This window comes from Streptomyces sp. NPDC012637 (assembly GCF_042954805.1).
GTDB lineage: Bacteria > Actinomycetota > Actinomycetes > Streptomycetales > Streptomycetaceae > Streptomyces.
In genome coordinates, this window is sequence record NZ_JBIBDS010000001.1 from 168,554 (window position 1) to 280,425 (window position 111,872).

102 protein-coding genes, 5 pseudogenes and 1 riboswitch (2 of these 108 running past the window's edge) are annotated in these 111,872 nt (G+C 73.3%); of the genes and pseudogenes, 54 read left to right on the forward strand and 53 right to left on the reverse strand.

Annotation, left to right across the window (positions count from 1 at the left end):
- The 5 genes from ACFY8W_RS00830 to ACFY8W_RS00850 all read right to left on the reverse strand — a co-directional run.
- Positions 1–238 carry the 5' end (the start) of a protein kinase gene (locus ACFY8W_RS00830; protein ID WP_391098464.1) on the reverse strand. It extends 1,508 nt beyond the left edge of the window, so the window shows 238 of its 1,746 coding nt (coding positions 1–238); the start codon lies at positions 236–238; its stop codon lies beyond the left edge, outside the window.
- A gap of 97 nt (positions 239–335) precedes the next feature.
- On the reverse strand, positions 336–1,661 hold the full coding sequence (locus ACFY8W_RS00835; RefSeq protein ID WP_391098467.1) for a radical SAM protein: 1,326 nt from the start codon (positions 1,659–1,661) through the stop codon (positions 336–338).
- A 186-nt stretch (positions 1,662–1,847) separates the two neighbouring features.
- A complete protein-coding gene (locus ACFY8W_RS00840) occupies positions 1,848–2,564 on the reverse strand; it encodes an LmeA family phospholipid-binding protein (RefSeq protein WP_391098470.1) in 717 nt (238 codons plus the stop codon).
- Between the two features lie 68 nt (positions 2,565–2,632).
- Positions 2,633–3,547 (reverse strand): AAA family ATPase, encoded by a 915-nt coding sequence (locus ACFY8W_RS00845; protein ID WP_391098472.1) that lies wholly within the window; start codon positions 3,545–3,547, stop codon positions 2,633–2,635.
- 2 nt (positions 3,548–3,549) lie between these two features.
- Entirely contained in the window at positions 3,550–4,767 is a 1,218-nt protein-coding gene (locus ACFY8W_RS00850; protein ID WP_391098475.1) for an RNA ligase, read from the reverse strand.
- A 173-nt stretch (positions 4,768–4,940) separates the two neighbouring features.
- Between ACFY8W_RS00850 and ACFY8W_RS00855 the strand changes: the two genes are divergently transcribed.
- From ACFY8W_RS00855 to ACFY8W_RS00865, 3 genes are all read left to right on the forward strand, one after another.
- Positions 4,941–5,108, forward strand: a complete 168-nt coding sequence (locus ACFY8W_RS00855) for a hypothetical protein (protein WP_391098478.1) — start codon at positions 4,941–4,943, stop codon at positions 5,106–5,108.
- A 49-nt stretch (positions 5,109–5,157) separates the two neighbouring features.
- Positions 5,158–5,829, forward strand: coding sequence for a methyltransferase domain-containing protein (locus tag ACFY8W_RS00860; protein WP_391098481.1), 672 nt, complete (start codon positions 5,158–5,160; stop codon positions 5,827–5,829).
- Between the two features lie 107 nt (positions 5,830–5,936).
- Positions 5,937–7,151 carry an amidohydrolase gene (locus tag ACFY8W_RS00865; protein WP_391098483.1) on the forward strand — a complete coding sequence of 405 codons (1,215 nt, stop codon included), beginning with the start codon at positions 5,937–5,939 and terminating at the stop codon, positions 7,149–7,151.
- Position 7,152: 1 nt separating this feature from the next.
- Here ACFY8W_RS00865 and ACFY8W_RS00870 read toward each other — a convergent pair whose 3' ends face one another.
- Both ACFY8W_RS00870 and ACFY8W_RS00875 read right to left on the reverse strand, forming a co-directional pair.
- Complete coding sequence (locus tag ACFY8W_RS00870) at positions 7,153–9,204, reverse strand: prolyl oligopeptidase family serine peptidase (protein ID WP_391098485.1); 2,052 nt, start codon at positions 9,202–9,204, stop codon at positions 7,153–7,155.
- A 51-nt stretch (positions 9,205–9,255) separates the two neighbouring features.
- Positions 9,256–9,369: pseudogene (locus ACFY8W_RS00875) on the reverse strand (DUF4440 domain-containing protein); the annotation flags it as partial.
- A gap of 209 nt (positions 9,370–9,578) precedes the next feature.
- On the opposite strand from ACFY8W_RS00875, the gene ACFY8W_RS00880 reads away from it, so the two are divergent.
- Positions 9,579–11,615: a phosphocholine-specific phospholipase C gene (locus ACFY8W_RS00880; RefSeq protein WP_391098487.1), complete on the forward strand. Its 2,037-nt coding sequence runs from the start codon at positions 9,579–9,581 to the stop codon at positions 11,613–11,615.
- A 67-nt stretch (positions 11,616–11,682) separates the two neighbouring features.
- On the opposite strand, the gene ACFY8W_RS00885 is transcribed toward ACFY8W_RS00880, so the two are convergent.
- Positions 11,683–12,306, reverse strand: a complete 624-nt coding sequence (locus ACFY8W_RS00885) for a hypothetical protein (protein WP_391098489.1) — start codon at positions 12,304–12,306, stop codon at positions 11,683–11,685.
- Positions 12,307–12,489: 183 nt separating this feature from the next.
- On the opposite strand from ACFY8W_RS00885, the gene ACFY8W_RS00890 reads away from it, so the two are divergent.
- Positions 12,490–13,857, forward strand: coding sequence for an FAD-dependent oxidoreductase (locus ACFY8W_RS00890; protein WP_391098492.1), 1,368 nt, complete (start codon positions 12,490–12,492; stop codon positions 13,855–13,857).
- Here ACFY8W_RS00890 and ACFY8W_RS00895 read toward each other — a convergent pair.
- Positions 13,802–15,058: an MFS transporter gene (locus tag ACFY8W_RS00895; protein ID WP_391098495.1), complete on the reverse strand. Its 1,257-nt coding sequence runs from the start codon at positions 15,056–15,058 to the stop codon at positions 13,802–13,804. The two genes, ACFY8W_RS00890 and ACFY8W_RS00895, sit on opposite strands and share 56 nt — an antisense overlap.
- A gap of 56 nt (positions 15,059–15,114) precedes the next feature.
- Between ACFY8W_RS00895 and ACFY8W_RS00900 the strand changes: the two genes are divergently transcribed.
- Positions 15,115–15,714: a CGNR zinc finger domain-containing protein gene (locus ACFY8W_RS00900; protein ID WP_391098498.1), complete on the forward strand. Its 600-nt coding sequence runs from the start codon at positions 15,115–15,117 to the stop codon at positions 15,712–15,714.
- On the opposite strand, the gene ACFY8W_RS00905 is transcribed toward ACFY8W_RS00900, so the two are convergent.
- On the reverse strand, positions 15,683–16,483 hold the full coding sequence (locus ACFY8W_RS00905) for a hypothetical protein (RefSeq protein ID WP_391098501.1): 801 nt from the start codon (positions 16,481–16,483) through the stop codon (positions 15,683–15,685). The genes ACFY8W_RS00900 and ACFY8W_RS00905 overlap by 32 nt on opposite strands.
- A 145-nt stretch (positions 16,484–16,628) precedes the next feature.
- Here ACFY8W_RS00905 and ACFY8W_RS00910 point away from each other — a divergent pair, with 145 nt between their 5' ends.
- The 4 genes from ACFY8W_RS00910 (at position 16,629) to ACFY8W_RS00925 (ending at position 20,643) form a co-directional block, all read left to right on the forward strand.
- On the forward strand, positions 16,629–17,108 hold the full coding sequence (locus ACFY8W_RS00910) for a GNAT family N-acetyltransferase (protein ID WP_391098503.1): 480 nt from the start codon (positions 16,629–16,631) through the stop codon (positions 17,106–17,108).
- A gap of 79 nt (positions 17,109–17,187) precedes the next feature.
- Positions 17,188–18,987: a hypothetical protein gene (locus ACFY8W_RS00915; protein ID WP_391098505.1), complete on the forward strand. Its 1,800-nt coding sequence runs from the start codon at positions 17,188–17,190 to the stop codon at positions 18,985–18,987.
- A 100-nt stretch (positions 18,988–19,087) separates the two neighbouring features.
- Positions 19,088–20,167 carry a dihydrodipicolinate reductase gene (locus ACFY8W_RS00920; RefSeq protein ID WP_391098508.1) on the forward strand — a complete coding sequence of 360 codons (1,080 nt, stop codon included), beginning with the start codon at positions 19,088–19,090 and terminating at the stop codon, positions 20,165–20,167.
- The gene (locus ACFY8W_RS00925; RefSeq protein ID WP_391098511.1) at positions 20,164–20,643 is read left to right on the forward strand and encodes a carboxymuconolactone decarboxylase family protein; all 480 of its coding nucleotides are present in this window, start codon (positions 20,164–20,166) and stop codon (positions 20,641–20,643) included. Before ACFY8W_RS00920 ends, ACFY8W_RS00925 begins: the two co-directional genes overlap by 4 nt.
- Positions 20,644–20,719: 76 nt before the next feature.
- Here ACFY8W_RS00925 and ACFY8W_RS00930 read toward each other — a convergent pair whose 3' ends face one another.
- Positions 20,720–22,375 carry a GMC oxidoreductase gene (locus ACFY8W_RS00930; RefSeq protein WP_391098514.1) on the reverse strand — a complete coding sequence of 552 codons (1,656 nt, stop codon included), beginning with the start codon at positions 22,373–22,375 and terminating at the stop codon, positions 20,720–20,722.
- 346 nt (positions 22,376–22,721) lie between these two features.
- Here ACFY8W_RS00930 and ACFY8W_RS00935 point away from each other — a divergent pair, with 346 nt between their 5' ends.
- A complete protein-coding gene (locus ACFY8W_RS00935) occupies positions 22,722–25,748 on the forward strand; it encodes a protease pro-enzyme activation domain-containing protein (protein ID WP_391098516.1) in 3,027 nt (1,008 codons plus the stop codon).
- A gap of 30 nt (positions 25,749–25,778) precedes the next feature.
- On the opposite strand, the gene ACFY8W_RS00940 is transcribed toward ACFY8W_RS00935, so the two are convergent.
- Entirely contained in the window at positions 25,779–26,108 is a 330-nt protein-coding gene (locus tag ACFY8W_RS00940) for a hypothetical protein (RefSeq protein WP_391098518.1), read from the reverse strand.
- 80 nt (positions 26,109–26,188) lie between these two features.
- Positions 26,189–26,953: an alpha/beta fold hydrolase gene (locus ACFY8W_RS00945; protein ID WP_391098520.1), complete on the reverse strand. Its 765-nt coding sequence runs from the start codon at positions 26,951–26,953 to the stop codon at positions 26,189–26,191.
- 198 nt (positions 26,954–27,151) lie between these two features.
- On the opposite strand from ACFY8W_RS00945, the gene ACFY8W_RS00950 reads away from it, so the two are divergent.
- Together ACFY8W_RS00950 and ACFY8W_RS00955 are read left to right on the forward strand one after the other, a co-directional pair.
- On the forward strand, positions 27,152–29,710 hold the full coding sequence (locus ACFY8W_RS00950; RefSeq protein ID WP_391098522.1) for a SpoIIE family protein phosphatase: 2,559 nt from the start codon (positions 27,152–27,154) through the stop codon (positions 29,708–29,710).
- Positions 29,711–29,816: 106 nt separating this feature from the next.
- The gene (locus tag ACFY8W_RS00955) at positions 29,817–30,068 is read left to right on the forward strand and encodes a type B 50S ribosomal protein L31 (RefSeq protein WP_391098524.1); all 252 of its coding nucleotides are present in this window, start codon (positions 29,817–29,819) and stop codon (positions 30,066–30,068) included.
- Positions 30,069–30,241: 173 nt separating this feature from the next.
- Here the strand turns inward: ACFY8W_RS00955 and ACFY8W_RS00960 are convergent, their stop codons facing one another.
- Together ACFY8W_RS00960 and ACFY8W_RS00965 are read right to left on the reverse strand one after the other, a co-directional pair.
- Positions 30,242–30,739 (reverse strand): peptidylprolyl isomerase, encoded by a 498-nt coding sequence (locus tag ACFY8W_RS00960; protein WP_391098526.1) that lies wholly within the window; start codon positions 30,737–30,739, stop codon positions 30,242–30,244.
- 230 nt (positions 30,740–30,969) lie between these two features.
- Positions 30,970–31,218 (reverse strand): hypothetical protein, encoded by a 249-nt coding sequence (locus tag ACFY8W_RS00965; RefSeq protein WP_391098528.1) that lies wholly within the window; start codon positions 31,216–31,218, stop codon positions 30,970–30,972.
- A 200-nt stretch (positions 31,219–31,418) separates the two neighbouring features.
- Between ACFY8W_RS00965 and ACFY8W_RS00970 the strand changes: the two genes are divergently transcribed.
- The gene (locus ACFY8W_RS00970; protein ID WP_391098530.1) at positions 31,419–31,943 is read left to right on the forward strand and encodes a hypothetical protein; all 525 of its coding nucleotides are present in this window, start codon (positions 31,419–31,421) and stop codon (positions 31,941–31,943) included.
- Positions 31,944–32,012: 69 nt separating this feature from the next.
- Here the strand turns inward: ACFY8W_RS00970 and ACFY8W_RS00975 are convergent, their stop codons facing one another.
- The 3 genes from ACFY8W_RS00975 to ACFY8W_RS00985 form a co-directional block, all read right to left on the reverse strand.
- Positions 32,013–32,513: an NUDIX domain-containing protein gene (locus ACFY8W_RS00975; protein ID WP_391098533.1), complete on the reverse strand. Its 501-nt coding sequence runs from the start codon at positions 32,511–32,513 to the stop codon at positions 32,013–32,015.
- Between the two features lie 110 nt (positions 32,514–32,623).
- Positions 32,624–33,268 carry a response regulator gene (locus tag ACFY8W_RS00980; protein WP_391101636.1) on the reverse strand — a complete coding sequence of 215 codons (645 nt, stop codon included), beginning with the start codon at positions 33,266–33,268 and terminating at the stop codon, positions 32,624–32,626.
- A gap of 251 nt (positions 33,269–33,519) precedes the next feature.
- Positions 33,520–34,740 carry a histidine kinase gene (locus tag ACFY8W_RS00985; protein ID WP_391098535.1) on the reverse strand — a complete coding sequence of 407 codons (1,221 nt, stop codon included), beginning with the start codon at positions 34,738–34,740 and terminating at the stop codon, positions 33,520–33,522.
- 134 nt (positions 34,741–34,874) lie between these two features.
- Between ACFY8W_RS00985 and ACFY8W_RS00990 the strand changes: the two genes are divergently transcribed.
- Both ACFY8W_RS00990 and ACFY8W_RS00995 read left to right on the forward strand, forming a co-directional pair.
- Positions 34,875–35,789, forward strand: a complete 915-nt coding sequence (locus ACFY8W_RS00990; protein ID WP_391098538.1) for an ATP-binding cassette domain-containing protein — start codon at positions 34,875–34,877, stop codon at positions 35,787–35,789.
- Complete coding sequence (locus tag ACFY8W_RS00995) at positions 35,786–36,616, forward strand: ABC transporter permease subunit (protein WP_391098541.1); 831 nt, start codon at positions 35,786–35,788, stop codon at positions 36,614–36,616. The genes ACFY8W_RS00990 and ACFY8W_RS00995 overlap by 4 nt, the downstream gene beginning before the upstream one ends.
- Positions 36,617–36,619: 3 nt before the next feature.
- Here the strand turns inward: ACFY8W_RS00995 and ACFY8W_RS01000 are convergent, their stop codons facing one another.
- Together ACFY8W_RS01000 and ACFY8W_RS01005 are read right to left on the reverse strand one after the other, a co-directional pair.
- The gene (locus ACFY8W_RS01000) at positions 36,620–37,495 is read right to left on the reverse strand and encodes a YhjD/YihY/BrkB family envelope integrity protein (RefSeq protein ID WP_391098543.1); all 876 of its coding nucleotides are present in this window, start codon (positions 37,493–37,495) and stop codon (positions 36,620–36,622) included.
- A gap of 75 nt (positions 37,496–37,570) precedes the next feature.
- Positions 37,571–38,044, reverse strand: a complete 474-nt coding sequence (locus tag ACFY8W_RS01005; RefSeq protein WP_391098546.1) for a winged helix-turn-helix transcriptional regulator — start codon at positions 38,042–38,044, stop codon at positions 37,571–37,573.
- A 109-nt stretch (positions 38,045–38,153) separates the two neighbouring features.
- On the opposite strand from ACFY8W_RS01005, the gene ACFY8W_RS01010 reads away from it, so the two are divergent.
- Positions 38,154–38,642, forward strand: coding sequence for a hotdog fold thioesterase (locus tag ACFY8W_RS01010; RefSeq protein WP_391098549.1), 489 nt, complete (start codon positions 38,154–38,156; stop codon positions 38,640–38,642).
- Positions 38,643–38,664: 22 nt separating this feature from the next.
- Here ACFY8W_RS01010 and ACFY8W_RS01015 read toward each other — a convergent pair whose 3' ends face one another.
- A complete protein-coding gene (locus ACFY8W_RS01015) occupies positions 38,665–39,042 on the reverse strand; it encodes a luciferase family protein (RefSeq protein ID WP_391098551.1) in 378 nt (125 codons plus the stop codon).
- 84 nt (positions 39,043–39,126) lie between these two features.
- Complete coding sequence (locus tag ACFY8W_RS01020) at positions 39,127–40,269, reverse strand: SpoIIE family protein phosphatase (protein ID WP_391098553.1); 1,143 nt, start codon at positions 40,267–40,269, stop codon at positions 39,127–39,129.
- A 179-nt stretch (positions 40,270–40,448) separates the two neighbouring features.
- On the opposite strand from ACFY8W_RS01020, the gene ACFY8W_RS01025 reads away from it, so the two are divergent.
- From ACFY8W_RS01025 to ACFY8W_RS01040, 4 genes are all read left to right on the forward strand, one after another.
- Entirely contained in the window at positions 40,449–40,973 is a 525-nt protein-coding gene (locus ACFY8W_RS01025) for an SMI1/KNR4 family protein (protein ID WP_391098555.1), read from the forward strand.
- Positions 40,974–41,057: 84 nt separating this feature from the next.
- The gene (locus ACFY8W_RS01030; RefSeq protein ID WP_391098557.1) at positions 41,058–41,927 is read left to right on the forward strand and encodes an AAA family ATPase; all 870 of its coding nucleotides are present in this window, start codon (positions 41,058–41,060) and stop codon (positions 41,925–41,927) included.
- Positions 41,924–43,381, forward strand: a complete 1,458-nt coding sequence (locus ACFY8W_RS01035; protein WP_391098559.1) for a VWA domain-containing protein — start codon at positions 41,924–41,926, stop codon at positions 43,379–43,381. Before ACFY8W_RS01030 ends, ACFY8W_RS01035 begins: the two co-directional genes overlap by 4 nt.
- Before the next feature lie 330 nt (positions 43,382–43,711).
- Positions 43,712–44,296, forward strand: a complete 585-nt coding sequence (locus tag ACFY8W_RS01040; RefSeq protein ID WP_391098561.1) for a nucleosidase — start codon at positions 43,712–43,714, stop codon at positions 44,294–44,296.
- Between the two features lie 120 nt (positions 44,297–44,416).
- Here ACFY8W_RS01040 and ACFY8W_RS01045 read toward each other — a convergent pair whose 3' ends face one another.
- The 4 genes from ACFY8W_RS01045 to ACFY8W_RS01060 all read right to left on the reverse strand — a co-directional run bounded on the left by ACFY8W_RS01045 (position 44,417) and on the right by ACFY8W_RS01060 (position 49,977).
- Positions 44,417–46,276 carry a CocE/NonD family hydrolase gene (locus tag ACFY8W_RS01045; protein WP_391098563.1) on the reverse strand — a complete coding sequence of 620 codons (1,860 nt, stop codon included), beginning with the start codon at positions 46,274–46,276 and terminating at the stop codon, positions 44,417–44,419.
- A gap of 220 nt (positions 46,277–46,496) precedes the next feature.
- A complete protein-coding gene (locus ACFY8W_RS01050) occupies positions 46,497–47,642 on the reverse strand; it encodes a SpoIIE family protein phosphatase (protein WP_391098565.1) in 1,146 nt (381 codons plus the stop codon).
- Between the two features lie 47 nt (positions 47,643–47,689).
- Positions 47,690–49,423 (reverse strand): MFS transporter, encoded by a 1,734-nt coding sequence (locus tag ACFY8W_RS01055; protein ID WP_391098568.1) that lies wholly within the window; start codon positions 49,421–49,423, stop codon positions 47,690–47,692.
- Positions 49,420–49,977 (reverse strand): WHG domain-containing protein, encoded by a 558-nt coding sequence (locus ACFY8W_RS01060; RefSeq protein WP_391101639.1) that lies wholly within the window; start codon positions 49,975–49,977, stop codon positions 49,420–49,422. Before ACFY8W_RS01060 ends, ACFY8W_RS01055 begins: the two co-directional genes overlap by 4 nt.
- Before the next feature lie 561 nt (positions 49,978–50,538).
- Between ACFY8W_RS01060 and ACFY8W_RS01065 the strand changes: the two genes are divergently transcribed.
- The 7 genes from ACFY8W_RS01065 to ACFY8W_RS01095 all read left to right on the forward strand — a co-directional run bounded on the left by ACFY8W_RS01065 (position 50,539) and on the right by ACFY8W_RS01095 (position 57,533).
- On the forward strand, positions 50,539–51,126 hold the full coding sequence (locus tag ACFY8W_RS01065) for a TMEM165/GDT1 family protein (protein WP_391098570.1): 588 nt from the start codon (positions 50,539–50,541) through the stop codon (positions 51,124–51,126).
- Positions 51,127–51,289: 163 nt separating this feature from the next.
- Positions 51,290–51,907 (forward strand): TetR family transcriptional regulator, encoded by a 618-nt coding sequence (locus tag ACFY8W_RS01070; RefSeq protein WP_391098573.1) that lies wholly within the window; start codon positions 51,290–51,292, stop codon positions 51,905–51,907.
- Entirely contained in the window at positions 51,891–53,543 is a 1,653-nt protein-coding gene (locus tag ACFY8W_RS01075) for an acyl-CoA dehydrogenase family protein (RefSeq protein ID WP_391098576.1), read from the forward strand. Before ACFY8W_RS01070 ends, ACFY8W_RS01075 begins: the two co-directional genes overlap by 17 nt.
- A 99-nt stretch (positions 53,544–53,642) precedes the next feature.
- Entirely contained in the window at positions 53,643–54,941 is a 1,299-nt protein-coding gene (locus tag ACFY8W_RS01080) for an amidohydrolase (RefSeq protein WP_391098578.1), read from the forward strand.
- Positions 54,942–55,030: 89 nt separating this feature from the next.
- Positions 55,031–55,318 carry a polyprenyl synthetase gene (locus ACFY8W_RS01085; RefSeq protein ID WP_391098580.1) on the forward strand — a complete coding sequence of 96 codons (288 nt, stop codon included), beginning with the start codon at positions 55,031–55,033 and terminating at the stop codon, positions 55,316–55,318.
- Complete coding sequence (locus ACFY8W_RS01090) at positions 55,311–56,354, forward strand: polyprenyl synthetase family protein (protein WP_391098583.1); 1,044 nt, start codon at positions 55,311–55,313, stop codon at positions 56,352–56,354. Before ACFY8W_RS01085 ends, ACFY8W_RS01090 begins: the two co-directional genes overlap by 8 nt.
- Before the next feature lie 18 nt (positions 56,355–56,372).
- A complete protein-coding gene (locus ACFY8W_RS01095; RefSeq protein ID WP_391098586.1) occupies positions 56,373–57,533 on the forward strand; it encodes an oxygenase MpaB family protein in 1,161 nt (386 codons plus the stop codon).
- Between the two features lie 60 nt (positions 57,534–57,593).
- Here ACFY8W_RS01095 and ACFY8W_RS01100 read toward each other — a convergent pair whose 3' ends face one another.
- Together ACFY8W_RS01100 and ACFY8W_RS01105 are read right to left on the reverse strand one after the other, a co-directional pair.
- Complete coding sequence (locus ACFY8W_RS01100) at positions 57,594–58,487, reverse strand: EamA family transporter (protein WP_391098588.1); 894 nt, start codon at positions 58,485–58,487, stop codon at positions 57,594–57,596.
- Positions 58,488–58,491: 4 nt separating this feature from the next.
- Entirely contained in the window at positions 58,492–59,406 is a 915-nt protein-coding gene (locus tag ACFY8W_RS01105) for a LysR substrate-binding domain-containing protein (RefSeq protein ID WP_391098589.1), read from the reverse strand.
- Between the two features lie 90 nt (positions 59,407–59,496).
- On the opposite strand from ACFY8W_RS01105, the gene ACFY8W_RS01110 reads away from it, so the two are divergent.
- Positions 59,497–60,774 carry an MFS transporter gene (locus ACFY8W_RS01110; protein WP_391098592.1) on the forward strand — a complete coding sequence of 426 codons (1,278 nt, stop codon included), beginning with the start codon at positions 59,497–59,499 and terminating at the stop codon, positions 60,772–60,774.
- Positions 60,775–60,830: 56 nt separating this feature from the next.
- On the forward strand, positions 60,831–61,163 hold the full coding sequence (locus ACFY8W_RS01115; RefSeq protein WP_391098594.1) for a cupin: 333 nt from the start codon (positions 60,831–60,833) through the stop codon (positions 61,161–61,163).
- Between the two features lie 56 nt (positions 61,164–61,219).
- Here the strand turns inward: ACFY8W_RS01115 and ACFY8W_RS01120 are convergent.
- Positions 61,220–61,865: pseudogene (locus tag ACFY8W_RS01120) on the reverse strand (cache domain-containing protein); the annotation flags it as partial.
- Here ACFY8W_RS01120 and ACFY8W_RS01125 point away from each other — a divergent pair.
- Positions 61,807–62,061: pseudogene (locus ACFY8W_RS01125) on the forward strand (ABC transporter permease); the annotation flags it as partial. The pseudogenes ACFY8W_RS01120 and ACFY8W_RS01125 overlap by 59 nt on opposite strands.
- A 64-nt stretch (positions 62,062–62,125) precedes the next feature.
- Here the strand turns inward: ACFY8W_RS01125 and ACFY8W_RS01130 are convergent.
- The 4 genes from ACFY8W_RS01130 to ACFY8W_RS01145 form a co-directional block, all read right to left on the reverse strand.
- On the reverse strand, positions 62,126–62,533 hold the full coding sequence (locus ACFY8W_RS01130; protein ID WP_391098597.1) for a CU044_2847 family protein: 408 nt from the start codon (positions 62,531–62,533) through the stop codon (positions 62,126–62,128).
- Positions 62,534–62,553: 20 nt separating this feature from the next.
- On the reverse strand, positions 62,554–63,918 hold the full coding sequence (locus tag ACFY8W_RS01135; protein WP_391098600.1) for an Ig-like domain-containing protein: 1,365 nt from the start codon (positions 63,916–63,918) through the stop codon (positions 62,554–62,556).
- A 146-nt stretch (positions 63,919–64,064) separates the two neighbouring features.
- Positions 64,065–64,595 (reverse strand): SRPBCC domain-containing protein, encoded by a 531-nt coding sequence (locus ACFY8W_RS01140; protein ID WP_391098603.1) that lies wholly within the window; start codon positions 64,593–64,595, stop codon positions 64,065–64,067.
- A gap of 58 nt (positions 64,596–64,653) precedes the next feature.
- Positions 64,654–65,160 (reverse strand): TetR family transcriptional regulator C-terminal domain-containing protein, encoded by a 507-nt coding sequence (locus tag ACFY8W_RS01145; RefSeq protein WP_391101642.1) that lies wholly within the window; start codon positions 65,158–65,160, stop codon positions 64,654–64,656.
- A 159-nt stretch (positions 65,161–65,319) separates the two neighbouring features.
- Here ACFY8W_RS01145 and ACFY8W_RS01150 point away from each other — a divergent pair, with 159 nt between their 5' ends.
- The 9 genes from ACFY8W_RS01150 to ACFY8W_RS01190 all read left to right on the forward strand — a co-directional run bounded on the left by ACFY8W_RS01150 (position 65,320) and on the right by ACFY8W_RS01190 (position 72,953).
- Positions 65,320–66,543, forward strand: coding sequence for an FAD-dependent monooxygenase (locus tag ACFY8W_RS01150; RefSeq protein WP_391098606.1), 1,224 nt, complete (start codon positions 65,320–65,322; stop codon positions 66,541–66,543).
- A gap of 40 nt (positions 66,544–66,583) precedes the next feature.
- Positions 66,584–67,162, forward strand: coding sequence for a helix-turn-helix transcriptional regulator (locus tag ACFY8W_RS01155; protein ID WP_391098608.1), 579 nt, complete (start codon positions 66,584–66,586; stop codon positions 67,160–67,162).
- 249 nt (positions 67,163–67,411) lie between these two features.
- Positions 67,412–68,419, forward strand: coding sequence for a LysR substrate-binding domain-containing protein (locus ACFY8W_RS01160; RefSeq protein ID WP_391098611.1), 1,008 nt, complete (start codon positions 67,412–67,414; stop codon positions 68,417–68,419).
- A 34-nt stretch (positions 68,420–68,453) separates the two neighbouring features.
- Positions 68,454–68,909 (forward strand): redoxin domain-containing protein, encoded by a 456-nt coding sequence (locus ACFY8W_RS01165; RefSeq protein ID WP_391098613.1) that lies wholly within the window; start codon positions 68,454–68,456, stop codon positions 68,907–68,909.
- 393 nt (positions 68,910–69,302) lie between these two features.
- Complete coding sequence (locus ACFY8W_RS01170) at positions 69,303–69,713, forward strand: SHOCT domain-containing protein (protein ID WP_391098616.1); 411 nt, start codon at positions 69,303–69,305, stop codon at positions 69,711–69,713.
- A 59-nt stretch (positions 69,714–69,772) separates the two neighbouring features.
- Entirely contained in the window at positions 69,773–70,651 is an 879-nt protein-coding gene (locus ACFY8W_RS01175; RefSeq protein WP_391098619.1) for a hypothetical protein, read from the forward strand.
- Positions 70,652–70,745: 94 nt separating this feature from the next.
- Complete coding sequence (locus ACFY8W_RS01180) at positions 70,746–71,192, forward strand: Rrf2 family transcriptional regulator (protein WP_391098621.1); 447 nt, start codon at positions 70,746–70,748, stop codon at positions 71,190–71,192.
- Between the two features lie 88 nt (positions 71,193–71,280).
- Positions 71,281–72,468 carry a globin domain-containing protein gene (locus ACFY8W_RS01185; protein WP_391098624.1) on the forward strand — a complete coding sequence of 396 codons (1,188 nt, stop codon included), beginning with the start codon at positions 71,281–71,283 and terminating at the stop codon, positions 72,466–72,468.
- A 326-nt stretch (positions 72,469–72,794) separates the two neighbouring features.
- Entirely contained in the window at positions 72,795–72,953 is a 159-nt protein-coding gene (locus ACFY8W_RS01190) for a hypothetical protein (protein WP_391098628.1), read from the forward strand.
- Between the two features lie 41 nt (positions 72,954–72,994).
- Here the strand turns inward: ACFY8W_RS01190 and ACFY8W_RS01195 are convergent, their stop codons facing one another.
- From ACFY8W_RS01195 to ACFY8W_RS01210, 4 genes are all read right to left on the reverse strand, one after another.
- A complete protein-coding gene (locus ACFY8W_RS01195; RefSeq protein WP_391098630.1) occupies positions 72,995–73,366 on the reverse strand; it encodes a peptidase inhibitor family I36 protein in 372 nt (123 codons plus the stop codon).
- Positions 73,363–74,130 (reverse strand): hypothetical protein, encoded by a 768-nt coding sequence (locus tag ACFY8W_RS01200; protein WP_391098632.1) that lies wholly within the window; start codon positions 74,128–74,130, stop codon positions 73,363–73,365. Before ACFY8W_RS01200 ends, ACFY8W_RS01195 begins: the two co-directional genes overlap by 4 nt.
- Positions 74,131–74,540: 410 nt before the next feature.
- Positions 74,541–75,329: a polysaccharide deacetylase family protein gene (locus ACFY8W_RS01205; protein ID WP_391098634.1), complete on the reverse strand. Its 789-nt coding sequence runs from the start codon at positions 75,327–75,329 to the stop codon at positions 74,541–74,543.
- A 269-nt stretch (positions 75,330–75,598) separates the two neighbouring features.
- Positions 75,599–75,976, reverse strand: coding sequence for a hypothetical protein (locus ACFY8W_RS01210; protein ID WP_391098636.1), 378 nt, complete (start codon positions 75,974–75,976; stop codon positions 75,599–75,601).
- Positions 75,977–76,123: 147 nt separating this feature from the next.
- Here ACFY8W_RS01210 and ACFY8W_RS01215 point away from each other — a divergent pair, with 147 nt between their 5' ends.
- On the forward strand, positions 76,124–76,678 hold the full coding sequence (locus ACFY8W_RS01215) for a DUF6328 family protein (RefSeq protein ID WP_391098638.1): 555 nt from the start codon (positions 76,124–76,126) through the stop codon (positions 76,676–76,678).
- A gap of 15 nt (positions 76,679–76,693) precedes the next feature.
- On the opposite strand, the gene ACFY8W_RS01220 is transcribed toward ACFY8W_RS01215, so the two are convergent.
- From ACFY8W_RS01220 to ACFY8W_RS01255, 8 genes are all read right to left on the reverse strand, one after another.
- On the reverse strand, positions 76,694–78,241 hold the full coding sequence (locus tag ACFY8W_RS01220; RefSeq protein WP_391098640.1) for an ATP-dependent DNA ligase: 1,548 nt from the start codon (positions 78,239–78,241) through the stop codon (positions 76,694–76,696).
- A gap of 68 nt (positions 78,242–78,309) precedes the next feature.
- On the reverse strand, positions 78,310–79,587 hold the full coding sequence (locus tag ACFY8W_RS01225) for a DUF6397 family protein (protein ID WP_391098642.1): 1,278 nt from the start codon (positions 79,585–79,587) through the stop codon (positions 78,310–78,312).
- A gap of 299 nt (positions 79,588–79,886) precedes the next feature.
- Positions 79,887–80,312, reverse strand: coding sequence for a roadblock/LC7 domain-containing protein (locus tag ACFY8W_RS01230; RefSeq protein WP_391098644.1), 426 nt, complete (start codon positions 80,310–80,312; stop codon positions 79,887–79,889).
- Positions 80,313–80,517: 205 nt separating this feature from the next.
- On the reverse strand, positions 80,518–81,132 hold the full coding sequence (locus ACFY8W_RS01235; RefSeq protein ID WP_391098646.1) for an ATP/GTP-binding protein: 615 nt from the start codon (positions 81,130–81,132) through the stop codon (positions 80,518–80,520).
- Positions 81,113–81,496, reverse strand: coding sequence for a DUF742 domain-containing protein (locus tag ACFY8W_RS01240; RefSeq protein ID WP_391101644.1), 384 nt, complete (start codon positions 81,494–81,496; stop codon positions 81,113–81,115). Before ACFY8W_RS01240 ends, ACFY8W_RS01235 begins: the two co-directional genes overlap by 20 nt.
- Positions 81,497–81,736: 240 nt before the next feature.
- Positions 81,737–82,171, reverse strand: a complete 435-nt coding sequence (locus tag ACFY8W_RS01245) for a roadblock/LC7 domain-containing protein (RefSeq protein WP_391098648.1) — start codon at positions 82,169–82,171, stop codon at positions 81,737–81,739.
- On the reverse strand, positions 82,168–85,557 hold the full coding sequence (locus tag ACFY8W_RS01250; protein WP_391098650.1) for a nitrate- and nitrite sensing domain-containing protein: 3,390 nt from the start codon (positions 85,555–85,557) through the stop codon (positions 82,168–82,170). The genes ACFY8W_RS01245 and ACFY8W_RS01250 overlap by 4 nt, the downstream gene beginning before the upstream one ends.
- A 269-nt stretch (positions 85,558–85,826) precedes the next feature.
- Positions 85,827–86,735, reverse strand: a complete 909-nt coding sequence (locus ACFY8W_RS01255; protein WP_391098652.1) for an MHYT domain-containing protein — start codon at positions 86,733–86,735, stop codon at positions 85,827–85,829.
- A gap of 205 nt (positions 86,736–86,940) precedes the next feature.
- Here ACFY8W_RS01255 and ACFY8W_RS01260 point away from each other — a divergent pair, with 205 nt between their 5' ends.
- Together ACFY8W_RS01260 and ACFY8W_RS01265 are read left to right on the forward strand one after the other, a co-directional pair.
- A complete protein-coding gene (locus ACFY8W_RS01260) occupies positions 86,941–87,543 on the forward strand; it encodes a methyltransferase domain-containing protein (protein WP_391098655.1) in 603 nt (200 codons plus the stop codon).
- 410 nt (positions 87,544–87,953) lie between these two features.
- On the forward strand, positions 87,954–88,847 hold the full coding sequence (locus ACFY8W_RS01265) for a hypothetical protein (protein ID WP_391101647.1): 894 nt from the start codon (positions 87,954–87,956) through the stop codon (positions 88,845–88,847).
- A gap of 223 nt (positions 88,848–89,070) precedes the next feature.
- On the opposite strand, the gene ACFY8W_RS01270 is transcribed toward ACFY8W_RS01265, so the two are convergent.
- Complete coding sequence (locus ACFY8W_RS01270; RefSeq protein WP_391098658.1) at positions 89,071–90,189, reverse strand: fatty acid desaturase; 1,119 nt, start codon at positions 90,187–90,189, stop codon at positions 89,071–89,073.
- 455 nt (positions 90,190–90,644) lie between these two features.
- Between ACFY8W_RS01270 and ACFY8W_RS01275 the strand changes: the two genes are divergently transcribed.
- Entirely contained in the window at positions 90,645–93,509 is a 2,865-nt protein-coding gene (locus ACFY8W_RS01275) for an SNF2-related protein (RefSeq protein ID WP_391101649.1), read from the forward strand.
- Entirely contained in the window at positions 93,506–94,927 is a 1,422-nt protein-coding gene (locus ACFY8W_RS01280; RefSeq protein ID WP_391098661.1) for an SWF or SNF family helicase, read from the forward strand. The genes ACFY8W_RS01275 and ACFY8W_RS01280 overlap by 4 nt, the downstream gene beginning before the upstream one ends.
- A 191-nt stretch (positions 94,928–95,118) precedes the next feature.
- Here ACFY8W_RS01280 and ACFY8W_RS01285 read toward each other — a convergent pair whose 3' ends face one another.
- Entirely contained in the window at positions 95,119–95,253 is a 135-nt protein-coding gene (locus ACFY8W_RS01285; protein WP_391098663.1) for a hypothetical protein, read from the reverse strand.
- A gap of 31 nt (positions 95,254–95,284) precedes the next feature.
- Between ACFY8W_RS01285 and ACFY8W_RS01290 the strand changes: the two genes are divergently transcribed.
- Positions 95,285–95,524, forward strand: a complete 240-nt coding sequence (locus tag ACFY8W_RS01290) for a hypothetical protein (RefSeq protein WP_391098666.1) — start codon at positions 95,285–95,287, stop codon at positions 95,522–95,524.
- A gap of 7 nt (positions 95,525–95,531) precedes the next feature.
- On the opposite strand, the gene ACFY8W_RS01295 is transcribed toward ACFY8W_RS01290, so the two are convergent.
- A complete protein-coding gene (locus ACFY8W_RS01295; RefSeq protein WP_391098669.1) occupies positions 95,532–96,332 on the reverse strand; it encodes a hypothetical protein in 801 nt (266 codons plus the stop codon).
- Between the two features lie 222 nt (positions 96,333–96,554).
- Positions 96,555–97,409: a tetrahydrofolate dehydrogenase/cyclohydrolase catalytic domain-containing protein gene (locus tag ACFY8W_RS01300; RefSeq protein WP_391098672.1), complete on the reverse strand. Its 855-nt coding sequence runs from the start codon at positions 97,407–97,409 to the stop codon at positions 96,555–96,557.
- A 29-nt stretch (positions 97,410–97,438) separates the two neighbouring features.
- Positions 97,439–97,545, reverse strand: a riboswitch (ZMP/ZTP riboswitch).
- 667 nt (positions 97,546–98,212) lie between these two features.
- On the opposite strand from ACFY8W_RS01300, the gene ACFY8W_RS01305 reads away from it, so the two are divergent.
- Together ACFY8W_RS01305 and ACFY8W_RS01310 are read left to right on the forward strand one after the other, a co-directional pair.
- Positions 98,213–99,409, forward strand: a complete 1,197-nt coding sequence (locus ACFY8W_RS01305; RefSeq protein WP_391098674.1) for a GAF domain-containing protein — start codon at positions 98,213–98,215, stop codon at positions 99,407–99,409.
- A gap of 45 nt (positions 99,410–99,454) precedes the next feature.
- Positions 99,455–100,978: an aldehyde dehydrogenase family protein gene (locus tag ACFY8W_RS01310; RefSeq protein ID WP_391098676.1), complete on the forward strand. Its 1,524-nt coding sequence runs from the start codon at positions 99,455–99,457 to the stop codon at positions 100,976–100,978.
- Between the two features lie 679 nt (positions 100,979–101,657).
- Here the strand turns inward: ACFY8W_RS01310 and ACFY8W_RS01315 are convergent.
- Positions 101,658–102,452, reverse strand: coding sequence for a hypothetical protein (locus ACFY8W_RS01315; RefSeq protein WP_391098678.1), 795 nt, complete (start codon positions 102,450–102,452; stop codon positions 101,658–101,660).
- A gap of 173 nt (positions 102,453–102,625) precedes the next feature.
- Positions 102,626–103,468 carry a helix-turn-helix domain-containing protein gene (locus ACFY8W_RS01320; RefSeq protein ID WP_391098680.1) on the reverse strand — a complete coding sequence of 281 codons (843 nt, stop codon included), beginning with the start codon at positions 103,466–103,468 and terminating at the stop codon, positions 102,626–102,628.
- Between the two features lie 260 nt (positions 103,469–103,728).
- On the opposite strand from ACFY8W_RS01320, the gene ACFY8W_RS01325 reads away from it, so the two are divergent.
- Together ACFY8W_RS01325 and ACFY8W_RS01330 are read left to right on the forward strand one after the other, a co-directional pair.
- Positions 103,729–104,661 carry an oxidoreductase gene (locus tag ACFY8W_RS01325; RefSeq protein WP_391098683.1) on the forward strand — a complete coding sequence of 311 codons (933 nt, stop codon included), beginning with the start codon at positions 103,729–103,731 and terminating at the stop codon, positions 104,659–104,661.
- Positions 104,662–104,721: 60 nt separating this feature from the next.
- A complete protein-coding gene (locus tag ACFY8W_RS01330; protein ID WP_391101651.1) occupies positions 104,722–105,696 on the forward strand; it encodes an aldo/keto reductase in 975 nt (324 codons plus the stop codon).
- Positions 105,697–105,871: 175 nt separating this feature from the next.
- On the opposite strand, the gene ACFY8W_RS01335 is transcribed toward ACFY8W_RS01330, so the two are convergent.
- Positions 105,872–106,990, reverse strand: a complete 1,119-nt coding sequence (locus ACFY8W_RS01335) for a Tn3 family transposase (protein WP_391098685.1) — start codon at positions 106,988–106,990, stop codon at positions 105,872–105,874.
- A 292-nt stretch (positions 106,991–107,282) separates the two neighbouring features.
- Here ACFY8W_RS01335 and ACFY8W_RS01340 point away from each other — a divergent pair.
- Positions 107,283–107,414: pseudogene (locus ACFY8W_RS01340) on the forward strand (aldehyde dehydrogenase family protein); the annotation flags it as partial.
- A 503-nt stretch (positions 107,415–107,917) separates the two neighbouring features.
- On the opposite strand, the pseudogene ACFY8W_RS01345 reads toward ACFY8W_RS01340, so the two are convergent.
- A pseudogene (locus ACFY8W_RS01345) lies at positions 107,918–108,127 on the reverse strand (dihydropyrimidinase); the annotation flags it as partial.
- Between the two features lie 1,121 nt (positions 108,128–109,248).
- Here ACFY8W_RS01345 and ACFY8W_RS01350 point away from each other — a divergent pair.
- The 3 genes in view from ACFY8W_RS01350 to ACFY8W_RS01360 are tightly spaced (at most 19 nt apart) and all read left to right on the forward strand, a layout consistent with a single transcriptional unit that may run on beyond the window.
- Positions 109,249–110,082, forward strand: a complete 834-nt coding sequence (locus ACFY8W_RS01350) for an alpha/beta fold hydrolase (RefSeq protein WP_391098688.1) — start codon at positions 109,249–109,251, stop codon at positions 110,080–110,082.
- A 19-nt stretch (positions 110,083–110,101) separates the two neighbouring features.
- Positions 110,102–111,007 (forward strand): alpha/beta fold hydrolase, encoded by a 906-nt coding sequence (locus tag ACFY8W_RS01355; protein ID WP_391098691.1) that lies wholly within the window; start codon positions 110,102–110,104, stop codon positions 111,005–111,007.
- On the forward strand, positions 111,004–111,872 hold the 5' portion of the coding sequence (locus ACFY8W_RS01360) for an FAD-dependent monooxygenase (RefSeq protein WP_391098693.1). The gene runs 667 nt beyond the window's last position; the window shows 869 of its 1,536 coding nt (coding positions 1–869); its start codon is at positions 111,004–111,006; its stop codon lies beyond the right edge, outside the window. The genes ACFY8W_RS01355 and ACFY8W_RS01360 overlap by 4 nt, the downstream gene beginning before the upstream one ends.

The window sequence follows — 111,872 nt, forward strand, 5'->3', positions numbered from 1 at the left end:
GGGAGAGCCGGGCCAGGGCCCGGGCCTCGCGGACGGCGCGCTCGCGCAGCTGCGCGGCGAAGCCGGGATCAGCCTCCGCGGCCGCCGGGTCCGGCGGCCGTACCTCTTTGAGCGCGACGTCCCGGTCGAGGGCGACGTCCCGCGCCCGCCACACCGTTCCCATACCGCCACTGCCCAGTCTGGCGACCAGCCGGAACCGCCCGTCGACCAGGGGTCTGCCGCCCTCACTCGTACTCATGGGCGGCATCGTAGGCGGTTCCGGTGACACCGCCGCGCCGGGTAGGCGGCGGGCGGTGCCGGGAGGGCTTCAGGAGGGCCCGGGACGGCCGTGAGGGCTAGGCCGTGCCGTCCTCGCCCGGAAGGCTGTCCATGAACGAGCTGACCGAGAACACCGCGCGGCCGGGGCCGGCCGGGCCGTAGCCGGGAGGCGAGCTGAGGCCGTGGGACTCCATCGTCGCCCGGTAGGCGTCGAGGAGCCGGATGTGGTACTCCAGCGGCGCGCCCGCCGGGTTGGCCTTGCCGAGCGGAGTGGTGGGCTCGGGGCACCAGGTGGTGAAGCGGGGCGTGATGCCGCGCGACATGAAGTACTCCAGGCCCTCCGTGGTGGAGGCGATGGCCTCGTCGACCGTCGTGAAGCCGAAGGGCTCGGCCATCTCCACGCCCGCCACGAAGTTGGGGATGACGTTGCGCGGGCCGAACACCTCGGCCGAGTCGAGGATCCGGCGGTGCCACTCGTCGCGGCCGACGTAACGCTCCTTGCCCGGGCAGTACAGCTCGAACAGGCGCTTGTCCCACACCTCGTAGTTGGGGTGGTAGATCCGGATGCCGTAGTCCTTGAACCGCTGGACGTCGGCCTTGGGCAGCGCCTGGGCGACGACCTTGCCGATCCAGCGGCCGGGGAAGCGCTCCTCGATGGCCTGGGCGTACTGGCCGTAGAAGTCGGCCTCGTCCTTTCCGGCGACCCGGGAGGTGACGGCGCCGCCGGTGAGGGTGTACGCGGTCGAGGCGCCGGTCGTGTCGTACTTGTCGATGATCGCGAGCGCCTCGAGCACCTCCTCGACGTCCTTCACGCCGGTGTAGGGCCGGCCGGCGGCCTTGTGCTGGCGCCAGTTGTGGTTGATGTCGCAGTACTGGCACTCCTCCTTGGCGCCGAAGTACTGGCAGACGCGGAAGACCGTGAGGTAGATCAGGTAGCCCCACTGGATGGTGGGCGCCACCTCCATCACGGACTTCCCGTTGGCGAGGGTGTGCCGGTAGTACTCGGGCATCGGCGGCAGGCCGACGTCCGCGATGCGGCGGCCGTCGAGGTAGAGCCCGAGCATGCCGTCGTCGCCCGCTGCCACCCGGTAGGGCGAGGCCGGGTTGACCCGGACGGAGACGACGGTGCGGCGCAGCTCGTACGGCCCGCCGGTCAGCACGATCTCCTCGGGCGGGCGGCGCAGCGCGGCCTGCCCGAGCTCCGGCAGGGTGCGGTGGTCGAAGGAGAAGATGAAGTACGACTTGGGCTTGACCTCGCCCGACGCCTCGTCGCCGGAGTCGGTGAGGGCCGAGTCGTCGAAGGCGATGCCGCCGCGCAGGAGGTCCTCCTTGATCACCGCCTCCTTCGGGACGTGCGGGAAGCGGTGCATGAGGTCTTCGACCTCGTCGGTGCGGCGGATCATGCGCGAATACATCTCCTCGGTCGTGCGGTCGCGAGCCGGGTGGGCCACTGACCACCCTAGGACGGCGCCGCCGGGCCCGGTATCCGACCCCGGTCGCACGTGTCCTCCGTCGCAGGGCGGATACCTGCCCCGAAGGTCTCGCGGACAGCCGTCGAGGGGCTGGGACCGGAGCCCCTCGACGTCCCGTCAGTCGCCGAGGACGACCTGGTGTCCGGTCAGTTCCAGCTCGAGCCCGTCCGGGTTGGACCGGGCGGCGGTGAAGTCGATGTTCCGGGGCAGCGGCACCCGCCAGGTGTAGGTGCTGCCGCCGAGCTCCGGGACGCGCAGCTGGAACTCGTCGGCCGCGACCGCCACGGTCGCGGCCGTGTCCAGCGGCCTGCCGTCCCAGGTGCCGGTGATGCGCAGCGGCGCCGACTGGCCGCCGGCCGCGCCGCCGGAGCCGCCTGCGGCCGGTGCGACGGTGAGGGCACCGCCCTTGCCGAGCAGCCGGGAGACGACCCCGGACAGGTCCTCGTAACCGATCGTCACGCGTCCGGTGACGAGGTTGGCGCCGGCGCTGCGGGCGGTGAAGGAGGGCGCGGTCAGGTCGTGCAGGTCGAGGCTGAGCTTGCGCACGTTGAGGTGGTCGCCCTGGGCGTTGGCCGAGGTGTTCACGGAGAAGTTCCCGGCGGTCAGGGTCACGTGGTCGAGGCTCAGGTCCGCGGCCTGGGTGAGGAAGGGGAAGCCGTGGATCGAGAGTTCGGTGAAACCGTTCGTCGACCCCGATCCGTAGCCGTACTTCTCCTCGGCGAGGGCGACGGCCTCCTTCTCCGCGTAGTGGACGGCGATCCGGTCCACGGCGACGAAGAGCCCCGCCAGTATCACGAGCGTGATGGTGAGTACCTTCACCCAGCGCCGCTTCATTCCCGTGCTCCCCCCGTGCGTGCCGTGCCCGCCCGCTGCGGGCACCGGCCGCCGATCCTAAGCGGTGCTCAGAAGTTGCCGTAGTTGACCTGCCACGTGGGCAGGCCCATCCGGCGCCAGACGGCGACGACCCGGTCCCGGTCGTCGAGCGACACGCGGACCGCGTAGCGGGAGCGGACATGGGCGTCGAACAGCTCGGCCTTGACGAGGTCGTCGGAGCGGCCGTCGTCGGACGCCCGCATCCACAGCTCGTCGTACGGCACCTCGTACCGCGCGAGCCAGGCCTCGGTCATCGCCCGGTGGTCCTCGCTGCGCCCGGAGAGCAGCACGATCCGGTCCTGGTGGGAGGCCCGGAAGGCGCGCAGGGCCTCGCGCACGGGCAGGTTGGGCAGATCGAGGTCGCAGCGCGTGAAGTCGTACGGCCCGCGGTCGCCGCGCAGCGCGAGGGTGCCGTCGATGTCGCACAGGACGGCGGAGGGCAGGGCGGGGTCGGCGACGTACGGGGTGACGGCGGGCCGGTCGTTGAGCCAGTCGCCGGTGAGCCGCCAGCCGCCGCGGAGGGCCTTGGCGTGCTTGTCGGCGAGGATGCGGATGATCTCCTCCCCGACGGGCCGGTCGCGGGCGGCGTCGCGGCGGACGCACTCGTCGACGGGCACGTCGGTGAAGTCGTGCACGACGAAGCCGGCGTCGCGGCCGGCGAGGGCGGCCTTGAGGCGCTTCGGGATGTGCGGGGTGAGGTGGGTGTTGTCGACGACGACGTCGAAGCCGTCGTCGACGGCGGCGCGGATCGCCGCGTCCTGGATGCCGAGCACGGTCTGCTCGTGGACGTGCGAGCGACGGCCGTCGCCCGGCAGGTCGAGCATGCTGCGCAGGTCGTCGAGGTTGACGCGGCGCATCCGGCCCTCGGCCCGCTCCTGCAGGGCGCGGGCTGCGGTGGTCTTGCCGGAGGCGGGCAGTCCGGTCATGACGTGGACCACGGGCACGGTCAGTTCTCCTCGTCGGTGGTGAAGGGGTCGGCGGCCTCGGGGCGCAGCTCGCGCCAGACCAGCAGGTCGGTGCGGCGGCCGTCGAGGCGCAGGAAGAGGGCGGAGCGCAGCCGCGGGTCGGGCAGCGCCTTGGCGGCCCGGGCGAAGGCGCCCCTGTCGTCGGCGAGATGGGCGAGCGAGGCGTAGGCCTCGTCGATCGCCTGCTCGCGGGCGGCGAAATCGTACTCCAGGCGGGCGATGACGGATCGCACCCAGGCGTCGAACTCGTCGGGCATCTGCTCCAGGAGGGCGTCGAGGGGACGGCCGCCCTGGGTGCGGATGCCGCCGAGCTCGGCCACGGACAGACCGAGGCCCTGGGCCAGGATCCTGGCCGAGGTGCCGGCGAAGCGCTGGATTCCGTGGCCGCGCCAGATGTCGCGCTCGGTGACCCCGGTGAGGACCTTGTGCAGCCGCACGTACTCGGAGATCTTCGCCTTGGCGCGGACTCCGGACGCGAAGCGCAGCACGAAGCCCTCCGCGTCGGTGCCGGTGGCCGGACTCCCGTCGGGCAGCGTGTTGGTCTCCGTGAGCTTGAGGAGGGCGTCGAGCGCGATCGGCGGGTGGAGGGTCACGACGGAGCCGATGCCCCGCCAGGCGTCGGCGGCCTCGGCGAGCGGCGTCTCGGTGCCGTCCGGGCCGAAGGCGGCGAGCAGCACGAGGTCACGCCGGCCGCCGTAGTCGACGACGATCCGGTTCTCGGGGTAGACGATCTCCGTCAGGTACGTCGTCCCCGGGACCAGCGCCGAGGTGTCGGCGGCGTCGAGACGGCGCTGCGCCCAGGTGGCCTGGGTGCTGACGAAGGAGCCCTTGGAGGCGACGTGCCACCGGCCGTCGTAGTGGAAGACCACGCCGAGGCTGCCGTCGACCTTCTCGTAGACCTCGAAGGGTTCGTCGGGGAGCGCGGGCGCGTAGGGGCGGCCGCTCTCGTGCTCGGAGACGTTGAAGAACTTGGGCAGCGGGAGGGCGACGATCCGTCCGGTGCGGTCGTCGGCGACGAGACCGCGGCAGCGCGTGGTGACCTCGTTCCACACGCCTTCGTACTGGCAGACCCGTGTGTACGTGTAGATGGACAGCGGCAGCGCGGGGTGCGGCTTGCGGGTCACGTGCCCGGACGCGAGCGCTGCCGCCAGTTCGTCCTGCGGCAGCAGCGCGTCGAGAGTCAGGCCGGCCTGGCTCATGGGTTCCCTCCCGTGTTTCGAGGAGGCTCATTCTTCTGTCCCGTTGCGGGCCCGACCAGCGAATTAGTGGTCCACAGGTGGGTCCGGCATCCGAACCCGGGGCCGGGGGCGGGTGCCCGCCCCCGTAGACTCCCGGTCCTGAAGGACGTCAGAAGGCCGAGGAAGCGAGCGCAATGAACTACGCGGACACCACCGCCCCCATCTATGCCGAGCTCATACGTGAGCAGGGGGACGTTCCCGGTGACGTACGCCGGACCGCCGAAGAGGTGCTGCGCGACCTCAGCCGTGTGATCCAGATGCCGCCGACCGGGCTGGGCCCGGCCGGTGTGCCGATGCAGTAGCCGCATCCGGCCGGAGCGGTGCGTACCGGACGACCAGGGGGGCGTGAGCATGACGTTCGACGACGGCGCGGGCGGGACCGGCGGCGGCGCGGATCACGTTCGGGTACGGCGGAGCTACGACGCCGTGGCCGAGGAGTACCTCGCCCGGATCGGTGACGAGCTGGACGGCAAGCCGCTGGACCGGGCCCTGCTGGGTGCGCTGGCCGAGCAGGCGGGCGACGGCGCGCTGCTGGCCGACCTGGGCTGCGGGCCTGGGCACGTCGCCGCGTGGCTGGCCGGTCGCGGTCCGGCGGTGGTCGGTGTCGACCTCTCCCCCGCGATGGTGGCGATCGGCCGTGAGCGGCACCCCGAGGTGGAGTTCCGCGAGGGCGACCTGCTGCGGCTGCCGGCCGGCGACGGCGAGTTCGACGCCGCCGTCGCGCTGTACTCGCTCATCCATCTCGGGCCGGGCGAGCTCGCTCCGGCCCTCACGGAGATCCGCCGGGTGCTGCGCCCGGGCGGCCGGCTCCTGGTGGCCTTCCACGTCGGCGACGAGGTGAAGAACCTCACCGAGTGGTGGGGGCACGAGGTGGACGTCGACTTCCACTTCCTGGATCCGTCCGCCGTGGCGGCGGCGCTGCAGGAGGCCGGCTTCCGGATCGAGGCCCAGCTGGAGCGCGCCCCGTATCCGCACGAGGCGGAGACGCGTCGGGCCTGTCTGCTGGCCCGCCGGGAGGACTGAGCTTCGGGGAACCCGGCTCCAGCGGCGGCGGGCGACGGACGACCGCGTGGTATACCAAGTTTGTATACAAAGTCGGCGTCCGTCTGATCCCCTCCCCAGGAGGCCCCGTGTCGTCCCCGCAGCCCGCCACCGCCACCGTGTTCCGTGACGTCCGTCCCTGCGGCGGCCCGGCCGTCGACCTCGTCGCCGTCGGCGGGGTCCTGGTGGACGCCGTGCCGGAGGGTGCCGCCGTGGAGACGGTCGACGGCTCCGGGCTGATGGCGCTGCCGACCCTGGTCGACGCCCACATCCACCCCGACAAGACCGCGTGGGGCGAGTCCTGGCACAGCCGCCGGGCGGCCCGCGGCATCGCCGAGTACGTGGCGGGCGACGTGGAGCTGTCCCGCGCGCTGCCCACGCCGGTGGGCGAGCGGGCCTACCGGCTGATGGCACACGCGGCGGCACAGGGCACCCGGGCGATGCGGGCGCACGCCGACGTGGCACCCGCCTTCGGCCTGGCCGGCCTGGAGGGGGTCGCCGAGGCCCGGGAGCGGCTCCGGGGAATCGTGGACGTGGAGCTCGTCGCCTTCCCGCAGCACGGCGTGCTGCGCACGCCCGGTGTGGCGGAGCTGCTGGCGGAGGCGGCGAAGAGCGGGCTGATCACGCACGTGGGCGGGATCGATCCGGCCGGCTTCGACGCGAGCGGCGACGCGGGGAGCGCGGACGGCGACCAGCTCGGGACGGTGTTCGGGCTGGCCGAGCGCCACGGCCTGGGGCTCGACATCCATCTGCACGACCGGGGCGAGACCGGCCTCGCCCCGCTGCGGGACATCGCCGCCCGCACCAGGGCCCTGGGTCTCCAGGGGAAGGTCGGCGTCGCCCACGCCTTCGCGGTGGCCCAGCTGTCCGGACGGGAGCTCGACGAGACGGCCGACCTGCTCGCCGACGCCGGTGTCTCGCTGACCACGGTCGCGCTGTCCTCCGCCACGGTCCTGCCCTTCCGGCGGCTCGCCGAGCGCGGCGTGCGGGTCGGACTCGGCTCGGACGGCGTGCGGGACAACTGGAGCCCGTTCGGCAACGCCGACATGCTGCACCGGGCGTGGCTCGCCGGCTGGGCGCTCGACGTCCGGCTCGACGAGGAACTGGAGGCCTGCTTCGCGCTGGCCGCCCACGGCGGCGCGGAGCTGCTCGGGCTGCCCCGGGCGGACCTGCGGCCTGGTGCCCCCGCCGACTTCATGCTGGTCGAGGGCGAGTGCGTGCCGCAGGCCGTGGTGGACCTGCCGCGCCGTGAGCTGGTGGTGCGGGCGGGCCGGGTCGTGGCCCGCGGCGGCGTCCTGGTCTGAGTCAGCCGGCGCGGCCTCCGAGGGTCCGCCAGAGGAAGGTGTGCTCCAGGGCGCTGTTGTGGGCGGTCTGCTCGTGGTCGGTGGCCCCGGCGTGGCCGCCGGCCAGGGTCTCGTGGAGCAGCACGCGGTGGCCGAGCTCGCGCAGCCGCGCGGCGGCCTTGCGGGCGTGGCCCGGGTGGACCCGGTCGTCGCGGGTCGAGGTGGTGAGCAGGACGGGCGGGTAGGGCCGGCCGGCGGCGAGCCGGTGGTACGGCGAGAGCGCCGCGAGGTGCGGTCGGTCGGCCGGGTCGTCGGGGTCGCCGTACTCGGCCGTCCAGCTGGCGCCGGCGAGCAGGGTGTGGAAGCGCAGCATGTCGAGCAGCGGCACGTGCGCGACGATCGCGCCGAAGAGCTCGGGGCTGCGGACCAGCATGGCGCCCATGAGAAGGCCGCCGTTGCTGGCGCCGGAGATGCCGAGCCGGCCGGGCGTGGTGATGCCCCGGGCGACCAGGTCGCGGGCGACGGCCTCGAAGTCCTCGTAGGCGCGGTGCCGGTCCGCCTTGAGGGCGGCGCGGTGCCAGCGGGGCCCGTACTCGCCGCCGCCGCGGATGCCGGCGACCACGTACGTACCGCCGCGGGCGAGCCAGGCCCGGCCGCGCACGGTGTCGTACGACGGGGTGAGGGAGACCTCGAAGCCGCCGTAGCCGGTGAGGAGGGCGGGGCCGGGCGCCTGGTCGCGGGCACCGACGACGGTGTAGGGGACGCGGGTGCCGTCGGCGGAGACGGCGAAGTACTGCCGGGCGTCGAGCCCCGTGGCGTCGAAGCGCTCGGGGGCCTGCTTGATCCGCTCGCCGGGGCCGTCGATCTCGCCTCGGTGGAGGGCGGGCGGTACGAGGTGTCCGGTGACGGAGAGGAAGTACTCGTCGCCGCTGTCCGGGTCGGTGTCGGTGAGCGCGGCGGAGGCGAGCGGCGGGATGTCGGCGAGTTCCCTGCGCCGCCAGCCGTCGGGGCCGGTGGCCGGGGTGAGGACGTGCATGCGGCTGGCGACGTCCTGGAGGGTCTCGACGACGAGGTGGTTGCGGGTCCAGGAGTGGCCGGCGAGGGCGGTCCGCTCGTCGGGGGTGAAGAGCACCTCGGGTTCGCGGTGTCCGGCGAGGAAGTCGTCGAACCGGAAGGCGAGCAGGGAGCCGGCGGGCCGGCCGAGCCAGGGCGCCTTGGGCGTGACGAGCAGCCACTCGCGGTGCACGGAGCTGTCGGCGTCGTCCGGGACGTCGATGCGGACCTGCTCGCCGCCGTCGGTGAGCAGGTGGGTCTCGTGGTGCCAGAAGTCGCGGTAGCGCACGACGAAGGAGCGCTCGAAGCCCTCGGTGGGGTCGTGCCAAGCGGAGACGGCGAGGTCGGACGCGGCACCCTCGTGGACGAGCGGGGCCCGGTCGAGCGGGGTGCCGCGGCGCCAGCGCCGCACGGTGCGCGGGTAGCCGGAGGCGGTCAGGGAGCCGGGGCCCTCGTCGGTACCGACGAAGACGTGGTCCTCGTCGATCCAGGCGATGTCGGTCTTGGCCTCGGGCAGCGTGAAGCCGTCGGCGACGAACGCCCGCTCCTCCAGGTCGTACTCGCGCACCACGACGGCGTCGCCGCCGCCGCGCGCGAGGCTGACCAGGGCGCGCCGGAACGCGGGCCGCAGCACCTGGGCGCCCGCCCAGGTCCAGTCCTCGCCCTCGGCCGCGGCGAGCGCGTCGAGGTCGAGCAGCACGTCCCAGGCGGGCTCGTCGGTGCGGTACTCCTCGAACGTGGTGCGCCGCCAGATGCCCCGGGTGTGCCCGGCGCCCTGCCAGAAGTTGTAGAGGTACGGGCCGCGGCGGCGGGTGTACGGGATGCGGTCGGGTGCGTCGAGGACCTCGCGCAGCTCGGCGACGAGCGCGTCGAACGCCTCGTCCCCGGCGAGCTCGGCGGCGGTCTCGGCGTTCCGCTCGCGCACCCAGGCCAGCGCCCGCTCGCCCTCGACGTCCTCCAGCCACAGGTAGGGGTCGTCTTCGGGGGTGCCGGTGCCGGTGACCGCGCTCGTCTCGCTCATGGGGACGATTGTGGACCACGCCGCCGACACCGGGGAGTGCCGGGCCCCGGCTCAGGCCTGGGGCAGCAGGCCGAGCTGGTCCAGGAACTCCATCTGGTCGAAGAACAGCCGGTAGCTCTCGATCCTGCCGTCCTTCACGGTCGCGAGGTCGGTCCCGGAGGGTCGGGGCGCTGCCGTCGGCCGGCCCGTTCACCTCGTACCACTGGCGTATTGGTTCGCGGTCGGACCAATTCTCCGCCCCTGCCACCCCACCACCTCACCGTCCGCCCGAAGTTAACCAATCGATTACTGCACGGCCGTATACCTTTGGGCCCCGTTCCCTCATCCTGTCCTCGGCGTGCCACCGGGGCACGGCGGGACAGGAGAGGCGGGGCATGACTCCCATCAGCCGCAGAGGGTTCGTAGGGATCGGGGCGGGGCTCGGGGCCGGGCTCGTCGCCGGGTCGACGCTGCCGACCGGTACGGCGTCGGCGGCCGCGCGGTCGGCCACCGGCACCATCACCGACGTGAAGCACGTGGTGATCCTCATGCAGGAGAACCGCAGCTTCGACCACTACTTCGGCCGGCTCAAAGGCGTCCGGGGCTTCCGCGACCGGGCCGCGGGCAACATCCCGGGCGGCTGGGGCATGTTCAACCAGCCCAACTGGGGCGGCCGGCAGTACCCGTGGAAGCTGAGCTCCACTCCCCCGGCCGGCGGCGTGGACGGCGAGACGCTGGCGCAGTGCAACGGCGACCTGCCGCACAGCTGGACCTCCCAGCACGCCGCCTGGAACAAGGGCCGGCTCGACAACTGGGTCATGGGCGTCGGCAACACCCGCACCCTGGGCCATCTCGACCGCGGCGACATACCCTTCCACTACGCGCTGGCGGACCACTACACCGTCTGCGACGCCTACTTCTGCTCGGCGCTCAGCGCGACCGGCCCCAACCGCACCTTCCTGTGGAGCGGCAAGATCGACGCCTCCAGCAAGGACGGCGGCGACGAGTCGGGGCTGACCTGGGAGACGTACGCGGAGGCCCTGCAGCGGGCGGGAATGAGCTGGAAGGTCTACCAGAACGCCCAGGACAACTACGGCGACAACGGCCTCGCGTACTTCAAGAGGTTCACCGACGCCGGGCCGGGCGACTCGCTGTACGACCGCGGCATGGGCTCCGTGCCGAAGGTCACCGGCTCGACCCCGGACGACATCGCCGCCGCGATCCGCGCCGACGTGCTCGCGGGCACGCTGCCGCAGGTGTCATGGGTGGTGGCGAGCGAGGCCTTCTCCGAGCACCCCTATGCACCGCCGGGCGACGGCGCCCACTTCGTGGACCTGGTCTACCGGGCGCTCGCCGCGAACCCCGAGGTCTTCGACTCGACCGTGCTGTTCCTCAACTACGACGAGAACGACGGCTTCTTCGACCACGTGCCGCCGCCGGTGGCGCCGCCCGGGACGCCGGGCGAGTACCTCGACGGAGTGCCGATCGGCCTCGGCTTCCGGGTCCCGATGATCGTCATGTCACCGTGGACCCGGGGCGGGTGGGTCAGCTCCGAGGTCTTCGACCACACCTCCGTGCTGCGCTTCATGGAGGTGTGGACCGCAGCCCTCGGCACTCCCGCGACCTGCCCCAACATCAGCACCTGGCGCCGCAAGGTGACCGGCGACCTCACCGGCGTCTTCGACTTCGCCCACCCGGTGTACGGCGTGCCGGCGAACCTGCCGTCCACCGCCAAGGTCATCGGCCAGTCCACCTGCGGTCCGCTGCCCAACCCGGTCCCGCAGGACAACGCCCTGCCGCCGCAGGAGAGCGGCACCCGGCCCGCGCGCGCCCTGCCGTACCAGGTGAACGGCAATCTCGACCGCTTCGAGTTCGGCGCAGCGGGCAAGATCCTCGCCTGGTTCTCCATGACCAACCAGGGCGCCGAGGCCCGCCGTTCGGCCCACTTCTCCATCCACCCGCACCAGTACCGGGACACCGCCGCCTGGCAGTACACGGTCGACCCGGGCACCACCGCAACCGACTACTTCAACATCGGGCTCGGCTCGGGCTCCGGCAAGTACGACATCTCGATGATGGGCCCCAACCGTTTCCTGCGCCGCTTCATCGGCGACGCCTCGAAGGCGGGCAAGGACGTCGAGGTCGCGGCGCGCTACGCGACCGAGCCCGGCACCGGCAAGACCGCCCTCTACTTCAGGATAACCAACAACGCCGCCACCGCGGTCACCTTCACCATCCGCTCCGACGCCTACCGGGGCGACGGCCCGTGGACGTACACGGTCCCGGCGAAGTCCTCCCGTGAGGACTACTTCAACGCGGTCGCCTACCACAACGGCTGGTACGACTTCACGATCCTCGCCGACATCGACGGCACCTGGTCGCGCCGCTACACCGGCCACATCGAGACGGGCGCGCCCAGCGTCTCCGGCTGACCCGGTTGGACACCGGCCCCCGCACACGGGGCGAACTCCGTGGGAGGGGTCGGTGTCCGGTCGCGCCTCACGATCCGCCGGACGGCCCGGAGGGACCTGCCGCGGCCCCGCGGCCGTAGCGCGCCCTGTGCCACGCCACCTGCTCGGGGGTCATCGACGACGAGATGGCATGGACGTCTCCGATGCGGGTGTCACCGCGCCGGCGCTCCCTCCGCCCACCGGTCCCGCCGCCGCGGCCGGTGCTCTCGCGGGCGCGGAACGCCATGACGGACACCTGGGAAGCGGGCTGCCAGTGCAGGGAGAAGGCCGGAGCGTTGGCGTCCGGGACCTCCTCCAGAGGCACGCCCCGCTTCGCCAGCAGCCGCTCCAGCCCGTCGAAGCGAAGTCGGCGGTCGAAGCGGCCGTACCGCTCGCGGATCACCCTGTTGACCGCTCCGCCGCCACCCTGACGAAGCCGGTGGACCTGCAGGGTGAAGTGGTGGCCCTCCCACGGGTGGTCGGGTGACTCCCGGAACCAGAAGAACTCGGCCATGCCGTAGTCGCGCCACATGCTGTGGTCGTCGAAGGAGTTCTCGGCGTAGTCCGGGCCCAGGATCGCCGTGACCCGCCCGGGACCGTCCGTCGGCCTGGCGCCCAGCACGGTTCCGGATGCGATCACGTCCACGTAGAAAGCGAGGGAGTACGGGGTCAACTGGTCCTTCCCTGTCGGGCCGGGGTGGCCGGAGCGGCCGCCTCAGCCTAGGCGACGGAACCCCCGCCACCTCACCCTTTTGCCGGATATGAATGATTTCCGGATGATGGGTTCGGTTAGTGACGCTGGGAGGGCCGTGACGGCCCGTACCGCAGACAAGGCGTGGGAAGGCGGTCTTTCACCGTGTCTCGACCGAGAATCCTCGTGGTGGGCGCCGGTTTCGCCGGGGTCGCGTGCGTACGGCGCCTCGAACGGCGGCTGACCGGACGGGAGGCCGCGATCTCGCTGCTCTCGCCCTTCGCGTACCAGCTCTACCTGCCGCTGCTGCCCCAGGTCGCCTCCGGAGTGCTCACCCCGCAGTCGGTGGCGCTCTCGCTGCGGCGCAGCGAGAAGCACCGGACCCGGATCATCCCCGGCGGCGCGATCGGCATCGACACCGACGCCAAGGTCTGCGTGGTGCGTACCATCACCGGCGAGACGGAGACCGAGCCGTACGACCACCTGGTGCTCGCTCCCGGCAGCGTCACCCGCACCTTCGACATCCCCGGACTCGCCGAGCACGCCCGGGGCATGAAGACCCTCGCCGAGGCGGCGTACCTCCGCGACCACGTGATCGCGCAGCTCGACCTGGCCGACGCGAGCCAGGACGAGGCGGAGCGGGCCGCGCGGCTGCAGTTCGTGGTGGTGGGCGGCGGCTACGCGGGCACCGAGACGGCCGCCTGCCTCCAGATGCTCACCCACAACGCGGTCAGCCGGTACCCCCGGCTCGACCCCGAGCTCATCAAGTGGCACCTGGTCGACATCGCGCCCACGCTGATGCCCGAGCTCGGCCCGAAGCTCGGCGCGGCGGCCATGGAGATCCTGCGCAAGCGCGGCATCCAGGTCTCGCTCGGCGTCTCGGTGGCGTCGGTGGACGAGGAGAACGTGACGCTCACCGACGGCCGGGTGCTGCCCTGCCGCACGCTGATCTGGACGGCCGGGGTCGCGGCCAGCCCGCTCATCGGCACGCTGGGCGCCGAGACCCTGCGCGGCCGTCTGGTCGTCGAGCCGGACATGACGGTGCCGGGTCTGCCCGGCGTGTACGCGCTCGGCGACGCGGCGGCCGTACCGGACCTGGCCAAGGGCGAGGAGGGCGCGATCTGCCCGCCGACCGCCCAGCACGCGATGCGCCAGGGCAAGGTGATCGCCGACAACCTGGTCGCGACGCTGCGCGGCGAGCGGACCCGCCCGTACGAACACAAGGACCTGGGCCTCGTGGTCGACCTCGGCGGGCTCGACGGCGTCTCCAAGCCGCTGGGGGTCGAGCTGCACGGCATGCCCGCCCAGGCGGTGGCCCGCGCCTACCACTGGGCGGCACTGCGGACGAACGTGGCGAAGACCCGCGTGATGACCAACTGGCTCCTGAACGCGGTGGCCGGCGACGACTTCGTGCGCACCGGCTTCCTGGCCTCGAAGTCCGGCACGCTGCGGGACTTCGAGTACACGGACGCCTACCTCACACCCGACCAGGTCCGTGCCCACACCGCCTCGTTGCGGGCCCGGACCTCCTGACGAAGGCGCGGCCCACGACCGCGTGTGCGGCGGCCGCGAGCAGCTGCACGGCCGCCGCCATGACCAGCGCGGCGGTCAGGGAACGGGACGCGAGCGGACCCGCCAGCGCCGCGCCCAGCGCGAAGGCGGTGATCTTGACGCTCGCTCCCGTGGTGAACACCTGGGCCCGCAGCCGCTGCGGAGCCTCCCGGTGCCGCACCGCGAACAGCGCGGTGAGCTGCGGGCCTTCGGCGACGCCCGCCAGCAGTGCGGCGGCGACCAGCAGTGCGCTGCCGTGGGCCGCCGTCGCGGCGGCGAGGGCCGAGGCGAGGGCGAGCGCGAGAAGCAGCGGTGCGGCCCACAGCACGGTGTCGGGGGCGGGCGGCCGGCGGAGCCAGCCGAGCACCGCGCCCGCGGCCAGGGCCGCGACCGCCGTGCAGGAGAGCAGCAGCGCCCCGTCGCCCGGCGCTCCCAGGGCCCGCGCGCCCAGCAGCGGCACACAGGCGACGAACGTGCCCTGACCCAGGCAGGACAGGGTCGAGGTGACGGTCGCCCTGGCCAGCGGCATCGACCGGACCAGGCACGCGAAGCCCTGTCGCAGGTCCCGGGCCACGGATCGTACGGTCACCGGCTCTGCCGGGGCCTGGCGGTGCGGCAGGCCACGGGTGGCGGGCACGGCCAGCAGGATCAGCACGACGGCGCCCACCACGGCCGCCGGTGCCCCGAGGAGCCGGCCGAGAAGGCCGGCGAGCGCGGGCCCGAGCAGGCTCGCCGTGCTGTAGGTCATCGCGTCGAGCGCATGAGCGCGGTGCAGCCGGCGCTCCGGAACGACCGTGGAGAGCTGGGAGGTCCAGCCGCCCGCGAGGGCGGGCGCCAGCGTCCCGGCGGCCAGTGCGGTGAGCAGGGTCAACGGGAACGGGACGCGACCGAGGGTGAGCAGGACGACCGTCAGTCCGGCGACGTGGAGGACGAGCGAGACGGCCAGCAGACGTCCCGGGCGGGCGGCCCGGTCCAGGAGCGCGCCGAGCACGGGCCCGCCGAGCGCGGCGGAAGCGGTGATGCCGGCGAGCAGCGCTGCGGCGGTCGCGGCCGAGCCGGTCTGGGCGTAGCCGAGCAGCAGGAGCGCGGGCCCGGACATCTCGTCGCCGGTGCGCGCCGTCGTGGCGCCCGCGAGGAGGCGCCGCATGCCGTGCGGACGCCGGGTTCCGAGGTGGGTGGACACCCGCGCGACGCTACGGGGGTAACTCAAACCTTCACAACATGCGTTACATTCGCCGGATGTCCCCCGCCGCGGACGCCCGGTCCGCCCGCCATTCCGTGCTCGCCAACGCCCTGCGCGCCGCCGAACTCGTCAACGTGCTGAGCCGCCCCGGGCCGGACCCCGCGCTGCTCGCCGAGACCGGGCGGGTGCTGCGCGCGTACGGCGAGAGCGAGCCGCTCGGTCTGTCCGGCGCCGACCTGCCGGGGCTGCGGGAGGCGGCGGCCGCGCTGCGCCCGGTCTTCGCCGCGGCCGACACCGACGCGGCGGCCCGCGCGCTCAACGCGCTGCTCGCCGCGCGGACCGGCCCGCTGCGACTGAGCGCGCACGGCGGCACGAGCCCCTGGCACCCGCACGTTGACGCGGACGACGACGCACCCTGGGCGGAGTGGTTCCTCGCCTCGTCCTGCCTGGCGCTCGCCGTGCTCCTGTGGGACCGGGGCCGCGCACCGGGCGGCGTATGCGCGTCGGCCGCCTGCGAGGACGTCTTCGTGCCGCAGGGAGCCCAGGAGCGCCGCTACTGCTCGCGCCGGTGCGCCACCCGCGAGCGGGTCGCGGCGCACCGGCGCGCCGCCGCCTCGTCGCCGCTCAGCCGGCGAGCGTCGCGGCCGGGCCCATGACGACGACGGGTTCCCGCACCGGGTCGAGGGCCCGGAGGAGTTCGGTCATGTCCTCCCGGGGCAGCGAGACGCAGGCCTGGGTGGGGCCGCCGTGGTCGACGTGGATCCAGACCCCGCCGCCCCGCTCGGGGCCCAGCGGGCGCTCCTTGTTGAGCGGGGTGGTGCCGGGGACGCGGTTGTAGTCGATGGCGACGACGTAGTCGAAGGAGCCTTCGAGGGACTCGCCGAGGAAACCGGTGCCGGAGACGGCGAACTCCTCGTCCTGGTCGTACGGGACCCTGGTCCCCGGATCCGGGAGCCGGCCGCCCGCGTCGCCGAGCCGGTAGACGCCGGTCGGGGAGCGCAGGTCGCCCGCCACGTGGTCGTCGGTCCAGCCGCGCAGGGCGTTGTGCCCGGTCCAGGGACCGGCGGTGCGGTGCCAGCGGCCGGCCGCGTCCCGCTCGTGGAGCACGGCGGTGGCGATGTTGCCGTCGATGCCGTCGCCGCTCACCACGAGCACCTGGGTGGTGCCGTCGGGGATGCGGCCGTAGGTACGGGGACCGATGCCGGGGATGCGTGAGGGCGCCCTGTTGGCGCCGTCGCGCGCCTCCTGACCCTGCGTCCGGTTCCGCTCCGGGCCCTGGAGCGGGGACGTGGAAGCGGCGGGCGCCGGGGCCGGCGCGGCGGAGGGCGGACGCTGCGCGGTGCAGCCGGTCAGGCCTCCGGTCAGCACGAGCGCCGAGGACAGAGCGCAGGTCAGCACCGCGGTGGTGCCCTTGCGGACGGGCATGGGAAGAGCTCCTCCGAGGCTCGGGGCAATGCCCGGATCCGTACCCGGTCGGCACCGGGCCCTGTCGCGGTGCGCGCCCCCTCACCCGTCCGGTCGACGGAGCAAAGCGATTGACGGTTCGTATCGTGCGGGATTTCCTTCCCTGATGAACGCTCTGCGCATCGAAAGCATCGACCCGGCCGACCCGGTGGCCTCCCCCGCGCTCCTGGCGGACTGGCGGCTGATCCACAACACGATCATCCCGACGGCCCCGCTCTCCGCGGAGGAGGTGCGCGAGCGGGCGGGTCGCAACCGGCTCGACGTGGCCTACGCCGACGGAACCGCCGTCGGCTGCTCCACGGTCCGCCCGCCGGACGACGAGACGCCCGCCGCCACGGTCATCTCCCGGATCCTGCCGGAGCACCGGAACCAGGGGTACGGCACCGCGCTGTACGAGCGGGGCCTGGCGCACGCCCGGACGCTGAGCGAGCAGGGCGTGGAGACCGTGGTCCTGGCGAGCAACGAGGAGGGGCTGCGCTTCGCGCTGGCCCGCGGCTTCGTGGAGACCGAGCGGTACGTGCTGCCGGGCGACACCGTGGCCTTCGTGACGCTGCGTCTGGACGAGGGCGGGGCGCGGGCGGAGTAGTCGTCATCCGCTGGACAGTGCGTCCCGGGGTGCGGCACCATCGGGGCATGATCGACAGAATCGAGTCCACCTTCACCCGGTGAGCGCCCAGGAAGAGCGCCGAGCGCTCACCTCCCGGCCCTCGTTGTACGCCCATGTCCTCGGCCTGCTGGCCGCCGAACCGGACGGCCGGCCACGCGCCGGTGGTTACCCGCCTCCTGAGGAGCCGTCACCACCGCCGGGTGCCGAGCGGCTACGGGGAAAGAAGGCCTTCGCCGCCGTGCGGTCGGCCCTCGGCCCGCTCCTCTCCGGGCCCTGCACCCGGGCCGCGGTCGAAGCGGTCGAACGCCGCCTCGCCGAACTCCCGGTCCCGGTGGGCGCGCTGGTCGGCGCCGTCCTCTCCCTGCCGCTCGACGACGAGTCCACGGCGCGGGCCCTCGGCCGGCGCCTCGTCCGTACGGGCCGGGACAGCCGGTCCGTCAGCGTGGGCCTCGCGCTCATGCGGCGGCTCGGGGAGCCCGAGGACGTGCCGTCCCTAAGGACGCTCTCCCGTCTCCGGAACCTTGCGGGCCTGGCCGTGACGGCCCTGGAGCCGCTGGATCCGCAGACCGCCGCGCTCCGCTGGCTGGACGACCGCATCAGGGGGCCCGAGCTGCGTCCCCTGGTGGACGCCCTCCTCACGGGCGCGGTGGCCGAGGTCCGGGCGTTCCTCGTCGGACGGGCGGGCGACGTCCGCCTGGTCGGGCCCTCGCCCGCCCGGCGCATCGCCGAGGCCGTCGGCCTCGTCGGGCTGCTGCGCGCCGAACGGGTCGACCCGCGCCTGCTCGCGCAGGCGGGGCGGCTGCTCGTACGGATGGCGAGCCCGCGCGACTACCAGGCGGAGATCCTCTGCTACGGCGACGCGGTCGAGTCCTGTGACGCCCTCGTCCGGCGCGCTACCGCGCTGCCGCCGACCGTCGAACACGCTGCCGTGCTCCTCTCCCTCGCCGTCGACCTGCACAGCGGGCCGACGCGTCTCCTGCCCTGGCGGGACGGACAGTGCGAGCAGCTGCTCGAGGCGCTCGGCGCCCTGCTCACCTCACCGGCGTGGGAGGGCGCCTTCGCGGAGCCGGGCCAGGACGCCACGTCCGCCGTGCGGCAGCGGGCGGCCTGGCTGCGCTACACCTCCGGGCTATTGTTCCGGACGCCCGGGCCGCCGGGGCGGCTGCGGATCGCGGTCCTCTCGCGCGACCCCGCCGACGCCGAACCGGTCGAGGCCCGCGTCCTGGTCGACGGCGAACCGCTCGTGCCGGCGCTCTTCGGCCGCGGGGCCGCCGAGGCTCCCGAATACCTGCTGGACCGCCGTGCCCTGTGGGCCACGGAGGAGCCGCACGAGGTGAAGCTGGCCGAGGCGTGGTGCAGCGAGGGCTGCTGCGGCGCGCTGCGGGTGACCGTCGTCCGCGAAGGCGACGAGGTGGTGTGGCGGGACTGGCAGCACCCGGCCCGCCTGCCCTCCGGCGATCCCGCGCCCGTGCTCCCGGCGTACCGCTTCGACGCCGCCGCTTACGACGCCGAGCTCGCCCGGGCGAGCAGGAGCGACGGCTGGTCGTGGCCGGCCCGGACCGCCGGCCGGCTGATCGGCGCGGGCCTGCGGGAGGATCCCGGGCTCCTCGCCCGCTGGGACGCGCGGTTCCTTCACGCGGGTGCCGACACCCGGGACCCGGACACCACCGTGCTGTGGTTCCTCTACCGGCCGGGGTTCTCCGAGGGCACGGCGGGTGAGGACGGACCCTGGCTCCAGTTCGTCTGGCGGCTGCCCGACGACGGCGCTCCCCCGGCCGAGCGGGCGGCGGCCGCGCTGCGGCGGCTCGCGGAGGAGGACCCGAGGGCCTACGCCGACTGCATCGCGGGCAGCCGCTGAGCCGGCACCCGCCGCCCCGTTCCCCGAGGTTCGGACGCCCTGTCAGATCGGATGCGTCACGCCTCTGGGAACCTCGCGTCCCCGGCGCTACCCTCCGCGCATGATTCCGACCGTGGTATGGGGAACCGGAAATGTCGGGCGCGCGGCGATCCGTGCCGTCGACGCCCATCCGGCGCTCGAACTCTCGGCCGTCCTCGTCGCGAACCCCGCCAAGGTCGGCCGTGACGCGGGCGAGCTCGCCGGGCTCGGGCGCGCGCTGGGAGTGGCCGCCCGGGACGACGTGGCGGCCGTGCTGGCCGAAGGCCCCGGCGCAGTGGTGTACGCGGCGTCCGGGGACATGCGCCCGGACGGAGCGCTCGCCGACGTCGTACGGGCCGTCCGGGCGGGCGCCGTGGTGGTCACGCCGTCGCTGTACCCGCTGTACGACCACCGGGGCGCGCCGCCCGAGTTCCGGGACCCGGTCCTCGGGGCGGTGAAGGAGGGCGGCGGCTCGCTCTTCGCCTCGGGCGTGGACCCGGGCTGGGGCAATGACGTGCTGCCGCTGCTCGTGAGCGGTCTCGGCAGCACGGTGGAGGCCATCCGCTGTCAGGAGATCTTCGACTACTCGACGTACGAGCAGGAGGAATCGGTCCGCCTCCTCGTCGGCATGGGACAGCCCATGGAGTACGAGCCGCCGATGCTGCTGCCCTCGGTGCCGACGATGGTCTGGGGCGGGCAGCTGCGGCTGATGGCCCGCGCGCTCGGGGTCGAGCTCGACGAGATCCGCGAGACCCTGGACCGGCGTCCGCTGGAGGCGACGGTGCGCACCCGGACGATGGGCGAGTTCGCGGCGGGCACGCAGGGCGCGGTGCGTTTCGAGGTGCAGGGGATCGTCGACGGCGAGCCCCTCCTCGTGATCGAGCACGTCACCCGGATCCATCCGGACTGCGCCCGGGACTGGCCGGTGCCGCCGGACGGTTCCGGCGCCCACCGCGTGATCGTGGAGGGCCGGCCCCGGATCGAGGTGACGGTCGAGGCCTCCGACGAGGGCGAGAACCGGTCGGCGGGCGGCAACGCGACCGCCGTGGGCCGGCTGGTGGGAGCGATCGACTGGCTGGTGGAGGCGGAGCCGGGGCTCTACGACGCGCTGGACGTGCCGTTGCGCCCGGCGGTGGGGAAGCTGGGAAGGAGAACGCAGTGATCATCGACATTCCGGAGGGGCAGGAGCCCATCGGGTACGTGTGGGGCGACATGGTGCCCGGCATCGGCATGGCGGCGGCGAACTTCTCGCTGTCCGTGTACTCCCACACGACGCTCGGGCTGCGCGAGTTCGAGGCGGCGCGACTGCGGATCGCGCAGATCAACGGGTGCCGGTTCTGCCTGGACTGGCGGACGGACCGGGACGGGGAGAAGGTCGAGGAGTCCTTCGCCGACGCGGTCCTCGAGTGGCGCACGACGGACGCCTTCGACGAACGGACCCGGCTCGCGGCGGAGTACGCGGAGCGGTACGCGCTCGACCACCACAACCTGGACGAGGAGTTCTGGTCCCGGATGACGGCCGCCTACGGCCAGGTGGAGATCGTGGAGCTGACGATGAGCCTGGGCTCGTGGCTGGCGTTCGGCCGGCTCAACCGGGTGCTCGGTCTCGACACCGTGTGCGTGCTGCCGACGCACTAGCGGCGGGGCACACGAGGAGGGCCGGCCGGGGACTCCCCGGCCGGCCCCTTCGCGTGCCCGGCGCGACGCGGCCGCCTCACAGGTCGGTCGCGATGATCTTCTCGATGTTGCGTTCGGCGAGCGCGGTGATGGTGACGAACGGGTTGACGCTGGTGCTGCCGGGGATGAGGGCGCCGTCGATGACGTACAGACCGTCGTAGCCGTGCAGGCGGCCGTGGTTGTCGGTCGCCTCGCCGAGGACGGCGCCGCCGAGCGGGTGGTAGGTCAGGTGGTCGCCCCAGATCTTGTAGGCGCCGAACAGGTCCGTGCGGTAGATCGTGCCTTCCTTGGCGTTGATCTTGTCGAAGATGGTCTTGGCCGCGTCGATGGACTTCTGCTTCCAGGCCCGGTCCCAGCTGAGGTCGACGCGTCCGGCGGCGGCGTTCCAGCTGAACTCGGCGCGGTGCGGGGTCCTGGTGATGGAGAGGTAGAAGGAGGCGTAGGTCTCGATGCCGGTGGGCAGCGGGGCGACCTCGGCGAAGGCGCCGCCGGCGTCCCAGTTGTCGATGCCGGCGGTGGGCATGGCGGACTGGAGCTTCCCCGTGGGGTCCCACATGTGGTTGGCCCGACCGCACATGACGTTGCCGTTGTCGCCCCAGTTCTTCCCGACGCGGTCGTTGAGCGCGGGGAGCGCGCCGGTGGCCTTCAGCCGGGTGAGCAGCTTGCTGGTGCCGACGCTGCCGGCGGCGAAGAAGACCCGGTCGGCGGTGACCGTCTTGGTCTCGACGGTGGCGCCGGTGGTGTCCGTCCGCTCGATGACCACGGTGTAGCCGCCGCCGGACGCCGGAGTGACGGTGGTGACCTTGTGGAGCGGGGAGACGGCCACCCGGCCGGTCGCGGCGGCCCGCGCGAGGTAGGTCTTCTGCAGGCTCTTCTTGCCGTGGTTGTTGCCGTAGATGACCTCGCCGTCGAGGGCGGACCTGGGCACGGCGCCCGCGGCTTCCTGCTTCATGTAGTCCCAGTCGTAGACGTTCGGCACGAAGACGAAGGGGAAGCCGGAGCGTTCGGCGTGCTTGCGGCCGACGCGCGCGTACTGGTAGCAGTCGGCGCTCTCCCACCACGCCCGGTCCACCTCGGTGACACCGAGGCCGGCGTTGGCGCGTGGGTAGTAGGTGCCGTACATCTCGGCGGGGTCCACGGTCGGCAGGAGCGACGGGAAGACCTCGCGGCGCGGCGTGACGGCCATGCCGCCGTTGACGAGGGAGCCGCCGCCGACACCGCGGCCCTGGTAGACGGTGATCCCGGCGAAGTCCTCGGCGTCCAGGATGCCGGTGTAGCGGGGCACGTCCTTGTCGAGCGGGAAGCCGAGGAACTGGCTCAGCGGCTGCTTGGTGCGGGTGCGCAGCCAGAAGGAACGGTAGTCGGGTTTGGTGGTGTTGGCGAAGATCTTCCCGTCCGCCCCGGGTGTGTCCCAGGCCATGCCCATTTCGACCAGATGGACGTCGACGCCCGCCTCGGCGAGCCGGAGGGCGGCGACGGATCCGCCGTATCCGGAGCCGATGACGAGGGCCGGGACGCGGGCCCCGGAGGGGAGGGGAGCGAGGGGGGACCGGACCTCGGCGGAGGTCGCGGCGTGTGCGGACGTGGTGTGCCCGGCGAGCGCCAGGCCACCCAGAAGGGAACCGGTTCCAGTGACGAACCGACGGCGGGTCAGGCCTCTGGAATCCGAGGCCGAAAAGGATCTGTCACTCACGTGATGTTCCTCACCCTGGGAGTGAATGGGAACATGTTCTACTGGGACGTTCTTGGGAAGTCACGAGAAACCGCCCGGTAACTTCCGGCCGAAAACCAGCGTTCGCGATCACGTTCGAGCAACGAACGCACCCCCGCGTGCCGGTCGCGGATACGTGCCTGATAAACCTTCACGTCTGGTCGTCGCTCTGCCGCCGCGAGTGCGCGTGGACGGCACCGGGGGGGTTTCACGCTGGACGGGCTCGGAGCGCTGCGGCGCCGTGCCCGGGTTCCACCTTCGCTGCTCCTTCCGGGCTGCCCGCTGCCCGCGGCCGCGCGCGACGCGGATCGTGAGAGGGAGCGTGTGCATGGGCGGAACCGCCCGTAGCAAGGCATTCAGATGGAGTGCGGCCGCCGTCGCCGCCCTGGCCGTCGCCGCGGCCGCCGTCCCGGCTTCGGCCGCGCCGGCCGCCCCGGCGAAGGACCCGGGCCCGCAGCGGGTCGGCGCGGCACCGAAGGCGCCGAAGGGCGCTGTCCGCACGGCCGATCCGGCCCCGGGCAAGACGCTCGACCTGAGCGTCGTCCTGGAGCCCCGCGACCCGGCCGCGCTGCAGCGGTTCGTCGCCGAGGTCTCCACCCCCGGCTCGCCGCGTTACCGCCAGTACCTCGGTACGGGCGAGTTCGCGAAGGTCTTCGGCGCCGAGCCGGAGACGGTGCGCGAGGTGCGCGCCGGCCTCGAGGCCAAGGGCCTCACCGTCGGCGAGCTGGAGGCCGACGGCCTCACCCTGCCGGTGAGGACCACCGTCGCCGGCGCCGCCAAGGCCTTCGGGACCCAGTTCGACGGCTACAAGCTGAAGGACGGCACGACCGGCCACCTCAACACCGCCGCCCCCGCCTTCGACGGCCGGGTCGCGGACGAGGTGCGCACCGTCGTCGGTCTGAACACGCTGGACTCGTACAAGCCGCGCAACACCGGCGTCAAGGGCGGGAACCGCAAGAAGCAGACCACCACGGACACCGGTGCCCTGCGGCCGCGGCTCACCGGCACGACCCCGACGATGTGTCAGGACGTCAAGGACTACCTGGCCTACGCGGGCGACCCCGAGTACCCGCCGCTGTACGACACCAAGGACTACTGGAGCGCCCGCTCGCTGGCCGCCCAGTACAACATGGCCAACCAGCCGAACGTGCAGACCGGCGCCACCATCGCGGTCTACGCGCTCGAGAACTACGACCCCAAGGACATCGCGGAGTACCAGCGCTGCCACGGCACCCGGGTGCCCGTGACCGCGGTCCGCGTGAACGGCGGTCCCACCGAGCCGGTGGACCCGTTCGGCACCGGGGCCGGCCTCGAGACCGCGCTGGACGTCCAGACCATCATCGGTCTCGCCCCGCAGTCCAAGATCCTCGTCTACCAGGGTGAGAACACCTGGAACGACGCCACGGCCACGTACCGCCAGATCGTCACCGAGAACCGCGCCAAGGTCGTCTCGGTCAGCTGGGGCCTGTGCGAGGTCCACACGCCGGCCGACACCCGGTCCGCCCAGAACCTGATCTTCCAGCAGGCCGCGGCCCAGGGCCAGACCGTCGTCGTCGCCTCCGGCGACAGTGGCTCGACCGGCTGCTACGTGCCGGTCGACGCCGAGGGCACCCCGCACCCGGAGGTTCCCGACCAGGACCAGCTCGTCGTCGACTTCCCGTCGGCCTCGCCGTACGTCCTCGCCGTCGGCGGCACCACGATGCAGACCTCCGTCAGCGGCCAGACCACCTGGTCCGGCTCCGGCGGCGGCGTCGCGCGCGGCTTCACCGTCCCGGCCGACGGCTTCCAGGCCGGCCGCACCGGTGCGGGCTACAGCGACCTCTGCTCGGCGCCCGCCGACACCACCTGCCGTCAGCTCCCGGACGTCGCCGGCGTCGCCGACCCGGCCACCGGTTACCCGATCGCCTTCGGCGGCGGCGAGTACTGGGGCGTCATGGGCGGCACCAGCGGCGCCGCGCCGGTCTGGTCCGCGCTGCTCGGACAGGCCAACCAGGACCTGGCCTGCCAGGCCAACGGCCCGGTCGGCGACGTCCACCGCGCGCTGTACCAGCTGCCGGCGACGGCCTTCCGTGACGTCACCACCGGCAACACCAACCTCACCAAGTCGGGCAACTTCAGCGGGCTCTACCAGGCGGGCTCGGGCTTCGACCTGGCCACCGGCCTCGGCACCCCGAACGGGCGCGAGATCGTCGCCGGCCTGTGCAAGGCCGTCGCCCCCTCCCCCGCGAGCACCTTCGCCGCGCTCGCCCCGGCCCGCATCCTCGACACCCGCTACGGCATCGGCCGCACCGGCACCGCGCCGGTCCCGGCCAAGGGCACCGTCAAGCTGAAGGTGACCGGCGTGGGCGGTGTCCCGGCGTCCGGTGTGACCGCGGTCGTCATGAACGTCACCGCCACCGCGCCCGCCGGCCCCGGCTTCCTGATCGCGTACCCGAGCGGCACCACCCGCCCGGCCTCGTCGAACATGAACTGGCTGAAGGGCGAGACCGTCCCGAACCTGGTGACCGTTCCGGTCGGCAAGGACGGCTCGGTCGACCTGTACAACGCGGGCGGCTCCACCACCCACCTGATCGCGGACATCTCGGGCTACTTCACCACCGGCACCGAGGGCTCGACCTACGTGCCCAAGGGCCCGGCCCGCATCCTCGACACCCGCAACGCCATCGGCCGTGCCGGCACCTCCCCGGTCGCCGGCAAGGGCACCGTCTCGCTGACGGTCGCGGGCGCCGGCGGCGTCCCGGCCACGGGCGCCACCGCGGTGGTCCTCAACGTCACGGCCACCGCGCCGACGTCGAACGGCCACCTGATCGCGTACCCGAGCGGCACCACGCGGCCCACCTCGTCGAACATCAACTGGCTCACCGGCCAGACCCGTCCGAACGCGGTGGTCCTCCCGATCGGCGCCGACGGCAAGGTGAACCTGTACAACGCCGGCAGCGGCACCGTGCACTTCATCGCCGACGTCTTCGGCTACTACACCGCGGGCGCGGAGGGCAGCACCTTCCACACCGCCGGCCCGGCCCGACTGCTCGACACCCGTTACGCGCTCGGCACGTCCGGCACCACCCCGCTCAAGGGCGGCACGCCGCTGGCGCTGAACCTGAACGACGGTCACACGCTGGCCAACGCCAAGGCGGTCGTCCTCAACGTCACCGCCACCGCGCCGACCACCAACGGCTTCCTGACGGTGTGGCCCGACGGCACGACGCTGCCGAACGCGTCCAACCTCAACTGGACGACGGGGCAGACCACGGCCAACCTCGTCACCGTGCCCGTCGTCAACGGGAAGATCGACTTCCGGGCGAACACCGGAACGGTGCACGTGATCGCCGACCTGTTCGGCTACTACTCCTGATGCGTCACCCGTGACGCGTCACCTGACGCGTCACTCCTGATCGCGGGAGCCCTCGGGCCCCGTCCCCGTCGCGCGAGCGCCGGGGACGGGGCCCTCGCCGTCTCCGAGGCCGGACGTCAGGGCCGCGACCAGCACGGCCGCGAGCCCCGCCCAGGCGAGCGCGCCGGGACCGGCCGCCCGCCAGCCGAGAGTCGCGAGCAGCAGTCCGGCGAGCAGCCCCGCGGCCACGGCACGCCGGTCGCGGACGAACGCGAGGGCGCGGCGGGCGGTACCCGGGGCGGCCCGCTCGCGCAGGGCGAGGCGGCACACCAGCAGCGCCGCCGCGACCGCGGCCGTCAGGGCCAGGACCATGCCGTGCACCGCCTCTCCGCGCCGTCCGCCGGCGTCTTCCGTTCCGTCCGCTCCGCACCAGTCTCCCCGGCCCCGGGCGCGGCCGCGCGTCAGGCGGCCAGGAAGGCCTCGATGGCGTCGGCGAGCTCCTTCGGGGTCTCCTCCGGCGCGTAGTGACCGGCCTCGGGCAGGACCGTGAGCCGCGCGTTGGGGTACCAGCGCAGCCAGGTGGCCTCCATGGCGTCCGCGCCGAGCGCCGGGTCGTGGGCGCCGACGACGAGGAGGACGGGCGCCGGATTGTCGCGGACCCGCTCGTGGAAGTCGGTGCGCGACCAGGAGTCGAGGTAGGCGCGGAAGGCGGTGGCCGAGGAGCGCCGCAGGGAGCGGTCCACGAGGGCCGAGAGCCACGCGTCGTCGTAGCGGCCGCCGGTGGTGTTGTCGATGATGGCCCGGCGGTTGCCGGGGTTCTCGGCGGCCCCGGCGAAGAGCGCCCAGGTGTCCTCGTCGAGCGGGAAGCCGGCCGCGGACACGGGTGAGATCCCGACGATGGAGCGCACCCGCTCGGGCGCGTCGAGCAGCATCAGCTGGGCGGCCTTGCCGCCCATCGAGTGGCCGACGACGGAGAAGGTGTCCCAGCCGAGGTCGTCGGCGACGGCCAGGGCGTCCGCGGCGACCTCCTCCATGGTGTACGCGCCGTCGGCGTCGATCGCCTCCCCGTAGCCGCGGCAGTCGAGGAAGGCGTAGGACCCGGAGGTCCCGTCCAGGTGCTCCCGCAGCGGCGCGAAGCTGCTGCGGTCGCCGAACCAGTTGTGCAGCACCAGGGCCCGGTGCGGACCGCTGCCCTGGACGTCGTACGGAAGAACCCGGCCGGTCATGATGCCCCCTGGTCGCGAGGTGTCGGGGCTGCACACCCGCCGCGGCAGCCGAGGCCGAGTCTCGCGAGCGGCCCGGGCCGGGTCAATGCCCCCAAGGGGTGGTTCCGGAGCCGGCGGACGGGGCTCCCCCGGCCCCGACGGCGCGCCGTCTGCCGCCCCGGGCCGGCGACGGCGCCCCCGTACGCGCGGGTACTCCGGATGCGGGGCCCTTCCGGGCGGGAGCATGCTGGCTGTGTGACCTCGAACGGCGCGGCAGGCACCGCCCCGTCGGCCGAGACCGGGCCCCCGCGCCCGGAGCCGGGCGCCGCCGGGTGGACGGCGGACGCCCTGACGGCCGTCCTCGCGGAGTCCGTGCTGCGGGCCGTCGAGGCGGCCGGCGGCTACGCGGGCGGGGTCTACCTGCAATCGGGCACCTCAGGACTGCTGCGGCTGGCCGTGCTCGCGGGACTTCCGGCACCGCTGTTCCGACCGTGGTGGCGGATGCACGTGAACCGGCCCTTCCCGGTGGCCGAGGCACACCGGTCGGGCCAGCCGGTCCACCTGGGGGACGTCGAGGAGGCCATGCGGCAGTTCCCCCAGCTGGTGGCCAGCCTGCCGTTCCCCTTCGCCTCGCTCTACACGCCGGTGATCGGTGGCCGGGAGCGGTACGGGGTGCTGGTGGTGCTGCGCACGCCCACCCCCGGGGTGCCGGTCGACGCGCGGGACCGCGGGCGGATGCTCCAGGAGGCACGCCGGCTCGGCGTGACGCTCGGCGCGCTCGCCGCCCACGGGACACGGGTGGAGTGGCCGGGAGCGCCGGTGTCCGTCCAGTTGCCGGCCAGGACCGGGCCGCGCGTGCGGATCGGCTACTTCGACTGGGACCTGGATTCCGGCACGCTCACGGCGGACACGGGTCTGCGCGAGATACTCGGCGTGCCCGACCCACTGCCGTGGACCGTCGAGTCGCTGACCGCCCGGCTGGTCCCCGAGGACGCGTACGCCCTGGGGGCACTGGCCCGGCAGGCCGCGGACTCCGGCGGCCCCGCGGCGCGCCGGATCCGGCTGAAGGGCCCGGACGGCGGTCTGCACCTCCTGGAGGTGACCGCCCGCCCCCTCGCCGACGGCCGGGACGGACACGTCCTCACCGGGTCCCTGGTCGACCTGGGGACCGGGCTCGTCGGCTCGGACGCCACCGACCGGCTGCCCCGGGCGATCCTGGCGATCGACAGGCTCGGCAGGATCACGTACGTCAACGAACGCACCGAGGCCCTGCTGGGCCTGGCGCGCGACACCCTGGCCGGCCGGCCGCTGTGGGAGGCGGTGCCGTGGTTCGCGCATCCGTACCACGAGGAACAGCTGCGCGGAGCCCTGCTGTCGGACGAGCCGATCCACTTCCTGGCGCACCCGGGGCGCGGCGAGTGGCTGTCGGTCTCGCTCTATCCGGGGCGGGACGGGGTCACCCTGGTGCTCGTCCCCGAGAGCGACCCGGCGGCGAGCGGCAGGCCGCAGGCCGTCCTGGCCGGTGCCGACGGGGACGGTCTCTCCTCGCCCGAGGGGCGGGCGGCGGCCCTGTACCGTCCGGTGGCCCTCGCCATCGCGCTCTCCGAGGCGGTGACGGCCCGCCAGGTGTCGGCGGTGGTCACCGAGGAGCTCCTCCCGGCCTTCGGCGGACGGCAGCTGGCGATCTATCTGCTGAGCGAACGTCATCTCTACCTGGCGTGGGAGACCGGCTTCCCACCCGGCTTCCTCGAGCCCTTCGACGGGGTCGGTCTCGACGCCCGGGTGCCGGGAGTCGAGACGTTGACGACGGGCCGGCCGTTGTTCTTCGAGTCGATGGACCAGCTGGGCACGGCCTATCCGGACATGCCGCTGGACGCGCACACGGGCGCGCGGGCCTTCCTGCCGCTGATCGCCTCTGGCCGGCCGGTGGGCTCGTGCATCCTCGGCTTCGACAAGCCGCGCGGCTTCACCGCCGAGGAGCGGACGGTGCTCACCGCGCTCGCGGGTCTGATCGCCCAGGCCCTCGAGCGGGCACAGCGCTACGACTCCGAGTCGGCACTGGCCCGGGGGCTGCAGGACGCGCTGCTGCCGCACCGGCTGCCGGTGTACGCGGGCGTGGACACGGTCGGCCGCTATCTGCCGGGCACGCAGGGCATGGACGTGGGCGGCGACTGGTACGACGTGGTGGAGACGGGTCCGGGCCGGCTGGCCCTGGTCATCGGCGACGTGCAGGGCCACGGAGTGGCCGCGGCGGCCACGATGGGTCAGCTGCGCAGCGCGGTACGGGCGTTCGCGCTCAGCGGGCACCCGCCGCAGGACGTGGTGCGGGCCACCAACCGGCTGCTCATCGACCTGGACCCGGGCCAGTTCGCCAGCTGCTGCTACGTCGTCCTCGACCCGCACACCGGCGAGACGCAGGCGGCGCGGGCCGGGCATCCGCAGCCGCTGCTGCGCCGGGCGGACGGCGGCACGGAGGTGGTGGAACTCGCGGGCGGCGTGGTGCTCGGCGTCGACGACGCGGCCACCTACCCGGTGACCCGGCTGCGGCTCGAACCCGGCGACGTCCTCGCGCTGTTCACGGACGGTCTGGTGGAGCGGCCCGACACGGACATCGACGAGGGCGTGGAGCAGCTGCGCCGCACCTTCGCGGCCACCGGCACGGCGCCGCTCGCCGACACGGCCGACCGGCTGATCCGGGAGGCGCGGCAGGCCTCCGACCGGCCCGACGACATCGCCCTGCTCCTGGCCGCCCGCTGGGGCTCCCACCCGTCCGGGTGACGGCCGGTCGGTCGTACGGGGCTGGTTGCGCGGACGGTGCCCGGAGACGCTGGACGGAACGGGGGACGTGCGGTGCCGCCCCCTCCACCACGTCCGAGGAGGACATGTGCAGCAGGACAAGCAGCCGGAGTACCGGCCCGTGGTGTTCCGCGACCGGGCGGCCGGGTTCGCCTTTCTGACCCGGTCCACGGCGGGCAGCGACCAGACCATCGAGTGGGACGACGGCAACACCTATCCGGTGGTCGACGTCGAGATCTCGTCCGAGAGCCACCCGTTCTACACGGGCAAGGCACGGACCGTGGACACGGAGGGACGGATCGCCAGGTTCGAACGCCGCTACGGCGAGGACGACGCCTGATCCGCGGTGACGTGACCGATTCGCTGCGCGTGCCGGTCCGCGTCCGCGCACGAGCGGGCGCGGAGAGCCGGTCGTGCGACCGCCCCCGGGCCGGATGCGGCGCGGGGGCGGTGGTCGACGGCCGGCGCGGCCGTGCGGTCGGGCCGGTGCCGTGGGTACCGGTCCGGGGAGGATCAGGCCTCGACGACGCCGGACTTGGCGACTCGGACCTCGGCCTTGGTGCGGCCGGAGGGAGAGCCCAGGGCCTCGACCTTCTTGACGACGTCCTGGCCCTCGACGACCTCGCCGAAGACGACGTGCTTGCCGTCCAGCCAGTCGGTGACGATGGTGGTGATGAAGAACTGCGAGCCGTTGGTGTTCTTGCCCGCGTTCGCCATCGAGAGCAGGAACGGGCGGTCGTGCTTGAGGTCGAAGTTCTCGTCGGCGAACTTCTCGCCGTAGATGCTCTTGCCGCCGGTGCCGTTCTCGTTGGTGAAGTCGCCACCCTGGAGCATGAACTGCGGAATGACGCGGTGGAACGGGGAGCCGGCGTAGCCGAAGCCGTTCTGGCCGGTGGCCAGCTCACGGAAGTTGCGGGCGGTCTTCGGGACCACGTCGTCGAAGAGCTCGAAGACGATGCGGCCGGCCGGCTCGCCGTTGATGGTGATGTCGAAGAAAACGTTGTTGCTCATGGGGACATCCTGTCATTCCCCAGCCACTGCGCGCGCACGGGCCTGCCCCTCTCGGGTGTCGGCGCCGGACGAGGACAGGCGGGAGCCGCCCACACGAACGTGCCCCGCACCGCCTTCGAGGGCGATACGGGGCACGGGAGCGTCCGGCGGATCCGCGATCTAGGTGGGTTTCGCGGTTCCGCGGTGTTCGTGGGGCACCGGGCGTACGTGGAGTACCTGGCGTACCTGGTTCAGAGGAGACCGCCGGCCGCGGGCGCCTCGGGGGCCTGAGGAGCCTGAGGAGCCTGGAGGCCGTCGCCGGCACCCTCGACGGTGTCGCCCAGAAGGGCACCGACGCCCTGGTCCTCCTGGAGCAGACCGGTGACACCGCCGGCCGCGCCGCCGGGCTCCGCGGCGGAGGCGTTCGGGGGCGGGGTGACGAGGGCGGTGACGACGCCTGCGGCGAGGGAGGCGATGGCGAGCATGCTGCGCTTCTTCATGACCTGGTCAACTGCCGGGGGCCGTCGAGGTTACGGGTGTCGACTGCACCGATTCCGGACGCCCTCGTCCGCCGGTCCGGCGGGGCGCATACTGCATGACAGGAGTAAATTTCGCCATTTCGACGGAACCATCCCTTCGTGGCGAATGTCTTCCCCAGTGACACCACTGTCCCCATCGCACGAGGAACCCGGGGGACGCCATGCTTCACCGTCAGAGCCTCGCGACCGCTGCCGCGGGCATCCTCCTCACCGCCGGGATCGGCGCCACGATCCCCGCAGGTGCCACGGCCACCCCGACCCGCACCACGGCCCCGCCGGCCATGGCCCAGGTCGTGAACGTCCGCTGGGGCGGCCACCCCACCTTCGACCGGCTGGTCATCGACGTCCGGGGCACGATGCCTCCCGTGAGCGTCACTCCGGTGAAGGTGCTGCGCTACGACGGCTCGGGCCAGAAGGTGCCGCTCGCCGGGAAGTACTTCCTGGAGATCAAGCTCTCGCCCGCCGCCGCCCACAACGATTCCGGCCAGTCCGTCTACAAGGGACCCCGGCTGGTCAAGATCCATCTTCCCGCCCTCAAGGGTGTCGCCCTGACCGGTGACTTCGAGGGCGTGGTCACCGTCGGAGCCGCCTTCCACGTCAAACCCTTCTACAAGACCTTCGTCCTGCACTCCCCCGAGCGCTTCGTGCTCGATGTCGCCCACCCGGCCCCCCTGTGCCGCGGCTGAGCCGCGACCCCCACGGGGCGGTGGCCGGTTCTCGACCGGCCACCGCCCTCGTCGGATCGGAGGCGGGGGTCAGGAACCGTCCGCCGTCTCCAGGTAGACGGTCTCGCCCGTCCGGCGGGCCCGGTCGATCGCGGCGAGCCGCCGGAAGTTCCGCGGGGTCATCTCCCGCTCCCACTCGGCGAGCGAGCGGACCTGGTAGTCGCTGTGCTCCTCCGGGTCGAGGACGACGGCGGCGATCTGCTCGTCGGTCAGCTCGCCGCCGTCGAAGATGAAGCCGATGTGATTGGCAGGCCAGTCCTCGCCGCGGTCGGAGGTGAAGTGGGTGCCGAGGAGCCGCGGTTCGCCGGCGAACACCAGGCCCGTCTCCTCGCGGCACTCCCTCAGAGCCGTCTCCCACGGGGTCTCTCCCGGGTCCATGTTCCCGCCGGGCCACTGCCAGTGCTCGGACGCCTGGGTGGCGAGGAGTTGGAACGGGCGCCCGCGCGTGTCCGTGAAGTAGAGGCAGGCGTACGCGGTCGCTCTCGGCAGCGTCGCGATGTACTCGGCGGGCGGCAGCCAGGCGTGGGTCATGGGCGGCTCTCTCTCGTCGAGGGCGAAACGATCACCACCCATCCAAGCGGTCGGACCGGCCCTGACGGGCCCCGCACACGGGCGTCACCGGATCGGGTGATCGCTGCGGTTCAGGACGTCGACACCAGGCCCTCCTCGTACGCGAGGATGACGAGCTGCACCCGGTCGCGGGCGTCCAGCTTGGCGAGCAGCCGGGTCACGTAGGTCTTCGCCGTGGCGACCGTGATGTGCAGCTCGGCGGCGATCTCGGTGTTCGACAGACCGCGGCCTACCAGGGTGAGGACCTCCCGCTCGCGCTCGGTGACGCGACCGGTGAGCCGGTCGGCCCGCCCGGCCGGCCGGCCGCGGGACGGGGCCGAGGATCCGCCCGGCGCGCCGGCGCCGGCCGGACGCTCGGCGAATTCCTTGATCAGGCGGCCGGTGACGCTCGGGGCGATCAGGCCGTCGCCGGAGGCGACCACGCGGACCGCAGCGAGGATGTCGTCGAGGCCCATGTCCTTCACGAGGAAGCCGGACGCCCCGGCACGCAGCGCCCCGTAGACGTGATCGTCGTCGTCGAAGGTCGTGAGGACGAGGACCCGGGTGGGTCCGCCGCCGGAGGTCAGCCGGCGGGTGGCCTCGATGCCGTCCACACCGGGCATGCGGAGGTCCATGACGACGACGTCGGCACCGGTCTCCTCGGCGAGTCTGACCGCCTCGGCGCCGTCGCCCGCCTCACCGACGACCTCCAGGTCGGGAGCGTCCGCCATCACCATCTGCAGGGCGGTACGCACGAGCGGCTGGTCGTCGGCGAGCACCACACGGACGGGAGCGACAGCGCCGGCCTCGGCCGCCGCACTGCCGGAGGCCGTTTCGGTCGTGGCGCTGCCGGGGGCCGTTTCGGGCGCGGCGCTGCCGGGGGCCGTTTCGGGCGCGGCGGGCGTTCCGATCGGGTCGGTCGCGGCGGGCGTTCCGATCGGGTCGGTCGCGGCGGGCGTTTCGATCGTGGCGGTCGTTTCGGCATCGGTCATGAGAGATTCGCTCCGGACGGTACGGGCAGGCGGGCGTGGACGCGGAAACCGCCGCCGGGGCGAGGTCCCGCGGTGAACTCTCCGTGCAGCAGCGCGACGCGCTCGCGCATGCCCGCGAGGCCGAAGCTCGACCCCGGAGAGAGCCGGTCGGGCCGGGGACCACGGCCGGCGTCCTCCACGGTGAGGGTGAGGACTCCGGCCCCGTGGAAGACGGTGACCTGGCAGGACGGGGCCTCCGCGTGCCGGACGACGTTGGTGACCGCCTCCTGGACGATCCGGAAGGCGGAGAGCTCTATCTCCGGCGGCAGCGGCCGCGGTTCGCCCACCGTGCGCACGTCGACGCGGACCCCGGCGGCGGTGGTGGCCCCGGCGAGCCGTCCGAGGTCGGCGAGGCCCGGCATCTCGGGCAGGTGCGCGGCCCGTCCGTCGGCGGCGGAGTCGGCGCGGCGCAGCGCGCCGAGCATCCGGCGCAGTCCGGCGAGGGTCTCGCGGCTGGCCTTCTCGACCTCGGCCAGGGCGTCCCGCGCGCGGTCGGGCTGGGTGTCGATGACCCGTCGGGCGGCGCCGGCCTGGAGGGCGACGATGCCGATGCTGTGGGCGACCATGTCGTGCATCTCGCGGGCGATCCGCAGCCGTTCGGCGACCACCGCCTGTTCCGCCCCGCGGGTCCTGGCCTGTTCGGCGTGGGCGCGGGCCTGGTGGGTGGAGCGGCCGAGGAGCCAGGCGATGACGGCGGTGAGGGCGACGGCGAGTTCGGCGGTGGTGCCGACGGACCAGCCGAACGCCAGCCGGGTGGTGAGGTAGCCGGCGAGCGTGCCGAGGGAGAGGAGCAGGGCGACGGTGCCGGCGGGCCGTGGGCGGGCCGCGGTGACGGCGTAGAGGGCCACGTCGACGGCGAGGAACTGGGCGAGCGGGATCTCGCCCACGCCGAGCGGGAAGGACGCGGTCGTGGCGGCCAGGAGCAGCAGGCCGAGCGCGGTCAGCGGGCGCTTGACGAGCAGGGCGCAGCCGCCCAGTGCGAGCAGGGTGGCCAGGGTGAGGGCGGTGATGCCGTCCCAGCGGGAGATGAGCACACCGGCCGGGACGTCGGCGGACTGCTGTCCAGGCAACCGGACGCGCAGGAGCAGCGTGAAGACGAGGCCCGCGGCCCAGGCGAGGGCCGCCCAGCCGCCCGGGGGCAGTTTTCCGAGCGGCGACGGAGGCATGGTGGCGGGCATGCGGGTGATCGTAAACGGGCGGACCGGGCGAGCACATTGGCCCTGGGGAGTACACCCTGGGGTGACAACGGGTGGGTGGGATTGTCGTCCCTGGTCAGATGTGGGCCGCGGGGTCGGAGCGGCACGGTTGAGCCATGATCGAAGTCAGGGAGCTCACGAAGCGCTACGGCGCGACCACCGCAGTCAACTCGCTCAGTTTCACGGTCCGCCCGGGCCGCGTGACGGGCTTTCTCGGGCCCAACGGCGCGGGCAAGAGCACGACGCTGCGCATGATCCTGGGCCTGCATGCCCCGACCAGCGGTTCGGTGACGGTCGGCGGTTGCCCGTTCCGCGACCGGCCGCGCGGTCTGCGGCACGTCGGCGCGCTGCTCGACGCGGGGGACGTGCACGGCGGCCGGACGGCCCGGGCGCATCTCCGCGTGCTCGCCCGCGGCAACCGGATACCGCTCGCGCGGGTCGACGCGGTCCTGGAGGAGGTGGGTCTCTCGGACGCGGCCCGGCGCCGCATCGGCGGCTATTCGCTGGGCATGCGGCAGCGGCTGGGAATCGCGGCGGCGCTGCTCGGCGATCCGCCGGTGCTGCTCTTCGACGAGCCGCTCAACGGGCTGGACCCGGAGGGCGTGAAGTGGGTGCGGGGCCTGTTCCGGCGGCTCGCGGCCGAGGGCCGCACGGTCTTCGTCTCCAGCCACCTGATGAGCGAGATGGAGCACACGGCGGACGAGCTGGTGGTGGTGGGCCGGGGCGAGCTGATCGCGGCGGAGAGCCTGCGGGACTTCGCGGCGCGAGGCGCCCGCCTGAGCGTCACGGTCGGCACGCCGGCTGCCGGTGAGCTCGCCCGGCTGTTGATCGCCGAGGGTGCCGAGGTCGACGAGGAGGAGGCCGGAGGGTTGCTCACGGTGACGGGGCTGACGGCCGGCCGGATCGGCGACCTCGCCCTGGAACACCGGGTGCCGTTGCATCAGCTGACCACCCGGACCGCCTCCTTGGAGGAGGCGTTCATGGAACTGACCGCCGACAGCGTCGAATACCTCGCGGGAGATGCCCGATGACCGCCCTCGCCCTACCTGTGACCGAACCTCGCGCCCGCTTCCTCGACCTGGTGTCGGCGGAGTGGTGGAAGCTGTGGTCGCTGCGTTCGACCGGCTGGTCGCTGCTGGTCGCCGCGCTGTCCGTGATCGGGTTCAACGCCGGCCAGGCCTGGGACCACTACCGGTACTGGAACGCGTACGACGAAGGGAGCCGTGTCGCGTTCGTCCGCGACGGGATGGCGCTGTGGGACGCGTTCAACGGGAACGCGGTGCTGGTGATGATGCTGGCGGCCGCCGGGATCGGGGCCATGGCGATCGCCGGCGAGTACAGCAGCGGCTCGATTCGCACGACGTTCGCCGCCGTGCCGGCCCGTCGGTCGGTGATGACCGCGAAGGTGCTGGTGACGGCGCTGGTGCTCGCCGGCTTCGGCGCGGTGGTCGCGACGGTGTCGTTCTGGGCGACGCAGGCCATCCTTTCCGTACACGGCGCCGGGCTGCCGATCACCCATCCCGGGGCGTTGCGGATCGTGGTCGCGTCGGCGCTGCTGGCGCCGGTGAGCGGGCTGGTGGGCATGGCCTTCGGGACGGTGCTGCGCAGTGGCCCGGCGGCGATCGTGGCGAGCGTGGTGGTGCTTCTGCTGCTGCCGGCCGTGACCAGCGAGAAGCGGTACTGGTCGGCGGTGCTGGCCCATGTGCAGTTGCAGCCGGCGTGGGAGCGGCTGATACAGACCGGGGACTGGCCGGCTCCGTTCCCGTGGACGACCGGCGGGGCGTGGCTGGTGTACGGGGCGTGGGCGCTGGGCGCCGCGCTGGTCACGGTGCTCGCGGTGCGGCGCCGGGACCAGTGACGGTCAGCGGGTGTCAGGGGCCGGGGGTTCGCGGTGCAGTCGGCGTTCGACGAGCCGTTCGTGCACGAGGCGTCCGACGAGGGCGCCTCCGTACACGACGAAGCCGACGCCGACGAGCCAGGACTGCAGGACGAGGACCGTGCCGAACTGGCCGTAGGTGACGGCGTTGGAGGCGATGAGGGGCGAGAAGACCAGTTGGGAGAAGACGCGCAGGCCGAGCAGGCCGAGGGCGGTCAGGACGGCTCCGGGGACGAGGGCGCGCCAGCGGATGCGGCCGCAGAGCAGGAAGCGCTGCGACCACCAGAAGAAGAGGAAGGTGCCGGTGATGTCGCCGAGGGCGACGAGGGTGGTGACGGCGGCCGAGGCGTGTTCGGGGACCGGGCCGGCGACGAAGAGGAGGAGCGCCGCGACGAGGACGGCGAGCCAGACGACATGGCGCCACATGGTGTGCCAGCGAGCGGTGGGCAGGTCCCAGACGCGTTCGTAACCGGTCTGGACGGCCGATCCGAAGGTCACGCCGAACGCGGCGAGGGCCGCGAGGCCGAAGGCGGTGGTGCGCTGGAGGGCCTGTCCCGGCTGGCCGAAGAGCCGTTCGACCTCCTCCTGGGAGACCTCGGAGACGCCGAGGCCCTGGATGAGCCAACGGGCGAAGCCCTGTCCGCTGGCGAGATCGGCGGCGGCGACCACGATGAGGAGGGGGACGAGGGTGAGGAGGCTGAGCGCGGCGAACCCCATGGCGCGGTGCATGAGTTCCACCTCGCGGCCGCGGTTCCAGATGAGACCGACCGGTGACGCGACGACGCGTACGTGGAGTCGGTGGAACCAGTGGCCGTGCTCGGCGGGGGCACCGTCACGCGGCGCACCGGAAGTGGGGGGCATGCCTCGTCGAGTACCCCGTCGGCCGGCGGAACCCGTCCGGGATGCGGCCGAACGGGTGCAGCGGGCCGCGGAGGTTCAGTGCTGGACCGGGCGGGCGGCGGGGCCGGGCCGGACGGTGACGTCGAAGGGGGTGAGCGTCTTGTGTTCCTCGCCGGTGCAGACGACCTCGACGCGTACGGGCGCGTCGCAGTCGGAGTGGCGGATGTCGAGCGGGGTGCCGGCCGGGTCGCCGGCGTGGGTGTCGCCCCACTGCTTGAGGGCGAGCAGGACGGGCCACAGGTCGCGGCCTTTGGAGGTGAGGCGGTACTGGGAGCGGGTGCGGGCGCCGGGTTCGCGGTAGGGCTCGACGCGCAGGATGTCGGCGGCGACGAGTTTGCGGAGCCGGTCGGCGAGGACCGCTTCGGAGAGGCCGAGGTGGCGGCGGAAGTCGTCGTAGCGGCGCACTCCGTTGAAGGCGTCCCGAAGGATCAGCAGGGACCACTTCTCGCCCACCAGGTCCAGCGCGCGGCGGACCGGGCAGTTCTCGGTGTCGATCTCCAGCCACTCCATCGTCACACTCTAACGAGCTGACTGTGACGTTGACAGTCAGCCGACCGAACATCTAGCTTCGATCTTCGAAGTCAGAAGGCGGGCGCGCGCCCCGGCGGAGGGAAGAGTGATGGAGCGGACACGAACGGTGCGCTGGCAGGACGCGGCGGCCACCGCTGCCGCCGCGGGCACGATGGCGGGTCTGGACTTCCTCCGCGAGATCGCCGAGGGCCGCCTCCCTGGCGCGCCGCTCGGGGCGCTGCTCGGCTTCGCCCTGGAGGAGGTCGAGCACGGCCGGGCGGTCTTCTCCTTCGAGCCGGGCGAGGAGCACTACAACCCGATCGGAAGCGTGCACGGAGGGGTCTACGCGACGCTGCTCGACTCGGCGGCGGGCTGCGCGGTGCACTCCACGCTGCCGCAGGGCATGGCGTACACCTCGCTCGACCTGTCGACCCGCTTCCTGCGGCCGATCACGCGGGAGACCGGGAAGGTGCGCGCGATCGGCACGGTGCTGAGCCAGGGCCGCCGAACGGCCCTGGCGGAGGCGGGGCTTTACGACGATCAGGACCGGCTGCTCGGGCACGCGACCAGCACGTGCATGCTGTTCCCCATGCCCTGAGCCACACCCGGCAGGGACCGGGTCAGGAGCAGATGAACGGGTGTCCGGTGCGGGTGCAGTGGTCGGGAGCGAGGTCGTCGGCGGGATACGGGGCGCCGGTGGCCTGGAGCGCGGCACTGACCAGAGTGGCGAGCAGGTCGATGTCCGAGCCCGCGTCCAGACGGACCGTCACCCAGCCGGATCCGGCGCGCAGTCGCAGCGCGCTCGATCCGAGGAGGGCCGGCCGCAGCCGGGCGATCATGGCGCGGGTGAGATGGACATCGGCTTCGTGCTCGCCGTGGAAGTGCACGATCTCCTGCGTCGCGGTGCGCAGTCCGAGCTCGGCGCCGCACGGCGCGCGGTCGGCGATCAGCGAGGGCCAGCTCATCAGGCGTTCACTGGCGTGCCTGGCTGTGTTCATACGAGGAGCGTGCCGCGCCGGACGGGGTGGCACAAGCGTCCTGCGGAAACAATCCGGCCAAGGCGTGAAACCCGTCGACTCGCGTCACGCCGTGGGACGTTCGCGGCGTCGCGCGGCGAGCACCGCGACGTCGTCCTCGGCCGTGTGCGCGTCGAGTCGCCGCAGCACCTCGTCTACCACTTCCTCCGGTCCGGAGCCCGGCGGCAGCCGCAGCGCGGCGAGCCGGTCGAGCGAGACGTCGATGTCCTCGCCGCGCCGTTCGACCAGGCCGTCGGTGAAGAGGAGCAGGGTGTCGGCCGGGGCGAGGGTGCGGACGGCCGGTTCGTAGCCGCCGAGTCCGGTGCCGAGCGGCGGGCCGACGGGCAGCTCGACGAGTTCGGCCGAGCCGTCGGCGGCGAAGACGACCGGCGGGAGGTGCCCGGCGCTGGCGAAGGTCGCGGTCGAGCGCGCCGGGTCGACCTGGATCAGCAGGCAGGTGGCCGGCCGCCGCCCCTCGTCCTCGGCCACGACGGCGTCCAGCTGGCGCAGGACCCGGTGCGGAGGCAGGTCGGTCGCGGCGACCTCGCGCAGCGCGCTCCGGTAGGCGTTCATGTCCACGGCGGCGTCCAGGCCGTGGCCCATGACGTCGCCGACGACCAGGAGGCTGCGGCCGAAGTGGAGCCGTACCGTCTCGAACCAGTCGCCGCCGACCAGGGTGCGCGGACCGGAGGGGAGATAGCGGCCTGCGATCTCCAGGTTGGGGTGCGGGCGGCCCGGCTCCGCGACCAGGGCGCGCTGCAGGTGCAGCGCGGTGGCCTCGGTGGCGGCCAGCCGGCGCGCGTGCCCGAGGTGGATGGCGGCGAGCCGTGCCGCGTGGGCGACCACGGCCGTGTCGTGTGCGGAGAAGTCACCGGCGGCCCGGGCCGCGCGGACCCGGCCCAGCTCCTCGCCCTGCGACGTGCGCAGCGGCAGCGCCAGGACGGCACCGGTGCGCTCCTCGTGGTCCGAGGGCCCGTCGAGGAGGTCGTCGAGCAGGGCGTCCTTCCCGGCGGTGACAGCGACGGAGGCGCCGTCGTCCGGCTGCTGCGGGTGGAGTTCGACGGCGGCGGCGTCGGCGACCCTGCGCACCAGGAACTCGGCGAGTTCGACGCAGACGGTCCGTTCCTCGGGGCGGGTGCCTATCTCGACGGTGGCGTGCTCCAGTGCGTCGAGCCGGGCGAGGACGGCCTCGTACTCCCCCTCCGGCAAGGACCGCTCCCCCGCTCGTCCGGACACCGCACCTCCACGCCTGTTCACGTCCCTCCATTCCATCAGCGGGCCGTCCGCCCCGCGCGCGGCACCCCCCGGACCAGCGCCGGGTCACCCACGGTGAGGCCCTGGCCCGGCCTGGGCGGGGCGTTGTCAGTGGCGGACACTACGGTGCTCTCATGATCGAGACCGCTGATTTCGTCTTCCCCGAGGCCCTCTCCGCCGTGGCCGGCATCGCCTTCGACTACGACGAGGGCAACGGCATCGACTACGAGCCGTACTCCGCCTTTCCCGGCGCCGAGGACACCACGGACTGGATCCGCGCCTGGACGGGCAACCAGGAGCTCGACGGCGACGCCTTCCGCCCCTTCGGCATGGACGGCACCGGCGGTCAGGTGGCCTTCTGGCGGGTCCGCGCGGGCCGACCGCTCGTCGAGCAGCCCGTGGTGTTCCTCGGTTCCGAGGGCGACATCCGGGTGCTCTCCCAGGATCTGACCGGCTTCCTCTGGCTGCTGGCCGACGGCATCGGCCCGGTCGACGTGATGGGGTACGAGGACCGGGAGCCGCGTCCGAGTGCCGAGCTCTCCGCGATAGCCGCTCGGCACGCGGGCACCTCCTCGCGCCGGCCGGCGACGGAGATCCTCGAGGCGGCCGCGGCGGAGTTCCCCGACTTCGAGGAGGAGATCCTCGCCTGGTGCCGATGAGGGCGCCGTCAACCCGTGCCGGCTGACATACCGACCGGTAGGCTGCCCCTACCAGTGAGTAACCCAGGGCCGGGGGGAACAGCAATGACGACCGGGTACTTCAGCTCCGTCGACGACGTCACCGAGCGCCTCGCCTCGACGGGCTATCTGGCCTCTCCCGCCGTCGCCACCACCGTCTTCCTCGCCGACCGGTTGGGCAAACCGCTGCTCGTCGAGGGACCAGCGGGAGTGGGCAAGACCGAGCTGGCCAAGGCGGTCGCCACGGTCGCGGGAGCACGCTTGGTCAGGCTCCAGTGCTACGAAGGCGTCGACGAGGCCCGCGCCCTGTACGAGTGGAACCACGCCAAGCAGCTGCTGCGGATCACCGCGGGCCGCGACGAGAGCTGGGACGAGACCCGCACGGACATCTTCGGCGAGGAGTTCCTGCTGTCGCGCCCGCTCCTCACCGCCATCCGCTCCGACGAGCCCACCGTGCTGCTCGTCGACGAGACCGACAAGGCCGACGTCGAGGTCGAGGGGCTGCTCCTGGAGGTCCTCTGCGACTTCCAGGTGACCGTGCCCGAACTGGGCACCGTCACCGCCACCCGCCGGCCCTTCGTCGTCCTCACCTCCAACGCCAGCCGGGAGCTTTCCGAGGCGCTGCGCCGCCGGTGCCTCTTCCTGCACATCGACTTCCCCGAGGAAGAGCTGGAGCGCCGGATCGTCCGCGGCAAGGTGCCGGGCATCGACGAGGCACTCACCGCCTCGGTCGTGCGGGTCGTCGGTGCCCTGCGCGCGATGGACCTGCGAAAGGCGCCTTCGGTGGCCGAGACCGTCGACTGGGCGCGCACCCTCCTCGCGCTGGGCGCGGACACGCTCTCCGAGGACGTCGTACGGGACAGCCTGGGCGTGATCCTCAAGCACCAGGAGGACATCCGGAAGGCGGCCGCGAAGCTCGACCTGGACGCGATGTGAACGCCGCTCACTCAGCGGACACCACGGCCGCCACGGACAGCCCGACCGGCCCCGGCGACCGGGTGACCGGCCTGGTCCGGGCGCTGCGGGCACACGGCCTCGGCATCGGCACGGGCGAGACGGTCGACGCGGGACTCGCCCTCGCGGCGGTGGGCTTCGACGACCGGGAACGGATGCGGGAGGCGCTCGCCGCGACACTGCTCCACGGTGCGGCACAGCGCCGGCTGTTCGACCGCGTCTTCGACCTGTACTTCCCGGCCGTCGAGGGACGGGCCGAGGACGAGGAGCCGGGAGCCCCAGGCGACGACGGTGCCGCGGCCGATCCGGCCGCCGAACTGGCCCGGCTGCGCGACCGGCTGGCCGCCGCACTCGCGGCGGGCGACGACGCGGCGCTGAACGCGCTGGCCGGAGAGGCCGTCGGCACGCTCGGCGGGTACGGCGCGACGCCGGGCTCGGACGGCTGGTCCTCGTACCAGACCCTCTCCCGGCTCCGCCCCGAGACGCTGCTGACCCGGATCCGGGCGATGCGCGCGGACCGGGGCGGCGACACCGGATCCGGCGAGGACGTGCCGGAGTTCGCCGACCGGCTGACCGACGACGAGATCCGACGGCGCATCGAGGACTTCCGGGAACGGGTCCGGACGGAGGCCCGCCGCCGTGTGGCGCTGCGGCAGGGCCGGGACCGGGTGGCCCGACGGGCGGTGGCGGTCACGCCGGACCGGGTCGACTTCCTGCTTGCCGGCCGGGACCAGCTGGACGAGCTCAGGCGTACGGTGCGGCCCCTCGCCCGGAAGCTCGCCACCCGGCTCGCCGCGCGACGGCGGCGGGCGGCGCGCGGCCGGATCGATCTGCGGCGCACGCTGCGGCGGTCGCTGTCGACCGGCGGCGTGCCGGTGCGGCCGGTGCTGCGGCGACGGCGCCCGGGACGGCCGGAGCTGGTGCTGCTGTGCGACGTGTCGGGTTCGGTGGCGGGTTTCGCGCACTTCACGATGCTGCTGGTGCAGGCGTTGCACGACCAGTTCAGCCGGGTGCGGGTGTTCGCGTTCGTCAACCGGGTCGACGAGGTGACGGACCTGGTGGCGAGGGGCCGCGCGGACCCGGCCGGCCTGGGCGAGCGGATCCTCGCCGAGGCGACGCTGACCGGCTGGCACGGCCAGAGCGACTACGGGACGGCGCTCGGCGAGTTCGCCGAGCGCTACCTCGACGTCCTGGGCCCCCGCACCGTGGTCTTCGTGCTCGGCGACGCCCGCACCAACCGCAGCGACCCGAACCTCGCGGCCCTGAAGCTCGTCGCGGACCGGGCCCGCCGGGTGTACTGGCTCAACCCGGAGCAGCCCGCCCTCTGGTCCACCGGCGACTCCGTCGCACACGCCTACGCCGAGCTGGTCGACATGCGCCCCTGCCGCAACGCGGGGCAGCTCGCCGAACTCATAGGACGGCTGCTCCCGGTCTGACAGACAGCGGAGGGCCGGGGCGGAAACGGGCACGGGTCCCATCCCGGCGGGCAGGGGTCCCGTCCCGCCGAGCACAGGTCCCACCCCGGCGAGCGCGGATCCCATCCCGGCGAGCACGGATCGTCCTAGCGAGCGGGCCCGTCCCGGCGAGCGCGGGTGCCATCCGGGCGAGCACGGATCCCGTCCCGGCGAGCACGGATCAGTCCTAGCGAGCGGGCCCGTCCGGCGGACGAGGGTGCCATCCGGGCGAGCGCGGGGCCCGTCCCGGCCGGTGCGGCCCCGCCGGGCCTGAGCAGGGCGGATCGATGCGTACGCGGTAGCGTGGCCCGCATGGAACTCATCGGTGAGATCACGGCCGGCCGTCCCCTGCTCGTCCTCGCGGTCAAGGAGGAGGCACAGCACCTCGACACCGACCTCCCGGTGCTGCTGACCGGCATGGGCAAGGTCAACGCGGCGACGGCGCTCGCCACGGTCCTGGCGCGCGGCACGCGTCCCTCCGAGGTCGTCAACCTCGGTACGGCGGGCGCGCTGCGCACCGGCTTCACCGGTACCCATGTCGTCGGCACGGTCATCCAGCACGACCTCGACGGCGAACTGCTCGCCACCCTCACCGGCGAGACCTACGGGGAACCGATCGCCCTGCCCGCAGGCGGTGACGTGGTGCTGGCGACCGGTGACGCCTTCATCTCCGACGAGGCTGCGCGTGAGCGACTCGCGCTGCGGGCCGCGCTGGTGGACATGGAGGGCTACGCGCTCGCGACGGCCGCCGGATGCGCCGGGGTGCCGCTGCGGGTGGTGAAGCACGTGAGCGACGAGGCGGGCGAGGGCGCGGCCCGCAGCTGGCGCGAGTCGGTCGCCGAGTGCGCGAGGGCCCTGGCCGACTGGGCCGAGGCCAACACCCCGTACCGCGCCTGAGGCGCCACCCGTCGGGCACGGAGACACGGGTCCCCGGGACGGCGGCCGTCCGGCCGTTCCTGACGGGGCACACGAGGCGGCCCGGGCGATCCGCCCGGGCCGCCTCGGCCGTACCGCCGCTCAGCCCAGCGGCAGTTCCAGCACCGCCGGGCTGCCCTCGGGCGCGGAGACCGTGGTCTGCGTCCAGACCGCCGGCACCTCTTCCGAGACGTCGCCGTACAGCGGGTCCTTGCTGTCGATCACCAACATCAGCCGGTGTCCTTCGGGGATGTCGTACGCGGCGGCCTGCAGCTTCCAGCGGACCTCGCGGTCCTGTCCGGGCGTCAGGTCCTCGACGTTCAGCGGCTCGTGGGTGATGATCCGGGCCGTCCCGTCCTCGGCGAGGTCGAAGAGGTGCGCGATCAGGGTCGCCGCGCCGACCGTGGACCGGACGGTCAGCCGCAGCTCGGGAACGCCGCGCACCCGGCGGCCGGCGGTGCTCCCGGCCGGTGCGGTCAGCGGTTCCGTCGTCCACACCAGGGCGTGCGTGCGGTCGATCTTCCGGGTGTCGTAGATCTTCGGGTTGCCCGACCACTCCGCCCTGCCGGTCTCCATGATCTTGTCCATCGCGGTGGCCTCCGTGTCCACGCCCGCGATGAACGCCCGCTCCCAGACGCTCTCCCCGTCGTCGCCGCGCGGGGCGTCGGCCGGGACGAGTCCGCCGTCGGCGCCGCCCGCGCCACCGCCCGTCAGGGCCAGCAGCTCGGTGCCGGTGGTGACCTCGGTCCAGTCGGCGTGGGGTTCGCGCCGGGCCTGTTCGACGATCTCGTTCTCACCGGTCGGCTGCCCGGTCCCGGGGTCGAGTACCGGCACGGTCGTGTACGTGAACATGACCTGGTTGCTGACGGCGGGCCACTCCTCCACGCCGTTGCGCTCGCCCCTGAGGTGGTGGTCGAGCCACTGGTACGCCTCGCGCATCGGGATGCCGACGGCGCCCGGCGCGACGAGGTCGCGCCCCTCGGGCACGGCGTGGTCGCCGATCCACATGTTGAGCCGCTTGGGGACGGTCAGGGCGTTGAAGGTCTCCAGGACCTGGTTGACCGCGAACAGGCCCTCGTGCCAGGTGTTGGAGAAGAAGGTCGGCGTGCCCTTCTCGTTGGTTTCGGCGAGGTACGACTGGGGCGCGCGCCGGGTGGCCCACTTGACCACCTCCGCCATGTCGCGGCCCGCCAGGAACTTCTCCAGGATCGCGCGGGTGGGCTCGTCGAACTTGTCCTCGACCTTGCCGCCGGTGACCCTCAGCAGGGTCCTGACGGCCTCGACGTGGCGCACGCCGTTGTCGTACAGACTGGTGGCCAGGTTGCCCCAGGTGCTGAGGGCCACGACCGCCTGCACCCGGTCGTCGTGGGCGGCGACCAGCTGGCTGATGCCGGAGCCGTAGGACTCGCCGAGGAAGCCGATCGTGCTGGGGCCGAAGTTCTCGACCGCGTAGTCGACGACGGCCGAGCCGTCCGCCCAGTCTCGCGGCCCGGCGACGTCGATGTGGCCGGGCGAGGTGGAGGGCAGGCCGTTGATGCCGAGGCCGCGGGGCGTGTAGGCGACGACGTGGTAGCCCTTGGCGGCCAGGGTCAGGTAGGCGTACATGAACAGCGCCCAGCCCAGGGGCTGCCAGCCGGCCGGCATGACGACCAGCGGGTGGGGGCCGGGCGCGAGCTGTCGGAGGGTGAAGGCGGAGAGCCGGATGCCGTCCTCGGTCTCGATGCGCGGGAAGCCGGGCAGGGCGAGTCCGCGCACCCGGCCGACGAGTTCGGCGAGTTCGTCGGGCAGCAGGTCCGTCCTGGTCTCGTCCTCCAGGGCGGCGGCCAGGGTCTGGCCGAGCCTGGCGGCGTCGGGGTCGAGGGTGCCGTCGGCGGCCCAGGGGCCGCGGGCGGCGACCCGTGCGACGTCGGCCTCGGTCACGGCTTCGCTGATGAACGAGCTGAAGGTGTTGTCCTCGGGCACGTGCACCCGTTCCTCTCGTCTGGTCCGGCGGATCCGTGCGCCGGTCACCGGTCACCGGGACCCGGCGTGTCCGCAATGCGGACGGCGGCGCACGGTCAGCAAGCCTGGCCCATTGCGGACAGAGCCACCAGAGAGCACAGGAAGGGCGCGCGAGACATCCAACCGGGGCAGGGACGACACCGGCTGCCCGGTTTCACACGTTTGAAGCGGACCCGGCCCGTTACCGTACGGCTCCGGGAACGGCGGGCTCGGGCGCCGCGGCCGGTTCCCGAGGTCGTACGACGAGCAGCGCGGCCACGTCGTCGTCGAGCCCCGCGGCGCCGTAGACGGTGAGGTCGCGGTGCAGCATGGTCAGGACCCGGTCGCCGGGCTCCCGGGTCCAGGCGGCCAGGCGTTCCTGGAGCGGATAGAACTCGCCGGCCCGGTCGCGGGTCTCGCTCACGCCGTCGGTGAAGAGCAGCAGCCGGTCGCCCGGACCGAACGGCACCTCCTCGACGTGGTGCCGGGAGGCGTACAGGCCGGCCAGGTTGACCGGCAGGGACGGGTCGGCGAAGGTGACCGGCCGCACCAGGTCTCCGTGCTGGAGCAGCGGGGCCGGATGTCCGCAGCTGAGGAGGCGCACGACGTCCTCGTCGTCGGGCAGTTCGAGCAGCAGGACGGTGGCGAAGCGTTCGGCGGCGTCGGAGTCGGGGTCCCAGGCCCCGTACTGCTGCAGTCCCTCTTCGAGCCGGTCGGCGAGGCCGGCGAGGTCGCGCGCCTCGGTCACGGAGGCCCGGTAGGAACCGAGCAGCACGGAGGCGGTCTCGACCGCGCCGAGGCCTTTGCCCTGGACGTCGCCCAGCATGACGCGGACGGCGCCGGGGACGCGTACCGCCTCGTAGAAGTCGCCGCCGATCCGGGCCTTGGCGGCGGCGGAGACGTACAGCAGGTGCAGCTCCACCCGGCCGAGCCGGGGGGCCAGCGGGCGCAGCAGCACTCGCTGGACGACCTCGGCGACGGCGGTCACCTCGCTCAGGTCGCGCTCGTAACGGGTGCGGACCCGGCTCACCCAGACGGCGGCGGCGATGACGGCGCCGAGGACCAGTTCGGCACCGATGATGTCCGTCGCGCTGTCGCCCTGCGCGAAGCCGAGGACCAGCCTCAGCACCATGGCGACCACACCGATGACGAGGGTCCCGCGCACGCCCCAGGTGATGGCGGCGAGTGCGGGTCCGATGACGAGGAGACGGTCGAAGTGCTGGCCCTGGGAGGTGATGAGGTCGGCGAGGACCACGAGGGCGAGGGCCAGCAGGGGCAGTGCGAGACCGAGGTTGAACTGGGTGCGCGTTCCCGTCGTGGCGGGAAGTCGGTGACCACCAGAGGGCATTTCAGGATCGTACGGTCGGGGCCGGGGCGGACCCGGGCGTTACGGCCTCACGGGCGTGTCCGGCCTCCCGGCCCGGGATCTCCTGACCCGGGGCACGCCGCTCCGGCCGGGGTCGCCTCGGTCCAGGCCGCCTCGGTCCAGGCCGCCTCGGTCCGACCCGTTCCGGTCGGAGTCCTCCCGCCCCCGTCCTGCCGGTCTCCGTCTTCCCGGTCTCCGCCTCCCCCAACCGAGCACTCCCGGCCCCCGCCCTCCCGGTCCGCGCCCTTTCGGCCCGCGTCCTTTCGGCCCGCGTCCTTCCGGTCCGCATCCTTCCGGTCCGCATCCTTCCGGTCCGCGTCCTTCCGGGCCTCGCCGTTCCGGTCCGCGCCGGGCAGGGCCAGGGCGGCCGGGACCGCGAGCGCCGCGGCGGCGGCGAGGGCGGGCAGGGCGGCACCGGTGGCGAGGAGCAGGCTGGCGAGGGCCACGCCGAGGACGGGGCCCGTGTTCATCGCGGTCTGCTGGAGGCCGCCGGCGACACCCGCGTGCTCCTCGGGGGCGCGGTGTACCACGACGGAGGTCGCCGTGACCATCACGGTCCCGAATCCGGCGCCGATCAGAGCGGCCGCGGAGCCCGTCGCGAACCCGGAGCCGGTGACCTCCGGCCGGGCGAGCAGCAGCACGCCTGCGGCCAGCAGCACTGCTCCGCCGGTGGCGGTGGCCCGCGCCCCGACCCGTTTGGCGAGGAGGGCGCTGAGGGGTGCGCCGACGATCATCAGGAGCGCGAGCGGCACCATCCGCAGCGCGGTCGGCAGCGGGCCGAGCCCGAGGGTGTCCTGGAAGAGGTACGTGGCCGTGAACACCGTGCCGGAGAGGGCCGCGGAGACGGCGAGCAAGGCGCCGAGACCTGCGGCGACCGGCCCGGGCCGCAGCATCTCCGGTGGCAGCAGGGGCTGCGGCGCGCGCCGCTCGTGCCGTACGAAGGCGGTGGCGGCGACCGCGGCGACGGCGAGGGCGGGCACGGTTCCGGCGGCCGGCCCGTGAGCGAGTCCCTGGACGAGGGCGGCGAGCGCGAGGGCGAGCAGAGCGGCACCGGGCAGGTCGAGCGCGCGGAACGCGGAGCGTGCGGACGGGACGCGCCCGGCTCCCTCGCGCGCCGGACGTGCGCCTCCGCGCACCTCCACCGCTCGCCCTCGCGCCATCCGCCCCTCCGCCCGCGTCGCCGTCGTCCGGGCCGCCGTCGGGCCCGGCTCGGGCACGGCGAGGCAGAGCAGGGCGACGGCCAGGGTCGGCACGACGCCGATGAGGAACACCGCGCGCCAGCCGTACGCGTCGACCAGCGCGCCGCCGGCCAGCGGGCCCGCCGCGGCGGCGAGCCCGATGGCGCTCGTGCGCACGGCGACGGGCATGCCGAGCCGCTCCGGCGGATAGGCGCCGCGCAGCATCCCCAGGGTGGCGGGCTGGAGCAGCGCGCCGGTCACGCCCTGGACCACGCGCAGGGCGACGACCCAGCCGATGTCGGGCGCGACGGCGATCCCGGCGGACGCGAGCGCGAATCCGAGGCAGCCGAGGGCGAAGATCCGCCGGTGGCCGTAGCGGTCGCCGAGCCGTCCGGCGAAGACCAGCAGGCTCGCGACCGCCACCAGGTATCCCGTGCTGGTCCACTGCACCTGGCCGGTGTCCGCGCCGAGGTCCCGCTGGAGCACGGGCTGGGCGATGCTCAGCACCGTGCCGTCGAGGGCGACGACGGAGGCGCCGACGACGCTGCACGTGAGGGCCAGCCTGCGGCGGAGGCGGCTGGTCACCGGCGGTCCTCCGCGGTTCCGATGTGGGCGTCGAGTGCGGTGGCGAGGAGCGGCGTCACGTCGTCCACGCCGGTCGCGAGCCGGAGGCTGCCCCAGCGGCGCAGCTGGGCGATGCCGTGGAGGTTGGCCCAGAGGACGCCGGCGGCGACGGCGGGCTCGGCGGTGCCGGGACGGGCCCGGGCGACCAGCTCGGCGAGGTGGCCGAAGAGCGGGAGGCTCGTGTCGCGCAGACCGAGCCGGCCGCTCTCCAGGAGGTCGTGACGGAACATCAGCTCGTACATCCCCCCACGGCTCTGCGCGAAGTCGAGGTAGACCCGGGCCAGGGCCTCGATCCGGGCGCGGGGCGCGTCCTCGCTGACCTTGGCCACCCGCGCCCCGAGCTCGTGGAAGCCCTCGTGGGCGATGGCGGAGAGCAGGTCGAGGTGGGTCGGGAAGTACCGGCGGGGCGCGCCGTGGGACACGCCGGCGCGGCGGGCGATCTCGCGGAGCGAGAGGGCCTGGACACCTTCGGCGTCGACGAGCTCGACGCCGGTGCGGACGAGCCGGTCCCGCAGGCCTTCCTCAGGTGGACGGCCGGTCTCTTCGGAGCGGAGCGCGGGTGTGTCCTGGGGTCCGTCGGCGCTGGACTCGCCGGGGCCGGTGGTCCCGTCCCGCGGCTCGCCGGCACCGGATCCCTCGGCGAGGAGCTCGCGGTTTCCGGGTCCTTCGGAGCGGATTTCCTCCGAGCGGGGTTCTCGGAGTCCTTCGGAGCGGGGTTCGTCGGAGCGGGGTTCTGGCGGCATGGATCCTGTCTATCCGATCTTCGTAGACACTGTCTACCTCTTGCCACCTGCTTCGTAGACACCGTCTACTGCTATCGCCCGAGCCGTCCGTTACACTGGACGGCAGCGAAGGGGAGTAGCCCTGCGAACCGGTCGTCGACACACTGGAGCCCTCGGGTTCCCGGTGACCGGGTCCGCGCGGAGCGCGGACGGGCGAGACCTTCGGCCAGGCAGTACCGCCACGTCCGCGTTCCGTGGGCGTGGTCCGTCATGCCGGGCCGAGTGGTCCTCCCGTCGCCCACCGAGGCGCCGTGTCGGTCCCGGGCCCGGTCCGAGCAGAGAGCCTCCCCGGTTATGCATCTCGACCCCTTGGCGATCGTCACCGCCTTCGGGCTGATCTTCCTCGCCGAGCTTCCCGACAAGACGATGTTCGCGTCGCTGGCCATGGGCACGCGCATGCGTCCGCTGTACGTGTGGTTCGGCACCGCGACGGCCTTCGTCGTGCACGTGGCCATCGCGGTCGGCGCCGGCAGCCTGCTCGGCCTGCTGCCCGGCTGGACCGTCAAGCTCGTCTCGGCCCTGATGTTCGGCTTCGGCGCCTTCATGCTGCTGCGCGGCGGCGGGGACGACGAGAGCGAGGCGGACGCCGGCGGCAGGACCGTGACCGGCTTCTGGCCCGTCTACTCCACCGCCTTCATGGCCGTGTTCATCAGCGAGTGGGGCGACCTCACCCAGATCACCACGGCCAACCTGGCCGCCACCAACGGCACCTGGTCGACCGCCGTCGGCTCCGCCGCCGCCCTGATGACCGTCTCGGCACTCGCGCTGGTCGCGGGCCGCTTCATCGCGAAGAAGGTCCCACTGAAGACGGTGCAGCGGATCGGCGGCGTCTGCATGGCCGCGCTCGCCGTGTGGTCGCTCGCCGAGATCTTCACCGGCTGACGCACGGCCGGGCCGCCGCCCGTCGTGATCCACACGGGCGGCGGCCGGTTCCTCCCGAGAGCGACCGGGCGGAGGCCGAGGGAGACCGAGCGAGGGGTGAGCGGGCCCCGGGAGCGGGGCGCCATCTCTTGCTGAAGGAGTGAATCACTGCTTCACTCCTTCCATGCCCTACCGACGCACGCCCGCGGTCCAGGCCCGCCTCGACGCACAGCGCACCGCCGTCGTCGAGGCGGGCCTCGGCCTGCTGGCCGAGCACGGCTACGCCGGCTGCACCGTCGCCGCCGTCGCCGCGCGGGCGGGAATCGCCACCGGAAGCGTCTACCGCCACTTCCCCAGCAAGGCCGAGCTCTCCGTCGAGCTGTTCCGGACGGTCGTCCAGCGCGAGGTCGCCGCCGTCTCCGAGGCCGCCGCGCTCGGCTCGCACCGGACGGCCGCCGACCGGGTCGTGGCGGTCATCGAGACCTTCGCCGGCCGCGCCCTCAAGGCGCCGCGCCTCGCCTACGCGCTGCTCGCCGAGCCGGTCGACCCGGCCGTCGACGCCGAACGGCTCGTCTTCCGCCGCGCGTTCCGCGACGTCTTCGCCGAGCGGATCGCGGCCGGCGTACGGGACGGCGAACTGCCGCCCCAGGACGCCGTCCTGACCGCCTCCGCGCTCGTCGGCGCGGGCGCGGAGGCGCTTATCGGCCCGCTGACGGACGGGTCCCCCGCGCCCGGCACCGTCCCCGCACTGGTCACCTTCACCCTGCGAGCTCTGGGAGTTCCCGATGCCGACCACGCATGAGGTCACCAACCAGGTTCCGCCGCTCACCGGCTACGACGTCTCGGCCGACCCGGCGCTCCTCGAGGCGCTGCGCCGTGAGGGCGCCGGCTGGGCGGAGGGCGACGTCCGCGAGCTGGGGGTGCGGGCCGGTGACGCCGAGGCGCAGGAGTGGGGGCGGCTCGCCGAGCGCCACTCCCCCGTGCTGCACACCCACGACCGGTACGGCCACCGGATCGACGAGGTCGAGTTCCACCCGTACTGGCACCAGCTGATGACCGTCGCCGTGCGGCACGGCCTGCACGCGGCGCCGTGGGCCGACGCGCGGCCGGGCGCCCATGTGGCGCGTGCCGCGAAGGTGTTCGTGTGGGGGCAAGCCGACGCGGGCCACCTGTGCCCGGTCTCGATGACGTACGCCGCCGTGCCCGCGCTGCGTGCCGAGCCGGAGCTGGCCGCCGTCTACGAGCCGCTGCTGACCTCTCCCGACTACGACTTCGGGCTGCGGGTCCCGACGGAGAAGCGCGGCATCATCGCCGGGATGTCGATGACCGAGAAGCAGGGCGGTTCGGACGTCCGGGCCAACACGACCCGCGCGGTGCCCACGGGCGAGCCCGGCACGTACGCGCTGACCGGGCACAAGTGGTTCACCTCGGCGCCGATGTCGGACGTCTTCCTGACCCTCGCGCAGGCGCCCGGAGGGCTGTCCTGCTTCCTGGTGCCGCGCGTGCTGCCCGACGGCTCGCGCAACGCCGTCCGCCTCCAGCGCCTGAAGGACAAGCTGGGCAACAAGTCGAACGCCTCGAGCGAGATCGAGTACGAGGGTGCCCTCGGCCGGCTCGTCGGTGAGGAGGGCCGGGGCGTCGCCACCATCATCCGCATGGTGAACATGACCCGCCTGGACTGTGCGATCAGCTCGGCGTCCGGGATGCGGCTCGGCCTGGTGCAGGCGGTGCACCACGCGACCCACCGCCGCGCCTTCGGCGCGCGGCTCGTCGACCAGCCGCTGATGACCAACGTCCTCGCCGACCTGGCCGTCGAGGCGGAGGCGGCGACGATCGCCGCGATGCGCCTGGCGGGCGCGGTGGACCGCGCGGCGGCCGGTGACCCGGAGGAGGAGCAGCTTCGCCGCCTGGGCCTCGCCGTCACCAAGTACTGGGTGTGCAAGCGGGCTCCCGCGCACGCGGCCGAGGCCCTGGAGTGCCTGGGCGGCAACGGCTACGTCGAGGACTCGGGGCTGCCCCGGCTCTACCGGGAGTCGCCACTGCCGTCCATCTGGGAGGGCTCGGGCAACGTGGCGGCGCTCGACGTGCTGCGCGCGATGGCGAAGCAGCCCGCCGCCGTGGAGGCCTTCTTCGCCGAGGTCGACCGCGCGGCCGGCGCCGACCGCCGCCTGGACGCCGCCGTGGCCCGGCTGCGCAAGGAGCTCGCCGACCTCGGCGACCCGGCGGCCCTCCAGTACCGGGCCCGCCGGCTGGTCGAGCACCTCGCGCTGGTCCTCCAGGGTTCCCTGCTCGTCCGCCACGGCCACCCGGCGGTCGCCGACGCCTTCTGCGCCTCCCGCCTGGACGGCGACTGGGGCATCGCCTTCGGCACGCTGCCGCCCGGCGTGGACACGGCGTCGATCATCGAGCGCGGCGCGCCGCTCACCACCGGGGCGTAGTCACGGCGGTCCGGCCGTTCGCCCGGCGGGGGCCACCTCGTCGTGCGAGTCTGGTGCCCGACGTCCATCGCCCGCGGCGAGACCGAGACGGAGGCCCAGGTGAGCGCGGAAGCCACGCACGAGGAGGTCCGGGCGGCTCTGGAGCGGGGCGCGGAGAAGGTCGCGCCGCAGGTGATCGGCTGGCGGCGGCACCTGCACCGGCACCCCGAGCTGTCCAACCGGGAGGAGCGGACGGCGGCGTTCGTCGCGGAGCATCTGCGCTCCCTCGGTCTCGACGAGGTCCGCACCGGCATCGCGGGGCACGGAGTGGTGGGCGTGCTCAGGGGCGGACGACCGGGACCGCGTGCGGTCGCCCTGCGGGCGGACATCGACGCGCTCCCGGTCAGGGACCTGTGCGGGGCGGACTTCGCGTCGGAGACGGTGGACGCCGACTACCCGGGCGGACCGTTCCCCGTCTCCCACGCGTGCGGGCACGACTGCCACACCGCGATGCTGATGGGCGCGTCGACCGTCCTCGCCGGCGCGCGCGAACAGCTGCCCGGCACCGTCCTGTTCGTGTTCCAGCCGGCCGAGGAGGGCCCGCCGGTCACCGAGGACGGCGGGGCGCGGGCCATGGTGGAGGCGGGCGCCTTCGCCGATCCGGTGCCGAGCATGGTGTTCGGCATGCACGTTACGCCGTACCCGAAGGGCTACGTCGGCTACCGGACCGGCAACCAGTACGCGGCCTCCACGTTGGTCCGCGTCGTCGTCACGGGCAGGCAGGTGCACGGCTCCACGCCCTGGCAGGGCGTCGACCCGATGCCGGCGGCCGGCGCCGTGCTCACCGGCATCGGTCAGATCTACCGTCAGGTCTCCGCCTTCGATCCGGTCACCGTCACCATCGGGCACGTCGAGGACGTCGGCCGGTTCAACATCATCGGCCAGACCGTGACGCTGTGGGGCACGATCCGCTGCGCGGCCGAGTCCGGCATGGCGGACGTGCAGCGGCGGCTGGCGACGCTCGTCGAGCACACGGCGGCGGCCTACAACGCCACGGCCGCCGTGGACTTCCTCCAGCCGGTGCCGCCGGTGCACAACACCGCGGCGTGGGTGGAGGCGGGGCTGCCGACGCTGCGGCGGGTGGTCGGCGCGGACCGGGTCGTCGAGACCGGCGCGACGCTCGGGTACGACGACGTGTCGGAGTTCGTGAACCGCTTCGGGGGTCTCTACGTGATGCTCGGCGTCCAGGACGCCGTCCTCGACGAGGACGGGCGGCCGGTCCCGGTGCCCGGCGGCCGGGGCCTGGTCACCAACCACAACCCGCACTTCTACGCGGACGACGGCACCCTCGTGACCGGTGTGCGGCTGCACGCGCACGTGGCGTACGACCACCTGACGGGCGCCCTGGCGACGGACTGACCGAAAAGCGCCGGGCCCCGCCCGCCCCCGCTTCACTCGTTCGTGAGTTTTCCCCGTGCCTCCTGTCGTACGTGATCACGCTGAGGGCCATGACGTCGGAGAACGGGCAGACGAACGAGCACCGAGGACGGGACGACCAGGCGGTGCTGCTGGTGGCGGGACTCGCCGACCTGGCGGTGAGCACGCTGGGTTCGGCACTGGGGACGGTACGGGGGCTGTTACGGCGCTCGGACACCGTGCAGCTGGTCGAGGAGGCGGAGCGGGACCTGGTCGCACGCGGGCGGCTCGCCCTGGACCGCCACGCGACGGTCCCGCCGGCCCATCTGGAGCTGCTCGCCCGGCACGTCCTCGCCACACGGTTCCGAGCCGATGGCTGAGGCGTGGGACCCCGGCGCGTTCAGGGCCCGGATCGACAGGGTGCTGCACGGCTTCGTGGCAGAGGAGGCCGACCGGCTCGTGGACGTCGACCCGGCGCTCGGGCCGGTGGCCGAGCAGCTGGAGACGGCAGTCGCGCGCGGCAAACGGCTGCGGGCGGCGTTCTGTTACTGGGGCTGGCGGGGCGGCGGGCAGCCGGACAGCGACGCCCTGCTGCGCGCGGCGGCGTCCATGGAGCTGGTGCACGCGGCCGCGGTGGTGCACGACGACCTGATCGACGACAGTGCGCTGCGGCACGGGCGGCCCACCGCGCACCGGGCGCTGCGCGCCGCCGTGCCGCACCACCCGCGGTCCGGCGCAGCGGCCCGGTCCCTCGCGATGCTCGTCGGGGACCTGCTGATGTCGCTCGCCGGGCAGTTGTTCGTGACCAGCGGACTGCCCGCGGCCTACCTCGCCCGGGCGCGCCCGCTGTGGGCGGCGCTCGCGCGGGAGCTGGTCGCGGGCGAGTGCCTGGAGATCCTGCGTACGGGCGCGGCGCCGGACACGGCGGCCTCGCTCAAGGTGATCCGCTACAAGACCGCCAAGTACACCGTGGAACAGCCGCTGCTGATCGGCGGCACACTGGCCGGGGCCGCGCCGCGGCTCGGCGCGGGCTACTCCGCGTACGGCCTGCCGCTCGGCGAGGCCTTCCAGCTGCGGGACGACCTGCTCGGCCTGTTCGGCGACCCCGCGCGCACGGGCAAGGACACCGGCGACGACCTGCGCGGGCAGCGGCCGACCGCGCTCCTCGCGGAGACCTGGCGGGTCGCGGACACCGCCCAGCGCGAGCGGCTGGGCGCCCTTCTGGGCCGGGACGGGACCGATCCCGAGGAGGTGCGCGTGCTGATGCGGAGCCTGCGGACCCCGGAACGCGTGGAACACATGATCGCCGCCCGGGTCGAGGAGGCGCTGGACGCGCTCGACGGTCTCGACGCCCCGCCCGCGGCCGTCGCCGCGCTCGCCTCCCTGGCCCACTCCGCTTCGGCCCGCCTTTCCTGACCCCTGTAAGGAGCCCGCATGATCCCCACGGAGGCGTCGATGGACGCCCTGCGCCAGGCCGGCGACGAACTCGCCGACGCCACCGTCGCCACCCTCTTCGAACGCGGGGAGGTCGGCACGTTCAACACCCTGATGCGTTACGTCTCCACGTCCGGCGCGCCGCTGCCGGACGGACTGCCCGACGTCGCCCGGGAGTACCTGGCGGTCACCGCGGCCCCGCCGAGCTGGGTCGACTGGGGCGAGATGGAGAAGGCCCGGCTGTTCTTCGCGGACAACGACGTGCACATCACCACGGCGCTGTCCTTCGCCTCCATGCCCGCCTGCTATCTCGTGCCGCACGTGGCCAAGCTGCTCGCGACGACGCACGGCCTGAAGTACCCGGCCAAGCGCATGGCGGAGACGGGTCAGTTCACGCTGTACCTGATGCGGCCGGACGCCTTCGAGGCGGGCGGGCGGTTCGTGCCGGCCGCGCAGAAGGTGCGGCTGCTGCACGCCTCCATCCGTCACCACCTGAAGCGTGAGGACCGCTGGGACGCCGCGCTGGGCGTGCCGATCTGTCAGGAGGACATGATCGGCGGGCAGATGTTCTTCTCGATGCTGGTCCTGGACAGCCTGCACCGGCTGGGCATCCACATGTCCGTGGAGGGTGCGGAGGCCTACTTCTACGCGTGGCGGGTGGTCGGCGCGATGCTCGGCGTGGACCAGGAGGCGGTGCCGGAGAACCTCGACGAGGCGCGCCGGTTCCTCGACCTGTACATGATCCGGCACATGGGTCCGTCCGAGGAGGGAGCGCTGCTCACCCGGCAGCTCGTCGAGCTGTACGAGGAGGTCGTGCCGGGCACCTTCTTCGACCCGATCGTGTCCGCGCTGATCCGCCATCTGGTGGGCGACACCTGCGCGGACTGGCTGCAGGTCGCCCGTACCCCGTGGGACACGGTCGTCAAGGCGGTGCCGCACCTGCTCGGCGTCCTGGAGACCGTCGAGGACCGTTCGCCGCTCGGCGCCTGGCTCCTGGACCGGCTCGGCCATCTCACCACGGTGTTCGAGCTGTCCTCCCTCACCCGCGGCCGGGTCATGCACTACGCGATCCCGGAGCACCTCAAGAAGGACTACGGCGTGTCCTCCACGGTGTCGCCCAAGCGCCGGTGGAGCCCGCCGCCCGCGGTCCTGGCGCCCTAGGTCCTGTCGTCGAACTCCCGTCGTCGCCCGGAGGGCGGGCGGGAGTCCGACGACAGGGGCCTAGGTCTCGTCCCGGGCCTGCCGGGGCCGGTGCCGGAGGGCGCCGATGTACACGCCCGCCAGGATCAGGGGGGTGCCCAGGAGCAGGGAGGCGGTGAGGGGTTCGTCGTCGAGCCAGGCCGACACGAGGATGGTGACGACGGGGACGACGACGAAGATGTACGCGGCGCGGGACGCATCCCAGCGCTGCAGGACGAACAGGAAGAGCACGAAGGTGAGGACGGAGCCGGCGATCACCATGTAGGCCAGGGCCCACCAGGTGGCGGCCCGGTCGGGAAGGCGCCAGGTGTCCCCCACCGCGGCGGAGCCGGCGAAGAGGAGGACGGACGCGGCGGTCATGCCGACGGCGTTCATGGTGACGGGGTGGACCCTCGGGAGCCGTCGGACGAGGACCGTCGCCTGGGCGAAGGAGAGCATGGAGCCGAGGATCGCCAGGAAGGACAGCACGGGCACCGACTCGCTGAGCGGTGTGCGGGAGATGACCGCCACGCCCGCCGTGGCGAGGACGGTGCCGACGGCGGCCGCGAGCCGGAAGCGTTCGAGGCCCTGGGCGACGGCGAGCAGAAGGGTGGCGAGCGGGGTCAGGGAGAGGATCGTCTGGCCGAATCCGGCGTGGACGCGGACGAGCGCGTAGTACGCGAGGGCGAACGTGACACCGAAGTTGAGGACGCCGAAGAGGACGGCACCTGCCAGGGCCCGCCCGCGCGGGAAGGGCATCCGGCGCACGGCCATGAGGGCGAGCAGGACGAGGGAGGCGGCGCCGAAGCGGAGGGCGGCGCCCCAGAGGGGGTCGAGTTCTCGGTTGCTGAAGCGGACGCCGACCGCGTTGCCGCCCGCGAGCACCGCGGCGGCGACGAACGCGGCGAGCGTCAGCCGGTCTTCGGCGCGCTGCACCGCCTCACCGTAGCCGTGGCGCCTCCGCGGGCCCGGCCGGGACACGCGCCGCCGTCTCGGCGAACGCCCTGACGAGGGCGGTCTCGGCGGCGGTAGCCCAGACCAGTCCGTACTCCAGAGGCGGTGCGTCGTGGAAGGGCACGTAGGCGATGCCGGGGCGCGGGTGGTAACGGGCGCCGCAGGCGGCGCCCGGGGAGACGCCGCGTCCGGCTCCGACGAGGGAGAGCAGCTCCTCCCAGGTGACGGCGGCCGGGCCGTGGGCGACGGCCGCGCCGGAGGGGGTGCGGGTCGGGTAGTGGGCCTCGCGCCAGGAGCGGGAGCGGGAGCGTCCGGTGGTGACCAGGGTGAGCCCCGCGAGGTCCTCCACGCTCACGGAGGCGCGGGAGGCCAGCGGATGGCCGGCCGGGACGAGCAGCACCCGGTCCTCGCGGGTGAGGACCGGACCGACGGTGAGGCCGGGGACGTCCACGGGGAGGGCCGCGTACTGGAGGTCGATCTCGCCGTCCTCGACGGGACGGGTGCCGGCGTCGGCGGGGACCTCGCGGAGGGTGATCTCGCAGCCGGGATGGCGGGTGAGGAAGGCGTCGACGGCGGCGGCGAGGAGTTCGCCGCCCCAGGGGGAGCCGAAGCCGACCCGGAGGGTGCCGAGCATGCCGCGGCCGGCGGCGGTGGCGCTTTCGAGTGCGGCGAGGATCCGGGCGTGGGCGGGGCGCAGTTCGTCGTGGAGGCGGCGGCCGACGGGGGTGAGGGCGACGCTGCGGCTGGTGCGGGCGAACAGCGGCGTGCCGACGCGGCGCTCCAGCTTCTTGACGGTCTGGCTGATGCGGCCGGTGGAGACGCCGAGGAGCTCGGCGGTGCGGCCGAAGTGCAGCTCGTCGCCGAGCGTCAGGAACGCTTCGAGTTCGTGCCGCTCCAGCACCCGGGCGCCTCCGATCGTTGAGTTCTCCTAAACGCCGCTTGCATTGAAGCACCTTGATGGGGTCCGGCGGCGGGCGGGAGCCTGAAGCACGTGCCTCTCCTCCGCTCCTCCGCCCGCTTCCGCCGCTCACTCCCCACGTCCGCCGACCCGCCCGCCGGGCCATTGCCCGCCCCCACCCCGGCCGCAGCCCCTGCGCCGACGCCCGCGCCCGCCGTGAACGTCCTCGTCCTCGCCGTGGCCGGGGCCGTGACGGTGGCGAACATCTACTTCCCGCAGCCGCTGCTCGCCGCCGTCGCGCGCGGCCTCGCGGTCTCCGACCGCACGGCCGGCCTGGTGGCGACGGCCGCGCAGCTCGGGTACGCGCTCGGCATCCTGCTGCTCGTGCCGCTCGCCGACACGGCGCGGCTGCGCCGGCTGACCAGGGCGCTGCTGGGCCTGACCGCCGCCGCGCTGCTGGTGGCGGCGGCCGCGCCGAACGTCCTGACGCTGGTGCTCGCGACGCTCGCCCTGTCGACCACCACCGTGCTCCCGCAGATCCTCACCCCGGTCGCGGCCGCCCTCGCGGGCCCGGAGCGGCGTGGGCGGGTGGTCGGGGTCATCGGCCTGGGTCTCACCCTGGGCTCGACGCTCTCCCGTACCGTCTCGGGCGCGGTGTCCGACGGGAGCGGCAGCTGGCGGACCGCCTATCTGGTGGCCGCGGCGGCGACGGCGGCCCTCGTGTGGGTGCTGCCGCGGACGCTGCCGGAGCGCCTCGGCGCCCCGGGCGCGCGCCCGGTCCCGTACGGGCGGATGCTCGCCGGGCTGCCCCGGCTGCTCGCCGCCCACCGTGCCCTGAGGGCGTCGGCGCTGCGGAGCGCCTGCGTGTTCGGCGCGTACAGCGTGTTCTGGGCGGCGCTGGTCTTCCATCTGGCCGCGCCTCCGCTGGGTTACGGGCCGGGGGCGGCGGGCCTGTTCGGGCTGCTCACCGTGCCGGCGGCGCTCGCGTCGGCGCTCGCGGGGCCGCTCACCGACCGGTTCGGGGCGGGGCCGGTGGGCCGCTGGGCGCTGGGGTGCGTGGGGCTCGGGCTCGCGGCGGCGGCGCTGGCGCCGGGCTCGCCGGCCGCCCTGGCGGCGGGCGCCGGTCTGGTGGTCCTGGGCACGAGCTCCTGCCAGGTGGCGAACCAGGCGCGCGTCCTGGGGCTGGGGCGGGACGTGGCCGCCCGGGTGAACACGGTGTTCATGCTGGCCACGTTCGGCGGGGGCGCGCTCGGTTCGCTGACCGCCGCCTGGCTGTACGGGGCGTACGGCTGGACCGGGACGGTGCTCGCGGCGGCGGGGTTCGCCGTGGCCGGTCTCGCGGCCGGTGGGGGACGGCCCCGAGTTGCGTGACGCCCGGCACGCGCAAGGCTGGGGGATATCCGTCCGCGTACTCCGAGGGAGACACGATGCAGGAGCCCGCACCCCACGACCTCGGCGCCCTCGTCGACGAGCACCTGGCGAAAGCCCGCACCGACGCCCACGGCCGCAGCGCCCATGTCGTGGTGCACGACGGGGTCCTGCGGCAGAGCGTGATCGCCCTGATCGCGGGCATGGCGCTCGACGAGCACAACGCGCCGCCGGCGGCGAGCCTGCAGGTCCTGCGCGGCCGGGTGGAGCTGACGGCTGCGGGGCGGACGCAGGAGCTGGCGACCGGCCAGCTCCAGATGATCCCGAAGGAACGTCACGGCCTCACCGCGATCGAGGACGCCGTCGTCCTGCTGACGGCCGTCAACGACTGACCTCCGCCGTCGGCCGGGCGGCGTGCCACGATCCCGCCGGACGGGCACCGGGCCGTTCAGCGCTGCGGCGTCACGAGCACCAGCGGCGTGCCGTGGCACGGCGTCAGGCGCAGGTCGCCGTGCCGGTGCACGGCCGGGGGCGCGGCGAGGACCGCGGCGAAGTCCGGTCCCTTGGTGAGGGAACCCGCGAGATGGGCCGGGTCGGTGGAGGCGGCGACCCGGCCGCGGGCGTTCACCAGCCGGGCGGGGACGGGCAGTTCCTGGAGGACGGGCAGCACGGCCGCCTCGAAGTGGCGCAGATAGACGTCGGCGGTTGGCGACCCCGACGAACGCGCCGCCGACGTGCACGGGAGCGGAGAGGGTCAGGCCGTACTCGTCGGAACACAGGTAGTCGACGTAGGGCCCGGCGACGGCCCGTCGGCCGGTCTCGCGGGGCAGCTCGTACCAGTCCCAGTGGGTGTAGTCGGAGTACGCGGAGTGCTCCGGGTCGAGGTCGACGAGCAGCGGCCGGACGACGCCGTCGGGGCCGCGCTGCCACCACTCCAGCCAGGCCGGCACGTCCGCGAGCAGTCCGGCCGCGGCGACGAGGCCGATGCCGGAGACGAGACCCGCGAGGGATTCCGGGGCTGCGGGACGTCTCCTTCCCCTGCTGCGCTCGGCGCTGCTCGCGGGCGGCCTCCTCGCCTTCGCCCTCTCCTTCGACGAGGTCGTGGTGACCACCTTCACGGCGGGTCCCGTAGTGCAGACCCTGCCGCTGTGGATCTTCGACAACATGACGCGACCTCAGCAGGCGCCCGTGGTGAGCGTGGTGGCGGCGCTGCTCGTGCTGCTCTCCGTGATCCCCATCTACGCGGCGCAGCGGCTGTCCTCGGACACGGCGGGCGGCGGGCGCGTCTGACGCGGTGCCCCGCGTGCCGCTCGCGCCGAGATCGGCACGGCGTCGGTCCGGGCGGCGAGCGGGGTCACGAACGCCCCGTTCCTCTCCGCCGTCGGCCCTGGCGGGGACCGTGCGGACCGGCCGTGCCGCCCGGGCCCGGCTCCCGGCCCCACTCCAGGGTGACCCAGAGACTGGCGCTCGTGGTGCCCTGCACGACGAGCGCGGTGAGTCTGCCGCTGTCCAGGCCGAGCTGGCAGCCGAACTCGACGGTGGCGCGGTCGGGCGCGGCCCGGTGCAGGGCCTCGCCGAGCTGTCCGGCGAAGGAGGACAGGGCGGCGGTGACCCCGGACAGATCGGGCAGCCGCCCGCCGATGCCCTCCAGTCCTTCGTCCGCCGCCTCGTCCGCCGCGACGTGCACCGGTGCGGCGTCGAGGGGTTCCGCCTCCACGTAGAGCGCGCCGTCGGCGAGTTCGACCCTGACGATCTCCGTCATCGTGACTCCTCGGTGTGCGGTCAGAGGGCGGGCCGGAGCGCGCTGCCGTCCGGCCCGGCCCCGGAGGCGCCGGGTCCGGTGGCCCCGGTGCCCGGGGTGCCGGTGCCGAAGGCGCTGCCGCGGCGCCACTCGGACCAGCTCAGGTTCCAGTCGCCGTAGCCGTTGTCGAAGGGGGTCATCCGCTTGCCGTGCCCGTTGATCACGCGCACCACGTCGCCCTCGCGGACGGTCCGGAACAGCCAGGCGGCGTCCTCGGTGCTCATGCCGGTACAGCCGTGGCTGACGTTCTCGCTGCCCTGGGCGTCCAGCGACCAAGGGGCGGCGTGCAGGTACTCCCCGCTCCACGTCACCCGGGTGGCCCAGCGGACCTTCAGGTCGAAGAAGTCGCTGCTGCCTCGGGCGATGCCGATGGAGTCGCCGCGCATGCGGACCGTGGCCTCCTTGCCGAGGACGACCTTGACTCCGCCCCGGGTCCGGTAGCCGGCCCTGCCGGTGGTGACGGGGATGGTGCGGACGACCTCGCCGTCGCGCAGCACGGTGAGGGTGTGCGCGGCGACGTCGGTGACGGCCTCGATCCGGTCGCCGGTGGTGAGGGTGAGGGAGGCGGAGGGCCCGCCGTAGAGGCGGTCGGTGATTTGGACCCCGTCCAGCCCGTTGCGGACGCGGATGGTGGCGCGGGCGGGCCAGTAGCCCGGCGGGCGGTAGTGGAGGGTGGTGGGTCCGACCCAGTGCCAGGCGCCTTCGACGTGCGGCTCGGAGCTGACGTGCAGGGCGCGTTCGACGGCGCGGCGGGCGTCGGGATCGGTGGCGGGCACGGCGTGGCTCAGCTCTGCGGTGAGCGGCTGGCCCACCCCGTAGGTGCCGCCGCCGGGCCCGAGTTCGGCGGTCAGCCGCTCGCCCGCGGGCGCGGCCGGGGTGGTCAGGGCGAGCCGGCCGTGGTGCAGTCGCTGTCGTCCGCCGTCGGTGCGTTCGACGACGAGGCGGGCGGTGTAGCGGCCGTCCGCGGGGAGCGGTGCGGTGCCGGTCCAGCGGCGGCCGTCGGGGCTCACGCGGCCGGCGACGTGGCGGCCCTGGTGGTCGGTGACGTTCACGTCGGCGAGCCGCCCGGCGGTGCGCAGGGTGAGTTCGACGGGTCCGGCGGCGGCACGCCGGTCGAAGGCGAGGGTCCGGCCGTCGAGGCCGACGTTGAGCCGGGGTGTGGTGCACAGGGCACCGGTGGTGGGGCAGCTGGTGATCCCGAGCTGCACCGCTCCGTCGGGAGGGCCACCGACGTGCGCGCCCACGGCGGTCGGCTGGGCCGCCTGGAGCGCCAGCACGGCTCCGACGGCGGCGGACAGCGCGGTCCATCCCCTGACGTTCCTGATGCTGTTTCCGCGTGACGACACGTCGGACGACCACCCCTTCTCGCGCCCGCGCCGGCCTGGCCTGTCCGGTGCATCAAAACGGATCAAAGCGAGAAAAGATGATCAACTGACCGGGCGTGGCGCGTGAGAGGCCCGCGAGACGACTCGAAAGCACCAACGGCCCGGGCTCAGCGCGGCACCTCGGGCAGTTCCTCGCCCGTCTCCAGGAGCGACTTCAGGCTGGCGACGATCGCCGGCCAGCCCTCGCCGACCAGGCTCCTGATGGTGCCGCCGGGTTTCAGGTCGTCATGGACGACGGACAGTTTCACCATGTCCCCGGCCGGTTCGATGGTGTACGTGACCTTGGAACGCCCCTCGTCCACGAGCCGGGCGAAGAGCTCGTCACCGATGCCCACGGCCTGCGCCCATTCGGGTGTGAAGGTGTGCCAGGTGTACGAGAGCACCCGGCCGGTCTCGGCGACGAGCACGACCTGTTCGGGGTCGGAGGTGGTGCGCCCGCCCTCCTCCCAGACCATCGGCGAGCCGACGGCCCAGTCGGTCTCGAAAGCCACGCCCCAGTAGCGGCGGGTGAGGCCGGGGTCGGTCAGCGCCTTCCACAGCTCGTCGGGCGTGGTGCGGATGTACGTCGTATACACGAACGCCTTGCTGTCGCTGCTGCGACGGCTGTCGCCGGTGCCACTGCTGTCACTGCTGTCCATCGGAGCTGCTCCATTGCTGACGTCGGATCGACGGCCGTAGGGACTGCCGCGGTCACGCTCAGGACCGCAGGGCCGCCGCCACGAGCCCCTCGATCGCCTCGGTCCCCCCGCTCACCGCCTCCTCTCCGGCGACCACGCGGTCCAGGACCAGTCCGTCCACGCAGGCGAGCAGGCTCAGCGTGCGGGCCTCGGGGTCCGCGACGCCCCGCGCGGCGAGGAAGGCCCGTACCGCGTCACGCCCCGGGTTCTCCCTCGGCACCAGGATGTCGCGCAGTTCGGGGTCTCGCACGCTCTCCAGGACGCAGGCGTAGCGGGCGAGCGAGCGGCGGCGCCCCTCGCCCTGGGTGCGGGCGGCGACGAGCGCGGCGAGCCCCTGGACGAGGTTGTCGGCCGTCCGGAGTACGGGGGCGCGCTCGGCGGCCGCCACCAGTTCGGCCTGGTCGAGCTCGACGAGCCGCCGCACGAGCGCGCCGAGCAGGGCGGACCGGGTGCGGAAGTACGCGGAGGTGGTCCCGGCCGGCAGGCCCGCGGCCGTGTCGACCGCGCGGTGGGTGAGGCCGCGCATGCCGGCGTCGGCGAGGACGCCGAGCGCGGCATCGGCGAGCAGGGTACGGCGGGGCTTCTCGGAGGTCACCCCCTCTTTCTACACCTGTAGAGGGCGAGCGCTACGCTTCTACAGATGTAGAAGCACGCGGAAGCAGCAGTACGGGAGAGGGGTACGGACATGGGACACAGCGCCGTCGTCGTGGGCGCCGGGATCGGCGGCCTCGCCGCCGCCCTCGGACTCCGGCGCATCGGGTGGGAGGTGACGGTCGTCGACCGCTCGCCCGTCCTCGCCGACGCCGGGGCCGGGATCTCCCTCGCCGCGAACGGCATCCGCGCCCTCGACGCGCTCGGCGTCGGCACCGCCGTACGGGCCGCCGGGCACGGCCAGTACACCGGCGGCGCCCGTACGCCTCGCGGCTCCTGGCTGGCCCGGATGGACGGTGCCGCCCTCGAACGTGCCCTCGGCTCACCCATCGTGGGCATTCCGCGTTCCGAGCTGCACCGCCTGCTGCGCGACGCACTGGAGCCCGGGACGCTGCGCACGGGCATCACGGCGACGGGCGTGGACCCGCTCCGCGGCGGACGGGCGCGTGTGCGGTTCGCCGGGGCGAAGTCCGGATCCGCCGACGGGGAGGGGCCTCAGCCCCAGGGGACAACGGACGCCGTGGAGGCGGATCTGGTCGTGGCCGCCGACGGCATCGGCAGCCGTCTGCGCGCCGCCCTCTTCCCCGCGCACCCCGGCCCCGTGCACAGCGGCTCGACCGTGCTGCGGGCGATCACGGACCGCCCCGTGGACCTCCGTACCGACTTCGAGATCACCTGGGGACGGGGGACCGAGTTCGGGCACATCGCCTTCGCCGACGGACGTGCCGAGTGGCACGCGGTGCTCAACGCACCCGCAGGCGTGCGCCATCCCGACCCCCTCGCCGTGCTGCGCCGGCGCTTCGCCGGCTGGCACGAGCCGGTCCCCGAGCTCCTCGCCGCGACGCGCCCCGGCGCCGTCCTCCAGCACGACATCGCCGAACTGGCCACTCCCCTGCCGTCCTTCGTCTCCGGGCGGGTGGTACTGATCGGCGACGCCGCCCACGCCATGACCCCGAACCTCGGTCAGGGCGCCTGCCAGGCCCTGGAGGACGCCGTGGTGCTCGCCGCCGAGCTCGACGGGGCGCCGGACGTCGACGCCGCGCTCGCCCGCTTCGACGCCGAACGGCGGCCGCGGGCCACGGCCGTGGCCACGGCGGCCCGCCGGGCCGGACGGATCGGGCAGCAACTCGGCCACCCGCTGGCCGTGCCGCTGCGCAACGCGCTGCTGCGGCTCGCCCCGTCCGGCGTGGCGGTGCGCGCGATCCTGCGGCACGCCTCCTGGAACCCGCCCCTCACCAGGTCTTTCCCGGGTGAATAGGTGTGGAGGAAAATATTCAACGGACTGCTAGTTTGTCCGGATGTCTCTCAAGCACGCGGTCCTGGCGGCTCTCCTGGAGGGCGAGGCGTCGGGGTACGACCTGGCCAAGCTCTTCGACGTGTCCGTGGCCAACTTCTGGGCGGCCACGCCGCAACAGCTCTACCGGGAGCTCGACCGGCTCTCCGAGGCCGGTCTCATCACGGCACGGGTGGTGCAACAGGAGCGCCGGCCCAACAAGCGCATGTTCACCCTCACCGAGCCCGGACTCGCCGACCTCGTCGCGTACACCGCGCACCCGCCGAAGCCGACCGCGGTCCGCGACGAACTGCTGGTCCAGGTCCAGGCGTGTGACGCGGGAGACACGGCGGCGGTACGGGCCCACGTACGGGAGCGGATGGAGGCGGCGCGCGGGAAGCTGGCGCGCTACGAGCGGCTCCGCGAGCGGATGCTCGACGGACGGGACGAGGACACGTATCTGCGCGAGGCGGACCGGGTGGGACCGTTTCTGACCCTGCTGCGCGGCATGGCGTTCGAGGAGGAGAACGTCCGCTGGGGCGAGCGGGCCCTGGCGGTCCTCGCCGAACGCGAGTCCCGGCGGACGGCGGGCCGGACGGCCTGACGGACGGCGGGGCCGGGTGGCCTGACGGACGGCGGGGCCGGGTGGCCTGACGGATGCGGGACGGGACGGCGGGCGGACGGCCTGACGGACCAGGGGGGCGGACAGCCTGACGGGCGGCGGGGCGGGTGACCTGACGGCGGGCAGGCGGGCAGGCGGGCAGGCGGGCAGGCGGGCAGGCGGGCAGGCGGGCAGGCGGGCAGGCGGGCAGGCGGGAGCATACGACCCATCAGCCTGCCTATGCTGGCTTCCGTGAACGATAGGCAGCAGCATGGCTCGGGCGACGACTCCGGACCCGCCGCCCCTCCGGACCCGTCCGTGACCCGGCCGGACGTCGACCCGGCACCGCAGTCGCGCGGCCCGCTCGACCTCTCGCTGCTGCGCACCTTCCTGGCCGTGCACCGCACGGGCTCGTTCACGGCCGGGGCACGGCTCCTGAGCCTGTCGCAGCCGACCGTCACCACCCAGATCCGGGCGCTCGAACGACGCCTCGACCGCGAGCTGTTCGAGCGCGGACCGCGCGGCGTGGTGCCGACGCCGTACGCGGACGATCTCGCCGCCCAGGTCGCGGGTCCGATCGACGCGCTCGCCACCATCGCGGACCGCGGTCCCGACGGCGCCCCGCCGGCGCCGCAGCCGGTCCACCTCGCTGGGCCCGCCGAGTTCCTGTCGCTCTGCGCGCTGCCCGCGCTGGCGCCGCTGGTGGGCGAGGGGATCCGGCTCCAGGTCACGCTGGGGCTCACCGACGAGCTGCTCGAGGGACTGCGGGCCGGGCACCACGACCTGGTGGTGGCGACGCACCGGCCGCGTGGCCGGGCCCTGGCCTCGGTGCCGCTCGTCGACGAGGAGTTCGTCCTGGTCGCCTCGCCCGATTGGGCGCGGCGGATCGGCCCCGAGGCGGTGGCGGTGGACGGTCCTGCCGCCCTGCACGGCGTCCCGATGGTGATGTACGCCGCGGACCTGCCGATCGCCCGGCGCTACTGGCGGCACGTCTTCGGGCGCCGCCTCATCGGTGAAGCCGCCGTGACGGTGCCCGACCTGCGAGGCGTGCTCGCGGCCGTGACGGCCGGGGCCGGACTCGGGGTACTGCCGCGCTATCTGTGCCGGGCGGAGCTCGCCGCGGGCCGGCTGACCGCCCTGCTCGACCCGGAGGATCCGCCGATCAACACGTCGTTCCTGGTCCAGCGGCCGGGCACTCCGGAGAACCCGCACGTGCTGCTCGTACGGGACCGGCTGCTGCGGGCCGCACGGAGCTGGTGACGAGTACGCCTACCGTGGGGTAACGTCCGCTCGTATGAACGTCGGTGACATCGTCGAGGACTTCACCCTTCCGGATGAAACGGGGCAGTCCCGTTCCCTGTCCGGGCTGCTGGAAGACGGCCCCGTCGTCCTCTTCTTCTACCCGGCGGCGCTCACACCGGGCTGCACCGCGGAGGCCTGCCACTTCCGGGACCTCGCCGACGAGTTCCGGGCAGCCGGAGCGCTGCCGGTCGGCATCAGCTCGGACGAGGTGGCGCGCCAGCAGGAGTTCGCCGAGCGCCACTCGCTCGGCTATCCGCTGCTCTCCGACTCGTCGGGCGAGATACGGGACAGGTTCGGGGTGAAGCGCGGCTTCTCGCTCGCGCCGACGAAGCGGGTGACGTTCGTCATCGACCAGGACCGCAGGGTCCTGGAGGTGGTCCGCAGCGAGCTGCGGATGAGCGCGCACGCCGACAAGGCACTCGCGGCGCTCCGCGCGCGCAAGGCCTGAGCCCACGTCAGTCACCGAACGGCTTGGCCTTGGCGGCCGCGAACTCCTCGGGCGTGAGAGGTCCCTGCCGAGTGAGTTCGCGAGCCCGGCCGGCTGTTGCGTGAGGGACGGCTGGGGAGCTGAGAGGACGACGGTGCAGGAGCATCCGGCTCAGGTCCTTCCGGCCGTCACCGTGGCGGCCCGGGCCACGGCCTCGCGATGGGCGGCCTGCGCCCTCCCTGTGAACGAGCGCGCCCACGAGCGCCGTTTCCGTCACGGACGTCGTCCTCATCCGAGCACGGCTGCCGCGGGGCCGCACTCGGAGCGGCTCACGACGTGCGGGGCCACGAGGGTTCGGTGAGACTCGCTGGTACGCGAGGCCGACCAGGCCGCGCCGGGAAACGGAGTTTCGGCATGGACGACTATCCCCTGCTCAACCTCTTCTGGACCATGCTCTGGTTCTTCCTGTGGATCATGTGGCTGTTCCTGCTGTTCAAGATCATCACGGACATCTTCCGTGACCACGAGCTGAGCGGCTGGGGCAAGGCGGGCTGGCTGATCTTCTGCATCCTGCTGCCGTACCTCGGCGTGCTCGTGTACGTGATCGCCCGCGGCAAGGGCATGAGCAGGCGCGACGTCAAGCAGGCCAAGGACGCCGAGGCGGCGTTCCAGGACTACATCCGCAAGACGGCGGGCACGCCCGGGGCCGGCGGCACCGGGCAGGGCAGCAGTGCGGACGAGCTGGCCCGGCTCGCAGACCTGAGGGACAGGGGCGCCATCACGGACGAGGAGTTCGAGAGGGCGAAGGCCAAGGTCCTCTCCTGACCCGTCCCCAGGGCGGCGAGGAGGAGCCGGCCCGGCTGTCCCGGTCATTGCTGCGCGACGTGATGGCAGCGCCGGGCCGGCTTCCCGAGTCCCTCGCCGTGTTCGCGCAGCGCCGTCTCGGTCCGGGAGCGGACCGGGCGGTGCGGCGGATGCACGCCGCCAGGCCGGACGCGAGCTCCGACGAACTGCGCACGCGCGTGGTGGCGCGCGGCGTCCGCACGGCCTCCACCGAAGGCGCGTTCGTGGGCGGGCCCTTCATCCTGTTCGTGCCGTTCGCGTTCTGCGCGGCGCTGCTGTCGCAGACACGGTCGGTGCTCGAACTGGCGGCGCTGGAAGGCAAGGATCCGGCGGATCCCGAGCGGGCCGCCGAACTCCTCGTCCTCCAGGGGGTGTACGAGGACACGGACGCCGCCCGCGTCGCGCTGGCCGAGCCGACCGCCCCGAGCGCTCCGGAAGGCGAGGGCGAGAAGCGGCCGGGCCGGTTCGCCGCCCTGTGGGAGCTGATCATGCGCATGGCGCGGCTGCTGGGGCTGATCACGCCCACGGAGGACCAGGTGGGGCTGCTGAGACGGATCGGCCAGTGGGCGCTGGTGGGTGCGGTGTTCCTGGTCGGTCTCGTCGCGCCGCTGGTGTGGCTGCCGTACCTGGCCTTCAGTTACCGGCGCTCCACGCTGGCCCTCCTGGACCGGGCGGCGGTCTTCTACGCGGGTGCGCCCCTCCCGCGCCGGCCCAACCGTTTCGACCCGGCGATAATCGGCTCATTGGTGCGGGCGGCGTTCTCGCTGCTCGTGTCGGTGATCGGGGTGGCCGTCGTCGTGGGTGCGGACCTGAACATCGCGGGCGGGCGGTGGCCGGTGGCTGGCATCGTCCTGGTCAGCAGCTCGTTCGTGATCGGCGGCTGGTGGGTCTGGCGCCGGCGGAAGCGTGCGCGGGAGTGACCTCAGGACACCTCGCGGGCATGACTCCCCGCACACAGAGACCCCGCCCCACCCCTAATACGAATCTGAAATACGTCTTTGATACGGTCGAGTCGTGCGGTTGACGAAATTCACCGACCTGGCACTGCGGGCCGTGATGCGCCTCGCGGTCGCCGGGCGGGACACCTACCCCACCACCCGCGAGGTGGCGGAGTCCATGGCCGTCCCCTACGCCCACATGGCGAAGGTGGTCACCAGGCTGCAGCACCTCGGGGTCGTCGAGGCGCGGCGCGGCCGGGGCGGCGGTCTGGCCCTCACCGAGCTGGGCCGCCGGTCCTCGGTGGGGTGGCTGACGCGGACCCTGGAGGGCGACGACGAGGTCGTGGCCTGCGAGGGCGATCCGCCGTGTCCGCTGCGGACGGCCTGCCGGCTGCGCGGCGCGCTGCGCGAGGCGCAGGAGGCGTTCTACCGCACGCTCGATCCGCTGACCGTCGCCGATCTCGTCGGGTCGCCCACCGGGCCGGTGCTCCTCGCCCTGTCCGGGCGCCGCCCAGGCGACTGATCACCGCTCTCCCGTCGACGCCCGCCCCGCCGGGGCGGTCTTGTCAGCGCGTTAAATACGTAGATCATCTACCAGTTCTGGAGTCGACATGCTGTCCGAGCAGGCCACACCGGTCGTCCGTGCCACCCTTCCCGCCGTCGGCGGCGCCCTCGACGAGATCACCGAGCGCTTCTACGCGGGGATGTTCGCCGCCCACCCCGAGCTGCTGCGGGACCTGTTCAACCGCGGCAACCAGGCCACCGGCGACCAGCGCAAGGCACTGGCCGGCTCCATAGCCGCCTTCGCCGGCGCCCTGCTGGACCACCCGGACGCCCGGCCCGACGTGATGCTGTCGCGGATCGCCCACAAGCACGCCTCGCTCGGCGTCACGTCGGAGCAGTACAAGGTGGTCCACGAGCACCTCTTCGCCGCCATCGCCGACGTCCTCGGCGAGGCCGTGACGCCCGAGGTCGCGCAGGCCTGGGACGAGGTGTACTGGCTGATGGCCAACGCGCTCATCGCCCTGGAGGCCCGCCTGTACCAGGAGCGTGGCGTCACCGAGGGCCAGGTCTGGGAGCCGATGGAGATCGCCGGGCGGCACGAGGAGACCGCCGACACCGTCTCCTTCACCCTGCGCCACCCGGACGGGCGTCGGGCGGCGGCCTTCCGGCCGGGCCAGTACGTCAGCGTCCAGGTGACGCTGCCCGACGGCGCCCGGCAGATCCGCCAGTACAGCCTCTCCGCGGCGCCGGGCCGCCCCGACTGGCGGATCACCGTCAAGCGCGTCGACGGCGACCCGGCCGGCGAGGTCTCCTCGTGGCTGCACGAGAACGGGCGGCCGGGCGCCCTGGTCACCGTCTCCGCGCCGTTCGGCGACCTGGTGCTTCCCGAGGGCGACGGACCGCTGCTGCTCGCCTCCGCGGGCATCGGCTCGACGCCCATGCTGGCGATGCTGGACCACCTCGTCGCGACCGGTTCGAACCGTCCGGTGACCGTCGTCCACGCCGACCGTTCCCCGGCCGGCCACGCGCACCGCGAGGAGCTGCGCCGGCTGGTCGACGCGCTGCCGCAGGGCTCCCTGCACCTCTGGTACGAGGAGCCGGGCGCGGCCGACGCCCACAGCGGCCGGGCGGACATCGCGTCGCTCGACCTGGCGGAGGGCGTGACCGCCTACCTCTGCGGCCCGCTGCCCTTCATGCGCGGGGTGCGCGGCGATCTGCTCGCCCGGGGCGTCGCGGCGGCGGACGTCCACTACGAGGTCTTCGGCCCCGACCTGTGGCTGGGCACCGAGGCCTGAGCCGGTCGGCCTACGGCGTGGTGCGGGGCGTGCGTGGTGTGCCTAGGGCCGCGGCCATGGACGACTCGCCCACGACCGGCAACGAAAAAAGGGGGCGGAAGCGGGACGGCGGGTGAGCGCTTCAGCGCGTTCGCCAAGCGGAACGTCCTGCTCGTCGCCGTCTTCTTCCTGTCCAACCTGGTGACCCAAGGGACTCCCGGACGGACTGGCACGCCGCGGAGTACCGCAAGCTCAGGGAACTCCGCGCGGGCCACACCCTGGAGAAGTTCCGGAAGGAGCTCGGCCCGCCCGTCTTCCGCGCCCCGCTCCCGTCGGGAGACGGCTTCGTGCGCAACGTCTACCGGCCCCGGCCGGAGTACTGGGTCGAGGTGATCTCGAACAAGCTCGACGCCTCCGTGACCTACGCCGTGACGTCCTGCGACCCGTCCTTCCCTCCCGCGTTCTCCACGACATGCTCACCTACTACCCGAGCCGGATCGGCGTGAGCCGCCTCACCGTGCAGTGAGGCGGCTCCGGGTGGCGCGGTTCAGCAGCCGGTGGCCCAGATGTGGGAGTCGCCGCGGTCATTGGCGGCCCCGTTGTAGCCGACCTCCTGACCGGGGGCGAGGCAGATCGTCATGGAGCCGCCCTGCCAGGCCGACTCGTAGACCCGGACGTAGTCCTTGATCCCCGGGCCGGAGATGCCGTGGTTGGCCCAGGACGAGTCGTTGTCGGAGATCCAGCCTTCCCACCAGCCGTCGTCGCCGCTCCAGTTGGCTCGCTGACCGCCGAAGTTCGCGTGCTCCCACACGCAGAACTCTCCGGACGGGCAGTCCGCGGCGGCGGCCGGCGCGGTCATCGCCAGGCCGCCGGCGAGGGCGAGGAGGGCTGCGGTGGTCGGGCCGAGGAGTCGCTTCATGAAGCGTCGGTGCCTTTCTTCCGGGTGGGGTTCGCGGACAGCTCGGCTGCCCGCCGCAGTGCGCGGGCGCGCAGCTGCTCGTAGGTGGCGACCTGGTCGCGGTGGAGGGTGCGTACGGTGGCCAGCTCGGCGGGTTCGAGCCGGGCGCGCACGTCGGCGAGTCCGCTCTCGCGGGTGCAGCGTTTGGCGACGGCCGGGTCGGGGCGGCCGGCGCGGGGCCCTCCGGAGGGCGCGGCGCAGCGGGTCCAGCGGTCGAGGGCGGCCCGGTGGGCGGGGTCGTCCTTCATCCGGGCCTGGGCCATGGCGCGCAGGTTGTCGACGGTGACCTGGGCGCGGAACCAGCGGTTCTGGTCCCCGTACAGCTCGGTGCGGGCGGAGGCCACGCAGCCGTCGCTGTTGGCGGTGACGGTGAGACCGGTGGCGAGGGTGAGGGAGAGTTCGCGGGGGTCCTCACCGAAGAGCGCGGTCCGCAGGCGGCTGTCGGCGGCGGGTGCGGCGGCGGGACCCGGTCCGGCGGCCGGCGCGCGCGCCTGGGAGGCCGGGGGCAGGGCGAGGCCCTGGGCGTCGAGGCACTCGGCGACGAGCCGTTGCTCGGCGGCCTTCAGGATCCGGTCCTGTTCCTGCCGGGTGGCGGGCGCGACGGGCGTGGCGGCGGATCCGGGCGGCACGGTCGGGCCGGCGGGACCGGGCTGCACGGTGGCGCAGCCGGAGAGGACGAGGGCGGCGGAGGCCGTGATGATCGCTCGGCGGGTCGCGTGGCGCATGGTTCCCCCTGGTGGCGGGCCTGGGCGGCGGTGGCCGGCGGCGTGATCGCCGCCGTTTCGTGGCGATCAATGCCCGGTGCCGGACCGGCCATGCGGAGGGCCGCGGCGACTCACTCGAAGGGGTCGAACGCGCCGGAGTGCGCGCCGCCAACGGGGTGTTCTGAGAGCTCCCGGCGCGCGGACGGACGCGCGGGCCGGAACCCGTGGCGACACCCATGACAAAGCCCCGGTTGGACGGGGGGTTCCAACCGGGGCCGATTGCCGTGACGGGTGAAGGGCGGTCACCTCATGGGGGGGACCTGGGGACCGGGCCCCTTCGACGTCACATAAGGATGAACGGTAAACCTTCACCTATTGTTCCGCCTTGCGCCAGGTGCCGTATGTGAGTCACCTCACCCCGATTGGTCCGTTCAGTCGTCCTTATCCGGGCGGTAGACGGATCCGGGCTCCGCCTTGCCCGGCGCGAGCAGCTGCGGCACCGTGACGAAGGTGTAGCCGCGGCGCTTGAGCTCGTCGATGATCCCCGGCACGGCCGGGACGGTCCCGTCGTAGATGTCGTGGAGCAGGATGATGCCGTCGCCGTGGGCCTGGTCGAGCACCCGCCGGCGTATGAGGGCGGTGTCATCGGTGGAGTAGTCCTTGGCGGTGATGCTCCAGAGGACCTGGGCGAGGCCGAGTTCACGGCTCACGTCGGCGACGGTGTCGTCGGTGCGGCCCTGCGGCGGGCGCATGAGCGTGGGCTTGCGGCCGGTGATCCCGGCTATCGCGTCCTGGGTGCGCGAGAGCTCGTCACGGACCTCGGCGGCGTCGAGGTCGGTGAGGATGCGGTGGGTCCAGGTGTGGTTGGCGACCTCGTGGCCCTCGTCCGCGATGCGCTTGACGACTTGCGGATACCGGTCGACGTGCTTCTTGCCGAGGAGGAAGAAGGTCGCCGGGACCTGCTTCTCCTTGAGCACGTCGAGCAGGCGGGGGGTGTCCTTGCCCGGTCCCGCGTCGAAGGTGAGCGCGATGCACTTGGCCTTGGCGCAGTCCACGGCGCCCGCCGTCGTCCCGGCCTTGCCGTCCGTTCCCGCCTTGCCGCGCGCTTCCTGCGGGGTGACCGTGTCGGCCGAGCACCCGGTGAGGGCGACGACCAGCGACGCCGCGGCGAGCAGGGCGAGGGCCGGCGTCCTGCGCCGGCCCGGCTTGGTTCGGAACATGTGCGACCCGCTTTCCCCGAAACAGTGGTGCGAATGACTCGTGCGACAGCAAGGGCCCACGCCTGGTCATGGCAGGGCCCTGCGGCTCGCCGAGAACTCTACACACGGTGTATAGCCGGGGATCGCAAGGGGGTCGGGGCAGGAGCAAGCGTCCCGCGGAGCACTGCGCCGTGGGACGCGTCAGCGGAACCGCCGCGGCGGGCACGGCGGCCCCGGGCGGCGCCCGTCCGCTCCGCCCGGGGGTTCGGGGGTCCGGGGAGTCCCGCCCGTCAGCGCGCCGCGAGGAGGAGGCGCGCCTCGGTCTCCTGGTCACCGGAGACGGACTGCAGGGACTGGATGTCGAAGGAGCGGGCCAGCACCTTCTCGACCTCGTCGACGGCGCGGTACCCACCGGTGAGCAGCGCGCCGACCATGCCGGTGAGCGGGACGGCCGGAGACTCCTCGTGCCGGCCGCCGGCCGTGTCGAACGTGGCCATCCACACGGTGACGGCGGGCGCGGTCGCCGCGTGCGGACCCGGCATCGTCATGTCCTCCAGCTGGTAGGCGCGGTCGAGGACGTCAAAGACGGCCTGGGCGTCCTCCCGGCAGCAGTCACTCAGCTGCACGGTGACGTCGGTGTCGATGTGCAAGTCGTACACGGCGCTCATCTCCTCGTTTGCCCGTCTACCAGCATCCCTCGCGGCGCGGCGGCGCGCGAGGCCCCGCCGCCCTGCCCGCCGGGACCGGCCCGCAGGGTGGCGGATCCGCGCCAGGGGGCACACGGTGGGAGGGGAGGCTGCGACACGGGAGGCGGCATGACGAAGGCAGGCAGTGAAGGAACGGGACCCGAGGAGCCGGACGCCGACGGCATGATCCGCGGCCGTCACGAGACGCCGGAGGAACGCGCGGACCGGCGCTGGAACGAACTGATGCAGGAGATCAGGGTCGCCCAGACGGGGGTGCAGATCCTCTTCGGCTTCCTCCTCACCGTCGTCTTCACCCAGCGCTATCCCGAGCTGCCGGCCACCGACCGGACGATCTACATCATCACGATCTGCCTCGGCTCCGCCGCGACCGGCGCCCTCATCGGCCCCGTCTCGTTCCACCGCCTGGTCGCAGGCCGCAGGCTCAAGCCCCGGGCGGTGAACTGGGCCTCCCGCCTCACCTTCCTGGGACTCGTGCTGCTCCTGGCCACTCTGGCCTGCGCGCTGCTGCTCGTCCTGCGCGTGGCCACCGGAGCGACGTTCGTGCCCTGGCTGGTCACCGGACTCGTCATCTGGTACCTGCTGTGCTGGTTCGCCCTGCCGCTCTGGGTCCGCAGCCGCCACACCTCCGGCCCGCAGAACGACGACGACGAACCGTCCGGCTGACCACGGAAGGCCGTGTCATCCCGTCGCCAGGACCGCTTCCACCGTGTCCGCCTCCGTGGCGGGCTTGTCCGGGCGGTGGCGGATGACCCGGGCGAAGCGGAGGGTGACCCCGGCCGGGTAACGGGTGGAGCGCTGGAGACCGTCGAAGGCGATCTCGACGACGAGTTCCGGGCGGACACGGACCGTGTAACCGTCGTCCGAGACGGCGAGTTCGGTGAGGCGCTCCGTCTGCCAGCGGAGCATCTCGTCGGTGAGGCCCTTGAAGGTCTTTCCCAGCATCACGAAGGTGCCGTCGGCCGCACGCGCGCCGAGGTGCAGGTTGGAGAGGAAGCCGGTGCGGCGGCCGTGGCCGCGTTCGGCGGCGAGCACGACGAGGTCGAGGGTGTGGACGGGTTTCACCTTCAGCCAGGTGCGGCCCCTTCGGCCCGCGACGTACGGCGCGTCGACGGCCTTGACGAGGACTCCCTCGTGGCCGCGGCCGAGGGTGTCCCGGAAGAAGCGCTCGGCCGCGTCGACCGCCGCCGGGTCAGCCGGGTCCTCGACCACCGTCCGGCGCACCCGCAGCGGCTCGGGCAGCAGTCGGGCCAGGACGGCGTGCCGCTCTCGGCCCGGGCGGTCGACCAGGACCTCGCCGTCCGCCGCGAGCACGTCGAAGAAGACGGGCGACACGGGCAGCGCGGCCTGCGCCGTGGACACGTCGACACGGGATCCGACGCGGGAGGCGATGTCCTGGAAGGCGAGCGGCCGGCCCGTCGCGGGATCGAACGCAATCACCTCGCCGTCCAGGACCAGTCGGTCGCCCCCCGCCTCCAGGGCGGTGGCGACGACCTCGGGCAGCCGGTCGGTGATGTCGTCGAGGGACCGGGTGTAGACCCGGACCTCGTCGCCGCGGCGATGCACCTGGATGCGGATGCCGTCGAGCTTCTCCTCCACCGCGCAGGGCCCGAGCGCCGCCACCGCCTCGCTCACACTGCCCGCGGTGTGGGCGAGCATGGGCTGCACCGGACTGCCGACCCTCAGGGTGAACGCCTCCAGCGCGCCAGGACCCTCGGCGAGCACCGCACGCGCCACCCGGGGCAGCGACCCTTCGAGCATGACGGCCCTCCGCAGCTCCTCCGGCGCCACCCCGGCCGCCCGGGCCACGCCTTCGAGGGCGACCGCGTCGAGCGCGCCCTGCCGCACCTCGCCGGAGAGCAGCCGCAGCAGGAACTCCTGCTCCGGCAGCGTGGCCGCGGCCAGCAGGTCCCGGACCAGGCCGAGCCGGCGGGCCTGGGCCCCGCTTCCCGCGACGGCGGCCAGTTCCGTCATCGCCTTGTCGGTGCCGGACAGCGCGAGTGCCGGGTGCTCCACGGGCGGAACGGCCGGCGGCAGGACGTTCTTCAGCACGCTCCAGCCGACGCCGATCCGTCCCTGTGGGAGACGCCCGGAGAGATAGGCGATGACGAGCGGACTTTCCTCGGGCTCGGCCTCCGCGAACAGTTCGGCGAGCAGTCCGATCTTCCGCGACCGCGCCGACGTGGCGGCGACCTGCCCCGACACCTCCGCTACTCGGGCAAGGAGCATGCGCCCATCGTGCCCGCGCACACGCGGCCCCGCACCCCGGCCTGACCGTCACCCTCCCGGCCTGACCGTCACCCTCCCGGTCGCGGCGTGGCCTCCTTCCGCCTGCGCAGCCGGTCGAGCAGGCTCCGCCGGAACCGCCTCCCGGGCGGACGCCTGACTCCCGCCGGGCGGCCGGAGGGGAACTGCGGAGCAGTCGCCGGCCACAGGGGGGCCGAGGAAGCGTGCGGAGTGGGAGGGTCCTGAAGAGTGGAGGGCGCCGCCTGAAGAGCGGAGGACCCGGGAGGAGTGGAGAACACAGGAGGAGTGGACGACGCGGGAGGCGTGGGAGGAGCCGGCCGAGCGGGAGGAGCGGGAGCAGCCGGGGTCGACACCACCGGGCGCGAACCCCATCGGCCGGCACGGACCTCCATCGCGCCGAAGTCATCGAGCGACGGCGTGAGAGTCATCGGCGTCCCGGACGGCGCTCCCTCGGGTGAGGTGACCGTCGTGGCCCTCCTCCCCCTCATCGTCGAGGTCATGGGCTGGAGCGCGGGGACCGACGGTGACGCGACGTCCGACGGCATGCCCGGTCGTGGGGCCTCGCGCTCGGCGCGGGCCTCGTCCAGGGCGAGGCCGAGGCTCATCCGGTGCCAGAGGATCTCGTCGGGATCGTCGGCGAGCATCAGCCGGTCGGCGATCTCCCGGGCCGCCGGGGCGTTCGGCCGCCAGACCGGCGGCCCCGGCCTGAGCCGGTCCAGGTAGACCCGTTCGTAGAGGTCGTCGACGACCTCGGCCACATGAGCCGCGTCGAGCAGCGAGGCGATGGCCGCCGTGCGGACCCAGGGGTCGCCGCTCGCTCTCAGCAGTGCGCCGAGCCGCCGGGCCCGCCAGTTCCTGGGCCGCCAGTCCTGGCGGCCGTCGTCGGCCCTGGTCCGGACGTCCAGCGGCAGTCGTCCGCTGAGGAGTCGCGGGTGGTTCAGCGCGAACTCGGCCAGCTCGGCGGCGGGGTAGAGCCAGACCACGGCTCGGTAGCGGTTGACGTAGAACCGCACGGGACTGAAGTGTCCCGTCCTCGCGAGGCGGGCGAACCGGTCCCGTGTGACCGAGAGCAGTTCGGCACCCTCCGCCGTACCGACCGCCTTCACGCGCTCGCGCAGTCCTTCGGGAAAGTCCGGGGCGGCCTTGAGCCTCTCGATCTCGGCCCGGGGCACGCGGCGCCGCGCCGGGTCCCCGTGGGCGTCCGCGGTGCCGGGCGGCGACCCCGGCACCGTACGGACGAATCCCAGGTCGACCGCGAGCCGGAACTCGTCCCGCCGCACCCCCAGTTCCCGCGCGGCCCGCGCCTGCGGCACCGGCAGCTCCGGCACTTCAGGCGGCTCCGCCGGGTCCGCCGACGACGTCGACGGGGCCAATGGCCGCCTCGCCGGCGATGACGATGGCAGCGGCAATGACGATGGCGGCGGCGCCACTACTGGCAGGCGCGCCGTCTCCGCCGCCCGAGCAGGCAGCGTCGTCGTCGCACGTGTCGTCTCTTCCGTGGTCATGGGTCGGTCCTCCCCCGTGTGTCGCCAGGCGCCTGCCGCCCGACTCGAACACTGTCGGTGATGACCGTAACCCAGAGTGACGACCCCGCGCTCGTCCTGTGGATAACTCCCGGAGCGACGGGTCAGAACTCGCCCGCGCCGCCCAGACCTCCCGCGCCGCCTGGCTGCCTCGCCGCCACGCCCAGGTGCTCGCCGACCCGGTTCACGAGCAGCGTCATCTCGTAGGCGACCTGACCGACGTCGGCCTCCGCCGCGCTCATCACGCACAGGCAGCTGCCTTCGCCGGCCGCCGTCACGAACAACAGCGCCTCGTCGAACTCCACCATCGTCTGCCGGGCCCGACCAGCCTTGAAGTGCCGTCCCGAGCCGCGCGCCAGGCTGTGGAGTCCCGAGGAGACCGCGGCCAGGTGCTCGGCGTCCTCTCGCTCCAGGCCACTGCTCGCGCCCGTCACGAGACCGTCGTTCGACAGCACGAGGGCGTGCTGTATCGAATCGACCCGTCGCGTCAGGTCGTCCAGGAGCCAGTCGAGTTCCTTGTCCAACGCCATGCGTGATCCTCCCCCTGTGTGGTGCGTCCCCGTCGCCCCGTGGTCCCCGCGGTCCGGGGGGCGCGTGTTTCCGGCCGGCCGTCGGTGCTCTACCGGTCGACCGTCTTCCGGTCAGCCTTACGCACTGTCGTGAGCAGGGCAAGCACCCGTCACCATCCGCGTGGCGATCGGACGTTCCTTCAGGCCACGGACACTGCCCGTTCGCTCAGCCCACCGTGTCCAGGAGCCGTGCCGTGTGCATGCGTCCCGCGTACTCGACGAGCCGGATCAGCACCTCCTTCCCGGAGTCGCGGTCGCGTGCGTCGCACAGGACGACCGGGGTGCCACGGTCCAGATCGAGCGCGCGCGACACATCGTGCGCACCGTAGGCGCGGGCGCCCGCGAAGCAGTTGACGGCCACGACGAACGGGATCTTGCGGTGCTCGAAGTAGTCCACAGCCGGGAAGCAGTCCTCCAGGCGGCGGGTGTCGGCGAGGACGACGGCGCCGAGCGCGCCCTGGGAGAGGTCGTCCCACAGGAACCAGAAGCGGTCCTGGCCCGGAGTACCGAAGAGGTAGAGGGACAGCCCGGCGCGGATGGTGATGCGGCCGAAGTCCATGGCCACCGTCGTGGTGGTCTTCTGGTCGACTCCCCCGGTGTCGTCCACCGTCTCGCCGGCACGGCTGAGCTGTTCCTCGGTGCGCAGCGGCCGGATCTCGCTGACCGCGCCGACCAGGGTGGTCTTGCCGACCCCGAAGCCGCCGGCGACCAGGATCTTCAGGGCGAGGGCCGTGGTGTCCAGGTCTCCCGCCGGGGTGCTCTCAGAGCGCTCGTAGGCCATCGATTACTTCCCTCAGGATCCGTTCGTCAGGGAGCTGTGCGGGCGGGACGGGTCTGCTGACCTTCACGAAGCCCGATTCGAGGAGGTCGCCGAGGAGGACGCGGACCACTCCGACGGGCAGGTCGGCGTCTGCGGCGAGTTCGGCCACGGACTGGGTCTCGGCACGGCACTGTGCGAGCAGGGCCCGGTGTTCGGGACCGAGGAGGGACTCCTCTGCGGGGCCCGGCGGGTCGTCGTCGACGACCACGAGTGCGATGAGGTCGAACCGTACGTTGCTGGGTCCGGGCTTGGTCCGTCCGCCGGTCATGGCGTACGGCCGGACGAGCGGCCCGGCCTCGGCGTCGTACCACCGGCTGCCCGACACGGACGGGTCCTCGCCGGTGCGGTCCGTGCCGTGGCCGTCCTGCCCGGGACGGTGCTGCCCGAGGCGCGGCACCGCCGCCTCGCGGGTCGCCGCGTCCTGCCCGAGGCCGGCCCGTCCTGGGCCGCTTCCGCCGAGGCCGTCCCCGTCGGGTCCGTCCCAGCCGACGCCGTCGTCGCCGGTGCTGTCGTCGCCGGCGCTGTCCTTGTTCATGGTGTTCTCCGGGATCTCCGGGTTCTCCGGTCAGCCCGCCGCCGGCGGGGTCACCGTGAGTCGCGGCGGGGTGTGCAGGTGCTCGCCGACGCGCTTCACCAGGCGGGCCATCTCGTAGGCGATGAGCCCGATGTCGGCGTGGACGCCGCTGAGGACGGCCAGACAAGAGCCGTCCCCCGCCGCCGCCACGAAGAGGAAGCCGTCGTCCATCTCGACCATCGTCTGGCGCACGCCGCCGGTGTGGAACTGCCGGCCGGCGCCCTTGGCAAGGCTGTTGAAGCCGGAGGCTATGGCGGCCAGGTGCTCGGCGTCCTCACGGCTGAGGCCGCTCGAGGCGCCGACGGCGAGGCCGTCGTTGGAGAGCACGACCGTGTGGCGGACCTCACGCACGCGCGCGACGAGGTCGTCGAGGAGCCAGTCCAGTTCGCCGGAGCGGTGGTGGGCGATCCTCTCGTGGTCGATCATTCGTCGTCTCCTTCAGGGGCGGGGTCGCTGGATGCGTGACGGGGGCGGCCGGAACCGTGGTCAGGACCGGGGCCGTTGCCGGGGCCGGAGCCGCGGTCGGGACCCGAGCCGTGATCGGGACCGGAGCCATGGTCGGGACCGGAGCCATGGTCGGGTCCCGGGCCGCGCACGGGTCCGGAGCCGCGCACGGGTTCGGGGCCGGGTGCGGGTCCAGGTCCGTGGCCGTGGCCGTGTCCGGGGCCGTGCCCGTAGCCGGTGCCGAGAGGCCGTCTTATGCCTGTGGGGCCTGCGGGCGTGGGGACCGGGCTGCCGGGAGCCGGCCCGCCGCCGCGCTCCCAGCCGTCGCGGTAGGCGGCCATACGGTCCCTGACCTGTTCCGGGGTCCGCTCGCCCGTACGGGTCGCGCTGCCGGCGGCACCCGTTGCGACACCCGGGTCCGAGCTGGGGCGTGCCTCGCGGAGCTGCGGCACGAGGCTCGCCTGCCGCACCCGCCTCGGCAGATCGACTCCCGGCTCCTCACCGGCCCCGGCCGCCCCGCCCGTGCCGGGAGGGCCGGAAGGGCCGGGAAGGCCGGGAAGGCCGGGAAGTGCGGGTGTGGAGGGTCGTGCATTGGTACGGGGTGGTGTCGTACGGCCGCGCTGGCGCAGGGCGGTGACGGCGGCCGGTGGCCGGTCCGGCTCCGCGGGCGCGGCAGGGGCAGAGGCAGAAGGACGCGGCGGGCGCGGCGCGCCCGGGTCGCGGTCGTCTCCGGGGTGTTCGAGGGCCGGGGCGGGCGTGGCAGGCGAGCCCGGCACCGGACGGGGACCGGGCACCGTGCGCTGCCCGGCTCCCTGCCCCACCCCTGAACCGGCACCGGGGCCAAGGCCAGAACCACGGCCAGGGACAGGGCCAGAGCCCTGGGCTGCCGCCGGCCCGGCCCCGGCGCCGTCGGCAGCACCGGCCCCGGCCCCGGGCACCGCGCGCGGCGACGCCGTAGTAGGCGCCGCGCCGGGCCGTCCAGGGGCTCCGGAGTTCCCCGGCGCGCCGGTTTCGTGGCCGTAGGGCCTGGCGCTCTGCAGTAGGTCGGTCGGGAGCAGGACGACGGCCGTCGTGCCCCCGTACGGCGAGGTCCGCAGGTGGACCTTGACGTCGTGACGCGAGGAGAGGCGGCTGACGACGAAGAGACCGAGCCTGTCGCTGTCGAACAGGTCCAGGGCCTCGGACTGGGCGATGCGGGCGTTCGCCTCGGCGAGGCTGTCCTTGCCCATGCCGAGCCCGCGGTCCTCGATCTCCAGGGCGTAGCCGTTGCCGACCGGCTCTCCGCTGATCCGCACCTTGGTGTGCGGCGGGGAGAACTGGGCCGCGTTCTCGATCAGTTCGGCCAGGAGGTGGGTGAGGTCGGCGACGGCGCCGCCGACGACCGACGTCTCGGGCAGCTGACGCACCTCCACGCGCGCGTAGTCCTCGATCTCGGAGACGGCGGCGCGGACGACGTTGGTGAGGAGGACGGGCATGCGCCAGGCACGGCCGGGGGCGGCACCGGAGAGGATGATCAGGCTCTCGGCGTGGCGGCGCATGCGGGTGGTGAGGTGGTCGAGGCGGAACAGGTCACCGAGCTCGTTCGGGTCGTCGGCGCGCCGCTCCATGCTGTCGAGCAGGTTGAGCTGACGGTGCACCAGGACCTGGCTGCGGCGGGCGAGGTTGACGAAGACGCCGGAGATGCCGCTCGCGAGCTCGGCGCGTTCGACGGCGGCCGAGAGGGCCGCGCGGTGGACGGTGGTCAGCGACTCGCCGACCTGACCGATCTCGTCCTGCGGCGCGGGACCCGGCGGCGCCTCGGCATGGACGTCGATCTCCTCGCCCGCGCGCAGCCGGCGCATGGCGGCGGGGAGTTTGCGGCGGGCGATCTCGAGGGCGGTGTTACGGAGGCTGACGAGCTCGACGACGAGGCCTCGGCCGATGCGTACCGAGATGACGAGGGAGGCTCCGACGGCGGTGAGACCGAGCAGGACGGCGGCGCCGCCCGCGCTGAACGCGCCGCCACCGAACGGGTCGTGGCGTTCCGCGGCCGCCGCGTGGGCGGCCTTCTCGATGGCGGTGATCCCGTCGCGTACGAAGGCGTGGACGGGGTCCCATTCCCCGGAAGTGACGGCTTGGGCGGCGCGGCGGCCCGGCACGGCGGCGCGCACCCGGTCCTCGGCGGCGAGGAGCTGTCGGTACGCGGGCTGGGCGGTGAGGTTCCGCCACGCGCCGCGCTGGGACGCGGGCAGGTCGGCGGTCGCGGACTCGACGAGCGTCCGGCGGGCCTCGACGGCGCCGCCGAAATCACGGAGCCGGCCGGCCTCGAGCGAGCCGGTGAGGTGGGCGGCGCCGAGCAGCGCGTCCTCGCGGGCGAGCAGCTCGCCCGCGCGGGCCAGTTCGAGCAGCACGCGGGCCTCGGCACCCGCCTCGGTGCCCTCGATTCCGGCCAGGGCGCCGCCGACCGCGAAGCCCGCCGAGACGGCGGCGGTGTACGCGTCCTGGAGCTGGTCGACGTCGGCGCGGCCCTCGGCAGCCGCCGTGCGCAGCCTGCTCAGCCCCTCGGCCTGCACGACGAAGTCGGCGACCCGGGCGGAGACGTCCGCCGGCAGGCTGCCGTTGTCGCCTACGGTGTGCCTGCCGTCGAGGCGGAGCCGCGCGACGGCGGCGTCGGTGGCCCGTACCCGCTCCTTGAGCTCGGCTGCGCGCGCGGAGCCGGGAGCGGCCGCCTGCCGTACGGCGGCGCGGCGTTCGTCCTGGAGGGCGGCGACGGCGCGGGCGACGGGCTGCCGGACGTCGGCGTCCACGGCCTGGAGGTGGCGCAGCCGGGCGATGTCCTGGGCGGTGGTGACGGTGGCGAACCCCCACAGGGCGAGGAGCGAGACCACCGGGACCATGAGCAGCGAGACGATCTTCGCCCGGACGGTACGGGGCCTGAGCCCGCCGCCTCGGCCTCGGCCGCCGCCGCGCACGGAGGCGGGGGCGGGCGTGGCCGCTGCCGGTGGCGTTGTCGCCACCCCTACTGCTGCTGCCCCTGCCGCTGCCCCGACCGGTGCCGCTTGCCCGGGTGCGTGTGCCGATGGCTGTGCCCGTCCCGGTCCTTCCGTGCCTCCGGACCCGGTCGCGTGGCCGAACTCGCCCGCGTAACCGGATCCGGCTCGGCCGGGCTCGGTTCGGCCGCCTTCAGCTCGGCCCGGCTCGTTTCGGCCGGGTGCGGCTCGGCCGGGCCCGGACGCCGCCGAGGACGGCCCCGCCGCCCCGGTTCCGGGCGTGCGCTCGCGCGCCGCCGTCTCGTCGGCGGGCGGCCCGGCGTGTGCACGGCGCCCGCGGGCCGCCGTCGGCGGCTGGGCGGGGGCCCCGGTGTCCGGGGTCCTGCGGGGAGTTCGCATGGCCTCCTCGTTCCTTCGTTCACGGACCCGGTGGGAGCGGCGGGGTCCGCTGGTGCTGGGGCGTACGGCTGTCGGGTCACGCGGGGGATGCGGCGGTCGCCGGAGCATGCACTCGGCCGACAGGACGGGTGCCGCTGGGGAGAGGGCGGTGATGCCGGGGACGGGGGGCCAGGCCACAGGGGACGGGACCGGGACGCTGGGGACAAAGTCGGAACGCTGGGGACGGGGACGGGACCGGGGCGCTGGGGACGGGGCGGCCCGGCCGTGGTTCAGGTCCGGGCGTCGTGGTGGCGGTGGGGGCCGGCCGGGCCGTGGACCGGGCCCGACGGGTGGGCGTGGGCGGCGGCGCGTTCCCGGGGCCGGGGCTCCGCCTCGGGGCGGAAGCCGGGAGGCGCGACGTCCACAGCGCGTTCGTCGGGCTCGGTCAGGCGCTCGGCGGAGGCGTAGGCGGCACGCTCGCGCGCGGTCGGCGACAGGGCGACGAAGGCCGAGGTGATGAAGAGATAGGACCCGAGGCCGACGGCGAGCGGGAAGATGAACTGCATGACGGTCGCGCCCGGGAGGGTTGCCGAGGATGGGGAGACCTCGACCCGTACGGCGAGCATGCCGGTGTAGTGCATGCTGCTGACCGCCGCGCCCATGACGAGGGAGGCGAGCGCCACCGCTGCCGGGGCGTGGATGTTGAGGGCCGCCCAGAGGGCGGCGGTGGCGGCGACGACCGCGATGACGACGGAGAGGACGACGAGCAGCGGGTCGTAGCGCACCTGTCCGTGCAGCCGCAGTGCCGCCATGCCCATGTAGTGCATGCTCGCCACGCCGACGCCGGTCGTCAGGCCGCCGATCAGGAGCGATCGGATCCGGTCTCGTCCGTATCCGACGGCGAAGACGCCGACCCCCACGACGGCCATGGCGACGACCAGGCTGAGGAGGGTGAGGGGTACGTCGTAACGGATGTCCGTGCCGGTGACGCCGAAGCCCAGCATCGCGACGAAGTGCATCGTCCAGATGCCGGTGCCGATCGCGGAGGCGGCGGTGAGCAGCCAGTTGCGCCGCGACCGGCCGGTCGCGTCGAGGGCGCGTACGGTGCAGCGCAGTCCGAGGGCGGCGCCGATGCAGGCCATCGCGTACGACAGCACAGGTGTCAGCCAGCCATAGGTGGCGTGGTCCAGGTGTCCCATGACCCAGGGACGCTAGTGCGCATCTGGGGGCGCACCGGGGGCGCATTTCGAAAGCTGATGGAATATGACAGAGAGATGTTCCCGAACGATCACGACGACCTCGAACATGCGCACAGATCGTTCACTCACACCGGGGAGGTTCGGGGCACGCCGTGCGAAAATCTCACGCCTGTGGGTGACCCGACCGTGAGGGATCATGAGGCACATGAGCGATGACCCCACACACGTACGGGAGTTCTTCGGCGCTCGCGCCGCCGACTGGGACTCCAGATTCCCCGACGACGGGCCAGCCTATGCCGCCGCCGTCGCCGACATCGGCCTGCGCCCCGGCGACGCGGTGCTCGACGCGGGCTGCGGCACCGGCCGCGCTTTGCCGCCGCTGCGGGCCGCGGTCGGCCCCACGGGCACCGTCGTCGGGGCCGACCTGACACCCGAGATGCTGGCCGAGGCGACGAAGGCGGGCCGCGAGAAGGACGGCGCCCTGATCCTGGCCGACGTCGCCGGGCTGCCGGTGCGCGACGGCGCGCTCGACGCGGTCTTCGGCGCGGGGCTCATCTCCCACCTGGCCGACCCGGAGCGGGACCTGCGCGAGCTGGCCCGGGTGGTACGGCCGGGCGGCCGGCTCGCGCTCTTCCACCCGATCGGCCGCGCCGCGCTCGCCGCCCGGCACGGCCGGCAGATCACCGACGACGACCTGCGCGCCGAGCCCAACCTCCGCCCCATGCTCGCCCGTTCGGGGTGGGACCTGGTCTCGTACACCGACGAGGACGACCGCTATCTGGCACTGGCCGTGCGCCGCTCGGAGTGACTCTCCGAGCGGTCCTGTGGTCGCCCTCGTCCCCGGGCACGACCACAGGACGGCAGGAGGGCAGGACGGACCAGCGGGTACGGCCGGTGCGACCGGTGCGGCCCGGAGCTGCCGGCCGCTAGGCCGGAGGCGGTCAGGAGCGCCCGGGCCGCGGCCCTGACGGCGCCACGGACGGCGACACTGGGCGTCCTTTCGAACAGGAGGGCCGCAGTCTCACGGCAGTCCTCGAACGCGCATGAGCCCAGTCCCCACGGCACACCCGCCGCTCCACGGCCCATCAGCCCGCCCGTCGAGAGGGCTGCAGCTCTCGACGGGCGGGTTACTCACTGGTTAGGGTGCGCCGACGACCAGATGGGGAGGCTGACGTGGGCGAATCGGAACCCACCGCGACCGGCGCGGACGACGCCGTCGTGCCGGGGGCGGAGGACGCCGTCGCGTCCGGCGACGACGACGCGCTGTACGTGCTGACGGCGGCGCTGCTCACACCCGCGCAGTTCCCCAGCGTCCTCGGCGACGACTATCCGGCGGCCTGCGCGGCACTGCGCCTCGAGCCCTATGCCGAGGGTTACGGGCTGGTGCTCGGGCAGGACGGCACGGGAGCCCGGTGGACGGTGGTCGTTGACGACGTGTCGCTCGTCGCGGTCGCCATCGCCTCCTGGGACTGCGGCATGGAGTACGACCTCTCCCCCGACGAGCGGTCCGTGGTGTCCGCGCTGCCGGGCTGGCCGCTCGCCGTCGCCACGGCGGCGCCCGGGATTCCGGCGCCCCATGACCCCGCGCCGGAGGACGGCGCCCCGGCACCGCTCGCGCCGCCGGACGGCGCCGCGTGGGGCCCGGCGCAGCGGCGCCTTGGCGCGGACATGGTGGCGCTGCAGTGGAACGAGTGGCGCGCGCGGATGGGCGACGACGCGGCCGGACCCGGAACCGGGGCGGAGGCCGGCGACGCGGCCACGGGCGAGGGCGAAACGACGGCCGGGGCCGGAACCGGGGCGGAGGCCGGGGGCCCGAACGCGTCCGAGGCGGCCGGCTCCGACCCGTACGAGGGTGTCCGCCGCGCCCTGAAGGAGCTGGGCGAGTACGTCACCGAGGCACCGCCCGTCGGTCGCGTCCGGTCCAGCTTCGCCGGCGGTGAGGCCCGGATGCTGCGGGCCGACGGTCCCGGCTGGTCGCTGGTGGCCCGGACCGACGACATGGCCTTCGTGCTCCTCGACGACGAGCCGCACGAGGTCCTTCCGGTGACCCGCGGGCCGAAGCTGCCCGCTCTGCTCGAATCGCTGGACGCGATGGCGGTCCGGCCGAGCTGAGGCCCTCCTGGCGGGGCCGGAACGGGCCTGCCAGGCCGGGACGGGCCAGGTCGGGACGGGCCCCGCGCCGGACGTGCCCACCACGCCGGGGACGGCCCAGGCCAGGTCGGGACAGGCCAGGTCGGGACAGGCCCGCCCGTGCCAGGCCCGCCCGTGCCAGGCCCGCCGCGCCGCGCCGGGCCGGCCCGGGCACAGGGCCCGCCCCGGCCCGTGGAGTCGGGCTCTACGAGGTCAGCTCGCTGCGCAGCGGCGCGCCCACCTCGTGCAGGTGGCCGAGCGCCTGACGGTAGGAGTCGACGAAGCCGGTCTCGGTGTACGGGATGCCGAGCGCCCGGCAGTGGGCCCGGACCGCGGGCTGGGCGAGCCGCAGGTGCGGGCGCGGCATGCTCGGGAAGAGGTGGTGCTCGATCTGGTAGTTCAGGCCGCCGAGGAACCAGTCGGTGAGGGCGCTGCCCCGGATGTTGCGGGAGGTCAGCACCTGACGGCGCAGATGGCCCCAGGAGTCGCCGTCCGGGTGGGCGTCGGGCATCTCCATGCCCTTGTGGTTGGGCGCGAAGGCCATGCCGAGGTGCACGCCGAGCAGCATCTGGTGGAGCAGGGCGAAGACCAGGGCCTGGGCCGGCGTCAGCAGGGCGAGCAGCAGGGCCGCGTATCCGGCGACGTGGGCCAGGAGCAGGGCGCCCTCGACGAGGCGTTCGCGCCGGGTGCGGTAGGGGCCGGTCCGGGAGAGCAGGGCCTGGATGCCGTACACCTTGAGCGCGATGCCCTCCAGGGTGGTCAACGGGAAGAAGAGCCAGGCCTGGTGGCGGGTGAGCCAGCGGCGCAGTCCGGTGCGGTCGGCGGTCTGGTGGGCGGCGAAGACGAGGACGTCGGCGGCGACGTCCGGGTCCTTGTCGAGGTGGTTCGGGTTGGCGTGGTGACGGTTGTGCTTGTCGTTCCACCACTCCCGGCTCATGCCGAGGAGCAGGTTGGCGTGGACGAGCTGGACGGCGCGGCCGAGCCCGCGCCGGTCGGTGATCTGGGAGTGGCCGGCGTCGTGGCCGACGAAGGCGATGCGGGCGGAGAAGAGGGCGAGCGGCAGCGCGAGCGGCAGGGCCCACCAGGAGGGCCCGATGAGCGCGAGGCCGGTGAGCACGGCGGCGACGCCGAGGAGGTTGGCGGCGATGTCGCGGGCGTACCACCCGGTGCGTCGTTCGAGCAGTCCCTGTTCCCTGACGGTGCGCAGGAGCGGGGCGAACTCGCTGCCGCCTCCGGTGGTCCGACGGCGTCGGGCGGAGCTCGGTTCGGGCGCGGCGGGCGGCGATGCGGGCGCGTCGATCGTCGCGGTGGCCTGAGGAGGCATGGTGGTCTCCGGGATCCTTGGCAGGGGCGTGGAAGGGGCCTGGGGAAGGCCGTCGCGAGGCCCGCGCCGGCTAGGAAAAACCTAGGTTTCGGTGATCGCCCGGACCATGGCGTCACCACCCGGACCCGCTCGGGGGCCGGCCCGGGGGCCGGGGGTGGGGTCTTCCCCACCCCCGGCTCGGACGTGACGGGGATCACGATGCCGAGACGCACGGGAGAACGGTCGGGTGGGGTACCCTCGGCCGCTCGACCCGGTAGTCAAATTTGAGGAATGTGTTGTCGCCGTCTCCCTCGCAGTCGCTCCCGTCCTCGCCGTCGCCCTCCCTCAAGCCCACGAACTGGTCCACCGACGCCCCCACCGGCGGGTCCGCTGCCCCCGTCCTCCCGCCCGCAGCCACGTCCACGGTCGCCGTCGCGTCCGCCGCCGTCGCCGATGAACTCTCCCGCTGCTCCGCCCTGTTCCTGCCCGCCGAACCGCCGCGAGCGGGACGGATCGCCTTCTGGTCCGCCGACACGCCTCCTGCCGAGGAGGGCGCCCTCGCCGGGCTTACGGTCGTCGACGACGACATCCGGCCGCGGACCGTGCCCGCGCTCCTCCTGTCCGTACGAGAGGCGCTGCCGGTCCTCGCGCGGGCGCGCTTCGCCGCGGACGCCTCGCCGTCGGCGGCGTTCTGGGGCGCGGCCGCGCTGTTCTCCCTCGACCTGGTCGCCCGGGGCCTGCTCCTTCCGGGCCTCACCACAGGCGACCTGGACGCCTGGCGGGTCGGCCCGCTCGGCGCGGAGGAGGTGGTGGCGCTGCGCGACCTCGCCGCCTCCATGCCGCCGTCGGCCCACGCCGTACCGCTGCCGCCTGCGGAGCCCGACGACGAGGAGCTGCTGCTTCCCGAACCGGAGGAACTGCTCCGGGCGTTCGCCGACGCCGTCGCCGACGTCCTCCCCCGGACCCCGGCCGCACCGCTCGCGGCCGGCGGCCCGGCCTTCGCCGCGGACGAGCACCACGAGCCGCGTGCGCTGCCGGAGCACCGCGCCTGGACGGCCGACGTGACCGCCGGGCACGACGCGGGGGTCCGACTGTCGCTGCGCATCGAACTGGTGACGGCGCGAGAGGCGGAGGAGGACGACTCGCTCGCGCCGGCCTTCCGTGTCGTGCCGCAGCTGCACGCGGTGGCCGACCCCGCGCTCGTCGCGGACGCGGCGGACGTCTGGGCCGGTACGGCCCCCGCGGGCGGCACGGCCGACGGTGCCTTCGGGTCGCGGGCCCGGATGGACGCGCTGCTCGCGCTGCGCCGGGCTGCGCGCGCCTGGCCCGCGCTCTCGCCGCTGCTCACCTCGGCCGTGCCCGACGCCGTGGACCTGGCCGACGAGGAGATCGCCGAGCTCCTCGGCCCCGCCGCCCGCGCCCTCGCGGCCACCGGCGTCCGCGTCCACTGGCCGCGCGAACTCGCCCACCGGCTCACGGCGACCGCCGTGATCGGACCGCCCGACGGTCCCGCCACGGGCCATGAGGACGAGGAAGACGGGCAGGGAAACCGGGGAGGCCGGGGCGACGCCCTGCCGTCCTTCCTCGCCGCCGACAGCCTGCTCGCCTTCAACTGGCGTTACGCGATCGGCGACCAGGAACTCACCCGCGCGGAACTCGACCGGCTCGCCGAGGCCGGCCGGCCACTGGTGCGGCTGCGCGACCAGTGGGTGCTGGTCGATCCCGAGGAGGTACGCAACGCCCGCACGCACCAGAACCGCAAGCTGAGCCCGGTCGACGCGCTCGGCGCCGTACTGAGCGGCACCACCGAGGTCGACGGCCGGCAGGTGGAGGTCCGGGCGACCGGCTGGATGGAACGGCTGCGCGCCCGGCTCGCCGATCCGGAGGGCGGCGAGCCGGAGGTCGGCCAGCCTGCCGCGCTGGCGGCGACGCTGCGCGACTACCAGCTGCGCGGCCTCGGCTGGCTGCACCGGATGACCTCGCTCGGGCTCGGCGGCTGCCTCGCCGACGACATGGGCCTCGGCAAGACGATCACCCTCATCGCGCTCCATCTGCACCGGCGGTCCGACCCGGACACGGTGGGGCCGACCCTGGTGGTCTGCCCCACCTCGCTGATGGGCAACTGGCAGCGGGAGATCGAGAAGTTCGCGCCCGGCACGCCCGTGCGGCGCTTCCACGGCGCGGCGCGCACGCTGGACGGGCTCGCCGACGACGGCTTCGTCCTCACCACGTACGGCACGATGCGGCTCGACGCGGCACGGCTGGCCGCCGAGCCGTGGGGACTGGTCGTCGCGGACGAGGCGCAGCACGTCAAGAACCCGTACTCGGCGACCGCCCGCGCGCTGCGCACGATCGGCGGCAAGGCCCGCGTGGCGCTCTCCGGCACGCCCGTGGAGAACAACCTCTCCGAGCTGTGGGCGATCCTCGACTGGACGACCCCGAGTCTGCTCGGCGGGCTCGGCTCGTTCCGTGCGCGCTATGCCTCCGCCGTCGAGGGCGGCGGCGATCCGGCCGCGGCGGCCCGACTCGCCGCGCTGGTCCGGCCGTTCCTGCTGCGGCGGCGCAAGTCCGACCCTGGCATCGCACCCGAGCTGCCGCCGAAGACGGAGACCGACCACGCCGTCTCCCTCACCAAGGAGCAGGCGGGACTGTACGAGGCGGTGGTGCGCGAGACCCTGACCGCGATCGCCGAGGCGGACGGGATGGAGCGGCGCGGCCTGGTCGTCAAGCTGCTCACCGGACTCAAGCAGATCTGCAACCATCCGGCGCAGTACCTGAAGGAGGACCGGCCGCGCGTCGAAGGGCGCTCGGGCAAGCTGGAGCTGCTCGACGAACTCCTCGACACGATCCTGGCGGAGGATTCGAGCGTCCTCGTCTTCACCCAGTACGTGGGGATGGCACGCCTGCTGGAACGGCATCTAGCGGCGCGTGGCGTGCCGACCCAGTTCCTGCACGGCGGCACGCCGGTCGCCGAGCGGGAGGCGATGGTCGCCCGCTTCCAGGACGGCGAGGTACCCGTCTTCCTGCTGTCCCTGAAGGCGGCGGGTACGGGCCTCAACCTGACGCGGGCCGGTCATGTCGTGCACTACGACCGCTGGTGGAACCCGGCCGTGGAGGCGCAGGCGACTGACCGCGCGTACCGGATCGGGCAGACCCAGCCGGTGCAGGTCCACCGGCTCGTCGCCGAGGGCACGATCGAGGACCGGATCGCGGACATGCTGGATCGCAAGCAGGCGCTCGCCGACTCGGTACTCGGCTCCGGCGAGGCGGCCCTGACGGAGCTCACCGACGCCGAGCTGGCCGAACTGGTGCGGCTGCGTGGGGAGGACGAGACACGATGACCGCGCACGGAAACGAGAACGGCCGGGAAGCCGGTCGCGAGGACGGTCCCGTAGACGGCCGCGAGGACGGTCGGGAAAGCAGTCACCGGAACCGTCGCGGGAACGATCACCAGCGCGGTCACGAGAACCGGCGTTCCGCCCGGACGAGGAAGGAAGACGCGATCAGCGAGGAACGGACCTTCGCGGCACTGCCGCCCGTGGGAGGCGGGGCGTTCGCCCGTACCTGGTGGGGCCGGGCGTGGCTGCAGGCACTGGAGGACACGGCGCTCGACGGAGAGCAGGTGAAGCGGGGACGGCGACACGCCCGGGCCGGTGCGGTCGGCGCGGTGTCGGTGCGGCCGGGCCGGATCACGGCGGTGGTGAAGGACCGGGACGGCACGGCGTACCGGAGTGATGTGCTGCTGCAGGAGCTGTCCGAGGCGGAGTGGGACCGGCTGATCGGTCTTGCCGCCGACAGCGCGGGGCACATCGCGGCCCTGCTCGACCGCGAGATGCCGCCGCACCTGGTCGAGGACGCGGCGGCGGCCGGCCTCGAACTGCTTCCGGGCATCGGCGACCTGGAGCCGGAGTGCGGCTGCGAGGCCTGGGACCACTGCCCGCACACGGCGGCGCTGTGCCACCAGGTCGCGCGGCTCCTCGACGAGGATCCGTTCGTGCTGCTGCTGATGCGCGGGCGTGGTGAACGGGCCGTGATCGAGGCACTGCAGGAGCGGAGCGCGGCGCGCGTTTCGGAGCCGTCGGGGAACCCGGGGGCGGTCGCCGGTCGACGGCCGTCGGGCGTGTCGGCGGACGAGGCATTCGCGGCGCGGTGCATCCTTCCGCCGCTGCCCGCCCCGCCGGTGCCGCCCGCCGCCCCGGGCGAGCCGCCTTCGTTGGACACCGAGACCGACCCGGAGCCGGGGCTGGATCCGACGGCCCTGGAGTTCCTGGCGGCGGACGCTGCGGCCCGCGCCCGGCTGCTGCTGTCCGGCGTCGTCCCGCTCGGCGAGCCGCCGTTGACGGCCGCTCAGGACGCGGTACGGCTCGCCGCGGCCGGCCCCGCACCGTGGATCGCGGCACGACTCGCCAAGGGCTCGGGGCGCGAGCGGACCGAGCTCGAACTCGCGGTACGCGCCTGGCGCCTCGGGGGCCCGGCCGCTCTGGCGGTCCTGGAGGAGGAGCGGCACCCGAGCCCCGAGGTCCTGCGCCGCGCCGAGACCCGACTGGCGGAGGCCTGGGACGAGACCGAACGCCCCACCCTCCACCCGTCTGGCCCGGCCCGCTGGACCGTCGTCGGCACGGACGCCCAGCTCCGCCTCGGCCCTGACGGCCGCTGGTGGCCCTACCGCAAGGAACACGACACCTGGGCCCCGGCGGGCCCGGCGGACCAGGATCCGGCGGCGGCGCTGGCCGGGCTGGTGGTCACGGAGGAGGCGTAGGGCCGGGAGGCTCCGGCGGCGCGGGCACACCCGGTGGGCGATACGAGTGGCCGGGGGGACGGGGGCGATAGCGGCTGCGGGGCGGCGCAGGCCTACGGGGAGCTCCGGCGGCGCAGGCCTACGAGGAGCTCCGGCGGCGTGGGCAACGAAGGGAGTGGGGCGGACGTCCGCCCGTCCGCTCTCCCGTCCGCTCACCCGCGCCGGAGGGAAGCCTGGAGCGCGTCCGTCAGCCACATGTGCGGTGCGCCCAGGGTGAACGGGTCGCTGCCCGCCTCGGCCACGAGGTGCCAGTAGCGGCGCATCCTCGGGTCGCGGTCGGCTGCCACCCAGGACAGCAGGCGGGCACGGAAGGCCGGTGTGTCGCGGGCGCGGCGGGCCGAAGCGTGTACGGCGACGAAGTGGTCGAGTTCGGGGCCCGCGCGAGGCGGCTCGCCCGCGCGGACCAGCGGCCGGGCGTGTGCGCACCTCGTCGTGTCGGGACCGGTGGCGGACCTGATGCTGGTGGTGTCCGGGCGGGCGGCACCGGAGGGCGACCGGCTGTCGGTGACGGGTGACCGCGCCCTGCTGCACCACTGGCTGGCGCGCACCGCGCTCTAGCGGCGGGTCACTGCAGCGGCGCGGTGAGTCTGGCCGACCCGGTGGGGGCGGCCAGGCTGCAGGCGACGGTGGTCTCGCCGAGCAGGTAGCTGGTGCGGTACGGGTACTGGACGAAGGTGGACCAGCGGGTCCCGAGCGGCTGTCCCACGGCCTTGATCCGCAGTGGCTCCCGGCACAGGGCGGCGGCCGCGTCCCGTACGGCGCCGTCGTCGGCGTACGTGCCGGTGAGGCGGAGCCGGGCGACGAGTTCGGCGTCGTGCGGCGTGCCGCAGGTCCGGCGGACGACGGTGCCGGGCGCGTCGCGGTCGATGTCGAAGCAGTCGCCGACGCGCAGTCCGTCGTACAGGCTGGGGACGGGGGCCGGTGGCGTACGCCGCGTGGCGTCGCCGCGCGGCCGGGGGCTCGTGGTGCCGGAGGCGGTCGGGGCGGCGGCCGGCGGGTGCGGGGCGGTCGGTTCGCGCCGGTCGCGGTCGGCCGTGCGCCGAGTGGTGGGGCGCTTCGACTGTGCGGGCAGCGGTGACCTGCTCTCGCCCTGGGCGGCGGGCCGCTGTCCGGGTGCTCCGGACGCCGTGTCGGAGGGAGCTCCGGCGGACGGGCCGGAGGTGGTGCCCGCGGACAGGCCGGCGCCCGGCACGGCCGGGGCGGAGGGCATGGCGTTCGGCCCGCCGTCGCCGGCGCCGCCGCGGGCCGTGACGGCGAAGGACAGGGCGAGGATCGCGGCGAGCGCGGCGACGGGCAGGACGACGACGCCCGGCCGTCTCGGTGGCCGGGCGTCGCGGGACGGGGATTCCGCCGGCGGGTGGAGCATGGGAACCAGGGTCACCCGCCGTCGGTCATGTCGCGAGCGATACCGGTGAGTTGGGCCTCGCTCGTACAGAACCGTGACAATCCCGCGGCTCGTACGAGTGCGGGTTCCGGGACCGGTTCCGCGGCGCGTACGGGCGCGGGATCCGCGGCCGGTCCCGCGGCGCGTACGCGTTCGGGTTCCACGGTCGTCCGCATTCCCTGACGCTCCCGGTCCCGCTCGTGCCTACAGACCGAGCTGACGCTCGGCCGCGTCGACGGTCTGGGCGAGGAGGACGGCGATGGTCATGGGGCCGACGCCGCCGGGGACGGGCGTGATGAGAGAGGCGCGCTCGGCGGCGCTGTCGAAGTCGACGTCGCCGACGTTGCCCGGGTTGTAGCCCGCGTCGATCACGACGGCGCCGGGCTTGATGTCCTCGCCCTTGATGAAGTTCGGCTTGCCGACGGCGGCGACCAGGACGTCGGCCTCGCGGACGGCCGCGGACAGGTCGGTGGTGCGGGAGTGGCAGTAGGTGACGGTCGCGTCGCGGCCGAGGAGCAGCAGGCCGGCCGGCTTGCCGAGGATGGCGCTGCGGCCGACGACCACGGCGCGCTTGCCGGTGAGGTCGACGTCGTACGCGTCGAGCAGCCGCATGATGCCGCCGGGCGTGCAGGAGACGAAGCCGGGCAGACCGAAGCCCATGGCGGCGAAGGAGGCCATCGTGACGCCGTCGACGTCCTTCTCCGGGGCGATGGCCTCGAAGGCGGCGCGCTCGTCGATGTGCGGGCCGACCGGGTGCTGGAGCAGGATGCCGTGCACCTCGGGGTCCTCGGAGAGCGCGGTGATCGTCGCCACGAGCTCCTCGGTCGTCGTCTCGGCGGGCAGCTCGACGTGCTTGGAGCGGATTCCGGCCTTCGCGCAGCGGTTCTGCTTCATCTTCACGTACGTCACGGAGGCGGGGTCGGCGCCGACGAGGACGGTCGCGAGGCAGGGCGTGGTGCCGGTGCGGCGGGTGATCTCGGCGGCGCGCGCGGCGGTCTCCTCGACCGTGCGGCGGGCGAGCGCGGTGCCGTCCATGAGGCGTGCGGTGCTGGTGGACATGGGCCACTCCTGAGCGTCGTCGATGACCGGTTGATCGCCCAGGCGCACGGCAGCGGCACGGTCGCGCGGGGTGTGCGCGTCCGCCGGGCCGCTCCCTGGTGGTGATCCACCTCTAGCGCCAGTCACGGCCCGGGCCCCACTCTACGTGACGGTCACGGGGCGGGTAACCGGTCAGGTCGCATATGCGTGCCCGTCCGGGCGCTTGTCGGCGGGCCGTGCGCGCACCACGATGACGTCCACGACGGCGTCCACGAAGGCGGAGAGCGCGGACGAGGGCGGACGAGGCGGGCGAGCCCGCCGGGGAGGCCGAGTTGAGCGATGCGTTGGCGGCGACGGCGGGCGCCGCAGGGACGCCTGGGACGGCGGCGGCCGTGCGGCGGGCGCACGAGGAGTTCACCGCGGCAGCGGCGCTGCCGGCAGCGCAGTCCGAAACGGGCGGGCAGGGCCGGTGGTCCGGGGAGGCAGGAGCAGCAGGGGCAGGAACAGCCCGGGCCGGGACAGCCCGGGCCGGGATGTCTGGGGCCGGAACCTCTGGGGCCAAGACAGCCACGGCCGGGGACTTCGAGGTGCCGGAAAGATCGGAACGGCCCGCGCGGCCCGCACGGTCGGAAGGGCCCGGACAGTCGGAAAGGTCCGGCAGGTCAAGAGAGCCCGGCGGGCCGGGAGGGCCCGGGGCGTCTGCAGGGTCCGGGCGATCCGACAGCTCCGGCCGATCCGGAAGCTCCGAACCATCCGGCAGCTCCGGGCTAACCGGCAGCTCCGGGCTGGGGCCGCGCGGCGGCGCCCGAGACGCGCTCCCGCCGGTGCCCCCGCCCGTCCGGCCGTTGGTCGCCGAGTCCTGGCGGCGTTCCGCGCGGGCACTCGTGAGCCCGGACGGCGCGGCACCGGTCGAACTGGACGAGGAGGAACTCGCGGGGCAGCGGGAGGCCCATCCGCTCGCTGCGGCGATGCCGATGATCCGGGAGCTGATGGGGGCTTACGCGCGGGACGGGGAGCATCTGCTCGCGGTGTGCGACGCAGGCGGGCGGATGTTGTGGGTGGAGGGCCATCCTGGAACGCTGCGGAAGGCCCGCGCGATGAACTTCGTGGCCGGTTCCCGCTGGTCGGAGACGGCGGCCGGGACGAACGCGCCGGGCACCGCAATCGCCGTCGACCGGCCGGTGCAGGTCTGTGCCGCCGAGCACTTCCGGCGGCCGGTGCAGCGCTGGACGTGCGCCGCGGCGCCGGTGCACGACCCGCACAACGGGCGGCTGCTCGGGGCGGTCGACATCACGGGCGGTGACGGGCTCGCGCATCCGCACAGCCTGGCGTTCGTGCAGGCGGTGGCGCGGGCCGCCGAGTCGCAGCTCGCGCTGGTCTCCCCCGCCGCGGCGCCCGGCAGGCCGCGGCTCTCGGCCCTCGGCCGCGACGAGGCGCTGCTGCACACGGCGGGACGGCGGCTGCGACTGAGCCGGCGGCACAGCGAGATCCTGGTGGTCCTCGCGCACCGGCCGGAGGGCGTGGGCGGCGACGAGTTGCTGACGCTGCTGTACGAGGACGAGTCGGTCACGCCGGTCACCCTGCGGGCGGAGCTGTCACGGCTGCGCGGGCTGCTCGGCCCCGAGCTGCTGGCGTCCCGACCGTACCGGCTGACGGCGGCGGTGGACGCGGACTTCGCGACGGTGGACCGGCGGCTCTCCTCGGGTGCCGTGGCGACGGCGCTCGCGGACTACGCGGGGCCGCTGCTGCCCGGTTCGCGGGCGCCCGGGGTCGTACGGCTGAGGGAGCGGCTCGCGGGGCGACTGCGGGCGGCGCTGGTGGACCGGGGCGATCCGGGACTGCTCGCCGACTGGGCGTACAGCACGTGGGGCGAGGACGACGTGACGGTGTGGCGGGCGCTCGCCTCGGCCGTGCCGGTCGCTCAGGCCCCGGCGGTCCGGGCCCGGCTGGAGGCGCTGGACGCCGAACTGGGCGTGGGTGCAACGGGGTTGCAACGTCAGGCCGCGCACCATCGGCGGTGAACGCCGGCCAGGGACGGCCGGCGCGGTCCGAGGGAGGCCCTGCCCATGACCCGTTACGCCGCACCCGGCACCGAGGGTTCGCTCATGTCGTACGCGAGCCGCTACGACCACTGGATCGGCGGTGAGTACGTCGCCCCGGCACGCGGGCGGTACTTCCAGAACCCGAGCCCGGTCGACGGCCGTCCGTTCGCGGAGGTGGCCCGTGGCACGGCGGAGGACGTGGAGCGCGCGCTCGACGCGGCACACGCGGCGGCGCCGGCCTGGGGCCGCACGGCGCCGGCGGAGCGCGCCGGGGTCCTGCTGCGGATCGCGGACCGGATGGAGGCCTCGCTGGAGGCGCTGGCGGTCGCCGAGAGCTGGGAGAACGGCAAGCCGGTACGCGAGACGCTGGCCGCCGACATCCCGCTCGCCATCGACCACTTCCGCTACTTCGCGGGCGCCCTGCGCGCCCAGGAGGGTGCGCTCAGCGAGATCGACGAGGACACCGTCGCGTACCACTTCCACGAGCCTCTGGGTGTGGTGGCGCAGATCATCCCGTGGAACTTCCCGATCCTGATGGCCGTCTGGAAGCTGGCGCCGGCGCTGGCGGCGGGCAACGCGGTCGTCCTGAAGCCGGCCGAACAGACCCCGGTCTCCGTCCACTTCTGGATGAGCCTGGTGGCCGACCTGCTGCCGCCCGGGGTGGTCAACATCGTCAACGGCTTCGGCGAGGAGGCCGGCAAGCCGCTCGCCTCCTCGCCGCGGGTCGCGAAGATCGCCTTCACGGGCGAGACGACGACGGGCCGGCTGATCATGGGGTACGCGGCGCAGAACCTGAAGCCGGTCACCCTGGAGCTGGGCGGCAAGTCGCCGAACATCTTCTTCGACGACGTGTCGGCGGCGGACGACGACTTCCGCGACAAGGCTCTCGAAGGCTTCACGATGTTCGCCCTCAACCAGGGCGAGGTCTGCACCTGCCCCTCCCGCGCCCTCGTCCAGCGCGGCCACTACCACGACTTCCTGGAGGCGGCGATCGCCCGCACGGAGGCCATCGTCCCCGGCCACCCGCTGGACACCGACACCATGATCGGCGCCCAGGCCTCCGCCGACCAGCTCGGCAAGATCCTCTCCTATCTGGAGATCGGCCAGCAGGAGGGCGCCAAGATCCTGACGGGCGGTCAGCGCGTGGAGCACGGAGGCGACCTGGCGGGTGGCTTCTACGTCCAGCCCACGATCTTCGAGGGCGACAACCGCATGCGGGTCTTCCAGGAGGAGATCTTCGGCCCCGTCGTCGCCGTCACGTCCTTCACCGACTTCGACGACGCCGTCCGCACGGCCAACGACACCCTCTACGGCCTCGGCGCCGGCGTCTGGACCCGCGACACCACCACGGCCTACCGCGCGGGCCGCGCGATCCAGGCGGGCCGGGTCTGGACGAACTGTTACCACGCGTATCCGGCGCACAGTGCTTTCGGAGGCTACAAGCAGTCGGGCATCGGCCGAGAGACCCACAAGATGATGCTGGAGCACTACCAGCAGACGAAGAATCTGCTGGTGTCGTACTCGCCGAAGAAGCTCGGCTTCTTCTAGGGGCACAAAAAGAGGCGCCTGACCTGGGCTTTCGCCCGTCAGGCGCCTCGCCCCGGCTGACGCGGCCCCACTCCTCCATGGACTGCTCGATGAGGCGGTTGGCCTGCTCCCGGACGCCGTCCAGGAACGTGGCGCAGTGACGGAACAGGACCTCGATGCTCTGGCCCGCGCGGCGAGCGCATTCGGCCGGGTCAAGCCCGGAGTACCACCAGAACGAGATGCCTGCGTGCCGGAGATCGTAGGGCCGCTTGGCCGGCTCGGAAGAAGCGAGCGCCATGCGTGTCAGTACGTACTCCCCCATGCCCGCGCCTACGTCATGCCATAGGCCGCCGGGTCCACGTAGTTGCCAGCTCGGTTCCGGAACAGACGACCGTCCGGTGCCACGCCGACGAAGAACGCCTCCCCATGAGGGCCGCGCCCGCGCTGCTGAGCAACTGCCACAAGCAGTCGGGCAACCTGGGCCGGATTGGGAACGGCAGCCAGGCCAGCCCCCTCGTTGACCTCCGGAAGAGGGTGTCGACCTCGGGGCGTCGAAGCCCTCGTCGGCGAGCTTGTCGATGGCCAGCAGTAGCCAGTGCGTTGGTCGTCTCGTCAGCGAGCTGGTCGCGGCCTTGGGCACGCTCGACCGGCGCGGGACTGTGACGTTGCGCGGACACCAGGTGAGGCGGCATGACCTTCGTCAACGGGTTGCGAGCCGTGTCTGCGCTGCGTACGCGATGCGGAGCGCACGGCGGGTCAGACGGACCAGGTAGGCGGGCGGTGGGTCCTGCCCGATGACGGCAAGGACGTGGTCGTGGTGGAGGGAGAGCAGGACGGCACGGCCGAGCCGGTGCAGGGTGCGGGGCAGCCAGCGGTGGTTGAACTGGCGGACGAGGGCTTCGGCGCTGCGTCGTCCGGCGGGGGTTGGGCGGTACCACTGGGGGGATTGTTCGTAGTCGCGGAGAGCCTGCTGCATGCCGGTCCAGGTGGTGGGCAGGTCGCGGATGTTCATACGGGCGCCGATGGCGCGCCAGTGCTGGACCTGAGCGGCTTTCTCCCTGTCGGTAAAGGCGTTGATGTCGGCGAGGGCGAGGATCTCGTCGAACAGAAGAGTGAACAGTGCGATGCCGTGAACGTACGTTTCTTGGGAGAAGGGGTAGCTGCGGGCGTAGTGCACGTGCATGCGCTGGACCCGGTCGATCGAGGCGGCGGCCTGCGGGCTTGCCGCACCGTGCCGGATCCAGTGCTGGAAGTAGGCGATCGTGTCGTCGGCGCGGGCTTGTCCGCTGCGGTGGATCTTTCCGGTGCCGGCGCGGTCGACGGCGGCTGCCCCCTCGACCTCGCCGACGATCCGCATGAGGCCCAGGGTGTAGAGCAGGTGACTGGTGAAGGCTGCTCCGACCGGCGGGGTCATCCGGCGAGCGATGCCGCGCATGATGTGCGCGTCATCTTCTGCGCTCTCGTGCCGCTGGTCGGGCTCCTGTGGTTGTGACACGGGATCCTCCTGCTCAGGTGATCAAGGGCGGGTCGGGTGGCGGCCGCCGAGGCTGACGGACGCTCCTGCTCGCGGGTGCGATGGAGTCCGAACCGCCGCCTTGGGCGCATTCCGGGCCCCCGTCGGCGCACGTACGGGGCCTGGGCGGGTTGGGCTGGGCTGGGCGGGTGGTGTCAGGTGGTGAAGGTCTGGTGGCCGAGGACGCGGAGGAATTCCAGGCGTTCGGCGGCGTCGGTGCCGGGCTGGGGCCGGTAGAGGAAGAGGCGGTTGCCGGTGCTGGGGCTCAGGACGACGTCGCACTGCAGGTCGAGACGGCCGACGTGCGGGTGGAGGAGGGTCTTGCGGGCGGAGCGGACGGTGGCGACCTCGCCCAGTTCCCAGATGGCGGAGAACTCCTCGCTGCGCTCGAGCAGGTCGTTGACGAGTTGCTCGCCCGCCGGGTGGGGGCCGTGGCGGAAGACGGCCGCGCGCAGGTCGGCAACGATGACGCGGCCGAGTGATGCGTGGTCCTCCTGCGGGTACAAACTGCGGCCTCTGGGGTGAGTGAACCAGAGCCAGGCGCCGTTGCCCTCCCGGCCCGGACGGTTGGCCAGCGGTCCCAGCAGGGCGACGGCCGCGGCGTTCTGCACGATCACCGTGCCGAGCTCGTCGACAATCTGCGCGGGGGTGTCGGTGAGGGCGTCGACGATGTGCATCAGCCCGGGGTCGGCGTAGCCGTCGGCAGCGTGGTGTTGTGGGGGCTGGTAGCCGGCGACGGCGTAGAGGTGGTCGCGTTCGTCGGTGGACAGGCGCAGGGCGCGGGCGAGGGCGCCGATCAGGGCTTCGGAGGGGTTGACTCCGCGCGCCTGTTCGAGGCGTTCGTAGTAGTCGGTGGAGATGTTCGCCAGCATGGCCACTTCCTCGCGGCGCAGGCCGGGGGTGCGGCGCCGTCCGCCGGGGACGAGACCGACGTCGGCGGGGCGCAGGGCCTCGCGGCGGGCGCGCAGGAAGCGGCCCAGCTCTCGGCGGTCGGTCATGTTCAGTGCTCCCTGGCGGTACGGCGGGCACTGCGAGCAGATCGGGGCGGGGCCGGCTCGCAGTCGCTGACATCACCAGCTTGGTACGTCCGCCTCCGGTTATCCACGTACTGCCGGACCGACGATAAACGCACCGTGGATACCTCTTCGTGCCTGCAGCAGGCTGGGAGACAGCGGCTGGGAGACCCCCTCCCGGGCCGGTGTTTTCGCACGTAGACGGCGCTTTGCAGCCGTCGAGCACTGCTGAGGAGCTTCATCCCATGACCAAATGGACCAGCGCCCGCGTTCCCGGCCAGAAGGGCCGGACGGCTGTCGTGACCGGGGCCAACAGCGGTCTGGGTTTCCAGACGGCCCGCGAGCTGGCCCGCCACGGCGCCCACGTCGTGATGACCGCCCGGGACCGTAGTCGCGGCATCGCCGCCGTGGAGCGGCTCCTGGCCGAGCAGCCGCGGGCGAGCGTCGAGCTGCGCCTGCTGGACCTGTCCGACCTGGGCTCGGTGACCGCCTTCGCACAGGAGATCCTCGACGACGGCCTTCCGGTGGACGTCCTGGTGAACAACGCGGGCGTCATGTGGCCCCCGCACCGGCTCACGCCGCAGGGCTACGAGCTGCAGTTCGCCACCAACCACCTCGGCCACTTCGCGCTCACCGGCCTGCTGCTTGGCCGTCTGGACAAGTCCGCCGCCCAGGGCCGCGACGCCCGCGTGGTGACGGTCAGCTCCGTCGAGCACCGCGGCGGCACCATCTTCTTCGACGACCTGCACGGCGAACGCGGCTACGCCCCGCGCGCCTACTACTCCCAGTCCAAGCTCGCCAACACCCTGTTCGGCCTGGAACTCGACCGGCGGCTGCGCGCAGCCGGATCGACGGTGACCAGCGTCCTGGCCCATCCGGGCTACGCCAGCACCAACCTGCAGTCCAGCGGCCCGACCGGCTTCCTGCGGTTCTTCTTCTCCAAGATCGCCAATCCGCTGATGGCCCAGCCCGTCGAGAAGGGAGCCTGGAACCAGCTCTACGCGGCCACCGCACCCGGGGTGAAGGGCGGCCAGTTCATCGGCCCGGACGGCTTCGGCGAGTACCGGGGCCACCCCGCCGTCGTCCAGCCCGACAAGGCCGCCCAGGACCTGGACGTCGCCCGTCGACTGTGGTCGGTCTCCGAGCAGCTCACCCAGGTCCACTACCCCTCCCACTGACCACTGCCCGACACCATCACGTCAATCGACGAAGACATCCGGAAGGCACCACGGATGACCATGCACACGCGTGTCCTCGGCCGCCAGGGCCTGACCACTTCCGCCCTGGGGCTGGGCACGATGGGGATGACGATGTTCTACGGCCCCAGCAACCGCGAGGAGAACATCACCACCATCCGCCGCGCGTTCGACCTGGGGGTGACTCTGTTCGACACCGCCGAGGTCTACGGCGGCGGCACCGGATCGAACGAGCGGCTGCTCGGTGAGGCCGTCAAGGGCTTCCGCGACGAGGTGGTGCTGGCCACCAAGTTCGGCTACGACCTCGCCAACCCCGGCGGTCTCAACAGCCGGCCCGACAACATCCGCAAGGTCGCCGACAACAGCCTGCGCTACCTCGGCACCGATCACATCGACGTCCTCTACCAGCACCGCGTCGACCCGGACGTGCCGATCGAGGAGGTCGCCGGGACGGTGAAGGAGCTGATCGATGCGGGCAAGGTCCGCTACTTGGGTCTGTCCGAGGCCGGCCCCGAGACCATCCGCCGCGCCCACGCCGTGCAGCCGGTCTCGGTCCTGCAGACCGAGTACTCCGTCTTCGAGCGGCACGTCGAGGACACCGTCCTGCCGGTCGTGCGCGAGCTCGGGATCGGGTTCGTGCCTTATGCGCCGCTGGGACGCAGGTTCCTCACCGGAGCGATGAAGCCGGCCGGCCAATACACCGCGGACGACTGGCGCCGCCTCGACCCGCGCTGGCAGGGCGAGAACTTCGACGCGAACGTCCAAGCCGTCGCCGCCCTCACCGAGCTCGCCGCTTCCGAGGGAATCACCACCGCCCAGCTCGCCCTTGCCTGGCTGCTCGCGCAGGGCGACGACATCGCCCCCATCCCCGGCACGCGCAGCCCCGAACGCCTGGCGGAGAACATCGGCGCCACCGGCGTCACGCTCACCGGCCACGACCTCGCCCGGATCAAGGAGATCCTGCCGAACGGCGCCTTCGGCGACCGCTACGCGGCCCCCTTCATGCCCAAGGGCTGACACGACCCCGACCCGCCTACGGTGCGTCCGGTGGGTCATCCATGGCCCACCGGACAGCCTCTGATCGCAGCGCACCGCGACAAGCACCGCCTGCGGGTCGGCCTCAAGCCCGTACCGTGCGATCTGCTTCCGCGCCTGTTCGAGCGTGGGTGCAGCGCCGGGGTTCGCATCCTCGTCACTCATGGGAAGTCATATGGCGGCTAACTATCTGCCAGTCAAGTCGCCGAGAGCGTCGCAGCCGCAGACTCCGGACGGCTCCGCCCCGACTACAGCCCGCCGCGCCCGGGGGCCTCACCGCAGACCTGGCCGTCGCCCTGAACGAGCGTGACGTGCCCGGTCGTCTGCGGTACGCGGCCGACATTTGCGCGGGGCTGTCCTTCGGCACCCGTACGGGAGGGCGCCAGACCCCGCGCCCCCCGGTCAGCGATCCGGCCGCCCATCGGCGACGCCGCAGGTACGGGCCTCCACGGATGCCGACCCCGTCGCCCCGTACGCGGCCGAACGGGTTGCTTGTGCCTCGGGCGCAGTGCGGGAGCCGGGCACCATGGGCGACGCGGCGGAGAGGTCGAGGTGGGAGTTCATATCCAGCTCGAACCGGCCGTAGGGGTTCACGTGGGTCCAGAACAACGGGGAGGGCCCGCCGGTCGGCGTCGGTGAGCCGCTTCTGCCACTTCTCCTCGCTCAGGATGTCCTGGACGAGCAGGGTGTCGGCATGCACCAGCGCGGACTGGAGCAGGTGCAGGGCGAGCATGGAGATCTCCTGGGCCTCCTTGTCGGAGCCGGTCAGGTCGCCGTCCTTGCCGTGGAACAGGCCGTGGTCGGCAGAGTTCCAGTTCTCCACGACCTGGAGCCCGTCGTCGATCTCGCGGCGCAGCTCGGCGTCGGCGAGGTAGTCGCAGATGAACGCCGTACGCACCGCCCGCCCGAGTTCCTCGATCGCCCGGTAGGTGGAATGCTTGGGCCCGCCGTGGATGAAGCGCCGCAGGACCTGCTCGGCCTCGGCGGTGCCCAGGCACAGGACGGTGGTGTACTTCACGATCTGGTCGTACTGCCGGCCGATCAGGTCCCAGTCGATCGTCTTGGTCGACAGCACCGGCGCCAGATTCGACCACTTCTCGTCCTCCCCGGCCGCCGGCCGGTGCAGGCGCGCCGAGCCGACGTTCTTCAGCCTGGGCAGCAGGTTGAAGCCGAGCATGTGGGCGAAGGTGAACCCGACGATGGAGGTGCCGTGCGTGTCGGGGTACTGCCGGTCGATCTCCACGTCCGTGCAGTGCCGCAGCACGCCCTCGATCATCGCGGCGACCTCGGAGGCCGAGCGGGACTTGAGCTGGCTTTGTCCACCCCCGCCCGTGGTGCCCAGCTCCAGCGCCGTGTCGAAGCGGGTCAGGGTCTCGCCCCCGCCAGACGGAGTGGCGGTAAAGACCCGGTGGTCACTCCTCCTCGCCCTCAGTTAGGTGCTCCATAAGTCGCTCCAGGGTCTCCCCTGAGAGGACTGGAGCCCGTTGCAACCAGTGATCAAGCCACTCTGCGTCCGTCATCACGCCTTGTCAGCCGCCTTCCACTCCTACGGAATGTCATCAAACTCCGCGCACAGTGCTTTTGGAGGCTATAAGCAGTCGGGCATCGGCCGCGAGACCCACAAGATGATGCTGGAGCACTACCAGCAGACCAAGAACCTGCTGGTCAGCTACTCGCCGAAGAAGCTCGGCTTCTTCTGAGTCGATCCCCACGGGCGACGAGCTCTTCTCACACTTGATCACCCAGTGCGGTAACTGGCCTCCGCACAGGCGGCTTCAGCTGCGCATGCGCTCGGCCCATGAACACACACGCCTCCAGCCGGACCGTAGGAATGAGCTTCTTCGCCTCACCAAAAGAAGCAGGCGAGCTGGACGGCTGCAGGTGGGGGCAGCGGATCCGGAAGACGGGGTACCAGCCTCCTGCTCGACGTCCAGGCGTTCGCCAGGTTGTCGGCGTGGCTGCGCTGATTGAACCGTAGCCGTTCCGGCCCTTGAGCACGCGGTGAGCCTGTCCGCGACCATGGCGAAGTGCTCGCCGTACTCGGCGGCATGGTCGGCGCTGCTCGCGGGGGTTGGCGCGGACCGCGGGTGAGGCGTCGGCCGTTGCATAAGGGGGCGGCGACGCAGATGGCGAGGGCGTCGGGGTCGCGGCCGGCGTCCTCGGCGACCTGACGGACGGCATACATCGCCCAGTGGGTGGTCTACGCATACAGGAGGGCGTTGCGGACCTCGTCGTTATAGCGGGCATCGTTCTCGCCGCGGCCCAACGCTTGTTCCACGGGGACGTCGCCGGCGATGCGCCTCTCGGAGTACATCCTGATCAGTCCGCCGGTGCCTGCAGCGACGTGCATGGCCCACAGGATCCGCCCGTCGTCCGGATAGAAGACGCCCGGGTAGGCCATGAAGGGGTTGAATTCGTTGAAATACCCCCTGGGTGCCGCGTAGCCGCCATAGCCCGTTGGGAGTTCTTCTCCGTCGTCGAGATGCACTTCACGTGGTGCGTCATCGGAAAGGCGTGCGGCTTGAGCCAGTCCAGGAAACGTGCAGGTCAGCGGCGATTTCGAGGGCGAAATCCAGCCTTCCGGAGCCTCTGATGCGTCATACGTGCGTCACCACCACGGCGATGCGCCAGACGGGCGCGGCCCCCCGACTGGGGACCTGCCCGCAGGCTGCGCAGCGGAAGGCCGTGCTGCTTGGCCCGTGCGAGTTGCCACTCTCCCGAACGTCCATGGGAAGCGCCCTGACCGGCAGCGCCAGATCAGCGGGGCACAGGGTGGTGATAGGAGTCGCGGGCGCGGGGAGAAGCAGTAGGTACCCGGCCACTGCAATGGTGGACCCACCACCGTCCTCCCACGGCTCGACCTCGTGCGTTACGGAAGCCGACTCACACGTCATGACCCACGCCAGTGCTCCGACGGCCATATTGGAGTCATGCCCGCCGGCCCACAACACACCCCCCACCCACGCAGACTAAACACCTACTCCATCCGTGAACGTTGCCTGCCGAGCTAACCGCACCACTGCACCTCCTCGGCGTGCCCGTTAAGCTTCAATTCCTCGATCGGAAGCACCATCTCCGCATCATGACGCTGCTCACTGCACAACGAGGGCGACGCATAGATGCACGGTCGGTAGACCGCAGCACAACTACGTGGGGGAAGTGCCGACAAGATACGCCGAAGGACCCGCCCCCATGACGTCCCGCGGAATTCACCGCAAGCCAGTTCACCCCACCACGGGCCGCCTCGCATGGCTGCGCCGGGCAGCCCGACCCGCCGGAGCGAAGCCGCGATTGTTGGGGGCGGGGACGACTTCACACTCAAGCGCGGACACATCTGCGGCACCGCCCTGATCGCCTTCCCTCTCTCCTCATCGGCGATCCAGAGCACCATGGCGACGATCCGGTCCGGCGGGGCCGACGCACGACCGGCGGCGCGGCGCATCAGCTGATCATCTCCTCGGTCAAGACACCATGGTCGTAACACGTGAGGGCTTCCTCTTGACACGACTGCTTATCGGCAACAGTGTATCCATTATGGATATCTGGTCCGAGCCCCAGTCCGACTCCCGGTTCGTCGAGGTGGACGGCCTGCGGATCCACTACAAGCGCGCTGGGCACGGCCCGGCACTCGTACTGCTGCACGGCAGTGCCTCGTCCCTGCAGCACTTCGACCCCGTGACGGACCTGCTGTCGGATGCGTTCGACGTCATCCGTCCCGACCTGCCGGCGTTCGGTCTGACGGGCCCGCGCACGGACCGTGACTACCGCGTCCCGGCGTACGCCGCGACGGTGGCGGGCTTCCTGGAGGCGCTGGGCGTGCCGCGCTACGCGGTGGCCGGCAATTCCCTGGGCGGCAACATCGCCTGGAACGTCGCGCTGGATCATCCGGAGCGGCTGACCGGCCTGGTGCTGGTCAACGCCACCGGCTACCCGGAGAAGACCGTGCCCGCGGGGATGCGCCTGGCGCGCAACCCGCTGGTGCGGCCCCTGCTGAGGCGGGTGATGCCGCGCGGGGCGATCGAACGCAGCCTGCGCGAGGCCGTCGGGCCGCATGCGCGGATCGTGGACGACGCCATGGTGGACCGCGCCCATCAGCTCATGAGCCGCCCCGGTAACCGCTCGGCCTTCGTCGACTTCTGCAACACCGACCAGCCGGACCGCAGCGCACAGATCCCCCGCATCACGGTCCCCACGCTGGTGCTGCGCAGCGCGGCCATCGACGGCCAGCATTTCACCCGCGACATCCCCGGCGCCCAAGAGCTCGTCCACCCCCACGGCGGACATCTGCTGCCGGAGGAGGAACCGCAGTGGGTCGCGGACGCGATCGCGACGTTCCTCGGCTCCAGCGCCGACACCCCCGCGAACTGACGGCAAGGAGGCCCGTTCCATGAAGTACTTCGTCGCCCCGGGCGAGGACCGCAAGCTCACCGCCGACTCGCGCAAGGCGCTGCGCGGAAGTTTCGTCGAGCTGTCCGACGGTGTCACCCACTACGAGCTGACGGGGCCCGCGGACGGGGACGTGGTCCTCATGGCGGGTGGTCTGACCATCCCGCTGTTCTACTGGGACGGCCTCGTCGCCGAGCTGCACGCCCGCGGACTGCGGACCCTGACCTGCAGCGCCTACGGCCGCGGCTACTCCGACCGGGTGCGGGCACGGTACGACGAGACGCTATTCACCCGGCAGCTGGCCGAGCTGACGGACCGGCTCGGCCTGACGGCACGGCCCCTGCACCTGGTCGGCACCTCCATGGGCGCCCTCGTCGCCATGACGTACGCCGCTCAGTACCGCTCGCGGGTATCCACGCTCACCATCGTCGGGCCCGCCGGGCTCGCGAAACCGCAACTGACCTCCCCCGACCGGCTGCTGCGCAGCGATGTGCTGGCCAGAGTGGTCGCCCGCCGTCGCGGCTTCCAACTGCTCCAGGGGCACCTCGGGCACAACGTCCGCGACCCCGAACGCGGCGCGAAACTGACCGAGATGGTCCTCGACGCCTTCCGCTTCGAGGGCTCGCTGTACGCGGTCTTCGACACCCTCCAGCACCTGCCGTTCGCCGGCCGGGACGACCTCTTCCGACGCACGGGAGCACTGGGCATTCCGACGCTGCTGCTGTGGGGCGACGAGGACAACGTCACCCCGCCGGCGCACATCGACACAGCACGCGCCCTGCTCAAGCCTCAGAAGCATCACGTGATTGACAAATGCGGGCACATGGCCCCCTACGAACGGCCCCGCAACGTCGCCGAACAGCTCGTCTCGTTCGTGTCCGCGCACACCGAAAGGCTCGACCCATGAGCAACCCGCAGCCCATCGACGTCTTGATCATCGGCGCCGGCCCCTCGGGCTCCGCCCTGGCGATCGACCTCGTACGCCGCGGACTCGACGTCCGGATCGTCGACCGGTCCCCCCACGCCTTCGACGGCTCACGCGCCAAGGGCATCCAGCCCCGCAGCCTCGAAGTCCTCGAAGACCTCGGCGCTCTCGACGACGTACTGGCCGGCGGAGACACCTATCCCAAGCTCGGGCTCCATGCGGGACCCCTCAGCGTGCCGTGGAAGATGTTCCCCCACAGAGAGGCGACCCCGGACGTCCCCTACCCGAACACCTGGCTGATCCCGCAGTTCCGCACGGACCGCGCCCTGCACGCCCGGCTCAATGAGCTCGGCCGCCAGGTCGAGTTCGGCAAGGAACTGACCGAGCTGACGCAGGACGAGGGCACGGTGGTCGCCAAGGTCGTGGGCGCGGACGGGGCCGAGGAGATCGTCGCCCGCTACGCCGTCGGAGCCGACGGCGGCTCCAGCGCGGTGCGCAAGCAGCTCGACATCGGTTTCGTCGGAACGACGGACGAGGCCGACCGCGTGCTGATCGTGGACGCCTCCGTCAGTGGCCTGGCCCGCAACCGATGGCACATGTGGCCCGGCCTCGGAGGCAAGCTCATCGGCGCCTGCCCGCTCCCCGGCAGCGACATGTTCCAGTGGATGATCCGTCTCACGCCCGACGAGAAGCCGCCCCAGGAGATCGGCGCCATCGTCGACCGGATCCACTCCCACACCCGCAACCGGCGCATCCGGCTGCACGAGATCCACTGGACGTCCGTGTTCCGGCCCAACATCCGTCTCGCGGAGCACTACGGCCGCGGACGGGTCTTCCTCGTCGGCGA

Bases quoted from the DNA above. Each gene is read 5' to 3' on its own strand.
- ACFY8W_RS01095 (WP_391098586.1), top strand. From the start codon at position 56,373: ATGATCCCCACGGAGGCGTCGATGGACGCCCTGCGCCAGGCCGGCGAC.
- ACFY8W_RS00900 (WP_391098498.1), top strand. From the start codon at position 15,115: ATGTCCCCCGCCGCGGACGCCCGGTCCGCCCGCCATTCCGTGCTCGCC.
- ACFY8W_RS00850 (WP_391098475.1), bottom strand. From the start codon at position 4,767: ATGAGCCAGGCCGGCCTGACTCTCGACGCGCTGCTGCCGCAGGACGAA.
- ACFY8W_RS00935 (WP_391098516.1), top strand. From the start codon at position 22,722: ATGGGCGGAACCGCCCGTAGCAAGGCATTCAGATGGAGTGCGGCCGCC.
- ACFY8W_RS00910 (WP_391098503.1), top strand. From the start codon at position 16,629: ATGAACGCTCTGCGCATCGAAAGCATCGACCCGGCCGACCCGGTGGCC.
- ACFY8W_RS01195 (WP_391098630.1), bottom strand. From the start codon at position 73,366: ATGAAGCGACTCCTCGGCCCGACCACCGCAGCCCTCCTCGCCCTCGCC.
- ACFY8W_RS00870 (WP_391098485.1), bottom strand. From the start codon at position 9,204: ATGAGCGAGACGAGCGCGGTCACCGGCACCGGCACCCCCGAAGACGAC.
- ACFY8W_RS01150 (WP_391098606.1), top strand. From the start codon at position 65,320: ATGGGACACAGCGCCGTCGTCGTGGGCGCCGGGATCGGCGGCCTCGCC.
- ACFY8W_RS01215 (WP_391098638.1), top strand. From the start codon at position 76,124: ATGACGAAGGCAGGCAGTGAAGGAACGGGACCCGAGGAGCCGGACGCC.
- ACFY8W_RS01250 (WP_391098650.1), bottom strand. From the start codon at position 85,557: ATGCGAACTCCCCGCAGGACCCCGGACACCGGGGCCCCCGCCCAGCCG.
- ACFY8W_RS01040 (WP_391098561.1), top strand. From the start codon at position 43,712: ATGGAACTCATCGGTGAGATCACGGCCGGCCGTCCCCTGCTCGTCCTC.
- ACFY8W_RS01170 (WP_391098616.1), top strand. From the start codon at position 69,303: ATGGACGACTATCCCCTGCTCAACCTCTTCTGGACCATGCTCTGGTTC.
- ACFY8W_RS01145 (WP_391101642.1), bottom strand. From the start codon at position 65,160: ATGCGCGGCCTCACCCACCGCGCGGTCGACACGGCCGCGGGCCTGCCG.
- ACFY8W_RS00905 (WP_391098501.1), bottom strand. From the start codon at position 16,483: ATGCCCGTCCGCAAGGGCACCACCGCGGTGCTGACCTGCGCTCTGTCC.
- ACFY8W_RS01310 (WP_391098676.1), top strand. From the start codon at position 99,455: ATGACCCGTTACGCCGCACCCGGCACCGAGGGTTCGCTCATGTCGTAC.
- ACFY8W_RS01270 (WP_391098658.1), bottom strand. From the start codon at position 90,189: ATGCCTCCTCAGGCCACCGCGACGATCGACGCGCCCGCATCGCCGCCC.
- ACFY8W_RS01355 (WP_391098691.1), top strand. From the start codon at position 110,102: ATGAAGTACTTCGTCGCCCCGGGCGAGGACCGCAAGCTCACCGCCGAC.
- ACFY8W_RS01210 (WP_391098636.1), bottom strand. From the start codon at position 75,976: ATGAGCGCCGTGTACGACTTGCACATCGACACCGACGTCACCGTGCAG.
- ACFY8W_RS01140 (WP_391098603.1), bottom strand. From the start codon at position 64,595: ATGGACAGCAGTGACAGCAGTGGCACCGGCGACAGCCGTCGCAGCAGC.
- ACFY8W_RS01185 (WP_391098624.1), top strand. From the start codon at position 71,281: ATGCTGTCCGAGCAGGCCACACCGGTCGTCCGTGCCACCCTTCCCGCC.
- ACFY8W_RS01115 (WP_391098594.1), top strand. From the start codon at position 60,831: ATGCAGGAGCCCGCACCCCACGACCTCGGCGCCCTCGTCGACGAGCAC.
- ACFY8W_RS00960 (WP_391098526.1), bottom strand. From the start codon at position 30,739: ATGAGCAACAACGTTTTCTTCGACATCACCATCAACGGCGAGCCGGCC.
- ACFY8W_RS01320 (WP_391098680.1), bottom strand. From the start codon at position 103,468: ATGACCGACCGCCGAGAGCTGGGCCGCTTCCTGCGCGCCCGCCGCGAG.
- ACFY8W_RS00970 (WP_391098530.1), top strand. From the start codon at position 31,419: ATGCTTCACCGTCAGAGCCTCGCGACCGCTGCCGCGGGCATCCTCCTC.
- ACFY8W_RS00990 (WP_391098538.1), top strand. From the start codon at position 34,875: ATGATCGAAGTCAGGGAGCTCACGAAGCGCTACGGCGCGACCACCGCA.
- ACFY8W_RS01075 (WP_391098576.1), top strand. From the start codon at position 51,891: ATGCCGACCACGCATGAGGTCACCAACCAGGTTCCGCCGCTCACCGGC.
- ACFY8W_RS01010 (WP_391098549.1), top strand. From the start codon at position 38,154: ATGGAGCGGACACGAACGGTGCGCTGGCAGGACGCGGCGGCCACCGCT.
- ACFY8W_RS00855 (WP_391098478.1), top strand. From the start codon at position 4,941: ATGAACTACGCGGACACCACCGCCCCCATCTATGCCGAGCTCATACGT.
- ACFY8W_RS01255 (WP_391098652.1), bottom strand. From the start codon at position 86,735: ATGGGACACCTGGACCACGCCACCTATGGCTGGCTGACACCTGTGCTG.
- ACFY8W_RS00945 (WP_391098520.1), bottom strand. From the start codon at position 26,953: ATGACCGGCCGGGTTCTTCCGTACGACGTCCAGGGCAGCGGTCCGCAC.
- ACFY8W_RS01230 (WP_391098644.1), bottom strand. From the start codon at position 80,312: ATGGCGTTGGACAAGGAACTCGACTGGCTCCTGGACGACCTGACGCGA.
- ACFY8W_RS01015 (WP_391098551.1), bottom strand. From the start codon at position 39,042: ATGAACACAGCCAGGCACGCCAGTGAACGCCTGATGAGCTGGCCCTCG.
- ACFY8W_RS00950 (WP_391098522.1), top strand. From the start codon at position 27,152: ATGCGGGGCCCTTCCGGGCGGGAGCATGCTGGCTGTGTGACCTCGAAC.
- ACFY8W_RS00920 (WP_391098508.1), top strand. From the start codon at position 19,088: ATGATTCCGACCGTGGTATGGGGAACCGGAAATGTCGGGCGCGCGGCG.
- ACFY8W_RS01200 (WP_391098632.1), bottom strand. From the start codon at position 74,130: ATGCGCCACGCGACCCGCCGAGCGATCATCACGGCCTCCGCCGCCCTC.
- ACFY8W_RS01330 (WP_391101651.1), top strand. From the start codon at position 104,722: ATGCACACGCGTGTCCTCGGCCGCCAGGGCCTGACCACTTCCGCCCTG.
- ACFY8W_RS01205 (WP_391098634.1), bottom strand. From the start codon at position 75,329: ATGTTCCGAACCAAGCCGGGCCGGCGCAGGACGCCGGCCCTCGCCCTG.
- ACFY8W_RS01165 (WP_391098613.1), top strand. From the start codon at position 68,454: ATGAACGTCGGTGACATCGTCGAGGACTTCACCCTTCCGGATGAAACG.
- ACFY8W_RS01260 (WP_391098655.1), top strand. From the start codon at position 86,941: ATGAGCGATGACCCCACACACGTACGGGAGTTCTTCGGCGCTCGCGCC.
- ACFY8W_RS00985 (WP_391098535.1), bottom strand. From the start codon at position 34,740: ATGCCCGCCACCATGCCTCCGTCGCCGCTCGGAAAACTGCCCCCGGGC.
- ACFY8W_RS00995 (WP_391098541.1), top strand. From the start codon at position 35,786: ATGACCGCCCTCGCCCTACCTGTGACCGAACCTCGCGCCCGCTTCCTC.
- ACFY8W_RS01295 (WP_391098669.1), bottom strand. From the start codon at position 96,332: ATGCTCCACCCGCCGGCGGAATCCCCGTCCCGCGACGCCCGGCCACCG.
- ACFY8W_RS01245 (WP_391098648.1), bottom strand. From the start codon at position 82,171: ATGATCGACCACGAGAGGATCGCCCACCACCGCTCCGGCGAACTGGAC.
- ACFY8W_RS01090 (WP_391098583.1), top strand. From the start codon at position 55,311: ATGGCTGAGGCGTGGGACCCCGGCGCGTTCAGGGCCCGGATCGACAGG.
- ACFY8W_RS01025 (WP_391098555.1), top strand. From the start codon at position 40,449: ATGATCGAGACCGCTGATTTCGTCTTCCCCGAGGCCCTCTCCGCCGTG.
- ACFY8W_RS01280 (WP_391098661.1), top strand. From the start codon at position 93,506: ATGACCGCGCACGGAAACGAGAACGGCCGGGAAGCCGGTCGCGAGGAC.
- ACFY8W_RS01070 (WP_391098573.1), top strand. From the start codon at position 51,290: ATGCCCTACCGACGCACGCCCGCGGTCCAGGCCCGCCTCGACGCACAG.
- ACFY8W_RS00860 (WP_391098481.1), top strand. From the start codon at position 5,158: ATGACGTTCGACGACGGCGCGGGCGGGACCGGCGGCGGCGCGGATCAC.
- ACFY8W_RS00840 (WP_391098470.1), bottom strand. From the start codon at position 2,564: ATGAAGCGGCGCTGGGTGAAGGTACTCACCATCACGCTCGTGATACTG.
- ACFY8W_RS01325 (WP_391098683.1), top strand. From the start codon at position 103,729: ATGACCAAATGGACCAGCGCCCGCGTTCCCGGCCAGAAGGGCCGGACG.
- ACFY8W_RS01220 (WP_391098640.1), bottom strand. From the start codon at position 78,241: ATGCTCCTTGCCCGAGTAGCGGAGGTGTCGGGGCAGGTCGCCGCCACG.
- ACFY8W_RS01000 (WP_391098543.1), bottom strand. From the start codon at position 37,495: ATGCCCCCCACTTCCGGTGCGCCGCGTGACGGTGCCCCCGCCGAGCAC.
- ACFY8W_RS00975 (WP_391098533.1), bottom strand. From the start codon at position 32,513: ATGACCCACGCCTGGCTGCCGCCCGCCGAGTACATCGCGACGCTGCCG.
- ACFY8W_RS01300 (WP_391098672.1), bottom strand. From the start codon at position 97,409: ATGTCCACCAGCACCGCACGCCTCATGGACGGCACCGCGCTCGCCCGC.
- ACFY8W_RS01155 (WP_391098608.1), top strand. From the start codon at position 66,584: ATGTCTCTCAAGCACGCGGTCCTGGCGGCTCTCCTGGAGGGCGAGGCG.
- ACFY8W_RS00835 (WP_391098467.1), bottom strand. From the start codon at position 1,661: ATGATCCGCCGCACCGACGAGGTCGAAGACCTCATGCACCGCTTCCCG.
- ACFY8W_RS01335 (WP_391098685.1), bottom strand. From the start codon at position 106,990: ATGATCGAGGGCGTGCTGCGGCACTGCACGGACGTGGAGATCGACCGG.
- ACFY8W_RS00980 (WP_391101636.1), bottom strand. From the start codon at position 33,268: ATGGTGATGGCGGACGCTCCCGACCTGGAGGTCGTCGGTGAGGCGGGC.
- ACFY8W_RS00965 (WP_391098528.1), bottom strand. From the start codon at position 31,218: ATGAAGAAGCGCAGCATGCTCGCCATCGCCTCCCTCGCCGCAGGCGTC.
- ACFY8W_RS01235 (WP_391098646.1), bottom strand. From the start codon at position 81,132: ATGGCCTACGAGCGCTCTGAGAGCACCCCGGCGGGAGACCTGGACACC.
- ACFY8W_RS01065 (WP_391098570.1), top strand. From the start codon at position 50,539: ATGCATCTCGACCCCTTGGCGATCGTCACCGCCTTCGGGCTGATCTTC.
- ACFY8W_RS00880 (WP_391098487.1), top strand. From the start codon at position 9,579: ATGACTCCCATCAGCCGCAGAGGGTTCGTAGGGATCGGGGCGGGGCTC.
- ACFY8W_RS01350 (WP_391098688.1), top strand. From the start codon at position 109,249: ATGGATATCTGGTCCGAGCCCCAGTCCGACTCCCGGTTCGTCGAGGTG.
- ACFY8W_RS01085 (WP_391098580.1), top strand. From the start codon at position 55,031: ATGACGTCGGAGAACGGGCAGACGAACGAGCACCGAGGACGGGACGAC.
- ACFY8W_RS01130 (WP_391098597.1), bottom strand. From the start codon at position 62,533: ATGACGGAGATCGTCAGGGTCGAACTCGCCGACGGCGCGCTCTACGTG.
- ACFY8W_RS01050 (WP_391098565.1), bottom strand. From the start codon at position 47,642: ATGCCCTCTGGTGGTCACCGACTTCCCGCCACGACGGGAACGCGCACC.
- ACFY8W_RS01030 (WP_391098557.1), top strand. From the start codon at position 41,058: ATGACGACCGGGTACTTCAGCTCCGTCGACGACGTCACCGAGCGCCTC.
- ACFY8W_RS01005 (WP_391098546.1), bottom strand. From the start codon at position 38,044: ATGGAGTGGCTGGAGATCGACACCGAGAACTGCCCGGTCCGCCGCGCG.